Here is a 112,432-nt window from a genome sequence, read left to right as displayed (position 1 = left end):
GAGCTCTGCCCCAGCCCCCAGCTTGCGCTACCCATCGCCAGCAACGGTTGCTCGCCCTCGCTTTCTCCTGACCCACGCACCTGGCCCAGGGAAAGGTAATAACCCGACTGAACGGGAACCGTGCCCCGGAACGACGCCGCCGGCACGACAAAACGCTGCTCTGCGCCACTGTCTTCGATCACGCTCACTTCAAGATCGCTGGTGCCGTTGAGGAGCGGCAAATTGCTGAGGGTGAAGGGGCCTTCCGGCACCAGCGTTGTGTAAATCAACGCACCGGACTGACGGACCTCCACCCGGGACTGACTAAAGGCCAACCCTTCCACCACGGCACCACTGGCGCCACCGCCGCGCTTCACGCCGTCGGGAAAGAACTGCAGACCGGAGAACTGCACACCACCGAACACCGGACTGTTGCTGGAAAGCTGTCCGACCTGGAAAGTCGATTGCAAAGGCAGCAGGTCGCGCTGGGCATAGGCGTACAGATGCTCGCTGCGCTGCACCCCGTTGATCGAGGTGTAAAGCTGGCGACTGCGGACAATCCAGTCCCCCAGATTGAAGCCGGCTTCCGTGGCCAGGGAGAGATAACGGTTTGCGCCGCCTGAACGCGATTGGCTTTCCAGGCCCAGCACATCGTAGTTGAGCAGCCCTGCCAGGCCACCCCGGGAGAACATTTCCTCGCTCAGCCCCGGCTCTCGAAAGGCCTCGCTCGGGACCACCAGTGCGACCTCTTCGCGATTGGGGCGCAGGCTCACGACCGTATTGGGGTATTGCGCAAGGAAGTCATGGCAGGTCGGTGCTTCCCCTTCCCCGTGGTTGATCATTGCAGCAGGCACGCGCAAACCGGCCTTCTCCAACAAACCTTGGGTAAAGCACAGCTCACCATCGCGATCGAATTGCGCCTCGGTCAACCCGAGTTGATTGCCGTTGAGCCGCAGGCTCACGACACGCGTGCCCTCGTGAAAACGCGGCGCGGTACGGAAATAGTCTGAAACACCCGGGTCGACGCCTCGGGAAGAGAGTATCGAGGCATCGAACTGAGCCTCTTGTTCCTGCGCGAGCACATAGCCATCGGTCCCGCACCAGATCGCTGCGGACAAGATCCACTTGCGTGACCAGAGTCGTTTGCCCGTCCATCCGCAAACCCACCGAAGACCGCTGTTGCGTACGATAAGGCGCGGCGCCGCGTACATGACCTTCATCATCGACTCACGACCGGCGCATCAAAATTGCCAATCGCAAACCCATACAGCGTCGCGGGCTGGATCGTGACCGACGTGAGCTCGGGCACAGCCTCCTTGAGCGCGGCCGTCAGGGTCTCGCCCGGCAAGATATAGGTGCGGGGCAGGGAAACCGAGGTGTTCGGTGGGTTCAGATGCACCCGCTCCGACAAGCGCACGACGTAGGGGCTGTCGTTCTGCACCGCCAGGTTTTCCCCGTCGACTGTCCATTTCAAGAGTTCCCAGGGCGCCTGATGCCGAGGCAAACCCTTGGGATGGATGATCACCGGCAAGTTATGGCGAATGTTGATGCCCACCGTGGCACCGCCATCGGATTTCTTCTGCGGGATCCCTTCGAAAGTGACACGCTTGAGACGCTGGGTCTTGAGCGGCTCCTTGAAGGCCCCGATCAAACGAACCAACTGCGTTTCACCGGCATCGACCCGCATGATGGGCGGCGTCACGATCACCGACAGCTCGGCGTCTTCCGGTATGTGTTCAATCTTTGAATGAAGCAGCGCTGGGCCGGCATCGGTATTGGTGAGGTTGATATTGGCCTCGCCATGCTCTTCATAAAAGATAACCACCGTGGTTTCCGGTTGCATGCCGGCAGCCATCGCCGAGCCGCAAACAAAACAACCCAGGTACAGCGCTGCACGCAAAGCAAATCCAAGTTTCAGTAAAAAATCCAAGGCACACTCTCCCGCCACGAATCTAAGTTCATGGAGCGATACATAGGATCTGAATAAAAAGCTCGAAACGGCCACAGCCTGACGCCTGACCTTTCCTTCGTCAGCATCGATCAGCCGTGCAGAGCTAATATATCCAGCAAAGAGCCAGCCCCGGGATCGGGGCTGGCAATAACATCAGATGTAGTTCAGTTCCAGCGTTGCGCTGCCATCTATTTGCAGGTCATCGCGCACAACCAGTTCGGTTGTATTGTTGATCGCTGCTTCGATTTCCAACTCACCTGTGACAGATGTCAAAAGGTGCGGGCTAGTGACGCTATTTGGAGACCACGTGAGAACGTATTGGGGCACGCTACGGAGAAAATCTTGAGCGCCGATCCAAGCCGACGAAGTTCCGGACAGGATGGTTTTGAAGTCAGTGCCTCCGTCCACCGAATAGTTACGCACATGCAGGCTATAGGCGCCAATTTTATCGCCATCCGCGTTTGTCCCCAACCCGAAGCTATTGAGCGGATGAGCAAGGCCAGGATTGATAACTTCCATGGCTTCATGCTTTCTGCTGCCCGCCCGATTATCGCTAGCAGTTAAACCAACAAGTGTCGGTCCATCACAGGTGATGTTGAACGCCGTATTCAGTTTGTTCAGTTTGGTGTAATCGACAGGGCTCAAATCCGTGATAGCGATTCGTCCATAATCGACCGACAACGTAGGAATATTCAGCGAGCAACTGCCAGGAACAATGCTACCTGTCACTTGCAAGTCAGCCGCCTGGGCATTGGTGCAGGCCAATGCAAGAAGCGTGATTGCCGCCAAACCATATTTGTTTTTCATTACTATTTCCTTCAAATAGCATCAATTGGATGCTAATCATGCAACGCCTGGGAACTCCTTCCCCCTATCACACCTAACTCAGCAGGCAGAACTTCTTCCTGAAACCCAACAGTCGCAACAACTAACATCACGGCGAAATTGCCGAGCGAAAGTATCGGGAAAAGCCGCTTAAAGATAAGCAGGAAACATCATCATTTATCGTAGGAAACTACTACCACCCATAAAACAATAGGTACTTTCCTACAATACTTTCCTGCGTAATTATCGCTTCTATCCAAAACCGTCACCGACCGAAACCCAGCAGCATCCGTTGGCGGCGGTCGTCGATCGTGGCAGGATGGCGAGGTTATCGACCGAGACTTTTTGACCATGCCGCCATCCCAAGCCAAGAATCTGTCCCTGATCGCCGCCATCGACCTGGGCTCCAACAGCTTCCACATGGTCGTCGCCAAGGCCCAGAACGGGGAAATCCGCATTCTTGAGCGGCTCGGCGAGAAGGTCCAGTTGGCCGCCGGCATCGACGAAGAACGCCAACTGAGCGAAGAATCCATCCAGCGCGGGCTCGATTGCCTCAAGCGGTTTGCCCAACTGATCAACGGTATGCCCCTGGGCGCGGTGCGGATCGTGGGCACCAACGCCCTGCGTGAGGCGCGCAACCGTGGCGAGTTCATCCGTCGCGCCGAAGAGATCCTCGGCCATCCGGTGGAAGTCATCTCCGGCCGTGAAGAAGCCCGCCTGATCTACCTTGGCGTTTCCCACACCCTGGCCGATACCCCGGGCAAGCGCCTGGTGGCGGACATCGGTGGTGGCAGTACCGAATTCATCATTGGCCAGCGCTTCGAACCGCTGCTGCGCGAAAGCCTGCAGATGGGCTGCGTCAGCTACACCCAGCGCTATTTCCGCGACGGCAAGATCACCCCGGCCCGCTACGCCCAGGCCTACACGGCGGCGCGCCTGGAAATCATGAGCATCGAACACGCCCTGCACCGCCTGACCTGGGACGAAGCCATCGGCTCCTCGGGGACCATTCGCGCCATCGGCCTGGCGCTCAAGGCGGGCGGCCACGGTACCGGCGAGGTCAACGCCGAGGGCCTGGCCTGGCTCAAGCGCCGAGTATTCAAGCTCGGTGAAGCGGACAAGATCGATTTCGAAGGCATCAAGCCCGACCGCCGGGCGATTTTCCCGGCGGGCCTGGCGATCCTCGAAGCGATTTTCGACGCCCTCGAACTGCAACGCATGGACCACTGCGAGGGCGCCCTGCGCGAAGGCGTGCTCTACGACCTGCTGGGGCGTCATCATCACGAAGACGTGCGTGAACGCACCCTGGGCTCGCTCATGGAGCGTTATCACGTTGACCTGGAGCAGGCTGTACGGGTCGAACGCAAAGCCCTGCATGCCTTCGACCAGGTGGCTGACGACTGGGACTTGAACGACGGGGTCTGGCGCGAATTGCTGGGCTGGGCCGCCAAGGTCCATGAAGTGGGCCTGGACATTGCCCACTATCACTACCACAAGCATGGCGCCTACCTGATCGAACACTCGGACCTGGCGGGTTTCTCCCGGGAAGACCAGCAGATGCTCGCGCTATTGGTGCGCGGCCATCGACGCAACATTCCCAAGGATAAATTCGCCGAGTTCGGCGATGACGGCATCAAGCTGATTCGCCTGTGCGTGCTGCTGCGTTTTGCGATCCTGTTCCACCACATCCGTGGCACCCAGGAAATGCCGCAGGTCGTCTTGCGGGCCGATGGCGATGAACTGGATGTGCTGTTTCCTGAAGGCTGGCTGGAAGAGAACCAGCTGACCCAGGCCGACTTCGCCCAGGAAGCCGACTGGCTTACCCGGGTTGGGATTGTGCTGAACATTCACTGAGTCCAGCGACAACACCGATCTCTTGTGGCGAGGGGATTTATCCCCGCTGGGCTGCGAAGCAGCCCCAGGGAGGTTGGGCTCAGTAGATCTGACACACCGCGCTGCCAGGTTTTAGGGCTGCTTCGCAGCCCAACGGGGATAAATCCCCTCGCCACAGCAAGCTCCCTCGCCACAAAAGCCAAGCTCGTCTCCGAGCGTTTAACGAACCGCCAACACCGGGCTGCTCAAGCGCTCCAGCAAGGTCGCCTGGGCGCTGCGCGGGTTCTGGTTGCCGGTCGGCGTGTTGCGGATGTAGCGACCATCCGACTGCAGGCTCCAGCTGTGGGTGTTGTCGGTGAGGTAGCTTTCCAATTCCTTCTTGACCCGCAGGATCAGCTTCTTGCCTTCCACCGGGAAGCAGGTCTCGACCCGCTTGTCGAGGTTGCGCTCCATCCAGTCGGCGCTGGACAGGAACATCTGCTCCTCACCGCCGTTGAGGAAGTAGAACACCCGCGTATGCTCCAGGAACCGCCCGATGATCGAGCGTACATGGATGTTGTGGGACACCCCCGGGATGCCCGGCCGCAGGCAGCACATGCCCCGCACCACCAGGTCGATGCGCACGCCCGACTGGCTGGCCTTGTACAACGCACGAATGATCTTCGGGTCGGTCAGCGAGTTGAACTTGGCAATGATGTGGGCCGGCTTGCCGTCCAGGGCGAACTGCGTCTCCCGGGCGATCATGTCGAGCATGCCCTTTTTCAGGGTGAACGGCGCGTGCAGCAGTTTCTTCATGCGCAGGGTCTTGCCCATGCCGATCAACTGGCTGAACAGCTTGCCGACGTCTTCGCACAAGGCATCGTCAGAGGTCAGCAGGCTGTAGTCGGTGTACAGACGGGCGTTGGCGGCGTGGTAGTTGCCGGTGCCCAAGTGGGCGTAACGCACGATCTCACCGGCCTCACGACGCAGGATGAGCATCATCTTGGCGTGGGTCTTGAAGCCGACCACGCCGTAGATCACCACCGCGCCGGCCGCTTGCAAACGGCTGGCCAGTTGCAGGTTCGATTCTTCATCGAAGCGGGCGCGCAATTCGATCACCGCCGTGACTTCCTTGCCGTTTCGCGCCGCGTCCACCAGGGCATCGACAATTTCCGAGTTGGCGCCACTGCGGTACAGGGTCTGGCGCACCGCCAGGACGTGGGGGTCCTTGGCGGCCTGGCGCAGCAGGTCGACCACCGGCGTGAACGACTCGAACGGGTGCAGCAGCAGGATGTCCTGCTTGCTGATCACGCTGAAAATATTCTCGCTGTTTTGCAGCAGTTTCGGGATCTGCGGCGTGAACGGCAGGTATTGCAGTTCCGGGTGGCTGTCCAGGCCGGTGATGCTGAACAGTCGGGTCAGGTTGACCGGACCGTTGACCTGATACAGCTCGGTCTCGTGCAGGTTGAACTGCTTGAGCAGGTAGTCGGACAAGTGTTTCGGGCAGGTGTCGGCCACCTCAAGGCGCACCGCATCGCCGTAGCGACGGGAGAACAGCTCGCCGCGCAAGGCGCGGGCCAGGTCTTCGACGTCCTCGGTGTCCACCGACAAGTCGGCGTTACGGGTCAGACGGAACTGGTAGCACCCCTTCACCTTCATGCCCTGGAACAGGTCATCGGCGTGGGCGTGGATCATCGACGACAGGAACACATAGTTGTCGCCAGGGCCGCCAACGTCTTCCGGCACGCGGATGATGCGCGGCAACAGGCGTGGCGCCGGGATGATCGCCAGGCCGGAATCGCGACCGAAGGCGTCGATGCCTTCCAGTTCGACGATGAAGTTCAGGCTCTTGTTGACCAGCAACGGGAACGGGTGCGTCGGATCGAGGCCGATCGGCGTAATGATCGGCGCGATCTCGTCGCGGAAATAGCGGCGCACCCAGGTCTTGATCTTGGTGTTCCAGTTGCGGCGGCGGATGAAGCGCACCTGGTGCTTTTCCAGCTCCGGCAACAAGATGTCGTTGAGGATCGCGTACTGGCGGTCCACATGGCCGTGGACCAGTTCGCTGATGCGGGCCAGGGCCTGGTGCGGTTGCAAACCGTCGGCACCCGCCTGTTCACGAGCGAAGGTGATCTGCTTCTTCAGGCCGGCGACGCGGATTTCGAAAAACTCATCCAGGTTGCTGGAAAAGATCAGCAGGAATTTCAGCCGTTCCAGCAGCGGGTAGGACTCGTCCAGCGCCTGCTCCAGCACGCGGATGTTGAACTGCAGTTGCGACAGCTCGCGATGGATGTACAGGCTGCTGTCATCCAGGTTCGGAATGGCAATTGCCGGCGCCGGGATGGGCTCGACGACAGCCGGGGGAGTAGGCTCCAGCTCCGGCGGCGTTTCGGCAACTTGCTCGACCACGGGTTGAGCGTCTTTTACGGCAACTTCGGAGAGTCCTTCGGTATTCATCGCAAGTTCCTGGGAGGCTATTTCTGCTCTCGTAACAATTGGGCGGCGCGCACAGCAAAGTAAGTCAGGATGCCATCAGCGCCTGCGCGTTTGAAAGCGGTCAAGGACTCCAGGATTACCCCTTCGCCCAACCAACCGTTCTGGATCGCGGCCATGTGCATGGCGTACTCGCCGCTGACCTGATAAACAAAGGTCGGCACTTTGAATTCGTCTTTGACCCGGCAAAGAATGTCGAGGTAGGGCATGCCAGGCTTGACCATGACCATGTCTGCCCCTTCTGACAAGTCGGCCGCCACTTCGTGCAAGGCTTCCTGACTGTTGGCCGGGTCCATCTGATAAGAGGCCTTGTTGGCCTTGCCCAGGTTCAGGGCCGAGCCGACCGCATCGCGGAACGGGCCGTAATAGGCGCTGGCGTACTTGGCCGAATAGGCCATGATCCGCACGTTGACGTGACCGGCCACCTCGAGGGCTTCGCGGATCGCCTGGATGCGCCCGTCCATCATGTCCGACGGCGCAACCACCTGGGCACCGGCCTCGGCGTGGGACAGCGCCTGCCTGACCAGCGCATCGACGGTAATGTCGTTCTGCACGTAGCCTTCTTCATCGAGGATGCCGTCCTGCCCGTGGGTGGTGAACGGGTCCAGCGCCACGTCGGTGATCACCCCCAGCTCCGGGAAGCGCGCGCGCAGGGCACGGGTCGCACGTTGGGCGATGCCCTCCGGGTTCCAGGCTTCGGCAGCGTCCAGAGACTTGAGCGTCGGCGGCGTGACCGGGAACAGGGCGAGCGCCGGAATGCCCAGCTCGACCCAGTGGGCGGCTTCTTCGAGCAGCAGGTCGATGGTCAGGCGTTCCACCCCAGGCATCGACGCCACCGCTTCGCGACGGTTCTCGCCGTCCAGCACGAATACCGGCAGGATCAGGTCGTCGGTGGTCAGCACGTTTTCACGCACCAGCCGACGAGAGAACTCATCACGACGGTTGCGACGCAGGCGGGTAGCAGGGAACAGACGATTGGCGGGGGTAAAGCTCACGGCAGACTCCTGAGCCCGCAGACGGGCGAGCGTGACAGTTATAAGCGACCATTATGACGAACGCGTGACAGTTGTGCTAAAGCGCGACCGGTAGTCGCAGTCATTGTCTTCTGTAGGAATTGTTCACGTCGAGACACATTTCGATACTTTCCTGAATGTGCCCGAAGGGTTAGGCTGCGCGTTCATTTCGCCAGCACCCAGACAATGCTCCAACAATTTCTGCATGACTTCGGCTACTTGGCCCTGTTTATCGGCACGTTTTTCGAAGGCGAAACCATCCTCGTGCTCGCAGGCTTCCTGGCGTTCCGTGGCTACATGGACATCAACCTGGTGGTGGTCGTGGCGTTCTGCGGCAGTTACGCGGGCGATCAGCTGTGGTATTTCCTGGGGCGCAAGCACGGCCGCAAGCTCCTGGCGCGCAAGCCGCGCTGGCAGTTGATGGGGGATCGCGCGCTGGAGCACATTCGCCGGCATCCGGACATCTGGGTCCTGAGCTTCCGCTTCGTCTACGGCCTGCGCACGGTGATGCCGGTGGCGATCGGCCTGTCAGGCTATCCGCCGGGCCGCTACCTGCTGCTCAACGGCATCGGCGCGGCGATCTGGGCCACGGCCCTGGCCGCCGCCGCGTACCACTTCGGTGCGGTGCTCGAAGGCATGCTGGGCAGCATCAAGAAATACGAGTTGTGGGTACTCGGCGCGCTGCTGGTGCTAGGCCTGGTCCTGTGGCTGCGCCGGCGCATCAAGAATGCGCGGCTGGCCAAGAAAGTCCTCGAAGCCGAACGCCTGGAACAAACCAGGTCCGACGCACCTACGACGCCAACCGAGTAAATCGGCTGCGACAGCAATACAGCCCGATGCCACTGAGCAGGCTGTAGCTGAGCAGCCCGACCCAGGCCCCATGGCTCATCACCGCGCTGACCGGCCACAACCCGGTCAAGGGCGCCAGCCACACCAGCGGCAGGTTCGAGGCCAGCCGCAACAGCTCCAGCTTCAGCGCCCACGGGCGATTCTCCAGGGCCACGCCCAACACGAACAGACCGAACGCCACCGCCCCCCACCCCAACACCAGGGCGGCGACCGGCAGGCTGCTTTCAAGGTTCATCAAATAACTGCCCAAGGCAATGTAGACGCAGAACTGCAGCCCCACGTACCACTGTTGGCGCAGGTCCAGCGGCACGGCGAATTTGCGGAACTGGCTCAGGTTCGGCTTGTTCAGCGGGTACTGGGCTGCAACGTCCGCCGGACGCCAACCGGTGGGCATGAACCAGATTCGCAGCTTGTCCCACCAACGCCCGGTCCGCCGCGCATCGGCCCACAGCTGAGCATAGAACTGCAGGTTGGCCCACAACGGATTCCAACTCGCCAGCGGCGTGGTCACGCCGAAAATCACCGGTTCGTTATCGTCTTCTTCTTGGAAGGTGCCAAACAGACGGTCCCAAATAATGAACACCCCGCCGTAGTTGCGATCCATGTAGAGAGGGTTCTGTGCATGGTGGGCACGATGATTGGACGGCGTCACGAAGCACCACTCCAGCCAGCCGAGCTTGGGAATGTGTTGGGTGTGGACCCAGAACTGGTACAGCAGATTCAACGCCGCGACGCTGACGAAGACCACCAGCGGCACACCCAGTACGGCGAGCGGGACGTAGAAAATCCAGCTCAACAGGAATCCGGTGCTGGTCTGGCGCAGTGCGGTGGACAGGTTGTAGTCCTCGCTCTGGTGATGCACCGAATGGGCGGCCCAGAGGATGTTGCGCTCATGGCCCATGCGGTGCAGCCAGTAGTAGCAGAAGTCGTAGAGCACGAAGGCGAACACCCAGGTCCAGGCCCGGTCGGCAGGCAATTCGATGACGGCCAGGTGTTTCAACGCAAAGGCGTAGGTCACCAGCCCCACGCCTTTGGTCAACAGGCCCGTGGTGGTCGACAGCACGCCGGTGCTCAAGCTGTTGATCGCGTCTGCCACGCGGTAGTGGCTCACGCCCCGCCAACGATCGGCCAGCAACTCGACGGCAATCAGCACGAAGAAGAACGGCACGGCATACAGGATGAAGTTCATGACGCAACCCGGGCATGCAAGGCAGGGAGATAGTCGGCAGATTAGGTGTAGCTGCCCGATCCCCCTATGGCAACGAGTGACAAATTAGTAGACATTTAACGCCATGAATCTGGAGAAAAAAGCCCATGAGCAAAAAAATTGCAGTGATCCTTTCCGGCTGTGGCGTGTATGACGGCGCCGAGATCCACGAAAGCGTGATCACCCTGCTGCGCCTCGATCAGCGCGGGGCGCAAGTCCAGTGCTTCGCCCCCAACATTGCCCAACTGCACGTGATCAATCACCTGACCGGCGAGGAAATGCCCGAGAGTCGCAACGTGTTGGTGGAATCGGCGCGGATCGCCCGGGGCAACGTGAAGGATTTGCGCGAAGCCAACGCCGAGGATTTCGACGCTCTGATCGTACCCGGTGGTTTTGGCTCGGCGAAAAACCTCTCCAACTTTGCTGTCGAAGGCGCCGGTTGCACTGTCCAGCCTGAGGTCCTGGCCTTGACCGAGGCTTTTGCCGAAGCGGGTAAACCGGTCGGGCTGATCTGCATCTCACCGGCCCTGGCGGCAAAAATCTATGGCCCGGGGGTGACGTGCACCATCGGCAACGACCCGGACACCGCGGCAGCCGTGGGCAAAATGGGCGGCACTCACGAAGAGTGCGCGGTAACCGACATCGTCGAAGACCGCGCGCGCAAACTGGTCAGCACCCCGGCCTACATGCTGGCACAGAACATCAGCGAAGCGGCTTCAGGCATCAACAAACTGGTGGACCGGGTGTTGGAGCTGACCCACGAGAACGACGCCTGACCCCACCACCACTACCCCTGTGGGAGCGAGCTTGCTCGCGATGGCGTCAGTTCAGTTGCATGTGTATTGGCTGACACACCGTTATCGCGAGCAAGCTCGCTCCCGCAGGAGGTCGAGCCAGGCTTAAGCGATTCGGGTCAGGCGCGTCAGGATCCGATCCAGTGCATTGGCAAACCCCTGCTTGTCCCGCTCGCTATAGGCCGCCGGACCGCCGCCCACATGACCCTGCTCACGCAAATCGGTGAACAGGTTGCGCACCGCCAGCCGCTCGCCCATGTTCTGCGCATCGAACTCCTTGCCCCGCGGGTCCAGGGCGGCGACGCCCTTCTTCACCAACCGGTCGGCCAGGGGCACGTCGCTGCAGATCACCAGTTCACCCGGCACGGCGTGCTCCACCAGGTAATCGTCCGCCGCGTCAGGGCCGCTGGGCACCACGATCAATTTCACACAGGCCAGGGCCGGCTTGATCTGCGGTTGACCGGCCACCAGTACCACCTCGAACCGGCGCTTCAGGGCGAACTTGACCACCAGTTCCTTCGCTGCCTTGGGGCAGGCGTCGGCGTCGATCCATACGCGCATTGAGTGGTTTCCTCTAAATTGAAAAGAAAAGCATCGCGGGCAAGCCTTGCTCCCACACAAGCCTTGCTCCCACAAGCCTTGCTCCCATAGTCTGTGGGAGAAAAGCTTGTGTGGGAGCAAGGCTTGCCCGCGATTATGAGCGCAGCGAATGCTTTTCAGGAAACCTGGACCCGACGCTTCTCCGCCACCCAACTGCGCCCATACAACACCATGATCGCCAGGATCGCCACCACTTGAGCGGCCAGCGAATAGGCATCGGCATGAATGCCCAGCCAGTCGAAATCGAAGAACGCCACCGGGTGGGTGCCGAAGATCCCGGCCTCCTGCAACGCCTTCACGCCATGACCGGCGAACACCACCGACAGTGCGCACAGCAACGCGGCGTTGATGCTGAAGAACAGCGCCAGCGGCAGTTTCGCCGAGCCACGCAGAATCACCCAGGCCAGCCCCACCAGCAACACCAGCGCCGTCGCGCCGCCGGCCAGCACGGCGTTATGCCCGGCAGGACCCGCTTGCAGCCACAGAGTCTCGTAGAACAGGATCACTTCGAACAGTTCGCGATAGACCGAGAAGAACGCCAGGATCGCAAAACCAAAACGACCACCGCCGCCCACCAGGCTGCTCTTGATGTAATCCTGCCAGGCCGCGGCGTGACGCCGGTCGTGCATCCACACCCCCAGCCACAGCACCATCACACTGGCGAACAACGCCGTCGCGCCCTCGAGCAGCTCGCGCTGGGCGCCGCTGACATCGATCACATACGCCGCCAGGCCCCAGGTCGCCAAACCGGCCAGCAAGGCCAGGCCCCAACCGACATTGACGCTTCGCACCGCCGACTGCTGGCCGGTGTTGCGCAGGAACGCCAGGATCGCCGCCAGCACCAGAATCGCTTCCAGCCCTTCGCGCAGCAGAATCAGCAACCCGGAGATGTAGCTCAGCGACCAGCTCAAACCATCGCCGCCCAACAGGCCGGCGGACTCCTTCAACTTGGCCTTGGCCGCGTCCAGGCGCTGCTCGGCTTGCTCCACCGGCAAACCGTCCTGTAGCGACTGACGGTAGGCCATCAGGGCCTTTTCGGTGTCCTTGCGAACGTTGGCATCGACGTTGTCCAGCGAGCTTTCCACCAGCTCGAACCCTTCCAGGTAAGCCGCTACCGACAGGTCGTAGGCCTGGTCATGGTCACCAGCGCGATACGCCGCGATGCTTTTATCCAGGGTGGCGGCCGTGTAGTCGAGCAACTGCGCCGGGCCACGTTGCACCTGCGGCGGCTGGGCGCGCTGGGCACGGAATGTCGCCGCCGCTGCGGGGCCTTGCGCGGCGAGGACTTCCGCAGGAGTCTGGCGCGCCAGGTCAGCGAGGTTGAAGACCTGTTCACTTTTGGCCGCGGCCGGGTCGGCGCTGAAGCTGGCGATGTAGGTCGCCAGGTCCCAGCGTTGACGGTCGTCGAGCTGATCGGCGAAAGCCGGCATGTCGGTGCCTTCGATGCCCATGCCGAGGGTGTTGTAGATCCCATAGAGACTCAGGCGATCCAGACGCTGGGCGTCGCGCAAGTTGGACGGCGGCGGCTCCAGGCCGACACCTGCAGGACCGTCGCCGGCACCGTTGGCCCCGTGGCACACCGAACAATTCTGCGCATACAACGGCGCGCCGCGGGCCGGGTCCGGGGTGATGACCGGTGCCTGGCTGACTTCATACGCCACCGCCAGCCTGGCCCCCAGTTGCCGCGCCAGGCGGGCGACATCGCCGCCGTCCTGGCGCTGAGTGATCGCCGCGCGCAAGGTGCCGATGCCTTGGACCAGCTCAGCCTTTTCCGGCTTGGCCGGCAGGCCGGCGATCAGCCCTTCCAGCGCCTGGGTGAATTCCAGTTGCTCGCGGTATTCCGCATCGTCGATGACCTTGCCCATCTCGACCGTCGCCGGGTAATCCGCCCCAATGTAATCCAACAAATGCAGCGCCTGGGGGGCACTCTCGACGGTATCGGCCAGCAGCGGAGTGCTGCTCAGCGCAAGCAATGGCAGTACAAGCCAGGCCAGGAAACGGAACGGCGCAGTCATGAATGACTCTCGGTTGGTAATAAGAAGTAACACATTGTTCACTTCCAATGGCTTTGGCTCAAGGGCCGATGTGTTTGAGGGGCCGATTTTCATCGGATTTCATGCTTTGGAGGTGATGTCACAAAAACAGCATTTCAGAATTGAAAAGCCATTACATAGCCAAGCGCCATGTTTATAATCCCTCGCCTTCTTATCATTCGATGGCATAAAAGCTCCTCTTTTTATGAGGAACCGGCAGCGTCCCGACGCTTGTCCGTGGGATCGCTCCAGCCCGACCCGCACACCCCGGCTGCTATCAGGGAAGAAATGTTCATGGCATCCCGTGCCGTTTTTTCGGTCGCCCTTGGCGCGATCACCTTGTTGTCCGGCTGCTCGGCCTTTCGCAACTACGACAGTGAATTGGCCCAGACCAACCAGCAACTGGCGTCCGGCAACGTCGACGGCGCGTTGACCCTGCTGGAAAAGAACAACTCCAGCCAAGACAAAGACCTGCTGTATTACTTCGAGAAAGGTGAGCTGCTGCGTGCCAAGGGCGACTTGTCCGGCAGCCAGACAGCCTGGAACAGCGCCGACCAGCAGGTTGGCCAGTGGGAAGACGCGGTCAAGCTCGACTCGGCCAAGTACTTGGCCCAGTTCGGCAGTTTCCTGGTGAACGATAAAGTCCGCCGCTATGAAGGCTACGATTACGAAAAGGTCATGCTGACCACGCAGATGGCCCTGAATCTGCTGGCGGTGAATGACTTCGACGGCGCGCGGACCCAGATCAAGAAGACCCACGAACGCGAAGCGGTGATCGCCGACCTGCGGGACAAGGAATACCTCAAGCGCGAGGAAGAAGCCGAGAAACAAGGGGTCAAGACCGAATACAAGGACCTCCAGGGTTATCCGGTGGCCAGCCTCGACGCCCCGGAAGTGGTCAGCCTCAAGAACAGCTACCAGAGCGCGTTCAGCCATTACCTGGCCGGTTTCGTCTACGAAGCCCTGGGTGAAAAGGACCTGGCCGCACCGGGTTATCGCAAGGCCGCCGAACTGCGCCCCAACACTCCGTTGCTGGAGCAGGCCCTGCGCGACCTCGACAAACCCGCCGCCAAAAGCGATGACAGCGACATCCTGATCGTCGTGCAGAGCGGCCTGGCACCGTCCCGGGATTCGATCCGCATTCCCCTGCCCTTGCCGATCAGCGGCAACCTGGTGATCACGCCGTTGTCGTTCCCGCTGATCAAGCCCGACACCTCCACGGCCACCTTCGGCCAGATCGGTGTCGACGGCCGTCAGTTGGACCTGACCCAGCTCAATAGCACCACCGCCATGTCCCGCCGGGCCCTGCGCGACGACATGCCGGGCATCATCCTGCGCACCACCGTGCGCGCCGTCACCCGTGGCGTGGCGCAAAAGCAGATCAACGAAACCAACCCCCTGGCCGGCCTGGCCGTGGGTCTAACCTCGGCGGTACTCGAAGGCGCCGACACGCGGACCTGGCGCACCCTGCCCGACTATACCCAGGTGGTGCGCCTGCGCCTGAAGAAAGGCGAGCACCAGGTCACCTTGCCAAGCGCGGTGGGCGGTTCGGTGGTCAAGGTCACCGTCGACCAGCGCTACCAGGTCATCAGCCTGCGGGCGGTGGGCAACCAGGTGTTCGCCGGTGGCCTGGCGGCCCAGGTGATGCCAAGCGCCAACCCGACCGCCATTGCCCTCAAGCAACCTTAAGAACGGAGTCTTGTTCACATGCGTTTAAAACTGATCGCCGTCGGCGCCCTGGCCTTGCTGGCCGGTTGCGCCACCCCGCCGCCACCGGAGCCGGGCAGCGCCGCCAGCAAGGTCGTGGCGATGGGCAAGACCAAGAACATCGTGGTCGGCGCCATGCGCGTGGCCCGGGAAAACGGCTACATGACCGTCAATGTCCAGTTGAGCAACACCAGCTACAACAACAAGACCATGTACTACCGCTTTGCCTGGCTGGGGCCGGAAGGCTTTCCGATCGCCGAGGAAGAAACCTGGAAAAGCCTGACGCTGTACGGCGAACAGACCAGCTTCCTGCCGGCCATCGCGCCCACACCCAAGGCCGTGGATTTCCGTTTGGAAATCAATACCCCTTGAGACAGATGCACATTTCCTGTGGCGAGGGGATTTATCCCCGCTGGGCTGCGCAGCAGCCCCAATTTTAAACGAGCGCTGCGCACTCGAACGGGGATAAATCCCCTCGCCACAGACCTTTTATTCAGTTTTCGAGAGCACCCACATGTTCGTACGCATTTCCTCCCTCGCCCTCGCCGCCCTGCTGGTCAGCGGCTGTGCCAACAACTCGCCGGTCCTGGGCAACAAGAACATCAGCTACGGCGATACCAAGGCCGTGGAAACCGTGACCAACGAGTTCGGCTCCACCGACCTGCAAATGATCGCCGAGTCCATGACCCGCTCCCTGGCCCAGTCCGGCATCCTGCAGGGTCGCCCAGTGGTCCAGGTCTATGACGTGAAGAACAAGACCAGCGAATACATCGACACCCGCGAAATCACCACCAGCATCAAGACCCAGCTGATGAAGACCGGCGCTGCCCGTTTCGCCAGCGACAACACCGCCATGGACAGCCAGGTCGACCAGCTCAAGCTGCAGAACCAGAGCGGCCTGTACAAGAAAAGCACCGTGGCCAAGACCGGCAACATGATCGCTGCCAAGTACCGCCTTGAGGGCTCCATCAGCTCGATCGTCAAGCGCAGCAGCGACTACAAGGACGTCTTCTACAAATTCAGCCTGCAATTGATCGACGTCGAGAGCGGTCTGGCCGAGTGGATGGACGAAAAAGAAATCCGCAAGACCACGGAGCGCTAAGCCATGCGCACATGGATAGGCATCATGGCCCTGGCCTGCGCATTTGGCGCGCAGGCGGCCCCAAAAGTCGCGGTGACCGACCTTGCGTACCAGGAACGGGTGGAGGAGTACATCCACACCGTTTCGGCGCAGAGCAACTTCCAGGCGAACCCCTACAGCGCCAGCGCTTCCTCGAGCTACGACGAGATGGAAGCCACCAGCAGCTACATCGAGCAGGGCGAACTGCGCAAGTTCACCGGCGACATCAAGGGCGAGATCCTGCGCAGCGGGATGTTCCAGCTGACCCAGGGGACGCCCCACACGGCGGCGTCCAATGGCGACGTCTATGACGTGATCAAGCGCATCAAGGCCGGGAACTTCAAGGGTGCCGACTACGTGCTGTTCGGCACGGTGTCGGACATCGACTTCACCCGCGACATCAACGAGCTGGCCAATACCGACAGCTACTCGGCCGTGCTGGCGCTGACCCTGGTGGCGGATTTCAGCCTGATCAACACCAAGACCTACGAAATCACCTCGGCCTTTACAGCCATGGGCGAAGGCCAGGACACCAAGTTGCTGAACCACCGGGACGTGCGCATCAGCCTCAACCGTCCACGGGTGGTGCGCGAAGTGTCCAAGGCCCTGGGGGAAGACGTGGCGCGGCAGCTAAGCGAACAGCTTGGTGGCCCGAGCTACGAACAGCCCCGCGAGCCTGCACAGCGCAACAATCTGCCCCGGGATACGGCGCCGGTAATCCTGCGCTGAATCACTGAGCGAATGCTCTGTGGCGCAGAGGTCTTGTGGGAGCAAGGCTATGTGGGAGCAAGGCTTGCCCGCGATGGAGCGACTCTATTTCTGAAAGACCTCATCGCCTCAATCGCGGGCAAGCCTTGCTCCCACAGTCTTGCTCCCACATAGCTTTGCTCCCACAAAAGCTCCCTCGCCACGGGTTTTGCTTTATGCAGCGGCCTTTCTGATCGTCGCGAGCAAACCCGCCGCGCCAATGAACAGACCCGCGAAGGCACGGTTCATCCGCCGTTGCTGTTTCGGGGTGCGCAACAGGCGCAGAACTTTGGACGCCAACCCGGTGTAGCCGGCCATGACGATGAGATCGACGACGATCATGGTGACGCCCAGGATCAGGTATTGCTGGATCAACGGTGCATGGGGATTGATGAACTGCGGCAACACCGCCAGCATGAACACCAGCGCCTTGGGGTTGCTGACGTTGACCAGAAAGCCGCGAAACACCAGTGCCAGGGGCTTGCCGATGGGCCGCGGGGCCGCGTCGTCAGTCATGTCACCGGGAATGGCTCGCCATTGTTTGACACCCAGGTAAACCAGGTAAGCCACGCCGAACCACTTGATCGCATAGAACGCGGTGGCCGACGCCGTGAGGATCGCGCCAACACCGGCGGCGACGATCACGATTTGCAACGCCAGGCCCAATTGCAGGCCCAAGGCGTTCCAGTAACCGCGCCAGAAGCCGTAGCGCAAGCCACTGGACATCGATGCAATGGCACCGGCACCTGGGGAAAGACTGATCACCCAACAGGCGGCAAAAAACGCCAGCCATGTTTCCAGCAACATTGCACACCTCGGCTCGGATTCGTCGAAACGACTAAGCTAATGCGCCGTCACGTCGTTGACCACCGTTTTTTGCCCAAGTATCTAAGCCAATGTGAACACCGTGGCGAGGGAGCTCGCTCCCGCCGGGCTGCGTAGCAGTCCTTTACTCGACGAGCCCACCCACCGGAAACGCTTCGCTGCCACGCCAGCGCCGCACCGAACGCTGGAAAAACAGGCTGTTGGGCACCTGCACCATGGCGCTGCCGGTGCCGAGTTCCTCGGGTTCGATCAGCGTGGTGTACAGCAGATTGATCGCCACCACGCGCCCCTTGATGCCGGGCTTGTCGGTGGTGTCCACCAGTTCGACCACATCGCCCAGGCGAAACGGTCCGACGGTGTAGATCAAAACGGCGCAGAACAGATTCGACAGCACGCTCCAGATGGCAAAGAACGCCACCGCCGCCACTGCGACGAAGCCCGACAGAGCCGTCCACAGCACTGTGGCCGAGACGCCCAGGCGTTCGAGCACCACCAGCACCGCAGTGCCCATGATCAGCCAGCGCAGCACGCCCCGCAGGATAATCACCAATTGCGGTGGGAGCGGGTAACGCTCGCCCAGGCCCGTGAGCGCACGCGCGACGAAGCGCTGCGAGACATAACCGGCCACCAGGATCAGCAGGATTTGCACACCGAGCCAGATCGGCTCGATCCACAGGACAGGGACAGGCAACGCCAACGCTTCCATCAGGACAACGCCTCCAGCTCCGCTTGCAGGGTTTCCAGCAGTTCCAGCGCTTGCATCCAAGCCTCCTCGAGCTCCGCTTCCCGAACCTTCAACCTGGCCTGTTCAGCCAGCAGGTCACGCAACTCATCCTTGCGCGCCGCCTCGTACAGACCACTGTCGCCCAGGCTGGTTTCGATTTTCTGCAGCTTTTCATGCAGCTTGCCCAGCTCGGCTTCGAGCTTGTCGGCCTCGCGCTTGTGCGGCGCCAGTTGCTGACGCAACGCGGCGGCGGCCTGGCGCTGGGCCTTTTTGTCGGTCTTGTCCGGGTTGACCGGCGTGCTGCTGACCGGCGCGTTGCGCTGGCGGTATTCCACCAGCCAACGAGCGTAGTCTTCCAGATCGCCGTCGAACTCCTCGACCTTGCCGTCGGCGACCAGGAAGAAATTATCCGTGGTGCTCTTGAGCAAATGCCGATCGTGGGACACCACCAACACCGCACCACTGAATTCCTGCAGGGCCATCGTCAGGGCCAGGCGCATTTCCAGGTCCAGGTGGTTGGTCGGTTCGTCGAGCAGCAACAGGTTCGGCCGGCCCCAGGCGATCAACGCCAGCGCCAGGCGTGCCTTTTCGCCACCGGAGAAATTCAACACTGGCTCGTCGATGCGCGCCCCGCGGAAATCGAAACCGCCGAGAAAATCGCGCAGGACCTGTTCACGCTCGGTCGGCGCCAATCGTTGCAGATGCAGCAACGGGCTGGCCTTGGAATCCAGGGAGTCGAGTTGGTGCTGGGCGAAGTAGCCAACGACGGTGTTTTCGCCTCGGGTCAAACGCCCAGCCAATGGCTGGAGTTCGCCAGAGAGGTTTTTGATCAGGGTCGACTTACCGGCACCGTTGGGGCCCAGCAGACCGATCCGCGCCCCCGGGGTCAGTTGCAGCTTGACCTTCTCCAGCACGGTCTTGTCGCCGTAGCCCAGGCGCGCGTCGGACAGGTCGATCAACGGGCTGGAAATCTTGCTCGATTCGCGGAAGACAAAATCGAACGGTGAATCGACGTGGGCCGCCGACAGCTCTTCCATCCGCTCCAGCGCCTTGATCCGGCTCTGGGCCTGGCGGGCCTTGGTGGCCTGGGCCTTGAAGCGGGCGATGTAGCTTTCCATGTGCGCACGTTGCGCCTGTTGCTTCTCGTAGGCCTGCTGTTGCTGGGCCAGGCGTTCGGCACGAGCGCGCTCGAAGGCGCTGTAGCCGCCGCGGTACAAGGTGAGCTTGCGCTGGTCGACATGGGCGACGTGATCCACCACCGCGTCGAGGAAATCGCGGTCGTGGGAAATCAGCAGCAGCGTGCCCGGGTAACTCTTGAGCCAGTCTTCGAGCCAGATAATGGCGTCGAGGTCCAAGTGGTTGGTCGGCTCATCGAGCAACAGCAGATCCGAAGGGCACATCAGGGCCTGCGCCAGGTTCAGGCGCATCCGCCAGCCACCGGAGAAGTCCCCGACCTGGCGGTCCATCTGTTCATTGGTAAAGCCCAGGCCGGCGAGCAATTTGCGCGCGCGGGCATCGGCGGTGTAGCCGTCGGCACTGTCGAGTTCCGCGTGCAGGCGGGCCTGTGCGGCACCGTCGTGGGCCGCTTCGGCCGCCGCCAGGTCGTGTTGCACCTGACGCAGGCGCAGGTCGCCATCGAGCACGTAGTCCACCGCCAGGCGCTCGAGGGTGTCGACCTCCTGGCGCATGTGAGCGATACGCCAGTCGGCCGGCAGCAGGCAATCGCCCGAGTCCGGGTGCAGCTCACCGCGCAGCAAGGCGAACAGGCTCGATTTGCCGGCGCCGTTGGCACCGATGAGGCCGGCTTTGTGGCCGGCGTGCAGGGTCAGCTCGGCGTCTTCTAGCAGACGTTGCGGGCCACGCTGTAAAGTCAGGTTCTGAAGTCGGATCATAATGGCGGCGGAGTCTACCAGCTTCGCTCGCAACTGGCGCGAGTAGCACGATGTCCCCTGACCTGTGGAGCTTTTCCCTCGACCTCTATGCCAAGCCTGGCGTAGAGCCTGCGTGCCTGGCGTCACAAGACGCCGGCGCCAACGTCTGCCTGCTGCTTTGCGGCCTGTGGCTGGCGCAACGCGGCGTGGCCTGCGATGAACACCGTCTGCAGCAGCTTCGACAAGTGGCCGAGCCGTGGGATGCCGAGGTGGTGCGGCCACTGCGCACGCTTCGCAACCAATGGAAAGCCGGCGCCCTCCAGGACACGGCACTCAATGGCCTGCGCGAACAGGTCAAGCAACTGGAATTGGCAGCCGAACGGCGATTATTGGAGCGATTGGAAGCGCTGGCCAAGGATTGGCCGGGGGCACAACAGAACGATTCAGCCCAATGGCTGCGGGGGCTGGCGGCGAATGCCAAACCAGCGAGCCGCGACGCGCTGCATCAGCTGCGCGTCGCGGTGTCCGGCACTTAGGAAGCGCTGGTTGGGGTGCTGCTGGTGGTCGGCGCAACGGCGGCTGGGCTGGTCGCCGTGGCCGGAGTGCTGGCGGTTGGCGCAGGTGTCGCGGTCGGAGCCGGTGTCGCTGGCTTGGCGGCTGGCGCAGTCGCAGGTTTTGCAGCGGCTGGTTTTTTCACGGCCGGTTTCGCGGCGGGCTTGGCGACCGGTTTAGCAGCAGCTGGCTTCGCGGCGGCTGGCTTGGCAGCCGTTGGCTTCGCGGCAGCAGGTTTGACAGCGGCCGGTTTGGCAGCGGGTTTAGCCGCCACTTTGGCAGGCGCTTTGGCAGCGACGGGTTTGGCAGCGGTTTTCGCAGCAGGCTTGGCCGCAGCCGTTTTGGTTGCCGCAGGCTTGGCCGCTGGCTTGGCGGCAGCAGGTTTGGCAGTGGATTTCACCGCCGCTTTGGCAGCCGGTTTAGCGGCTGCGGTTTTCGGCGTGGCAGGTTTTGCGGCGGCGGTTTTGGCGGCAGCTTTTGTTGCCGGTTTAGCGGCTGGTTTAGCAGCGGCTTTTACAGCGGGCTTGGCAGCAGCAGGTTTAGCGGCCGCCGTTTTTGCGGCTGGCTTGGCAGCAGCCTTGGCCGCTGGTTTTTTGGCCGCCGTTTTTGCAGCGCTGGCAGCGACGGGTTTGGCAGCCGGCTTGCTGGCGGCTTTGGCCGGTGCTTTGGCGGCAGGCTTGGCAGCGACTTTGGCCGGTGCTTTTGCCACGGCGGGTTTAGCCGCCGGCTTCTTGGCCGATACAGCGGCAGGTTTGGCGGCACGAAGCGACAGCGCCTTGCCCGCGGCTTCTTGCACGCGACCGACACCCTGGGCCAATTTCAGGCTTTCCTGGGCATCACGCTTGAGTTGCAGAATGTAGGCGCGGGTTTCGGACTGACGATCCTTCAAGGCATCGAGCAGGTCTTCGAGTTCTTTCACGACATCTTTGGCCTTGGCTTGTGCCTTGGCCTTGCCAGCGGTGGCTGCGTCTTGCAATTTGGTGCGCGATTTGTGCAGTTTTTCCTGCGCTTTGCCGCGTTGCTTTTCCAGTTTGGCGAGCAGTTTTTCAGCATCAGCCAGGGCTTGGGAGCAGGCATTTTCCAGATGTTCGAGCAGGCTGCCCGAGAGTTGTTGGAGCAAGTGCAACGGAGTGTTTACAGGCTTCTTGGTGGCCGACATGGTTTACCTCCTGACTGACGTGAGTGCGGCTCATACTAGACCTCTGCTTCAACCGCCGCTAGGGCATGTTGACACTACATAAGACGTTGCGTTGCAAGGGACGAAAAATCTTCTGCGCCAGTGTCTTGGCAATCCACCTCTACAGATATCGGCACTGGCATAATTCCTCGATTCGAGGCCGGAGAGCACACATGTCGCGTCACCTGTTTTTATTCCTGTGCATGGCTTGCGCCACGGCCCAGGCCGTTGAAAAAACCAACGCAAATGATGCCCACGATTTGGCTTACAGCCTGGGCGCCAGCCTCGGCGAACGCCTGCGCCAGGACGTGCCGGACCTGCAGATCAAAGCCTTGGTCGAAGGCTTGCAACAGGCCTACCTGGGCAAACCGCTGGCCCTGAAAGATGAACGCATCGAACAGATCCTGGCCGAGCACCAAGCGCAACTGAACGCGCCATCGGCAACGCCGCAGATCGACACCGCGTTGAAAACCGAGCAGAAATTTCTCACCGAAGAAAAAAGCCGGCCCGGGGTTCAGCAACTTGCAGACGGCATTCTGCTGACTGAAATCAAACCAGGCCATGGTGCGAAGGCCGGCCCTCACGGCAAGGTCCAGGTGCTGTACACCGGTCGACTGCCGGACGGCACCGTGTTCGATTCCAACCGCCAGGCACAGTGGTTCAATCTCGACAGCGTGATTGACGGTTGGCGCAGTGCATTGCCGCAAATGCCGGTCGGCGCGAAATGGCGACTGGTGATTCCCTCGTCCCTGGCCTATGGCGCCGAAGGGGCCGGGGATGTGATCCCGCCGTACACGCCATTGGTGTTTGAGATCGAGTTGCTGGGCGCGACAACCTGAGGCTGGCCCAATAAAAAACGGTGCGCAATGCGCACCGTTTTTTCAGGACCGCGAACCCTCAAGCCTGGACGGTATCTTCTTCCTTGTGAGCGGTGTGCAGCACTTCGATCAGACAATCTTCCAATTCGAAACGCTCGTGCAACAAACCGCCCAGCTCCTTGAATTTTTCCGCCACACACTTGCCTTCATCGCACAGGTCGTTGAACGCCAGCAGCTTCTCGGTGATGACATCGATGCGCGGGTAGATCGTCTCGGCCAGTTCCAGGCCGCGCTTGTCGTTGAAGGCCTTGGCCTCGCCCGTCAGTTGTTCATAGATCTCGAAATGACCGGCAGACACATAGTCGACCAGCACGCCGCAGAATTCCTGCAAGGGTTTGCGGCTTTCGCTCAGGGCTTCAGGCCTGGCACCGAGCGCATCGTAGGCCCGAACCAGTTCGTGACGCTCCTGCAGCCAGCGGTCGATCAGCTGATGCACCCCACCCCAGCGTTCCTGAGCATTCTGACAACTTTCGAGCATGGTGATTTCTTCCCTTGTGAGTCATGCCACTCGCAGCCTGTGCACGTCTGATGATCAGGGACAAGCCAGACACAACATGATCGAGCGACACAATTCCAATGACACGTGCGGGCCAGATTATGCCCGCACGACAATGGCTTCAAGGTACGCAGGAGATAAAGTTCATACAAGTGTTTAATCCAGGGCCCGGACCAACTGCGACGTCTCGCCGCTGAGCGGTTGTACCAGAGCACTCCAGACAAGGCGCAGCAGCAGATAGGTCATCGCACTGGACACCGCGAGAAAAAACAGCAGGCTCCACTCGGGGATGCTCAGGTCGAGCAACGTCCAGGTGATATTCGCGCAGTCGACGGTACCGTCGAGGACACGCTGCAGCGCACACCACCAGGAACCCGTCGGGTTGAGCTGCATCGAGCAATCGGACAACGGCTCGAACGAATGACCTTGCATCAAGACCTGACGCCAGGCCAGGACCATTCCTCCCGTCGCAGAAACCAACCCTGCCGCCCCATAGAAAAAGCTGCCCCTTTGACCTGGACCGTGTACGCACGCCACAAGGCTGTTCGCCAGGAACAGCATCAGACACAACCGCTGCAAGACACACAGGCTGCAAGGCGTCAGGCCAACCGAATATTCCAGATACGTGCTGATGCCCAAAGCCAGGGCGGCGGCGATGGAAGCCATGAGAAACAAGAAGCGTGAGCTGGCCAAAGACATGGCGATTCCGTAACAGAAGAGACAAGCAGTTACGGTAGAGGAAAGCCCTCGGGCCTTTCAAGGCAGCCCCGCGCAGACACTTCACCAAGGGTGTAGGGAATTCCCGACAAGCCGAAGAGGATTCGGCGCGGTCGGTTGTAGGACTTTGCCGAAGGTATAACCAAAGCCCCAAAACCGGGGCGGTATTCGCCCCCCTTATTCAAGGTTTCCACCAACCCGTGGAGAGGGAGCCTGGGGGGACGTCATCGCGAGCAAGCTCGCTCCCACAGGGGTTGGCGGTTGCCAGGGATCAAATGTGGGAGCGAGCTTGCTCGCGATGGCGATCTTCAATTCACCACAGGCCTCTCAGCCGAGCGGGAGCAAGCTCCCTCGCCACAATGATTCATACCACTTTCAAGAATGGGTCATGCCCCTCTCACGTCGACAAGACCTGGGCCGGAACCGGCAGCGGCGCGGCGAGCAGCCGCTCATCCAACAGCCCCAACCCCTCCTGGAACAACTGGTTGCTGCGCTCGGCATCTCCCAGTTGCGCCAGCAGGCGCGCCAGTTCGGCGCAGGCTTCGGGATTGCGCTGGACCCGCAAGCTGCTTTCCAGATAATCCCGCGCCTTGCCCCACAAGCTGTTCTGCAGGCATAGGCGCCCCAGGGTCAGCAGCAGGCTCGGATCGGCCGGGTGGTCCTTGAGCCAGCCTTCGGCCGCTTGCAACTGGCGGATCGGATCATTGCCGCGAACCAACCCATACAGCCGCGCCAGGTGACTGTCATAGTGACGCTTGAGTGCGCCGCGCAGCACCTCTTCGGCCTCGACCTGAGCGCCCAACTGGCGCAGTTGCTCGGCATAGGCCAGCACCAGCGCCGGCTCCTGGCGTTGCGCGGAGGTCAGTTGCTGCCAGGCGCGATTGAGCGACTGCAAGCCGACGCTGCCATCCTCTTCACGGTGGGCCGCCAGGGTCAGGTTTTCACCCCAGGCACGCCGTTCCAGTTCAGCCAACTCGGCCGGCGGCAGGACTTTATCCTTGCGCAACTCCGGCAACAGCCGGATCACCGCCGACCAATCGCCGCGCTGCTGGTGCAGCCGTTGCAATTGACGCAGCACCTGGACGTTATGAGGATGGCGCTCATGCATGGCCTGCAGCGTGCTCAATGCGCCGTCCGTGTCGCCTCGGTCCGTCTGCAGTTGAGCGTGCGTCAGGGCAATGGCCAGTTCCGCCTGGGGCTGACGCTCCAGGGCGCGCTCCAGCAAACTGTCACTCTGTTCGTAAAGCCCTTGTTCGTTGGCCGCACGGGCGGCACCCAGGTAATAGAGCAGCGGCTGGCGCTCGGCTTCGGCGGCACGATGCAGATGGCGCTGGGCACTGGCCCAGCGACCTTCGGCCAGGTCCAACTGGCCATGCTCGATCGCCACTTGCACCCGACGACTGCGGTTGCGCCGCGACCACGGGTTGACCACGCCGCTGGACGTGGTCACCAACCCGATCAGCGCCCGCAGGCCTCGCCACACCAGCCAGAGCACCGCCACCAGGGCCAGGGTGACCCACAGGCCAGCTTCATAACGGAAGTTCTTGTACGCCACCAGCACGTAACCCGAATGCTCGGCAATCGCCACGCCCAGCAAACCGGCGGCGGCGATGACCACGAACAGAATCACGTAGAGACGCTTCATGGCGTGGCCTCCTGCGCGCCTGGCGCGGGCAGCGGCTTGACCGATTCCTGGGTATTGAGATTGCGGCGCTCAAGGTAGGCCTGGACGCTGCTCAGCGTGCCCGTCAGGTCCGGGGTGACCACCGTCACCGGCTGCTTGGACAGCTCACCCACGCGTTCGAGCATGATTTTGCTTTGCGGATTGTCCTGGTTGAAGTTGTTCTTCAACACGTCCCGCGCCTCGGTCAGCGCCTGGGTGTAGACCGGTGCCTGACCATTGAGGGCGGCCCATTGCGCCTGCTCCAACGCCAGGCTGAGGGCCAGGCGCACTTGCACGAGGCTTTGCCCGGCCAGCAGCGGACGGACGTTCTCGTCGGCGTTGAAGTCGATGCGGATATAGCGCGAGATCTGGTCCCACCACTGTGCCCACCGGCTGGCACCATCGCCATCGGCGGTCAGGCCCAGCAACGATTCACCGCGGTCCTTGTACTCGGGCGCCAATTCGGTCAGTTGCAGCACCTGGTCACGCAGGGCGCCCAGTTGCAGGAACAGCCCGGTGCGATCCGGCTGTTCGGTGCTGCGCAGCGCAGCGAGGGTCTTGGCCAGTTGCTCGCGGGCGGCGAACGAACCGGGGTCGTTCTGCTCGCGCAGGATTTCATCAGCACCCTGGACCAGCGCCTGAGCACTGGTGATGTCTTGCAGGGCGGAAAGACGCAGGCTGGCCAGGCGCAACAGATGCTCGGCCTCCGCCAGGCGCCAGTCCTTGCGGCTGGCACCCAGCACGGTTTCCAGGCGCTGGTTCAAGTGCTGCTGATCACCTTGCAACTGGGCCACCTGGCGGCGCCGCTCCTCCAGCTCTTCGGCCGGAGGCAATTGCGCCAGGCGCTCGCTCAGGCGTTGCTCGTTGAGCTTGAGGGTCTGAGCCTGGTCGCTCAGCGCCTGGACCTGGGCGGATTGTTGCTGGTTATTGGTTTGCAGGTGACGGACCTGCCACACGCCCCAACCGCCTACGGCGACCCCGGCGGCGCCGAGCAGCAAGGCAACAATGGCCAACCCGTTGCCGCGACGCGGCGCCACTGGGGGCGGGGTTTCAACCGGCGCATCGATCGCTGGCTGGTCTAGATCTTCTTTTGGCAAGGCTGTTTCGCTCACGTATCCATCCTTTGCATTAGAAAACGGCACGGAGTGTTCCCGTAACGCCGCCAGCAAAGCCGCGGCATTGGCGCCACGGCAATCCACAACTGTTCGGGCCCCGGCGGCACGCGCCATCTCGGCAACCCTTGGGCTTGGAACAAACAACGGTAACCGCGCCAGGGCCGGCCACGCATCGCCGGCCAGCCGCTGCAGATGCTCAAAGCCCTGCCCACTGCTGACCACCAGTGCGTTCAAGCGTTCCGCTTCGACTATCGCCGGCAACGCCCCTTCGCCATAACTGGGCAAGTGGCGGCGGTACAACTCCAGGTAATCGACACTAGCACCTTGCTCGCGCAAACGCTCTGCCAGCAAGCCACGCCCACCTTCGCCCCGCACGATCAAGACCTTGGGGTCGGGCCGCGAAACAGCCTGGCGCAAGACCAAGTGCTCCAGCAAGGCTTCGCTGTCATCGCCGTTATCAGGATAAAACACCGTGAGGCCGGCATCGGCAAGGATCTGCCCGGTGGCCGCGCCCACGCTGAACCACGGTTGGTCTGGAGGCTGGGGCCAGTGTTGGCGCAGCAGCTCGACGCACAGGCGTGCGGCAGGTTTGCTGACCACAATCACCGCAGCGTATTGGTCCAGTGCCTGGAAGGTCGCCCGTCCGGCATCGGACAGCGGGACCGGCTCGATCTCCAGCAACGGCAGGCTGCTGCTGTAGACCCCCGCTTCGGCCAAGGCAGCCGCCAGCGCCGACGACTCGTCCGCCGGCCGGGTGAGCAACAGCCGCCAACCCGTCACGCGTGGCCGGCCTCGCCGTAGACCGCCTTGAGAATGTCGGCGGCGCCCTGGCTCAGCAGATCTTCAGCCACCCGCACGCCCAACGCTTCGGCATCCTGGCGCGGTGCCCGGGCTTCGGCGCTGAGCAGCCGGCCACCGTTGGGATCCCCCACCAGACCACGCAACCAGACCTGTTCGCCTTCCAGCACGGCGTAACAGGCGATTGGCACTTGGCAGCCGCCATTGAGGTGTTTGTTCAGCGCGCGTTCGGCGAATACTCGCGTGGCGGTGTCGGCATGGTGCAGCGGCGCCAGCAGGGCATGGATGTCGCTGTCGGCGCTGCGGCACTCGATACCCACCGCCCCTTGCCCACCGGCCGGCAGGCTGTCGTCGACGCTGATGGCCGAGGTGATGCGGTCTTCGAAGCCCAGGCGGATCAGGCCGGCGGCGGCGAGGATGATGGCGTCGTACTCGCCGGCATCGAGCTTGGCCAGGCGCGTGTTGACGTTGCCGCGCAGGAAACGGATTTGCAGGTCCGGACGACGTGTCAGCAATTGGGCCTGGCGACGCAGGCTGGACGTGCCGACCACGCTCCCGGCAGGCAGCGCCTCGAGGCTGGAAAACGTGTTGGAGACGAACGCATCGCGGGGGTCTTCCCGCTCGCAGATGCAAAACAGGCCCAGTCCTTCGGGAAAGTCCATGGGCACGTCTTTCATCGAATGCACGGCGATGTCGGCTTCATTGTCCAGCAGCGCGGTTTCCAGCTCCTTGACGAACAGGCCCTTGCCGCCGATTTTCGACAGCGGCGAATCCAGCAGCTTGTCACCGCGACTGACCATGGGCACCAGGGTCACGATCAGGCCGGGATGGGCCGCTTCCAGGCGGGCTTTGACGTATTCGGCCTGCCAGAGGGCCAAGGCACTTTTACGGGTGGCGATGCGGATCTCGCGAGGGGACATGGATCAATCCGTACTTAAAAGATACGGCAGATAATAACAGCTCAGTCAAAACCGCTTTGATTTGAATCACGACCCCAAGGCCTCCCTGGCCGCCAGATCCCGGAAATGAAACGCGCTGGACGCCTTGGACCGCCTGGCTTAAAGCTGCTGCATCATCTTGCGCACGCCGGCCACGTGCCGCCGGCTGACAATCAGCGCGTCGCCATTGAGGCCTTTGAGGAACAACTGGAAATGTCCAAGGGGGGTGCGTTGCAAGCGCTCGATGCGCTCGCGGGCCACGAGGGCGTTGCGGTGGATGCGTACGAAGCGTTCGCCGAATTCGTCTTCAAGGGCCTTGAGGGGTTCGTCCAGCAACACTTCGCCACTCTCATGGCGCAAGGTCACGTATTTATGGTCGGCAATGAAGTAGACCACCTGGTTCAAGGGGATCAGCTCGATGCCTTTGCGGGTGCGCGCACTGATGTGGCTGCGCGGACCGCTACCGCTTTCGGCGGCCGGACGGGTCAGCGCCGCCAGTTGCACACGGTTGGGGCGCTCGGCCTTGCGCAAGGCGTCGAGCAACGCCTCGGACGTCACCGGCTTGATCAGGTAGCCCACGGCACCGGCCTGCAACACCTCGGGGGGAAAGTCGTCCCGGGTGGTACAGAACACCACGGAGGGCGGCGACTCTCGCTCGCACAACTTCGCCGCCACCTGCAGGCCGTCCAGGCCAGGCATGCGAATGTCGAGCAGCACGATATCCGGCTTGTGGCTGTCAATAAGGGCCAATGCCTCGTCGCCATTGGTGGCGCTCGGCTCCAGGACACTGTAACCCTCGAGCTCGCCAACCATTCGGTTCAGGCGCTCGCGGGCCAGTGGTTCGTCATCAACGATCAGGACATTCATATTGCGCTGGATTCCTGCGTGAGTCTCGCACAAGGATAGCGTAGACAGGGGAAGTGACATCCGTCACCGCGATCCACGCTAAGACTCGTTCGAGGGCCAAAAAGTGCCGCGAGGCGGTTGTCTATCTTTACCAGCGCTTGCCGACCGATGCCCGAGGCCCGTTGTCGCACGGCGTCGCCGTAGGGATTGTTAACTGTCGATCTGACCAATATGAGCTCCCCCTTCTTCTATTTGTCCGGTGCGCCATGGATGGAAAAAGCAAAAGTCCTACCGTCCACTGTAGACGGTTGCCACGACGATATTGCTCAATCGAAAAATATCGTTGTGCGAAAACCTTCTTGGATCCCAGGCTTGGAGCGAAAAAACCTGCCGACCAGTGCCAGCGCCAGTCCCGGCAACCCTGCTATCATCCGCCGCAGCCTTTAACCGCTACTTTTTCCACAGCCGATCACGAGCGAATTCATGAGCACTGACAAGACCAATCAGTCCTGGGGCGGCCGCTTCAGTGAACCCGTCGACGCCTTCGTCGCCCGCTTCACCGCCTCCGTCAACTTCGACCAGCGCCTGTATCGCCACGACATCATGGGTTCGATCGCCCACGCCACCATGCTGGCCAAGGTCGGCGTGCTGACCGATGCCGAGCGCGACAGCATCATCGACGGCCTGAAGACCATCGAGACGGAAATCGAAGCCGGCCAGTTCGACTGGCGCGTCGACCTTGAAGACGTGCACATGAACATCGAAGCACGCCTGACCGACCGCATCGGCGTGACCGGCAAGAAGCTGCACACCGGCCGTAGCCGTAACGACCAGGTCGCCACCGACATCCGCCTGTGGCTGCGCGATGAAATCGACCTGATCCTGGGCGAAATCACTCGCCTGCAAAAAGGCCTGTTGGAACAAGCCGAGCGCGAGGCCGAGAGCATCATGCCGGGGTTCACGCACCTGCAAACCGCTCAACCTGTAACGTTTGGGCATCACATGCTGGCCTGGTTCGAAATGCTCAGCCGCGACTACGAGCGCCTGGTGGACTGCCGCAAGCGCACCAACCGCATGCCCCTGGGCAGCGCCGCGCTGGCCGGCACCACGTACCCGATCGATCGTGAATACACCGCGCAGTTGCTGGGCTTCGACGCCGTGGGCGGCAATTCGCTGGATAACGTTTCGGACCGCGATTTCGCCATCGAATTCTGCGCCGCCGCGAGCATCGCGATGATGCACCTGTCGCGCTTCTCCGAAGAGCTGGTGCTGTGGACCAGCGCGCAGTTCCAATTCATCGATTTGCCCGACCGCTTCTGCACCGGCAGCTCGATCATGCCGCAAAAGAAAAACCCCGACGTACCGGAGCTGGTGCGCGGCAAGAGTGGCCGGGTGTTCGGCGCACTGATGGGCCTGTTGACCCTGATGAAAGGCCAGCCGCTGGCCTACAACAAGGACAACCAGGAAGACAAGGAACCGCTGTTCGACGCCGCCGATACCTTGCGCGACTCGCTGCGGGCCTTCGCCGACATGATCCCGGCCATCAAGCCCAAGCACGCGGTGATGCGCGAAGCGGCCCTGCGTGGCTTCTCTACCGCCACCGACCTGGCCGACTACTTGGTGCGCCGTGGCCTGCCGTTCCGCGATTGCCATGAGATTGTCGGCCATGCCGTGAAGTACGGCGTGGACACCGGCAAGGACCTGGCGGAAATGAGCCTGGACGAACTGCGCCAGTTCAGCGACCAGATCGAGCAGGACGTGTTTGCGGTGCTGACCCTCGAAGGCTCGGTCAATGCCCGTGACCACATTGGCGGCACGGCGCCGGCGCAGGTCAAGGCGGCCGTGGTGCGTGGCCAGGCGCTGATCGCCAGCCGCTAAAAGCCAAAAGCATCGCGAGCAAGCTCGCTTCCACAGTGGATCTCCAGTGAACACAAATATTGTGAACATGTAGAGATCCCATGTGGAAGCGAGCTTGCTTGCGATAGCACCCTTCAGAACATCGAAAAACTCACTTCTTGGCGGCAATCATCGCCAAAAACGCCGGCATCTCTGCCTCCCTGTCCGCCGCAATCCGCTGTACGTTCGGGTTTTGCTCCAAGCGCTCCATCAGCGCCTTGGCCGCCGGCATGTCCGCCAGCAAATCGATATCGAAGACCTTCCTGCCCACTTGCAAGGCCAGCGAAAGGCTGTAGTAGAAATACAGGTCGGCAAGGCTCAGGCTATCGCCCGCCACGTAGGGCGAGAATTTGCCGTGCCGGCCAAGCGAGGCGAACCCCAGCAACAATTCGGCCTTGGACTTTTCCTTGATGGCATCGGCAACCGACATGCCAAAAAACGCCTCGCCATAGCAGGCCCGCCCCGGCAGCTCGATGTACAGCTCGATTTCCCGGCACAAGGCCAACACCTGGGCGCGCTCGAACGGGTCGGCCGGCAGCAGGGCCTTACCCGGTTGGGTTTGCTCGATGTATTCGAGGATGACGCTGGTCTCGTTGATAAAACCCTGCTCGGTATTCAGCACCGGCACCTTGCCACGCGGGCTGATGGCCAGGGCTTCCGGCGTCTGGTTGCCAAAGAACTGCACTTCTTCGAAGGGCACGCCCTTCTCCAGCAGCGCCAGCTTGACCATGTTGTAATAATTACTGACAGAGAAACCATAAAGCTTGAGCATTACAAAGCCTCCAGGCCGTGCGGGGTTGGCAGCCTTGCGTTATAGACCGTCGGGGCATTTCCTGCCAGGCGCATCACGCCGCTGAATGCAGGTAAACTGGCGACCTTTCTTACAGGAGCCTGCCATGAGCGAGCCAACCGATATCGATAGCGACGAAGAAGAATTCGTCGAGGACACGCTGATCGAGGCGATTGAAAACCAGATCGCAAGTGACAACCCGCCAGCGGCCAAGGCCGTTTTCAATAAATTGACCCTGGTGGGTTATGAGCGCGAAGAAATCCTCAACCTGATGGCCCATGTTCTGGCGGTGGAAATCGACGCGATCCTGGAAGAGGATCGTGCGTTCAATACCGAGTGGTACGAAGCCGCCTTGCGCAACTTGCCTGAGTTGCCGCCGGAAAAGAACTGAACGACAGGCAAACACACCCTGTGGCGAGGGGATTTATCCCCGCTGGGGCGCGAAGCGGCGCTAAAAAATTGGCCTCATTACGATTTTGGGCCTGCTGCGCAGTCCAGCGGGGATAAATCCCCTCGCCACGGGTGTATTTGCCTGGCAGAACACTGGCCCCCTCACCCAAAACAAAAAAAGCATGCCACTGACACTGGACAGCTCGGCCGAGTGCGCTCACCTTAGTGACGCTGTCGACCAAATTCCTAGAAAGTCTGGAGTCCTTATGTCGCTTACCCCTGAGTTGGTTGCCGAACTGGAAATCCTTGCACTCTTCAACCTGGACAGTTCCCAGGAAGGCCTGAAAATTCATCAGACCGCTGCCCCTAAAGCGATTGCCGCTGCCCAACGCTTGTACGAGAAAGACCTGATCACCCAGCCCGACGGTGGTTACCTGACCAGCCTGGGACGGGACGCCGCCCAAAATGTCCAAACCGTCCTGACGATACTCAGCGTTCAACAAGAAGCCGCCTGACCCTCCTGCCGCCCACGGAAATCTCCTCTACGGGATTTCCGCAGGCGCACTTACGCCCGGCGTAAAAAACCGCCATCAAAAATCCTGTTTTCAGCTTAAGTATTCCCAAGATCGGGCGCTAACCTGCCATCACCCCACGTTCGACGCCGCGAGCCGGTTTGAGCAGACATGACCCGCAATCACGAAATACGCCCCGATCTGGACGAGGGAATCGACCGCAAGGTGCTGAGCCAGTTGCGCGCACGTTTTCTCAAGCTCAACACCGTACGGATGGAGCGCGCCCTCGAAGGCCTGTCGCCCCGCCAGCAAGGCGTGCTGACGCTGCTGCCGCTGTTTTTTCACGTCAACCATCCGCTGCTGCCTGGCTACGTCTCCGGCAGCACACCTGCCGGGCTGTCGAACTACGAGCCTGACGCCAACGTCCTTGCCGAAGCCCAGCGGCTGACCCGTTCGTTTTCCTACAAGCCGCGGCACGGCAGCAACCCGCCGCGGCCGATCCTTGGCCTGTTCCTGATGGGCAGCCTCGGTACCCTGGCCCAGGCCGACCAGAGCGACATGGACGTGTGGGTGTGCCACGGGCCAGACCTGAGCGACGATGAACTGGCCGAGCTGCGCAAGAAATGCCAGTTGCTGGAGATCTGGGCCGCGACCCAGGGCGCCGAAGCTCACTTTTTCCTGATCGACCCGGAGCGTTTCGTGCGGGGCGAGCGGGACAACCAGCTCAGTTCCGACGATTGCGGCACAACCCAGCACTACCTGCTGCTGGACGAGTTCTACCGCACCGCGATCTGGCTGGCCGGGCGCACACCGATCTGGTGGCTGGTGCCGGTCTATGAAGAAGAAAACTACGAGCAGTACACCCACACACTGATGTCCAAACGCTTCATCCGCGCGGATGAAACCCTGGACCTGGGGCACCTGGCCTACATTCCACCGGGCGAATTCGTCGGCGCTGGGCTCTGGCAGTTGTTCAAGGGCATAGAATCGCCCTACAAGTCCGTGCTCAAGCTGCTGCTGACCGAGGTCTATGCCAGCGAACACCCGAACGTGCGCTGCCTGAGCCTGCGCTTCAAGCAGGCCGTGTTCGCCAATCGCCTGGACCTGGAAGAGCTGGACCCGTACATGGTGGTTTACCGCCGCATCGAGGAATACCTCAATGCCCGTGGCGAACCCGAACGCTTGGAGTTGATCCGCCGCGCGCTGTACCTGAAGGTCAATCGCAAACTCACCGGCCAGGCGCGCAGCAGTGGCTGGCAACGGGTACTGCTAGAGCGACTGGCCCGGGAATGGGGTTGGGACCAGCGTCAACTGGCGTTGCTGGACAGCCGCAGCCAGTGGAAAGTCCGCCAGGTCAGCCACGAACGGCGCGCACTGGTCAACGAACTCACCCACAGCTACCGCTTCCTGACCCAGTTCGCCCGTACCGAGAAAACCGTCAGCCTGATCAACAAGCGCGACCTCAACGTGCTTGGCCGGCGCTTGTACGCCGCCTTCGAGCGCAAGGCCGACAAGGTCGAGTTCATCAACCCCGGCATTGCCCCGGACCTGGCCGAAGACACCCTGACGTTGGTGCAGTCACCCAACAAGAAAGAACCGGGGCAGAACCAGTGGGCGCTGTACAACGGCAGCCTCAACGCCCTGGAATGGGAGAACTTCGCGCCCATCAAGCGTTGCCGCGAATTGCTGGAGCTGTTGACCTGGTGCCACCGCAACGGCGTGATCGACAGCAGCACGCGTCTGGCGCTGCACCCAGGTGACAGCGACCTGAGCGAGTTCGAACTGTTCAACCTGCTGGGCAGTCTGCAACAGTCCATCGCCCTGCCCCTGGCCACGGTGGATGAAGCGCAATTGCTGCGCGCCAGCGTGCCCAGCGAAGTGTTGATTCTGGTGAACGTCGGCGTCGACCCGCTCAAGCACCACCGCGACCTGAACATCCTGATGACCACCGAGCGGACCGACTCCCTGAGCTATGCCGGGGTTCGGGAAAACCTGGTGCTGACCCTCGACCAGGTCACGCTCAACAGTTGGAATGAGGTGCTGGTCAACCGTTTCGACGGCGAACACGCCCTGCTCGATTGCCTGCGCGACTACCTCAACGACCTGCCCGTCACCCAGCGCCAGCCGCGCTTGCAGGTGCGCTGCTTCTGCCACAACCGCGCCCAATTCATTGCGCGGCGCGTCGAAGACGTCATCGAAACGGCGCAGACCCTGCTGTTGAGCAGGCTCAATCACCGTTATCTGCTTCAGGTCCAGCAGCACTATCACGTGCTGGAGCTGGTGCCCGGCCAGGTTAATCACGTGGCCTTGGGCAGCTTGTCGGCGCTGATGGACTACCTCGGCGAGGAACTGACGGCCTACAGCCCCTTGCACCTGGACCCGATGGCCCTGGAAGACCACGACCTGGCGCTGATCCTGCCCATGGGCCAGCCCGAGTGCATCCAGGTGTTCTACCGGACCAACGAGGACGAAGCCGATCTGTACGTGCTCGATGAGTTCAACGCACTGTGGCAACAACGCGTGCCGTATCACGACGAACAAAGCCTGCTGGTGCCGCTGCAGCGCTTCCTGCAATCGGTGCTGTACCGTCGCGACGCGCTGCTGCCGCTGGACGCCGCCCAGCCGCTGACCCTGGAAACCCTGTACTACCAGTTGCTGCCGTCAGGCGGTCGGGCGCGCCGGATCGAAGCGCGACAAGCGCCACAGACCCCGGTCAACAAGCCTTTCTATGACGTGCAGGCGATCATCGGCAAAGCCGCGCACGGGCAAGTGCACGTTACCCTGTACTGCGATCAGCAGGAGTTTTCCGAACTGGAACATGGCGACCAACTGTTCCGCGTGGTCGCCAGGGAGATCGTCGAACAGCGCCGCGAAGCCCAGCGCTATCGCTGCTACATCACCGACCTGGACCTCTCGGGGCTGGTGGGCGACGGGGCTTGCTCAAGCAATTTGTACCTGCGCTACAAGGCCGACCTGGAACGCGCCCTGAACGAGGCGCTGGCCCTGGTCTGAAGTACCCGGCGCTCAGAGGTGGAAATCGCCGCCTGCTTCGGGCTGGTATTCGACGGCCAGCAAGGTCAGCTTCAGCGTCTTGCCACCCGGGGCCGGCCAGTCGATGTGCTGGCCGACCTTCAGGCCCAGCAAGGCACTGCCCACCGGCGCCAGGATCGAGATCCGGCCTTCGTCGGCATTGGCGTCCTGTGGATAAACCAACGTCAGGTGATAGTCCTTGCCGCTGCTTTCTTCGCGGCAGTGCACGCGTGAGTTCATGGTCACGACATCGGCAGGCACTTCTTCGTGGCCCACCACGTTCTCGGCGCGATCCAGTTCGGTTTGCAACGCGATCACGCCCGGCAGCGTTTCATCAAGACTGTCGATCAGGCGCTCCAGACGCTGTACGTCCAGGCGGGTAAGGGTGATGGAAGGTGCGGTCATGATCCAGGCAGACTCCTTTCTTCTGCACAAAAAAAGCAAAACCCCGCCACAAAAAGACGGGGTTTTCACGGGCCTCGATGAGTTGAGGCGTAGCCGGACACTATCACAGCTCAATAAATAAACAAGTCAGGCAGGATTTGCCCTGCCCATGGACGGCACTAAACCCTTGTGGCGAGGGAATTGTGGGAGCAAGGCTTGCCCGCGATGAATACAGCGAGGTCTCTCTGGAACCGAGGCGCTTGTATCGCGAGCAAGCTTTACTCTCACAGGGTTACTAGGCAAGCCTTGCTCCCACACAGTGGGCGATCACACCAGAGATTTGCGTTTAGCCGCCTCGGCACAGATGACCCGCCGACGCTCATCATCGGCCGAGCGCCATTCCCGGATATCTTCCACATGACGGAAACAACCGAGGCAGATCTTCTGCTCATCCAACTTGCACACGCTGGTGCACGGCGACGGCACAGCGCGGCTGACGTTGCTGTAGAGCGGCTTGGGCGGCCGTGGCGGGGTCTGGCTCACGCCGTCACAGGCCTTCGAACTCGAGTTCCACGCCCGCCTGCTGCTTGACGATGCGCTCGAGCATCTCGCCCAGTTGCTCTTCGCTCTTGTCGCACATCCAGCGCTCGCTTTCCTCGTCGTAGTCGAAATGAAAGCCACCGGAGACCGCCGCCAGCCACAACTGCCGCAACGGCTCCTGGCGACTGAAGATCAATTGGCTGCCGTTTTCGAACTTGACGGTCAGCACGCCGGCGGAGCTTTCCAGGTCGATGTCCAGGTCGCTCTCGTCGAACACATCCTCCAGCGTTTGCTGGGTCGCATCGACCAGGTCGTGGAAACGGGCTTCAGTCAAACTCATTGTGGCAACCTCGAAAATGTCTGCTCATGCTCAAGCGCCGCAAGATACGGACGCTTCCCGGCGATTGCAAAGGATATACCCACTGACGACGACCAACGCCGCCGGACGGGCGCCCCGTTGCATAGGCAAGCTGACGGGTGGCCGGTATACTCCGGCGCAATTAACGCATTTTCAAGGATTTCGCCATGAAGCGCCTGATCTCTTCCCTTGCTGCGCTCGTCGCGGTTGCCTGCCTCGTGACAGCCTGTGGTCAAAAAGGTCCGCTGTACCTGCCTGATGACAGCAAGTCCCCTGAAGAACAGGCCAAGTCGTCGCAATCCAAGACACACTCGCACGACACCCACACCACTTACTAAGGGAACGCCATGGACGCTTTTAACTACCGTGGCGGGGAGCTGTTCGCGGAAGGGGTTGCCCTGTCCGCGATCGCCGAACGTTTCGGCACGCCGACCTACGTCTATTCCCGTGCCCACATCGAAGCCCAGTACCGGACGTTCGCCGATGCCCTCGACGGCATGCCGCACCTGGTGTGTTTCGCCGTCAAGGCCAACTCCAACCTGGGCGTGCTCAATGTCCTGGCGCGCCTGGGTGCCGGTTTCGACATCGTCTCCGGTGGCGAGCTCGAGCGTGTGCTGGCCGCTGGCGGTAGCGCCGACAAGATCGTCTTCTCCGGCGTCGGCAAGACCCGTGAAGACATGCGCCGCGCCCTGGAAGTCGGTGTGCATTGCTTCAACATCGAATCCACCGATGAGCTGGAGCGCCTGCAGGTTGTTGCCGCCGAGCTGGGCGTCCGCGCGCCGGTCTCCCTGCGCGTGAACCCGGATGTTGACGCTGGCACCCACCCGTACATTTCCACCGGCCTGAAGGAAAACAAGTTCGGCATCGCCATTGCCGACGCCGAGGACGTGTACGTACGCGCCGCCCAGCTGCCGAACCTGGAAGTACTGGGCGTCGATTGCCACATCGGCTCGCAACTGACCACCCTCGAACCGTTCATCGATGCCCTCGACCGCCTGCTGGCGCTGGTCGATCGCCTCGGCGATTGCGGTATCTACCTGCGCCACATCGACCTGGGTGGCGGTGTCGGCGTGCGCTATCGCGATGAAGAGCCGCCGCTGGTGGCCGACTACATCAAGACGGTGCGCGAGCGCCTCGAAGGCCGTGACCTGGCGCTGATGTTCGAGCCCGGCCGCTACATCGTGGCCAATGCCGGCGTGCTGCTGACCCAGGTCGAATACCTCAAGCACACCGAGCACAAGGATTTCGCCATCGTCGATGCGGCGATGAACGACCTGATCCGCCCGGCGCTGTACCAAGCGTGGATGGACGTCACCGCCGTGCGCCCTCGCGACACCGCAGGCCGCCCCTACGACATCGTCGGGCCGATCTGCGAAACCGGTGACTTCCTGGCCAAGGGTCGGGAGCTGGCGCTGGAAGAAGGCGACTTGCTGGCCGTGCATTCGGCCGGTGCCTACGGGTTTGTCATGAGTTCCAACTACAACACCCGCGGCCGCTGCGCCGAGGTGCTGGTGGACGGTGATCAGGCATTCGAAGTGCGTCGCCGTGAGACGGTAGCCGAGTTGTTTGCCGGCGAAAGCCTGCTGCCGGAGTAAAACCATGCTGCTGCGTTTTACCAAGATGCACGGCCTGGGCAATGACTTCATGGTCCTCGACCTGGTCAGCCAGCACGCGCATATCCTGCCCAAGCATGCCAAGCAATGGGGCGACCGGCACACTGGTATCGGTTTCGACCAGTTGCTGATCGTCGAGGCGCCCAACAACCCGGATGTGGATTTCCGTTATCGGATCTTCAACGCCGACGGTTCGGAAGTGGAGCAATGCGGCAACGGCGCGCGCTGCTTCGCCCGCTTCGTGCTGGACAAGCGCCTGACCGCCAAGCGGCAGATCCGCGTCGAGACCAAGAGCGGCATCATCGAACTGGATGTGCGCAGCGACGGCCAGATCGGCGTCAACATGGGCGCTCCGCGCCTGGTGCCGGCGGACATCCCCTTCCAGGCACCGAGCCAGGCCCTGAGCTATCAGGTGGACGTCGACGGCACCCCGGTGGAGCTGGCGGCGGTTTCCATGGGAAACCCCCACGCCGTGCTGCGAGTGACCGATATCAACAGCGCCCCGGTGCATGAGCTGGGGCCGAAAATCGAACACCATCCGCGCTTTCCGGCGCGGGTGAATGTCGGTTTCCTGCAAGTCATCGACCGCCACCGCGCACAATTGCGCGTCTGGGAACGCGGCGCCGGGGAAACCCAGGCCTGCGGTACCGGCGCCTGTGCCGCTGCCGTCGCTGCGATCAGCCAGGGGTGGATGGATTCGCCATTGTTGATCGACCTGCCCGGCGGGCGCCTGTCCATCGAATGGGCAGGCCCTGGCCAACCGGTGATGATGACCGGCCCGGCAGTGCGCGTATACGAAGGACAAGTTCGTCTTTGAGTGAGCCAAACCCATGACCGATCAGCCACAGGTTCCAGCCCCACAGCCCGACGAATCTCCCAGCTTTCCAGAAGCCGCGGCCGTGACCGCTTACCTGGAAGCTCATCCGGACTTCTTCGTCGAGCATGAAGAACTGCTTGCGACGATGCGCATCCCTCACCGGCGCGGCGATACCGTGTCGCTGGTGGAGCACCAGATGAAAATCCTGCGCGAGCGCAACATCGAAATGCGCCATCGGCTTTCACACCTGATGGACGTGGCCCGGGACAACGACCGACTCTTCGACAAGACCCGTCGGCTCATCCTGGCCCTGATGGACGCCAGCACCCTTGAAGACCTGGTCATGAGCGTCGAAGACAGCCTGCGCCAGGATTTCCAGGTGCCCTTTGTCAGCCTGATCCTGTTCGGCGACAACGCCATGCCGGTGGGCCGCTGGGTGACCCACGCCGAAGCGCAAACGGCCATCGGCGGCCTGCTCACGGAAAACAAAAGCGTCAGCGGCAGCCTGCGCGAACATGAACTGGACTTCCTGTTTGGCGAAGAACAGCGCAAGCAGATCGGCTCCACCGCCGTCGTCGCCATCGCCCACCAGGGCGTGCACGGCGTGCTGGCCATCGCCAGCCGCGATCCGCAGCACTACAAGAGTTCGGTGGGCACGCTGTTTTTGAGCTACATCGCCGAAGTCACCGGCCGGGTGCTGCCACGGGTTGCCGGTTCGCTGCGCTCGGTACGCTGACGATGGAACGGCAACTGGACGCCTACTGCGAACACCTGCGCAGTGAGCGTCAGGTGTCGCCCCACACGTTGTTGGCCTATCGCCGTGACCTGGAAAAAGTCCTGGGCTGGTGCCAGAAGCAGAACATCGGCAGCTGGTCGGCCCTGGACATCCAGCGCTTGCGCAGCCTGATCGCCCGCCTGCATCAGCAGGGGCAGTCCTCCCGCAGCCTGGCCCGCCTGTTGTCGGCGGTACGCGGCCTGTATCACTACCTCAATCGTGAAGGCCTGTGCGATCACGATCCGGCCACCGGCCTGGCGCCGCCCAAGGGCGAACGCCGGCTGCCGAAGACCCTCGACACCGACCGCGCCCTGCAATTGCTTGAAGGCGCCGTCGAGGATGACTTCCTGGCCCGGCGCGACCAGGCGATTCTCGAGCTGTTCTATTCTTCGGGCCTGCGGCTTTCAGAGCTGACGGGGCTTAACCTGGAGCAACTGGACCTGGCCGACGGTATGGTCCAGGTGCTCGGCAAGGGCAGCAAGACCCGCCTGCTGCCCGTCGGTCGCAAGGCCCGTGAAGCCCTGGAGCTATGGCTGCCCCTGCGAGCCCTGGCCAACCCCGCCGACGACGCGGTATTTGTCAGCCAACGCGGTCGGCGCCTCGGCCCGCGGGCGATTCAATTGCGGGTCAAGGCCGCCGGCGAACGCGAGCTGGGGCAGAACCTGCACCCGCACATGCTCAGGCACTCCTTCGCCAGCCATCTGCTGGAATCCTCCCAGGACCTGCGCGCCGTTCAAGAACTGCTGGGGCACTCGGACATCAAGACCACACAGATCTATACCCACCTGGACTTCCAGCACCTGGCGACGGTCTATGACAGTGCCCACCCCAGGGCCAAACGCATCAAGGGCGACGAATCATGACCATCGAGCTCATCACTTTCGACCTGGACGACACCCTGTGGGACACCGCCCCGGTAATCGCCAGCGCCGAAGCCATACTCCGCCAATGGCTGACCGACAACGCACCGAACCTGGGCGGCCTGCCGGTGGAGCATCTTTTTTCGATTCGCGAGCAGGTGTTGCGCGAAGAACCCAACCTCAAGCATCGCATCAGTGCGTTGCGCCGACGGGTGCTGTTCCGTGCCTTGCAGGAAGCCGGCTACGACCAGTGGCAAGCCTCCGAACTGGCGGACCAGGCCTTCGAGACATTCCTGCACGCCCGCCACCAACTGGAGATTTTTCCCGAGGTGCAGCCCACCCTGGAAATCCTGGCCAATCATTTCGCCCTCGGCGTGGTCACCAATGGCAACGCCGACGTGCGACGCCTGGGGTTGGCGGACTACTTCAAGTTCGCCTTGTGCGCCGAAGACATCGGCATCGCCAAGCCTGACGCCCGGCTGTTCCACGAAGCCCTGCAACGCGGCGGCGCCACGGCACAGACCGCCGTGCACATTGGCGACCACCCGGGCGACGACATCGCCGGTGCCCAACAGGCCGGCCTGCGCGCGGTGTGGTTCAACCCGGCAGGCAAACCCTGGAATGCCGACCACGCGCCGGACGCGGAAATCCGCAGCCTGACCGAACTGCCGGGGTTGTTGGCAGGATGGCATCGCCAACCCTGAACCCTGTGGGAACGGTGTGCCGCGGCGCTATGCCAGGCACAAATCCTGTGGGAGCGGGCTTGCTCGCGAAGGCGGTTTCATACTCGATAAATGAGCGGACTGATACACCGCTTTCGCGAGCAAGCCCGCTCCCACAGAGACTGCGCCTGGCCTGGGAATGGAATCGCACCCATGAAAAAGCCCGCAGCGACGGCGGGCGTTTTCAGCAAGCAACAAGCAAATACTCAGATCGGGCGGCTGCCGTACTTGTTGTCAGGCTTCTTGGGCGGATCAGCGACCACGTTGGCTTCCACTTCCTGCACCTTACCGCCCCTGGCCAGGAATTCCTCCATGGCCTTGGCGAGCGCATCACGCTCCTTGTTCTTGGCCTCTACGCTCGGCAACTCGTCGACCGACACGGCTGCCTTGGCCTTGCCTTTGGCGGTAGGTGCCGGGACATCGGCGCCATCGTCTTCGGCAACGTCTTCAGCCGCCACTTCAAGGCCTTCTTCGGTCTCGTCTTCGTCGCCTACTTCGAGGTCGTCGTTTTCCAGATCATCGTCGCTCATGTTCTACCTCATGACTTGCGAAAAGCAGATTAGTTATAGCCCAGCTTCGCCATCTGTTCGAAGGCTGCCAGAAAAAATTCAACATCCGCCGGCAATCAGCGGTTATGCCCCTTCACCGTACAAGGTGGCGAGGACTTTACGAGCACCGCCGTGATCACGGTGCTCGCCCAGATAAACACCTTGCCAGGTTCCCAATGCCAGCCGTCCCGCCGTCACCGGCAGGCTGAGCTGGCAACCGAGCACACTGGCCTTGAAGTGCGCCGGGAGGTCGTCCAGGCCTTCGTCGTTGTGCTCATAGTCGGCGGTTCCTTGTGGGATCAGCCGATTGAAAAATCGTTCGAAGTCTCGACGCACCGCCGGATCGGCGTTCTCGTTGATGGTCAACGAGGCCGAGGTATGCTGCAGCCACAGATGCAACAGACCGACACGACAGGCCTGGAGTTCAGGCAGGCCGGCCAGCAACTCGTCCGTCACCAGATGAAAGCCCCGGGGCTTTGCCCGCAGGGTTATCAGCGTCTGTTGCCACATACAGATCTCCGCACGTTCGGCGCGCATTCTAGCGCGCTCTGGGAAAAAACAAAGGCCCTAATATTCTTGCTTCGGTGTAAGCCTTTGGCGGTATAAAAACCTATGTCGCATCCACAACAAAAGGCGTCGGAAAACCGCGGTACCTTGTGAGCAATGACAAATTCCAGACAAAAAAATGCCCGGCGAACCGGGCATTTTTTATGGCGCGTACTTACAGGTTGTAGCCACGCTCGTTGTGCTGGGCCAGGTCCAGGCCCACAGCCTCTTCTTCCTCAGTGACACGCAGACCCATGACGGCGTCCAGGACCTTGAGGATGATGAAGGTGACGATCCCGGTGTAGACCACCGTGAAACCCACGCCTTTGAATTGAATCCACACTTGCGCGCCGATATCGGTCACGGTGCCGAAGCCACCCAGGGCGGGCGCTGCGAACACACCGGTCAGGATCGCGCCGAGGATACCGCCGATGCCGTGCACGCCGAAGGCGTCCAGGGAATCGTCATAACCGAGCTTGCGCTTGAGGCTGGTGGCGCAGAAGAAGCACACCACGCCCGCCGCCAGGCCGATGACCAGGGCGCCCATCGGGCCCACGGTGCCGGCAGCCGGGGTGATTGCAACCAGGCCGGCCACCACGCCCGAAGCAATGCCCAGCGCGCTTGGCTTGCCGTGGGTGATCCACTCGGCAAACATCCAGCCCAGCGCCGCCGCAGCGGTCGCGATCTGGGTCACCAGCATCGCCATGCCGGCAGTGCCATTGGCAGCGACAGCGGAACCGGCGTTGAAACCGAACCAGCCGACCCACAGCATGGCCGCACCCATCAGGGTGTAACCCAGGTTATGCGGCGCCATTGGCGTGGTCGGGAAGCCTTTGCGCTTGCCCAGTACCAGGCACGCCACCAGGCCGGCGATACCGGCGTTGATGTGCACCACGGTGCCGCCGGCGAAGTCCAGCACGCCCCAGTCCCACATCAGGCCGCCGTTGCCGGACCAGACCATGTGCGCAATCGGTGCATACACCAGGGTGAACCACACGCCCATGAAGATCAGCATGGCGGAGAACTTCATCCGCTCGGCAAATGCACCGACGATCAGGGCCGGGGTGATGATGGCGAACGTCATCTGGAAGGTGATGAACACCGCTTCAGGGAACAGCGCCGCCGGGCCGGTCAGGCTGGCTGGCGTCACACCCGCCAGGAACGCTTTGCCGAAACCGCCAACGAAGGAATTGAAGTTGACGACACCCTGCTCCATGCCGGTGGTGTCGAACGCGATGCTGTAGCCATAGATGACCCACAGAACGCTGATCAGACCGGTAATGGCAAAGCACTGCATCATCACGGAAAGAAGGTTTTTCGAGCGGACCATGCCACCGTAGAACAGTGCCAGGCCGGGAATGGTCATGAACAGTACAAGAATCGTGGCCGTGAGCATCCAGGCGGTGTCGCCGGAGTTCAGGACAGGGGCTGCCGCTTCTTCTGCCATGGCCAGGCCAGGCATTGCGAAGGACAACAGGGCTCCTAGCCCTGCGAATTTACGCAGAGTCATATTGTTTTCTCCTGGGGCGTTGGGTTTGGCGGCTTAGATAGCGTCGGTATCGGTTTCGCCGGTACGGATGCGGATAGCCTGTTCCAGATTGACCACAAAGATCTTCCCGTCACCGATCTTGCCGGTGTTGGCGGCCTTGGTGATTGCCTCGATCACCCGGTCAAGGTCCTTGTCGTCAATAGCGACATCGATCTTCACCTTGGGCAGGAAATCGACCACGTATTCCGCGCCGCGATACAGCTCGGTGTGACCCTTCTGCCGACCGAAGCCTTTGACCTCAGTAACGGTAATGCCCTGCACGCCGATCTCGGACAACGACTCGCGCACGTCGTCCAACTTGAACGGCTTGATGATGGCAGTGACTAGCTTCATGAAACTTTCTCCCGAATTGGTGGACTTGCCCCAGGAAAACAAACCCGACTCAAGTCTAAGCGCAGTGCCTGGCTTTGTAACGCGTCGTCGGCCCAAGTTGCCCGACAGGTGCCAGTTAACCGATCCTGACGAAACTCCCCGTTCCGCCTGCTGCACTGCATTCGTCACAGCGACTGCATCAGTGCATGGGTCATCAGCCTCTAAGCAGAAACCTTGCCATCTGCACCCAAACCCTCTGATTTCAGCCCCTTGGGCACCTGTTCGACGTGTACCGCACCACGAACCGCAGCGATACGCACAACAACAGTGCAGCGCCGCCCGACCCCATGCGCGAAAAGCGTGCATCCCTGGCTCGCCAATTGACTATAGACACTGCGTGGTACACTGCCCGCCATCGTTTCCAGGACACCTGCACATGCTTGCGCCCAAAGACCTTCTCGACGCCCTGAGCGGCCACGCCTCCCGTATTTTGAGTGGCGACACGTCGCTGCCCAAAAGCGAAATCGAAAGCCAGTTCAAGGCCTTGCTGCAAAGCGGCTTCAGCAAGCTGGACTTGGTCAGCCGGGAGGAATTCGACAGCCAGATGGTCGTGCTGGCCCGGACCCGGGCACGGCTCGAAAGCCTGGAGGCCAAGGTCGCCGAGCTGGAAGCACGATTGGCTCCGGTACAGGATTAACCCCCCCGGCTCACGTTACAGGCTCTGACAGGTCACTCAAGCATTCGCCGCCCGCTGAGCCTGGTCCGGTGTGAGCGCCAGCGGCAGCTCCAGGCTAAACAGCGCGCCGCGGCCCGGCCCGGCGCTCTGCACGGTCAGGTCGCCGCCCATCTCGTGCGCCGCCAGAATGCAGCTATGCAAACCAAAGCCGTGGCCGCCGACACGCGTGGTGAAGCCGTGCTCGAACACCCGCGCAAGATTGTCCTGGGAAATCCCCTCGCCATTGTCCTCGACCTCGACCCGCACACGCTCATCGTCAACGAGCTCCAGGCGCAGGATGATCTGTGGCGGACGGTTCACGCCTGCGTCCAGCGCCTGCTTGGCGTTGTTGATCAGATTGACCAGGATCTGCAGCACTCGGTGCTTATCCAATGGCATTTGCGGGATATCGCTGAATTCCTTGATCAGGGTGATGTGGTGGCGGGCCAGGGACACATCGCAAATGCGCACGACATCCTCAAGCAGCTCTCGCAACGAGCCCGGCTCCAGGACGCTGGCATTGCCGGCATAGGATTGCTGGGTGGCGACGATTTCCTTGATGTGGTCGATCCGGCGGGTCAACTGCGCCAATTCGGCGATCATGACCTGCTGCTCGATTGCCAGCGCGTCGGCCAGCTTGTCGAGATAGTCCGGTAGCGCGCGCCCTTTCGGGTCGCTGCTGATGAAGTCGCCGAGGTCATCGGGATGTTCCTTCATCAACTGGACGACCTTCGCCACCCCCGGTCCCTTGGAGGTGTGCACCTTCTCGTAGAGGACTTGGGCTGACACGTTGACGCTATTGAGCACATTGCCCACGTTGTGCAATACATTGGTGGCGATCTCCGCCATGCCGGCCCGGCGCGCAGTAGTCACCAGCTCGGCCTGCGCCTCGCGCAACTCGTCGTTGACCTTGGCCAATTGCCGCGGGCTGGGAATCTTCAGGGCCGCCGGCACCAGCCGGACCAGCAGGATGGCGGTAATCACCGAGGCAATCGCGGTGATCACCTTGACCAGTGCCGACAACCAGTAATAAGGCTGCCAAATGGTCAGGATTTCCATCACGTGGCTGGTCCCGCAGGCCAGGATAAACACGCCGAAGGCCGCCAGCATCCAATCGAACGGCACATCCTTGCGCTTGTGGATAAAGTACAGAAGGGTGAAGGGGATGGTGACGTAGGACAGGGTGATCAAGCCATCGGCGATCACATTGGTCCACAGCAGATCCGGACGCCACATATAGCAATGTCCGTGGGGCATGAAGCGCTTGTCGGTTAACAAAGCCAGCAGATCGTTCATGGCCACTTCCTCCCTGTGCCGTTGATACCGCCAAGTGCCGACTGGGCAAAATCGAGTCTAGCAGAGGGCCGGTCCCGGACAATTTGCCCGCCGACGGAGCTTTTTGTAGAGCCCCCGTGATAGTGAAGAAAGCGGAAAGGTCCACAACCTGAAGACACTGTCAGCAGAATGCCAAGGGAGTTGCACAGGGTAAGCGCGGAACGCCTTAACGCTCCGCGCTCTTCACATTGGCTACCGTGAACCTTTATGGCCTGTCCAGTTTCACCGCAGACTCAGCCATCCAGTAGCTCTCCCGCCAGAACTTGTAGTCTGCAAACTCTCCATGTTTCTGTGGCCACTTACCGTGATTATCGATGGGGAAGCGAGTTAAGTGCACCCTATTGCGCAGCGGTCTGTAACATGCCACGTCATCAACAACCTGGGCATTCGGGAAAACATCTTCAGCCAACCGCGTCATATTCCACCAAGACCCAGCCGTTCGATCCTTGAATGAATTGACTTCGCCAAACGTATAGTCAATCCAGTTCAAGAGACTCCCGCGCGGCATGAAGTCATGAAAGAAATTTTCACCAATTTCTCTGTATGGGTCCAAGCTCAAATTCCAGAAGTCCACTTCAGGCCTTGTTACCAACCAAGGCACAACAACGTTCTCGACTTCTTTTACCCGCGCTGCAGCGCCCATAAACACCAGGTTATTCACGTTAATATCCGGATGCCTGGCAAGGATATTAACCGCGACGATCGCCCCCATACTATGCCCAACAATATTTATCTCACTCCCATCAACGGGATATGGGGAACCCTGTTGATCGCCCTTTTTTTCCAAACGATGGAGCAATGCGGTAACGGCTGTATCAGCGTAGCGAACCGGCCCCTTGAACTCTTTATCTGGCTCGGTGATTAAATCGCCTTCAAACGCGATATTTTTAGTCAGCACCAAGTCAGTACGACGCAGCATTCCATCCCATGCCCCGGTTCCAAAGCCGTCGACCAAGGGGGCCATCCCCAACTTGACTGGATTCCACACGGTATAGTAATCACTGCCAACACCGACATGGGGCGGCGAATTACTTACTTGAAATCCCATATCGTCCAGTTTATCAACTCTTCTCTGGTAGTCTGCTTCATCAACGCTATTGACGCTTTTGGACACCGCGACCGGGTCTGAAATTTCCTTGTACATCGATGATGGAACCCTGACCAAGGACCGCCCTAAATCCTCGATCAACACAACGGGAGAGGTCATCGCACCCAGCACCGGTCTATTAAGCCCTTTTCGAATTCTAAATAGATGGTCAGCATAGTTAGGCCAGAAATCGGAATTCCAAGCAATAAAGATAGGGTATTGATGATCAGCGAGCATGTCATCGACCATTCTTCCAGGACGATCAACCGCTGTAGAAAAATTATTCAAGCCGCCGTGTATGAACAAGGTAATTCTTAATTTTTTATCCTTGTTTCGGAGCGCTATATAATTCTGAAAAATCCTCTCGAGATACATCTTCTCATCGGCTTTTGTTTTCTTCAGATCGCCTCGTTCACCGATGATTGTTTTTTGGTTTGGATCAATGAGGTTTCCATCCCCATCAATGTAAAGCATGTGCAATTTGGCATTCTGGTAATCCGTCCCTTTATGACCTGCACACCCCACCAACACAATAATTGCTATCAGCCAAGTCAAGAGCTTCATGCGACCCCCTCCCTTTAAGTAACTAGGAGTGTAGAAGAGAACTGGGACCTTAATGGCGTCATGCCACCCACCCTCTATAGCCACTCAGGCTGCTCAGCGCTCCGCAACATCCTGCCAAAATTTCCCCCTTCAATTGCCATGCCCAAACTCATCCCACGACTAACCTTCAAAAGCCGCAGGACGCGGCCCCCCATTCACTCAAGGAACGATTCATGTCGCTCGCCATTGTCCATAGCCGCGCCCAAGTGGGGGTCGAGGCTCCTGCCGTTACCGTTGAAGTTCACCTGGCCAATGGCTTGCCGTCGCTGACGATGGTTGGCCTGCCGGAAGCGGCGGTGAAGGAAAGCAAGGATCGGGTGCGCAGCGCGATCATCAATTCGGGGCTGAATTTTCCGGCGCGGCGCATCACCCTGAACCTGGCGCCGGCGGACCTGCCCAAGGACGGCGGACGCTTCGACCTGGCCATCGCCTTGGGGATCCTATCGGCCAGCGTGCAGGTGCCGACCCTGACGCTGGACGACGTGGAATGCCTCGGTGAACTGGCCTTGTCCGGCGCGGTGCGACCGGTGCGCGGGGTATTGCCTGCGGCGCTGGCGGCGCGCAAGGCCGGGCGCACGCTGGTGGTGCCACGGGCCAATGCCGAGGAAGCTTGTCTGGCGTCGGGGCTGAAGGTGATCGCCGTGGATCATCTGCTCGAAGCGGTAGCGCACTTCAACGGTCACACGCCGGTCGAGCCGTTCGTTTCCAATGGACTGCTCTCGGCCAGCAAGCCTTACCCGGACCTGAATGAAGTACAAGGCCAGGCCGGGGCCAAGCGGGCCTTGCTGATTGCCGCTGCGGGGGCTCACAACCTGTTGTTCAGCGGGCCACCCGGCACCGGCAAGACCCTGCTGGCGAGCCGCTTGCCAGGGCTGTTGCCGCCGCTGGCCGAGAGCGAAGCCCTGGAAGTCGCGGCCATCCAGTCGGTGGCCAGTTGCGTGCCGTTGAGCCATTGGCCGCAACGCCCGTTTCGCCAGCCACACCACTCGGCTTCCGGCCCGGCGCTGGTGGGTGGCGGGTCAAAGCCGCAGCCAGGGGAGATCACCCTCGCCCACCATGGCGTGCTGTTTCTGGATGAGCTGCCGGAATTCGACCGCAAGGTGCTGGAGGTCTTGAGAGAACCGCTGGAGTCCGGGCACATCGTGGTATCCCGCGCCCGGGATCGAGTCCGCTTCCCTGCCCGTTTCCAGTTGGTGGCGGCGATGAATCCCTGCCCCTGTGGCTATCTTGGCGAGCCCAGCGGCCGCTGCGCCTGTACACCGGACATGGTGCAGCGCTACCGCAACAAACTCTCCGGCCCGCTGCTGGACCGCATCGACCTGCACCTGACCGTCGCCCGGGAGGCCACGGCGTTGAACCCCAAGCGCGACCCCGGAGACGATACGGCCACGGTCGCGGAACGCGTAGCCGAAGCCCGGGAACGCCAGCACAAGCGCCAGGGCTGCGCTAACGCCTTCCTCGACCTGCCCGGCTTGCGCCGACACTGCAAGTTATCCACAACCGATGAAACCTGGCTGGAAACCGCCTGCGAGCGGCTGACCCTGTCGCTACGTGCCGCTCACCGCTTGCTCAAGGTCGCCCGGACACTGGCGGACCTGGAGCAAGCGGGGAGCATTCGCCGCGAGCACTTGGCCGAAGCGTTGCAGTATCGGCCGGCTACGGCTTGACCGCTTTACGGTTTGCTCAGGTCTACCAATGGTGTTTGCCGTACCTCGGTTTTTTGACCGTTCTGGATCGCATCGATGCGCTTGAGCGCCTTATCCACAGCGCCCTTATCCGCCAACAGGCTGTAATGGATCTGGAATTGCTTGTGCTCCTTCGGCCCGATCGTGGGCACCAGGCCCAGGGGGCGCTGATAGCGGCGGTTATAGGAAAAACTGGTGCCTGGCTCCAACCCGGTCACGTAGCCCTGGCCTTGGGTATCGGTGTTTTTCCACAGGGAGAATACGGGCAGCGTGCTGGTGTTGAAGCCTACCGATACCCCGAGGCTGCCGGCCTTGTTGTGCAGCACGGTGAGAGTGTCGCCCTTGGCGTCGGCGTAGGGCACGACGTTATAAACGGTTTCGTCGTAATCCTTGGTCGGGGCCCGGTAGGTTTGCCAATCAGGCAAATCGCCCTTGGCTTTGTCGTTGAACGGCGAGACCTGCTTGACCGGGGCCGCGAAACGAGCGCCTTGCTCCAGGAAAGGCGTGCTGAAATTGCTGTGGTAGAGCGCTTGGTATTCCTTCGGGTAATCGCCGTTGTTGGTCAGCGTGTCGTTGAGCGCGAACGTCACGCTGCCGGGCTCGGTGACCAGTTCGGTTTGCACCGAGAAATCGACCTTCTTGAACGCCTGCTCCTTCAACTCGCCTTGCAGGGTGATGGCGTAGGGTGGTTTTTCATCGATGTGCAAGGTGACTTTGTTGGCGGGGATATTGGCGGCGCGACCATGCAGGGTCAGCAGCTCGCCGTTGTCCATGCCGGGATGGCCGACCCATTCGTAGCCGCAGCGGGTAACCAGCTCGTTGAAGCCTTCGAGCCAGCCCAACCCGCCTCGGCCGTTGAGCTCGATGAACGCCGGGTTGACCACTTCCTTGACGGGCGAATCCCAACCCATGCGCACATCACCGACCGACGCCTGCAGCACGTTCATGCCACGGGTCGGGACGACTGAAAGCTTCAGGGTGCCGTTGTCGATGTCGACCACGCTGACGCCTTCCTGCCGGCCGCCGTGCAGGGTGCGCATCGTCACGGAAAAGGGCTTGTCGGTCTTCACGCCGAGTTGCTGGCTGGTGATTTGCCAGGGTTGGGCGGCTTTATCGGTGTCCAGCAGGACGTAATCCCAAGCCATCGCCTGGGAAGCAGCGCCCAGGGCGCCAAGGGTAACGAGGAGTTTGAGCGGAGTCATGGACGCGACCTTTTATTGGAGTTGTGCGGTTTTTATAGTCTTGAAGAAACGTTTCAGCAAGCTTAAAAACAGCAATAACCTTAAAAAAGCACGACTACACGATCGACAGCTTTTTGTGGGAGCGAGCTTGCTCGCGATGACGTCAGCTCGGACAACCCAGAACCCGTGGCGAGGGATTGGCTTGAGGTTCAGCGTTGAGCTGAGAGGACGGTGGTGAATGCTCGTGATGGCGGTGAGTCAGCTGGCAGGGGTGTGGCTGGAAAGCCGCCTTCGCGAGCAAGCTCGCTCCCACAGGGAATCTCTGGGAGCGGGCTTGTGACAGGAAGCCTCAGCGGAACCGATCAACCTCTTGGCGCAGGTCCTGGGCCAGTTTTTCCAGCTCCTTGGCAGTGAGGGCCAGGTTCGAGACCACTTGGCGCTGTTCACTGTTGGCCATGGCAATGCTCTGCAGGTTGCTGCTGAGCAGGGTTGCGGTGCTGCTTTGTTCCTGGGTGGCGGTGGTGATCGCCGCGAATTGCTGGCCAGCCGAGCGGCTCTGCTCGTCGATGCGCGCCAGGGCCGAGGCCACATTGGCGTTGCGCGACAGACCTTCCTGCATCAACAAATTGCCCTGCTCCATCGTGCTGATGGCATTGCCGGTTTCCTGCTGGATGCTGTTGATCATGCTGGAGATTTCGTCCGTGGCCTGGCGGGTGCGGGACGCCAGGCTGCGGACTTCATCGGCCACCACGGCGAAACCACGGCCCTGCTCGCCGGCGCGGGCAGCTTCAATGGCCGCGTTCAAGGCCAACAGGTTGGTCTGCTCGGCAATCGAGGTAATGACCCCCACGATGCCGCCGATTTCCTGGGACCGCTGGCCCAGGGTATTGATGACCGTGGCCGTGCTGTTCAGCGCGCCGGCGATTTGCTCCAGGGAGGACGACGCTTCATCCATCGAGGTCCGACCAATGCGGGTTTGCTGGGCGTTTTCCTGGGCCAGGCGCTCGGTGTTGCCCATGTTGTCGGCAATGTTCAAGGAGGTCGCACTGAACTCCTCCACGGCGCCAGCCATGCTGGTGATCTCGCCGGACTGCTGTTCCATGCCTTCGTACGCTCCGCTGGACAACCCGGACAGGGCCTGGGCGCGGCTGTTGACCTCCTGGGAGGCCTTGCGGATGTGCTCGACCATGGTCGACAGGGCCTGGCTCATCTGGTTGAAGGCACGGGCCAACTGACCGATTTCGTCATGGCTCGACACATTCAGGCGCACGCTCAGGTCGCCGGCGCCCAACGCCTCGGCCTGGCGCACCAGATCCCCCAGCGGTGCCAGTTTGCTGCGCAACAACCACATCGCCGAACCGACCGCCAACAGCATCGCCAGCAGGCTGCCGATGGCCAGTTGCATACCGACGCTCCAGGTCACGGCGCGGATCTCGGTTTTCGGCATGCTCGCCACCACCGCCCACGGCCCCCCCTCGAACGGTACGGCAACGCTGTAGAAATCTTCGGCGGTATCGGCCCAGAACGCGCCCTTGCCCGGCTTTTTGATCAAGCCGGTGATGGCCGCGGTAGCGTTGTCCAGCGCCTGCACGCCGGCGGGCGGCACCAGCCATTTGTTTTGTTCGTCCAGCAGCGCCAGGGAACCGGTCTGGCCGATGCGGAAGCGCTTGAGGTTTTCGAACTGCGCGTTCTGCGCGTCGGTGTAATCGAAGCCTACGTACAACACGGCAATGATCTTGCCGCTGCTGTCGCGTACAGGCGTGTACTGCGACATGTAGAAGCGTCCGAAAAGCAGGGCCCGACCAATGTAGCTCTGCCCACTGATCACCGGGCCGTAGGCCGGGCCGGCGCGGTCAAGCACGGTGCCGATGGCCCGTGTACCGTCCTGTTTACTGACCGAGGTACTGACGCGGATGAAATCGTCGCCGCTGCGCACGAAGACTGTGGCCACCCCGGCGGTCATCGCCTTGAACTCGTCCACTTCCTTGAAGTTGTTGTTCAACACTTCGCTGCCCAGGTTCAAGCCTGGAGTTTGTACGCCCGCCACCGTCACCGGCTGGTCCGGATGCACACTCAGGCCCGCGCTGAAGCGCTTTTCGAACAGACCGGCCAAGCGCTGAGTGCTCTCGCGCAGGGTGCTGTGGAAGGTATTGAGCTGGTCGGCCATCAGGCGCGCTTCGCTGGCCAAGTGCTCTTCACGGGTGGCAAGGTTGGCAGTGTCCAGCGAACGCAAGGCGAAGACGGTACTGCCGGAGATCACGATCGCCAGTATCACGGCGAGGGCAAGGCCTAGCTGTGAGGCGATCCGGGCACGGGGTTGAGACATGACGGCTCCTGGCCGAGAGACCGGATCATCCTGATCACGTCGCACGCTCGGCATTTTATTCGGGTGAGGTGTGAGTAGACCCTTTCTGAACGAGGGTTCCATCTTCACGGATTCGGCGGCAACGCCAAATACTTGAGCGGTTTGGACGGATTAATGCCAAGTGGCTAGCACGCCAACTTCAACGTTTCAGCCCAGGCGCTGTACATCGGGCAGTTGCATGGCCTTGACCTCGCCTTGGAGGAAGTCGCTGAGCCGGCGCAAACGTTCACCTCCCGGCCGGGTTTTCGGCCAGACCAGGTAATAGTGCTCACCGCTGGCGACAGCCGTCGGCCAGGGCAGGCTCAAGCGTCCCTGGGCAACGTCCTCGGCCACCATCAACAAGTCGCCCATGGAAACCCCATAGCCACGCGCCGCAGCGATCATGCCCAGCTCCAGGGTATCGAACACCTGCCCCCCCTTGAGCGAGACCTTGTCGGACAGGCCCATGCGTTGCAGCCAGTTGCGCCAGTCCCGGCGATCCGGCGTCGGATGCAGCAGTTCAGCACTGGCCAACCGCGCCACATCCCAAGGCTGATCGTTCAACAGGTTCGGCGCACCCACCGGGATCAATTCCTCGGGGAACAGCAAACTGGCCTCCCAGTCCGCCGGAAAATGCCCGTTGCCCAGCAATACGGCGCAATCGAAGGGCTCGACGTTGAAGTCCACCGAATCGATGTCCATCCAGGCACTGGTCAGTTGCACCTCGTTGCCGGGCTGCAAATGCCGGAAGCGACTCAGGCGCGCCAACAACCAGCGCATGGTCAACGTGGAAGGCGCTTTCATGCGCAGGATGCCGTCTTCGCCATGCAAGGTGTGGCAGGCCCGCTCCAGCGCCATGAAGCCCTCCCGCACGCCCGGCAACAACAATCGCGCCGCCTCGGTCAATTGCAGGTTGCGGCCGCTGCGCTGGAACAGCCGGCAGGCAAAGTGATCCTCCAGCGTGCGAATGTGCCGGCTGACGGCGCTCTGGGTGATCGACAGTTCTTCGGCGGCCCGGGTGAACGAGCTGTAGCGCGCCGCGGCTTCGAATGCCCGCAACGCATAGAGAGGAGGAAGACGACGGGGCATCGCAAAAGCTCCATGGCGTGGTCTGCAAACCCTACCAGAAACCCGTCCAGCATGAGTTTTAATCATGCCAGCGATCTTTTTTATCCTTTTGTGCAATCCGCCGAGAGCGCCGAGAATCGTCGCTTTACTGCCTTGTTTAAACATGGAGCGTGATGATCATGCAGCATCCGGTGCGTACCGAACTCTGGGCCATCCTGCGGCTGGCGGGGCCGTTGATCGCCTCGCAGTTGGCGCACATGCTGATGGTGCTGACCGACACTGTGATGATGGCGCGCCTGAGCCCTGAAGCCCTCGCCGGTGGCGGGCTCGGGGCGGCCACCTATTCGTTCGTGTCGATCTTCTGCATCGGCGTGATCGCCGCGGTGGGCACCCTGGTCGCGATCCGCCAGGGCGCGGGCGATGTCGAAGGCGCCACCCGGCTGACCCAGGCCGGGCTTTGGCTGGCCTGGTTGATGGCGTTGATGGCCGGGTTGCTGCTGTGGAACCTCAAGCCCGTGCTGCTGATGTTCGGCCAGACCGAAACCAACGTGCTGTCCGCCGGACAGTTCCTGCTTGCGCTGCCGTTCGCCCTGCCCGGCTACCTGAGCTTCATGGCCCTGCGCGGCTTCACCAGCGCCATCGGCCGGGCCACGCCGGTCATGGTGATCAGCCTGGGCGGCACGGTGGCCAACTTCCTGCTCAACTACGCGCTCATTACCGGCATGTTCGGCCTGCCGAAACTCGGCTTGATGGGCATCGGCCTGGTCACGGCCATCGTCGCCAATTGCATGGCCCTGGCGCTGGCCTGGCACATCCATCGGCACCCGGCCTACCGTGCCTATCCGCTGCTTGATGGCCTGTCGCGGCCCAATCGCCAATACCTCAAGGAACTGTGGCGCCTGGGTCTGCCGATTGGCGGCACGTACGCAGTGGAAGTCGGGCTGTTCGCGTTCGCCGCGCTGTGCATGGGCACCATGGGCAGCACGCCGTTGGCGGCCCACCAGATCGCCCTGCAAATCGTCTCGGTGGCGTTCATGGTGCCGGCCGGGATGTCCTATGCCATCACCATGCGCATCGGCCAGCACTACGGCGCCGGGCAGCTGTTGATGGCGCGTCTGGCCGGTCGAGTCGGCATTGGTTTTGGCGCGGCCGCGATGCTGGCGTTTGCCATGGTGTTCTGGCTATTGCCCCATCAATTGATCGGTTTGTTCCTGGACCACGACGACCCGGCGTTCCGCGATGTGATCAACCTGGCCGTGAGCCTGTTGGCGGTGGCGGCGTGGTTCGAGCTGTTCGACGGCACGCAAACCATCGCCATGGGTTGCATTCGCGGGCTCAAGGACGCCAAGACCACCTTTCTGGTGGGCCTGGGTTGCTATTGGCTGATCGGCGCACCGTCGGCCTGGTGGATGGCGTTCCACCTGAACTGGGGACCGACCGGTGTCTGGTGGGGCCTGGCTCTGGGGCTGGCCTGCGCGGCCGTGAGCCTGACCCTGGCGTTTGAATGGAAGATGAAGCGGATGATCAGGCGTGAACCCGGGCAGCAGGGTTTCGAGGTCGTTCAGACTGAATGAGTTTCCCTTGTGGGAGCGAGCTTGCTCGCGATGGCGATAGCCTGTCACATCGACTTTGACTGACACACCGCTATCGCGAGCAAGCTCGCTCCCACAGGGTTTTGGGTCAGCTCATTTCCAGTATGGGCTGCTGATTGCCGTCAAATGTCAGGTACTCAACCAACTCTGGCAACGGCAACGGCTTGCTGATCAGGAAACCCTGCACCTGGTCGCAACCGAAACCGCGTAGCAAATCCAATTGTTCCTGGGTTTCCACACCTTCGGCCACCACCTCCAGGTTGAGGTTGTGGGCCAGGTTGATCATGGCGTGCACCAGTTTGCGGTTCTCTTCGCGCTGCTCCATGCCGCCAACGAAGCTCTTGTCGATCTTGAGCAAGGCGATCGGCAGGCTATTGAGGTGCACGAATGAGGAGAACCCGGTGCCGAAGTCGTCCAGGGAGAAGCGCACCCCCAGGCGGCCCAGGGCATCCATGGTCTGCTTGACCAATTCGCTGCGGCGCATGACGGCAGTTTCGGTGAGTTCGAACTCCAGCCATTGCGCCTCGACACCTCGCTCGGCAATCAGCCGGCTCAAGGTCGGCAACAACTGGCTGTCCTGGAACTGCCGGAACGACAGGTTGACCGCCATGTGCAACGGCGCCAGCCCCCGTTCGCGCAGAGCCTGCATGTCCCGCAGCGCCCGGGAAATCACCCAGTAGCCCAGCGGCACGATCAGGCCGCTCTGTTCAGCCAGCGGCACGAACTCACTCGGTGGCAGCAAGCCGCGTTCACCATGACGCCAGCGCACCAGGGCTTCAAGGCCGACGATGTGGCCGCCATCGAGGTCCAGCCGCGGCTGGTAATGCAGCTCCAGCTCGTCGCGGCGCAGTGCCCGGCGCAGTTCGCTTTCCAGGTCGGCAAGGCTGCGGGCATTGCGATTGATACGTTCGTTGAAGATATGAAAGGTGCAGCCCTGGGTGCTCTTGGCCTGCTGCATGGCGATGTGGGCATGCCACATCAGCGGATCGGCACCAGCCTGGGCGCGAGCATGGGCAACCCCCAGGCTGCAGCCGATCAGCAGGCTTTCGCCGTCCACCCAATAAGGCTCGGCCAATGCTTCGGTAATCCGCTCGGCCATCCACTCGGCCCGCTGCGGTGCGCGACGGGTGTCGATCAGCAAGGCGAATTCATCGCTGCCCAGCCGCGCCAATTGATCGCCGGCCTCGAGTGAACCCTTGAGCCGCGACACCACTTGCAAGATCAAGCGGTCGCCGGCCTGGTGGCCGAGGGCGTCGTTGGCGTGGCGAAAGTTGTCCAGGTCCAGGTGACCGAGCGCCAGGCCACGGCCGTCGTTTTCCGCCAGGCGCGCCGCCAGCAAGGTCTGAAAGCCCTGGCGATTGGCGATGCCCGTCAACGGGTCCTGTTCGGCGAGGCGCTGCAAGGTGTTTTCCAGCACGCCGCGCTCGCGCACATGGCGCAGGCAACGACGCAGGGTCGCACTGTCGAGCACGTCGCGTACCAGCCAGTCGCTGACGCCGTCGGGGGCAGCCGCCGGCTCGTGCTCAAGCAACAGGATGGTCGGCAGGCTGCAACGGCCCGGCGCTGGTTGCAACGCCGCTACGGTCAACAACACCGCGTTGCGATTGTCTTCGAACAGGCTGCTGACTGACTCCCAGCTCGGGGCGCTGATCAACACGACCGAGGGCCCCATGGGCACCAGGCACTCGCGCAATATTGCTGACCACTCTGGCTCTTGGGCCAATAACAGCAAACGCAAGGGTTCGACAGGCGTTGACAAGCTGACTCCCTAGACTCTGCAAGGTGGTAGGCGCCGGGCATTATGACCTGCCGATGGGCAATGACCAATGCCAACGGTTCTCAAACACGCGCTTTCGGTGGTTTTTCCCGCTCCAAATGCCGCGCAGGACCCAATTGGTTCCACATCCTGCGTGAAAGTGGCAGAAGCGGCAAATGACAATCCTGTGTGCGTCACAAGTCGGACAGAGCAGCACAATTCTCAGAGCCTGTTAAAATGCCGGCCCATTTCGCAAACGACTCCCTGACTCTGTCATGTCCCGACTCAATCCCCGGCAGCAAGAAGCCGTGAACTATGTCGGCGGCCCTCTTTTGGTGCTCGCCGGTGCAGGCTCCGGCAAGACCAGCGTAATCACCCGCAAGATCGCGCACCTGATCCAGAATTGTGGCATCCGCGCCCAATACATCGTCGCCATGACCTTCACCAACAAGGCCGCCCGGGAAATGAAAGAGCGGGTCGGCGGCCTGTTGCGCGCCGGCGAAGGTCGCGGCCTGACGGTGTGTACCTTCCACAACCTGGGCCTGAACATCATCCGCAAGGAGCATGCGCGACTGGGCTACAAACCGGGCTTCTCGATTTTCGACGAGACCGACGTCAAGGCCCTGATGACCGACATCATGCAGAAGGAATACTCGGGCGACGACGGCGTGGATGAGATCAAGAACATGATCGGCGCCTGGAAAAACGACCTGATCCTGCCGCCCGAAGCCCTGGAAAACGCCCGCAACCCCAAGGAGCAGACCGCCGCCATCGTCTACACCCACTATCAGCGCACGCTCAAGGCGTTCAATGCGGTGGACTTCGACGACCTGATCCTGTTGCCGGTCAAGCTGTTCCAGGACCACGCCGACATTCTCGAAAAATGGCAGAACAAGGTCCGCTACCTGCTGGTGGACGAATACCAGGACACCAACGCCAGCCAGTACTTGCTGGTGAAGCTGCTGATCGGCAAACGCAACCAGTTCACCGTGGTGGGCGACGACGACCAGTCGATCTACGCCTGGCGCGGCGCGCGGCCGGAAAACCTGATGTTGCTCAAGGACGACTACCCGTCGCTCAAAGTGGTGATGCTGGAGCAGAACTACCGTTCCACCAGCCGCATCCTGCGCTGCGCCAACGTGCTGATTTCCAACAACCCCCACGAGTTCGAAAAACAACTGTGGAGCGAGATGGGCCACGGCGACGAGATCCGTGTGATCCGTTGCCGCAACGAAGACGCCGAGGCCGAGCGCGTGGCCATGGAAATCCTCAGCCTGCACCTGCGCACCGACCGGCCGTACAGCGACTTTGCGATCCTCTACCGCGGCAACTACCAGGCCAAGCTGATCGAGCTGAAACTGCAGCATCACCAGATCCCCTATCGCCTGTCGGGGGGCAACAGCTTTTTCGGACGCCAGGAAGTAAAGGACCTGATGGCCTACTTCCGCCTGATCGTGAACCCGGACGACGACAACGCCTTCCTGCGGGTGATCAACGTGCCGCGCCGGGAAATCGGTTCGACCACCCTGGAAAAACTCGGCAACTACGCCACCGAGCGCAAGATCTCGATGTACGCCGCCACCGATGAAATCGGCCTGGGCGAACATCTGGACAGCCGCTTCACCGATCGCCTGGCGCGCTTCAAGCGCTTTATGGACAAGGTCCGCGAACAGTGCGCCGGGGAAGATCCGATTTCAGCGCTGCGCAGCATGGTGATGGACATCGACTACGAGAACTGGCTGCGCACCAACAGCTCCAGCGACAAGGCGGCCGACTACCGCATGAGCAACGTCTGGTTCCTGATCGAGGCATTGAAGAACACCTTGGAGAAAGACGAAGACGGCGACATGACGGTGGAGGACGCCATCGGCAAACTCGTGCTGCGGGACATGCTCGAGCGCCAGCAGGAAGAGGAAGAAGGCGCCGAAGGCGTGCAGATGATGACGCTGCACGCCTCCAAGGGCCTGGAGTTTCCCTACGTGTTCATCATGGGCATGGAAGAAGAAATCCTGCCGCACCGCTCCAGCATCGAGGCCGACACCATCGAGGAAGAACGGCGCCTGGCCTACGTCGGTATTACCCGGGCACGCCAGACGCTGGCCTTCACCTTCGCCGCCAAGCGCAAGCAATACGGCGAAGTGATCGACTGCGCCCCCAGCCGCTTTCTCGATGAGCTGCCGCCGGACGACCTGGCCTGGGAAGGCAACGACGACACGCCGACGGAAGTCAAAGTCGTTCGTGGCAACAGTGCCCTGGCGGATATACGCGCAATGTTAAAGCGCTAGAATTGATTACTTTTTACCGACTTCAGGCGCTGACGCGTCATCAGAGGAGGCTTCATGGAAGCCCTGCACCAGAAAATTCGTGAACAAGGCATCGTGCTTTCCGATCAGGTCCTGAAAGTCGACGCTTTCCTGAACCACCAGATCGACCCGCAATTGATGAAGCTGATCGGCGACGAATTCGCCGCGCTGTTCAAGGATTCGGGCATCACCAAGATCGTCACCATCGAAGCCTCGGGCATTGCCCCGGCAATCATGACCGGGCTGAACCTTGGCGTACCGGTGATCTTCGCCCGCAAGCAACAGTCCCTGACCCTGACGGAGAACCTGCTGTCGGCCACCGTGTATTCGTTCACCAAGAAGACCGAAAGCACCGTCGCCATCAGCCCACGTCACCTGACCAGCAGTGACCGGGTGCTGATCATCGATGACTTTTTGGCCAACGGCAAAGCTTCCCAGGCGCTGATTTCCATCATCAAGCAGGCCGGCGCCACCGTGGCAGGCTTGGGGATCGTGATCGAGAAGTCGTTCCAGGGCGGCCGCGCGGAACTGGATGCCCAGGGTTATCGCGTCGAGTCGTTGGCTCGGGTGAAGTCGCTGGCGGACGGCGTTGTCACCTTCATCGAATAACCCTGTGCCTCCTGTGGGAGCGAGCTTGCTCGCGATAGCGGCCTATCAGACACATTTTATGTAACAGATACACCGCTATCGCGAGCAAGCTCGCTCCCACAGAGTTTCAGGCTGGTTGTTGCGCAGTGGTCTTGAGACCGGCGAGCAACAACCGCTGGGCCAGCTCTTCTTTCAGTCCCTCGGGGCTCGCCAACTGCATCCGCTCCAAATGCTCGGGAAACGCCGAAGGCTCCGGCGCATCCAGCGCGGCCTTGCCCAGCTCCAGGATCTCGGTGAGCTTGAACTTGCTCTTGAGCCAGTTCAGCGCTCGCAACAGATCCCGCTCTATTGCGTCGAAATCACAACCCAGCGGGTATTCGGGAAACAGATTCGGATGCCGTGCCTGGATCGCCTGCAACCGCTCCGATGTGTTGTCGGCGAACCGCGGATCGAGGCGGAAATCCTTCGGCAACTTGCCGGCTTTTTGCGCCTGCTCGATCAGCCCGGGCTGGAAGCGTGAATCGCTGATGTTCAGCAATGCTTCGATCACCGCGGCGTCGGTCTTGCCGCGCAGGTCGGCGATGCCGTATTCGGTCACCACGATGTCGCGCAGGTGCCGAGGAATCGTGCAATGACCGTACTCCCAGACAATGTTCGAGCTGATCTCGCCCCCGGCCTCGCGCCAACTGCGCAGCAGCAGGATCGAACGCCCGCCTTCCAGCGCATGGCCCTGGGCAACGAAGTTGTACTGCCCGCCCACGCCGCTGAGCACCCGCCCGTCTGCCAACTGATCGGCCACCCCGGCCCCCATCAGGGTCATGGTGAAGACCGTGTTGATGAAACGGGCATCGAGGCGCTGCAGGCGCTTGAGCTGCTCTTGGCCGTACAGCTCGTTGATGTAGCTGATGCGCGTCATGTTGAATTCGAGCAGACGGCTCTGCGGCAACTCGCGCAGGCGCTCATAAAAACTGCGCGGACCGAGGAAGAATCCGCCGTGTATGCAGATACCGTCGGGTTGTGCCGCCTCGTCGAGGGTCCCGGCGTTGGCCCGTTCCTGGGTCGGCTCGTCGGGGTAGACCTTGCGCCGGATGATCCCGGCCTCGGCCAGCACCAGCAAACCGTTGACGAACATTTCACTGCAACCGTACAGCCCTTTGGCAAACGGCTCGACCCCGCCCTCGCGCTCGATCAGTTGCGCCCACTGGCTAAGGTTCAGGTCCGCCAGCAGCGCCTGGTAACCGGCGTTATCGGCTTGGCGCGCCAGTAACGCCGCCGTCAAGGCATCGCCCATGGCGCCGATGCCGATCTGCAGCGTCCCGCCGTCGCGCACCAAGGTACTGGCGTGCAAGCCGATCAAATGGTCCTGGAAGCCCACCGGCATGTTCGGCGTGGAAAACAATGTGTGGCTGTCTTTCTCGTCGATCAACAGGTCGAAAGCGTCGATGCCGACTTCCGCGTCGCCCGGCATGTAGGGCAAATCGTTGTGCACCTGGCCGACCAGGAGAATCGTCTCCCCGGCCGCCCGGCGCTTGGCGATCATCGGCAGCAGGTCGAGGGTGATGTCCGGGTTGCAGCTCAGGCTCAGGCGATCCGGGTGTTCCGGGGCGCTCGCCACCAGTTGCGCCACCAGGTTCAAGCCGGCGGCGTTGATGTCCCGGGCCGCATGGCTGTAGTTGCTGCTGACGTAGTCCTGCTGGGCCGACGCGCTGTGCAGCAGGCTGCCAGGCTGCATGAAAAACTGCTCGACCCGTATGTTGGCCGGCAGGCTGTCCCGGTGCAGGTCGGCCAGGTAATCCAGCTCCGGGTAATCACCGAAGATCCGTTCGATAAAGGGTTCGAGGAAGCGCTTCTGCAAACCATCGCCCAGGTTCGGCCGACCCAGGCTCAGGGCGGTGTAGATCGTCAGCTGTCGCTCGGGCAGTTGGGCGATGCGCCGGTACAGCGCGTTGGCGAACAGGTTGGGCTTGCCCAGCCCCAGGGGCATGCCGAGGTGAATATGCGCGGGCAGGCGCTCGAGCACGTCATCCACCGCCTGTTCGATTGAACACAACTGCACCATCGGACCCTCCAGGACATTCCATGAATGTGGGTTGGACCGAGCTTGCCGGGTCTTGGTTGCGATGAACAGCCCCGAAAAATCCCGGGCGCAAAAAAGCCGCTCGTAAGCGGCTTTTTTGTGAAGGATGTCGGCGTATTACAGGCCAGACATCTCTTTGATGGCGCCCTTGAGGTCGTCATCCGAGCAGTCGGCGCAGGTGCCTTTTGGCGGCATGGCGTTAACGCCGGTGATGGCCTTGGCCAGGATGCCGTCGAGACCGCCCTGATGATCGGCGCGCTCTTTCCAGGCAGCCTTGTCACCGATTTTCGGCGCGCCCAGCAGGCCAGTACCGTGGCAAGCATTGCAATGTTTTGCAATCACGTCAGCCGGCTTCTTGGCACCGCCAGCGCCGCCAGCCGAAGCCACCACTTCCATACCCTTGCATTCCTTGCCCTGGACGCAGACCTGGCCGACGGGTTCAAGGCGCTTGGCGATTTCGTCGTTCGGCGCCGCTTGAGCGGTCGCAGCCCATAGGGCCAATACGGTTGCTGGTGCAGCCAGCATTTTCATAATTAGGTTCACGCGTACACCCTCAATGGTGGCTAGTCACGCCTGCGGCCACGGTTTGCAGGCGGGCGCAAGTATAGCGGTAAGCCTGTCACTCTGAAACAACCCCAAAGTCGCAAGGGTCTTGTTTGTCATGACAGCCCAACAAGTGGGCGCCTTTGCCACGCGGGCCTGGCGCCTCTTGGTCTAGAAATTGGCCGGTGTGGCTGCGCTGATCAGTCGCGCCGGCACGTCGAACGGATTACGGAAACGGTGGGGCTTGGTGCTTTCGAAATAGTAGCTGTCGCCAGCTTCAAGCACGAAGGTTTCGACACCGACCACCAATTCCAGCCGCCCTTCCACCAGGATCCCGGTTTCCTCGCCCTCATGGGTGAGCATCTCTTCACCGGTATCGGCACCCGGCGGATAGATCTCGTTGAGAAAGGCAATCGCCCGGCTCGGATGTGCTCGGCCCACCAGCTTCATGGTCACGGCGCCATCGGAGATGTCGATCAGTTCGTTGGCTTTGTAGACGATCTGAGTCGGTTTTTCCTGAAGGATCTCTTCGGAGAAAAACTCGACCATGGACATGGGAATCCCGCCAAGGACCTTACGCAGCGAACTGATCGAGGGGCTGACGCTGTTCTTCTCGATCATCGAAATAGTGCTGTTGGTGACGCCCGCGCGCTTGGCGAGTTCACGCTGGGAAAGGCCTTTGAGTTTACGAATGGATTGCAGTCGTTCACCGACGTCCAATGCTGGAGCCTCCAGGGAATCAGGTTGTGTGGAAAGTGACCGTTATCATGGCGACAGCGTTCAGTATTTACAACACTTTGACCCGAATCCTGTGCGGTGAAGCGACTTTCGGTAGGTTACGCTTTGTGTCAGGCCCCGGAATAGAGCCGTGGCACCCGCCGAAGGTTGCAGAAAATCTGATAGGGAATCGTGTCAGCGGCCTTGGCGACGTCACTGGCGAGGATGTTCTTGCCCCACAACTCCACGGTCGAGCCGAGCCCGGCCTGGGGGACATGGGTCAAGTCGACAGCCAGCATGTCCATCGACACCCGGCCGACCAGTTGGCTGCGCTGTCCATCCACCAGCACCGGGGTCCCGGTGGGCGCCTGGCGCGGGTAGCCGTCGGCATAGCCCATGGCAACCACGCCAACCCGAGTCGGTTGCGTGGTGACGAAGCGGGCGCCATAGCCCACCGGTTCGCCGGCGGGCAATTCGCGCACGCTGATGATTTTCGACTCCAGGGTCATCACCGGTTGCAGGCGCGAGGCGACGGCATTGGGCTCGTCAAAGGGCGTGGCCCCGTAGAGCATGATGCCCGGGCGCACCCAGTCGCTGGGTATCTGCGGCCAGCCTAGCACCGCCGGTGAGTTGCGCAGGCTGATCTGCGCCACCAGGCCCTGGCGGGCCTTGTCGAATATCGCCAGTTGCTCGGTGCTGCTGGGGTCGTGCAATTCATCGGCACGGGCGAAGTGGCTCATCAAGACAATCTTTGCCACGTTGCCGCTGGCGAGCAGGCGACGGTAGGCCGCCTGGTAATCCGCCGGATGCAGGCCGACCCGGTGCATGCCGGAATCGAGCTTGAGCCAGACCGTGATCGGCTGGCTCAGCGCGGTTTTTTCAATCGCTTCGAGCTGCCACAACGAATGCACCACGCACCAGAAATCGTGCTCGACGATCAACGGCAGCTCATCGGCTTCAAAAAAACCTTCCAACAGCAGGATCGGCCCACGGATCCCGCCGGCCCGCAGTTCCAAGGCTTCTTCGATACAGGCCACGGCGAACCCGTCCGCCGTGTCCTGCAGGGCCTCGGCGCAACGCACCGCACCGTGTCCGTAGGCGTCGGCCTTGATTACCGCAAGGGCCTTGGCCGCCGTGACTTCGCGGGCCAATTGGTAGTTGTGACGCAGGGCTTGGAGGTCGATCAGGGCACGGGCAGGACGCATGGCGGCAGGCTTCTAGGCGGTCATGAATAAAAAACCGACGCGGGCTGGCAGGGTGGACCAACCACAGCGCCGGAAGAGGGATCGTTTAGGCCGGAACTAAGGCAGCGCAGCCACGACGGACAGCTCCACCAGGATCTCTGGCTCACACAGCTTGGCTTCCACCGTGGCCCGGGCCGGGGCAACGCCTTTGGGCAACCAGTTGTCCCAGATGGCGTTCATGCCTTCGAAGTGGGCCTCGATGTCCTTCAGGTAGATCGTCACCGATAACAGCCGCGTCTTGTCGGTCCCGGACAAATCCAGCAAACGCTCGATATTGGCCAGGCATTCACGAGTCTGCTGTTCAATACCGGCGTTCATGTCGTCGCCGACCTGCCCCGCCAGGTAAACGGTGCCGTTGTGCACAACAACCTGGCTCATGCGGTCATTGGTGAGCTGGCGCTGGATTGACATGTTTTGCAGACTCCTGGGGTTTGCTGCCATAACGGGAAATATCGAGACCTTCGGCGCTGATCTGCGGCTTTTTCTTCGCCATCAGGTCGGCCAAAAGGCGACCGGAACCACAGGCCATGGTCCATCCGAGGGTGCCGTGGCCGGTATTCAGAAACAGATTCTTGAACGGTGTGGCACCCACGATGGGCGTGCCGTCGGGGGTGGTCGGGCGCAAGCCGGTCCAGAAACTGGCCTGGGTCAGATCGCCGCCCTGAGGATAAAGGTCGTTGACGATCATCTCCAGGGTTTCGCGCCGACGTGGATTGAGGGACAGGTCAAAACCGGCGATTTCCGCCATGCCACCCACGCGAATGCGATTGTCGAACCGGGTGATCGCCACTTTGTAGGTTTCGTCGAGAATGGTCGAGGTCGGGGCCATCGCCGGGTTGGTGATCGGCACGGTCAGGGAGTAGCCCTTGAGCGGGTACACCGGCGCGCGGATCCCCAACGGCTTGAGCAGTTGCGGTGAGTAGCTGCCCAGGGCCAGGACGTAGCGGTCGGCGGTTTCCAGCTTGCCGTCGATCCAGACACCGTTGATGCGGTCACCGGCAAAGTCCAGACGCTGGATGTCCTGGCCGAAGCGGAATTGCACACCCAGCTTCACCGCCATTTCCGCCAGGCGCGTAGTAAACATCTGACAGTCGCCGGTCTGGTCATTAGGCAGGCGCAAGGCACCAGCCAGGATGTCGGTGACATTGGCCAGGGCCGGCTCGACCCGGGCGATGCCTTCACGGTCGAGCACTTCGAATGGTACGCCAGACTCTTTCAATACAGCGATGTCTTTTGCCGCGCCATCGAGCTGGGCCTGGGTGCGGAACAGCTGTGTAGTCCCGAGGCTACGCCCTTCGTAGGCAATGCCGGTTTCGGCGCGCAGCTCGTCGAGGCAGTCACGGCTGTACTCGGACAGGCGCACCATGCGCTCCTTGTTGATGGCATAGCGGCTGGCGGTGCAATTGCGCAGCATCTGGGCCATCCACAGGTATTGATCGATGTCGGCAGTGGCCTTGATCGCCAGTGGCGCATGGCGTTGCAGCAGCCACTTGATGGCCTTGAGCGGCACGCCCGGCGCGGCCCACGGCGAGGCATAACCCGGCGACACCTGGCCGGCGTTGGCGAAACTGGTTTCCATGGCAGGCGCTGGCTGACGGTCGACCACCACCACTTCAAACCCGGCACGGGCCAGATAATAAGCACTGACGGTACCGATGACGCCGCTACCCAAGACCAGAACGCGCATGTTGATGCCCTCATCGCGGATGATCCGCTGACGTTTGTTGTACATAGCTTTGATGGGCGCAGTGTAAAAAAGATCAGCCAGTGCTTTTCACTATATAAACACCTATATTTGGCGAGAATTCTCGGCAAAACCCCTTTTCATGGAGGCGCATCACCTGTGCGTACCAACACCCAGACCAAACGCGAGCTGGACAAGATCGACCGCAACATCCTGCGGATTCTCCAGGCGGACGGACGGATCTCCTTCACCGAGCTGGGGGAAAAGGTCGGCCTTTCGACCACGCCCTGTACCGAGCGGGTCCGGCGCCTGGAGCGCGAGGGCATCATCATGGGCTACAACGCCCGGCTCAATCCGCAGCACTTGAAGGGCAGCCTGCTGGTGTTTGTCGAGATCAGTCTCGACTACAAGTCCGGCGACACCTTCGAAGAGTTCCGACGCGCCGTGCTGAAATTGCCTCACGTGCTGGAATGTCACTTGGTGTCAGGAGATTTCGACTATCTGGTGAAGGCGCGGATTTCCGAGATGGCGTCGTACCGCAAGCTGCTGGGGGATATCCTGCTCAAACTGCCCCACGTGCGCGAATCCAAGAGCTACATCGTGATGGAAGAAGTGAAGGAGAGCTTGAACCTGCCGATTCCGGATTGAGTCTGGCTCAAGGCAATGGTTATCTGGACGGCCGCTTTCGCGAGCAAGCTCGCTCCCACATCGTGCGGCAGTGAATACCTTCTTGTGAGCAATGAAGATCCATTTGTGGGAGCAAGCTTGCTCGCGAAGGCCGCGACTCGGTATCGCTGCCTGCTAGACCAACACCTGCCGGGTGCTGGCCATGTATTCATGAATCTGTTTCTCGACCCGCGGATGGATCAGCTCCACCGGCCGCCGGCCATTGGGGCAGGGCAAGGTCGCCGTGGTACCAAACAGTCGGCAGATCAGCGGCCGCTCGTCGTAGACCGTGCAACCGTTGGGCCCCAGGTGCACGCAGTCCAGGGCTTCCAAGGCCGCGTCCTGTTCGGCGCGGGTCTTGCGGGGCAAGCGGGCCATTTCCTCGGGCGAGGTGGTGACCGGACCGCAGCAGTCATGGCAGCCCGGTACGCACTCGAACGTGGGAATCTGCTGGCGTAGCGTGCGGATTTTTTGACTGTTGCAGCTCATCGAGGCGGTTACCGAGAGGGACAAACCGGGATTCTGCCTTAAAGGCCGAGAGCCAGACAGCGCCAACCGACCGGTGTTGCCCAGAAAGGAATCCCCGGCTTATGCTCCGTAAAATTTCTCAAACACAATAATCAGGATTACGCACATGAACGCCCGTGTTCAGCAACCCGCCCCGAACCACGCGCACGCCGCCTCCTACTACGCCGCCAGCAGCCTGCCGCAACCGGACCATCCGCTGCTGCAGGGTGAGTTGCGGGCGGATGTCTGCGTCGTCGGCGGCGGGTTCTCCGGGTTGAACACGGCGATCGAACTGGCCGAACGCGGCATGAGCGTGGTGCTGCTGGAAGCGCACCGGATCGGCTGGGGCGCCAGCGGGCGCAACGGCGGGCAATTGATCCGTGGCGTCGGTCACGGCCTCGACCAGTTCGCGCCGATCATCGGCACCGATGGCGTGCGCCAGATGAAACTCATGGGTCTTGAGGCTGTGGAAATCGTCCGACAGCGCGTCGAGCGTTTTCAGATCCCGTGCGATCTCACCTGGGGCTACTGCGACCTCGCCAACAAACCCAGCGACCTGGAAGGCTTCGCCGAAGACGCCGAAGAATTGCGCAGCCTGGGTTATCGCCACCCAACCCGACTCCTGCAAGCTGATGAAATGCACAGCGTCGTGGGTTCGGATCGCTACGTCGGCGGACTGATCGACATGGGTTCGGGTCATTTGCATCCGTTGAACCTGGCCCTGGGCGAAGCCGCCGCCGCGCAGCAACTGGGGGTCCGGCTGTTCGAACAATCGGCGGTCACACGCATCGACTACGGCCCCGAGGTGAAAGTGCACACCCATCAGGGCTCAGTCCGCGCCAAGACCCTGGTGCTGGGCTGCAACGCCTACCTCAATGGACTCAATCCGCAACTCGGCGGCAAAGTCCTGCCGGCCGGCAGCTACATCATCGCCACCGAACCCTTGAGCCAGGCCCAGGCACAGGCGCTGTTGCCGCAGAACATGGCCGTCTGCGACCAACGGGTGGCACTGGATTACTACCGGCTTTCGGCGGATCGCCGCTTGCTGTTTGGCGGGGCCTGTCACTATTCCGGCCGCGACCCGCAGGACATTGGCGCCTACATGCGTCCGAAGATGCTCAGGGTGTTCCCGCAACTGGCGGATGTGAACATCGATTATCAATGGGGCGGGATGATTGGCATCGGCGCCAACCGTTTGCCGCAGATCGGCCGGCTCAAGGACCAGCCCAATGTGTATTACGCCCAAGCCTATTCCGGCCACGGGGTGAATGCCACGCACCTGGCCGGCAAACTGTTGGCCGAAGCCATCAGCGGGCAGCAGAGCAGCGGTTTTGACTTGTTCGCCCAGGTTCCGCACATGACCTTCCCGGGTGGCAAGCATTTACGCTCACCGCTGTTGGCGCTGGGGATGTTGTGGCATCGATTGAAAGAGTTGGTTTAAAGAACTTCAGCACTACGGATGACGCTATCGCGGGCAGGCCTAGCTCCCACAGGTCAATTTCAAATCTGTGGGAGCAAGCAAATCTGTGGGAGCAAGGCTTGTCCGCGATAGCAATCTCAGGACCCACACCGCTTCAAAGCCGCCAGAATGGTTTGAGCCCCTCCTCCCGCGCCTGCTCCCGACTCAGCCCGACGTCACGCAACTGTTCGGGTGTAAGTTCCAGCAAGGCCTTGCGTGTATGCAGACGATGCCAGAACAGGGCCCAGCGGCTCAGGCCGGACGGCGCATTGCGCAATGTCGCGCTACGCAGCCCCTTCTCCTGCCCTGCCGCCAGTTCCTGACTGTGTAACGTCAGCCGCACATCGCTCAAGCCGTTCATTTTGATCGCTCCTGTTTACTTGGGTAGCCAGAGGTTTCATGATGCGCGGACGACCGAAAACGATACAGATTCAACCAGTTTCTTTTATAAGCATACAGATTCGATATTTACGGCACTGAATCGTCATTTTCCACCTCAACTGTATCGGTTGCAGTTGTCCACCTCATCGGGAGCGCACCATGACCCTCTACGTGAACCTCGCCGAACTGCTCGGCACCCGCATCGAACAGGGCTTCTACCGCCCCGGCGACCGGCTGCCGTCGGTGCGGGCATTGAGCACGGAACATGGGGTCAGTTTGAGTACGGTGCAGCAGGCCTATCGCGTGCTGGAGGACAGTGGACTGGCGATGCCTAGGCCCAAGTCCGGCTACTTCGTACCCGTGGGCCGCGAATTGCCGGACCTGCCGGTGGTAGGCCGGCCGGCCCAGCGCCCTGTGGATATTTCCCAGTGGGACCAGGTGCTGGAACTGATACGCGCCGTACCGCGCCCGGATGTGGTGCAGCTGGGACGCGGCATGCCGGACATCAACTCACCGACCATGAAGCCGCTGCTGCGCAGCTTGGCGCAGATCAGCCGCCGGCAAGACATGCCCGGCCTGTATTACGACAACATCTACGGCAACCTCGCACTGCGCGAGCAGATCGCCCGGCTGTCGCTGGACTCTGGCTGCCAACTGGGGCCCAACGATCTGATCATCACCACCGGCTGTCACGAAGCTCTGTCGGTCAGCATCCGCGCCACCTGCGAACAAGGCGATATCGTCGCGGTGGACTCACCCAGCTTTCACGGAGCCATGCAAACCCTCAAGGGCCTGGGCATGAAGGCCTTGGAAATTCCCACCGACCCACTCACCGGCATCAGCCTGGAAGCACTGGAACTGGCCCTGGAACAATGGCCGATCAAGGCCATACAGTTGACCCCCAGCTGCAACAACCCGCTGGGCTACATCATGCCCGACGCCAATAAACGCGCGCTGCTGAACCTGGCACAGCGCTTCGACGTGGCGATTATCGAAGATGATGTGTATGGAGAATTGGCCTACACATACCCTCGCCCACGCACCATCAAGTCCTTCGATGAAGACGGCCGCGTCCTGCTCTGCAGTTCATTTTCCAAGACCCTGGCGCCTGGCCTGCGCATTGGTTGGGTCGCGCCAGGCCGGTACCTGGAGCGGGTGCTGCACATGAAATACATCAGCACCGGCTCCACCGCGCCACAGCCGCAGATCGCCATTGCCGAATTTCTCAAGGGCGGGCATTTCGAACCCCATTTGCGGCGGATGCGCACGCAATACCAGCGCAATCGCGACGTGATGATCGACTGGGTCAGCCGCTACTTCCCTTCGGGCACTCGTGCCAGTCGCCCACGGGGCAGTTTCATGCTGTGGATCGAGTTGCCCGACGGCTTCGACACACTGAAGCTCAATCGGGTCCTGCTGGAGCAAGGCGTGCAGGTCGCCGTCGGCAGTATTTTTTCGGCATCGGGCAAGTACCGCAACTGCCTGCGGATGAACTACGCTGCCAAGCCAACGGCCCAGATCGAAGAGGCCGTACGCAAGGTCGGAGCCGCCGCTATCGCGCTGTTGAACGAAACCCAGCGCGACGTCGTCTGAACTTTATCCAGGGAAGCAGCACCCAACAGCCGATCAATGTGAACAAGCGGAACGATCCTACGTGAGATCCAGACCGATCCTGCCTGCGCTACTGTTAGTCGCCTCACTGCTGAGCGGCTGCGCCGGTCTTGATATCACCCGTGAGCCCTCCCAGGCCATGCCGGCCACCGAGTCCTCGTTCGGCCGCTCGGTCCAGGCCCAGGCCGCTTCCCATGAAGGGCGCTCGGGCTTTCGGCTGCTGTCGGACAGCACCGAGGCCTTCACCGCTCGGGCCGAGCTGATTCGCCACGCCCAAGGCAGCCTGGATTTGCAGTACTACATCGTCCATGACGGCATCAGCACGCGGATGCTGGTGGATGAACTGCTCAAGGCCGCCGACCGGGGGGTGCGCGTTCGGATCCTGCTGGACGACACCACCAGCGACGGCCAGGATCAGATCATCGCCACCCTCGCCGCCCATCCGCAAATCCAGATCCGCCTGTTCAACCCACTGCACTTGGGACGCGCCACCGGCGTGACTCGCAGCCTCGGACGCCTGTTCAACCTGTCGTTGCAGCACCGGCGGATGCACAACAAGCTGTGGCTGGCGGACAACAGCATGGCCATCGTCGGCGGTCGCAACCTGGGCGATGAGTATTTCGACGCCGAACCCAACCTGAACTTCACCGACATCGACCTGCTCAGCGTCGGGCCGGTGGCCGAACAATTGGGCCACAGCTTCGACCAGTACTGGAACAGCGCCCTGAGCAAACCCATCGAACAGTTCCTGTCCCATCGCCCCACGCCCAAGGACCTGGCCAACAGCCGCCTGCGCCTGCAAGAATCCCTGGAACAAACCCACAAGGAAAACCACGCGCTCTACCAGCAGCTGACCGCCTACAAGACCCAACCGCGCCTGGACACTTGGCGCGACCAGTTGATCTGGGCTTGGAACAAGGCGCTATGGGACGCGCCCAGCAAGGTGCTGGCCAAGGACGAACCGGACCCGCAGCTGTTGCTGACCACCCAACTGGCCCCCGAGCTGACGGGCGTGCGCAAAGAACTGATCATGATTTCCGCCTACTTCGTCCCCGGCCAGCCAGGCTTGGTGTACCTGACCAGTCGCGCCGATGCCGGCGTGTCGGTGAGCCTGCTGACCAACTCCCTGGAGGCCACCGACGTGCCCGCCGTGCACGGCGGCTATGCGCCGTACCGCAAGGCCCTGCTGCAGCATGGCGTGCGCCTGTTCGAGTTGCGCCGACAACCGGGCGATTCCGGCAGCAGCCCGCACCTGTTCTACAGCAAATCCTACGGCGAATCGGACTCCAGCCTGCACAGCAAGGCGATCATCTTCGATCAGCAGAAATCCTTCATTGGCTCGTTCAATTTCGACCCGCGCTCAGTGCTGTGGAACACCGAAGTCGGGGTGCTGGTCGACAGCCCTGAACTCGCCGGCCAAGTGCGTGAACTGGCCCTGCAAGGCATGGCGCCGGCCCTGAGTTATCAGGCCAGGCTGGAAGATGGAACGCTGGTATGGACCACAGAAGACAACGGCAAGATCCACGACCTGGCCCGCGAGCCGGGCAGCTGGTGGCGCCGGTTCAATGCCTGGTTCAGCACGACGATCGGGTTGGAGCGGATGTTGTAGGTCTGCACAAACCTCTGTGGCGAGGGGATTTATCCCCGCTGGCGCGCGAAGCGACCCTAAAAAAGGGTGATCTGCACCGATCCGACTGGCTGGATTCAGATTTTTGGGACTGCTGCGCAGTCCAGCGGGGATAAATCCCCTCGCCACAGGGGTTCCGGGATATTCAGGCGGGTTGGGTGGCCCCAAACGCCCCTTGACGCAACAACAGGATCACCAGCCCGAACGCCCCGGCCGCCATGAACAAAGGCAGTGCATGTCCGCTGACCCATTGGCTGCCCGCCCCCGCCACCAGTGGACCGATCAGACAACCGAGCCCCCACAGTTGCGCGACATGGGCGTTGGCCCGCACCAGCGCATCGTCACGATAACGCTCGCCGATCAGGATCAGCGACAACGTGAACAAACCGCCCGCGCTTGCGCCGAACAGCACCCACAGCGGCCAGATCAACAACGTATCGATCAGCAGCGGAACCGCCAGGCTCGATAACATCAGCGCCACCGCGCACCCGGTCAACAGGGCCCGGCGAGACACGCGATCGGCCAGGGCGCCGATGGGCAACTGCAGCAAGGCATCACCGACCACCACGGTGCTGACCATCGCCAACGCAATGTCGGCCGTGAAGCCCTGGCGCAGGCAATACACCGGCAGCAACGTGAGGATCATCGCCTCGAACGCAGCGAACAACGAGACCGCCCAGGCAATCGCCGGCAAACCTCGGCAAAACGTCCACAAATCGCCGAACGTGACGCTGCCGGCCTCACTGCTCGGCGCACCGCTACGACCCAGCAACAGCAAGGGTGCGACCAACAGCAGGCCGACACCCACCCAGAACCCGTAGTCATGATCGGTCCCCAGCGCGCCCAGCAGCAGCGGGCCGGATAGCTGGCTCAGGGCGTAGCTGCTGCCGTACAGCGCCACCAGCCGTCCACGCCATTTTTCAATGACCAGTTGGTTGATCCAGCTCTCACCCAGAATGAACACCAGAGTCAGAACCACGCCAATCATCAGGCGCAGCAGCAACCAGACCGGATAGCTGGGCAGCAGCGCCAGCAACCCGATGGACACCGCGCCACCCCACAGGCACAGGCGCATCAACGCCGCCGTGCCGAACCGCGCCGCCAGCCGGCTCGATACCTTGGCCCCGAGCAACACCCCCACGGCCGGCATGGCAGCCATCACGCCAATGGCGAACGAGCCATAGCCCCAGCCCTCCAGGCGCAGCGACACCAACGGCATGCTCACGCCCAGGGCCAGGCCGACGCTCAGGACGGACGCCAGCACGGCGAAATAGGTTGCCCAACGCATTTCCACGCTCCTGTGGAGGGTTATCAATCTCAGCCATCACCCAAAACCACTGTGGGAGCGAGCTTGCTCGCGATGGCGGAGCAACATTCAACAAAGTCGTCGTCTGTCATACCGCTATCGCGAGCAAGCTCGCTCCCACAGGGGATTTGTGTTGGCCGCCAATCTTCCGCTCATCCCGACCAATTTGGGAGCGAGCTTGCTCGCGATGGTGGCGCGACATTCAACAAATTCGTCGACTGTTGTACCGCTATCGCGAGCAAGCTCGCTCCCACAGAGGGAATCAGTACTGCATGGCGCCCCTGTCAGAGCTTGATCCAGGTCGACTTCAGCTCGGTGTATTTGTCGAACGCATGCAGCGACTTGTCGCGACCGTTGCCCGACTGCTTGAAGCCACCGAATGGCGCGGTCATGTCGCCGCCGTCGTATTGGTTGACCCATACGCTGCCGGCACGCAGGGCCTTGGCGGTCAGGTGAGCCTTGGAAATGTCCTTGGTCCACACCGCTGCGGCCAGACCATACGGCGTGTCGTTGGCGATTTCGATGGCCTGCTCGGCGGTGTCGAAAGCGATGACCGACAACACCGGGCCAAAAATCTCTTCCTGAGCGATTTTCATGGCGTTGCTCACACCGTCGAAAATCGTCGGCTCGACATACGTGCCGCCGGTTTCTTCAAGGATGCGCTTGCCACCGGCCACCAGTTTGGCGCCGTCGCTGTGACCGGCCTCGATGTAGGACAGCACGGTGTTCATCTGCTGGGTATCCACCAGCGCGCCGACGTTGGTGGCCGGGTCCAGGGGATTACCCGGTTTCCAGCCCTTGAGGGCTTCGATCACCAGCGGAAGGAACGTGTCCTTGATGGAGCGCTCCACCAACAGCCGCGAGCCGGCGGTGCAGACTTCGCCCTGGTTGAAGGCGATGGCGCTGGCGGCGGATTCGGCCGCGGCTTGCAGGTCCGGGGCATCGGCGAACACGATGTTCGGGCTCTTGCCGCCGGCTTCCAGCCAGATGCGCTTCATGTTCGATTCGCCGGAGTAAATCATCAGTTGCTTGGCGATTTTGGTGGAACCGGTGAACACCAGGGTATCGACGTCCATGTGCAGGGCCAGGGCCTTGCCGACGGTATGACCGTAGCCCGGCAGCACGTTCAGCACACCTTTCGGAATGCCGGCCTCAATCGCCAGTGCGGCAATGCGGATGGCGGTCAGCGGGGATTTTTCCGAGGGCTTGAGCACCACCGAGTTACCGGTGGACAGCGCCGGGCCGAGCTTCCAGCAGGCCATCATCAAGGGGAAGTTCCACGGCACGATAGCGCCCACGACGCCCACCGGCTCGCGGGTCACCAGGCCCAACTGATCGTGGGGGGTAGCCGCCACTTCATCGTAGAGCTTGTCGATGGCTTCACCGCTCCAGCTCAACGCTTGAGCTGCACCGGGAACATCGATGTTCAAGGAGTCGCTGATCGGCTTGCCCATGTCCAAGGTTTCGAGCAGTGCCAGCTCTTCGGCGTTCTGCTTGAGCAGGCCGGCAAAACGGATCATGGTCGCTTTGCGCTTGCTCGGCGCCAGGCGCGACCAGACACCAGAGTTGAAGGTGGCGCGGGCATTTTCGACAGCACGCTGGGCGTCGGCCACGTCGCAGCTGGCGATCTTGCCCAGCACACGGCCATCGACCGGGCTGAGGCAATCGAAGGTTTCGCCGGACACCGCATCGGTGTACTCACCGTTGATGAAGGCGCGGCCTTCGATCTTCAGGGCGCGGGCGCGTTGTTCCCAATCGGTACGAGTCAGGGTGGTCATGCGTGTGTCCTCCTCTTATTGAGTACGAACGCCGCGCAATGCGCAGCGCTCAAAAGAATTCTGCCCGGCCAGCTGTTTTCGGCGCCGTTTTCGGCTTAGGGCACCCGCCACCCTAAACCAGCGGCTGGTCATGTTTCAATATATTTGACACAACAGTGGCAAACGGCCTTGCGATGTTCGTTTTAATAAACATAGACTCGAGGCCTTCCACACGATCACTGGGGATCACCCGCATGAGCATTCAGGACATCGTCGACTTCAGCCAGGCCAATACCACCGCCGAACGTTATCGCCCGGATCCGGCCAAGGTGTTCAAGGGCGATCCCGAGCAAACCGTGTTCAACCACTACAGCAGCCCCTGCGGCCAGATGAACGCTGGCGTATGGGAAGGCGCCGTCGGCCAATGGATGGTCAATTACACCGAGCATGAATACTGCGAGATCGTCCAGGGCGTTTCCGTGCTGCGGGACAACGATGGCAACGCCAAGACCCTGCGGGCCGGCGACCGCTTCGTGATCCCGGCCGGGTTCAAGGGCACCTGGGAAGTGCTGGAGCCGTGCCGCAAGATCTATGTGGTGTTCGAGCAGGCCTGAACCACACCGTAAAAGACCGTGACACTTAATCATTGGTCAATAACCGCGGTGACGATTAAAACCTGCCATAGGCACCGCGCAATTTATCCTCACAGCGGGACGCGCAGGATGCGCGACCCACCCAACCGGTGAGTGCCTTAACTTTTTAACTATCAGCAAGGAAGCTAGAAATGCCTAATCAAAACGACACCGTTGTCGTGCCGACGCCAAACGATCAGTGCGATATCGCTATCGCCCAGTACACCATTGGCCAAAAATACACCCCTGAGCTGCGTGAAGAAGTTCGCGCCCTGGCCAACGGAGCCCCGGTTCGCCCCGCAGGCCCAAAACACCCGATAACCTACGATCTGCGCCCGCGCCGCATCAACCTTGTAACCGATGCCGACGGCATTATCATCGGCATTAAATGCGGTTGATCCACAAGATCCAAACGCAACAAAAAAGGCCCGTATCTCGCGATACGGGCCTTTTTTGTAAGACGGAAAAATCAATTACTTGATTTTGCCTTCCTTGTAGATCACGTGCTTGCGAACAACCGGATCATATTTCTTGATCTCGATTTTGTCCGGGGTAGTACGCTTGTTCTTGTCGGTAGTGTAGAAGTGACCAGTACCGGCGCTCGAGATCAAACGAATCAATTCACGCATGATTAGCTCCCTTAAACCTTGCCATCGCGACGAAGTTCGGCCAGCACGACACTGATGCCACGCTTGTCGATGATACGCATGCCCTTGGCAGATACGCGCAGACGCACAAAACGTTTCTCTTCTTCAACCCAGAAGCGGTGATGCTGCAGGTTCGGCAGGAAACGACGACGGGTTTTGTTGTTTGCGTGGGAAATGTTATTCCCAGTCACCGGACCCTTACCGGTAACTTGACAGACTCTCGACATGCCTCAGCCCTCTAAAACCACATGCCCAACCCGGCATGGGTTGGCCGCTTAATCTCTCAGTCATTTGGCGCCAGGCGCCGCGTTTCTTTAAGGGTCTTACCGGCTACACCTACAGTGAAGGAACCGGGCCCCTAGAAAAGAGCGCTGCTTTATACCAGAAAGACCACAGCGCAACAACAGCCGATGTGATTTGTCTTCCTGGAGAAGCATCGACTAACCGCCCCGGACGGCGGGGGCAGAGGCTGGCACGGCCCCTGACCGCTCGTCGCTGCACGCAGGTTTTTTTCACGCGCGTGCAGGTTCTGGCCATCCACACCGTCGCCGCAGCGTGCCGGAAAATGCAAAAAGGGGATAGTCATTTGGCAGCGAGCCCACTAGGGTAGGCCTTTTCCAGACTGCACTCGCAGATGGGCCTTCGACTTGCACAGGAAACCGACCATGCGCCTCGCTGCCCTACCGTTGTTGCTCGCCCCTCTGCTGATCACCCCGCAGGCCTTGGCCGCCGCCCTGAGCGTCTGCACCGAAGCCAGCCCGGAAGGGTTCGATGTCGTCCAGTACAACTCCCTGACCACCACCAACGCCTCCGCCGACGTGCTGATGAATCGCCTGGTGGATTTCGATACCGCCAGCGGCAAGGTGGTCCCCAGTCTGGCCGAGCGCTGGGAAGTCTCCACCGATGGCCTGACCTACGTGTTCAAGCTGCGGCCACGGGTCAAGTTCCATCACACCGATTACTTCACGCCGCGCCGCGACCTGACCGCCGAGGACGTGAAGTTCAGCTTTGAGCGCATGCTCGACCCGGCGAACCCGTGGCACAAGGTGGCGCAAAGCGGCTTCCCCCACGCCCAGTCCATGCAATTGCCGGTGCTGATCAAGAAAATCGACGCCCTGGACCCGCTGACCGTGCGCTTCACCCTCGATCACGCCGACTCGACCTTCCTGGCGACGTTGAGCATGGGCTTTGCCTCCATCTATTCAGCCGAATACGCCGATCAGTTGATGCAGGCCGGCACACCGGAGAAACTCAACAACCAGCCGGTCGGCACCGGCCCGTTCATTTTCAACCGATTCCAGAAAGACGCTTCGATTCGCTACAAAGCCAACCCGGATTATTTTGGCGGCAAGCCCCAAGTGGACCCCTTGATCTTCGCCATCACGCCGGACGCCAACGTGCGCCTGCAGAAATTGCGCCGCAACGAATGCCAGATCGCCCTGTCGCCCAAGCCACTGGACGTGCAGGCCGCCCGACAGGAAGCGACCCTGAGCGTGGCCCAGACCGAAGCCTTCATGACCGCGTTCGTGGCGATCAACAGCCAGCACCCGCCACTGGACAAGCCTGAGGTGCGACAAGCCATCAACCTGGCGTTCGACAAGGCCAGCTACCTCAAGACCGTCTTCGAAGGCACCGCCGAAGCCGCTAACGGCCCTTACCCGCCTAACACCTGGAGCTACGCCAAAAGCCTGCCCGGCTACGCCCATGACCCGGCGAAGGCCCGTGACCTGCTGGCCAAGGCCGGTTTGAAGGAAGGCTTCAAGACCACGATCTGGACCCGTCCCTCCGGCAGCCTGCTCAACCCCAATCCGAGCCTTGGTGCGCAGTTGCTGCAATCGGACCTGGCGGAAATCGGCATCCAGGCCGAAATCCGCGTGATCGAATGGGGCGAACTGATCCGCCGCGCCAAGGCCGGCGAACATGACCTGCTGTTCATGGGCTGGGCCGGTGACAACGGCGACCCGGACAACTTCCTCACGCCGCAGTTTTCCTGCGCGGCAGTCAAATCCGGTACCAACTTCGCCCGCTACTGCAACCCGGACCTGGACAAACTGATCAGCGCCGGCAAGACCACCGGCGAACAAGGTGTGCGTGCCAAGCTGTACGAGCAGGCCCAGGCACAGATCCAGCAGCAGGCCCTGTGGCTGCCCCTGGCCCACCCCACCGCCTTCGCGCTGACCCGCAAGGATGTGCAGGGTTATTCGGTGAGCCCGTTTGGGCGGCAGGATTACGCCAAAGTCAGCCTCAAGTAACCCCGCCCCCCCAGAGCCCCTCCGGGGGAGCCTGGGGGGAGCAAAGCTTGCTCGCGATGACGTCGTCACATACAACCCTTGTGTTGGCTGTAAAACCGCTATCGCGAGCAAGCTTTGCTCCCACAAGGAATTGTTCAAGCCTAATCGGGCCTACATCCACCCATACTCCGCCATCGACAGCGGCTCCCCATCGCCAACAATGAAGTGGTCGAGCACCCGCACGTCGATCAGCTCCAGGGCCTCCTGGAGCCGCTCGGTGAGCACCCGGTCGGCCTGGCTGGGCTCGGTGTTGCCGGAGGGGTGGTTGTGGCACAGGATCAACGCAGCGGCGTTGTGGGCCAGGGCGCGCTTGACCACCTGCCGGGGATGGACACTGGCGCTGTCGATAGAACCGCGAAACAGCGCTTCGAAGGTCAGCACCTGATGCTTGGAATTGAGAAACAGGCAACCGAACACCTCGTGGGGCTCGTGGCGCAGCATGGACTTCAGGTATTCACGCACCGCGAACGGGCTTTCCAGCATGGTCTTTTCCCGCGCCCGTTCAGCCAAATGCCGCCGACTCATTTCCTGAGCCGCCTGCAGTTGGGCAAACTTCGCCGGCCCGAGCCCCATGTGATTGCTGAATGTGATCTGATCCGCTTCAAGCAGTGCGCGCAGGCTGCCAAATTGAATCAACAGTTGTCGCGCCAGATCCACAGCGCTTTTGCCCGACACGCCGGTGCGTAAAAAAATCGCCAGCAGCTCGGCGTCCGAAAGACTCCCCGCCCCCAGCGCCAATAACCTCTCCCGTGGCCGTTCGGCCGCAGGCCAATCGCGAATACTCATGGCATCTCCCTGATTGTGGGCGCCGCTGTTCCGTAGCGGTCGCTGTGATATCGTAGCCCATCTTTTTTGCAGGCGATTAGCACCCTGGCAGCTGCTGCCAAGGGGTTCGCCTTGCACTGACCACTGAAATCGAAAGGCAGGCCTATGCAGCGGCTGTATCGGAAACGCATCGTTCTGGGCGTCGGCGGCGGCATTGCCGCCTACAAGAGCGCCGAGCTGGTTCGCAGGCTTATCGACCAGGGCGCGGAAGTACGGGTCGTCATGACCCGTGGTGGCAGCGAGTTTATTACCCCGCTGACCATGCAAGCCCTGTCCGGGCACCCGGTCCACCTGGATTTGCTCGACCCGGCGGCCGAAGCCGCCATGGGCCATATCGAACTGGCCAAATGGGCCGACCTGGTGCTGATCGCCCCGGCCACGGCCGACCTGATCGCCCGTCTGGCCCAAGGCATCGCCGACGACCTGCTGACCACCCTGGTGCTCGCCACCGACGCCGTGGTCGCCGTTGCACCCGCCATGAACCAAGCCATGTGGCGCGACCCGGCCACCCAGGCCAACCTGCAATTGCTGGAAAGCCGCGCCCTGAAAGTCTTCGGCCCGGCCTCAGGCAGCCAGGCCTGCGGAGATGTCGGCATGGGGCGCATGCTCGAAGCCACGGACCTGGCCCAGTGCGCCGCCGACTGCTTCCAGCGCCAGGCCCTGACCGGCAAGCATGTGCTGATCACCGCCGGGCCGACCCAGGAAAACATCGACCCGGTGCGCTACATCACCAACCACAGCTCCGGGAAAATGGGCTTCGCCCTGGCCGAAGCCGCCGTGGAAGCCGGCGCCCGGGTGACGCTGATTACCGGCCCGGTGCACCTGCCGACCCCGGACCGGGTCACGCGCATCGACGTGGTCAGTGCCCGGGACATGCTCGCGGCCTGCGAAGCGGCCATCCCGTGCGACCTGTTCATCGCCTCGGCTGCGGTAGCGGACTACCGCCCCGAAGTCGTTGCCCCGCAAAAATTGAAGAAAGACCCTACAAGCGGTGACGGCCTGCTACTACAAATGGTGCGCAACCCGGATATCCTGGCCAGCATCGCCACCCGCCCCGACCGTCCGTTCAGTGTCGGCTTCGCCGCCGAGACCGAACACCTGCTCGACTACGCCGCCCGCAAGCTCAAGGACAAGAACCTCGACTTGATCGTCGCCAACGACGTCGCCAACCCGAGCATCGGCTTCAACAGCGAAGAAAACGCCTGCAGCGTGATCGACCGCCAGTTGCACGCCACGCTTTTCGCCCAGACCAGCAAGAGCAAGATTGCCCGCCAGCTGATCACTTTTATCGCCGAACGTCTGAACCAGGTTTAATGTCATGCACGCCCTACAAGCCAAGATCCTCGACCCACGCATCGGTAGCGAATTCCCGCTGCCGCAATACGCCACACCGGGCTCCGCCGGCCTCGACCTGCGGGCGATGCTCAAGCAGGACACGATCCTGGAACCAGGCCAGACCCTGCTGATTCCTACCGGCCTGTCGGTGTACATCGGCGACCCGGGCCTGGCCGCGCTGATCCTGCCGCGCTCGGGCCTGGGCCACAAGCACGGCATCGTGCTGGGCAACCTGGTGGGCCTGATCGACTCCGACTACCAGGGCGAATTGATGGTGTCGTGCTGGAACCGCGGCCAGACGGCCTTCAACATTGCCGTGGGCGAACGCATCGCGCAGTTGGTGCTGGTGCCGGTGGTCCAAGCCCACTTCGAACTGGTCGAGGAATTCGACGAGAGCCAGCGCGGCGCCGGTGGTTTCGGACATTCCGGCAGCCATTGACCGTGCGATTCCGGGCCGGGCGTCCTGCCCGGCCCGTTTGTTAAGCTTCTGTTTCAGGACAAAAAATGCGCAATGGCTTTCTGCTAGGTTTCCCATCCGGAATCAATGTATTAGGCGAGCGAGGCCGGGGTAACGCTGTCTCATGGCAATTTCCCACCACGAACTCTCTGTCAAAAACGCCGTCATACCCTTCAGCTTGAGCCTGCCGACGCCCAGTGCCGGCCTGTCCAGTCACTTTCCTGATAGAGCGCCCCGCCCATGAACACCCCAGCCGCAATCGCCCCGATCTTCCCTGAAAGCATTTTCCGCGCCTACGACATCCGTGGCGTGGTACCGGAAACCCTCACCGCCGAAACCGCCTATTGGATCGGCCGCGCCATTGGCTCCCAGAGCCTGGCCCAGGGCGAACCGAACGTGTGCGTCGGCCGTGATGGCCGCTTGTCGGGCCCTGAGCTGGTAGAACAGTTGATCAAAGGCGTTGCCGACAGTGGCTGCCACGTCAGCGACGTGGGCCTGGTACCGACCCCGGCGCTGTACTACGCCGCCAACGTGCTGGCCGGCAAATCCGGTGTGATGCTCACCGGCAGCCACAACCCGTCGAACTACAACGGCTTCAAGATCGTCATTGCCGGCGACACCCTCGCCAACGAGCAGATCCAGGCCCTGCACACCCGCCTCAAGACCAACGACCTGAGCAGCGGCCAGGGCAGCGTGACCAAGGTCGACATCCTCGAGCGCTACAACGACGAGATCGTCAAGGACGTGAAGCTCGCCCGACGCCTGAAAGTGGTGGTCGACTGCGGCAACGGTGCGGCCGGCGTGATCGCCCCGCAACTGATCGAAGCCCTGAATTGCGAAGTCATCCCGCTGTTCTGCGATGTGGACGGTAACTTCCCCAACCACCACCCGGACCCGGGCAAGCTGGAAAACCTGCAAGACCTGATCGCCAAGGTCAAGGAAACCAACGCCGACCTGGGCCTGGCCTTCGACGGCGACGGTGACCGCGTGGGCGTGGTGACCAATACCGGCAGCGTGGTGTTCCCCGACCGCCTGCTGATGCTATTCGCCAAGGACGTGGTGGCGCGCAATCCGAACGCCGAAATCATCTTCGACGTTAAGTGCACCCGTCGCCTGGTGCCACTGATCAAGGAATATGGCGGTCGTCCGCTGATGTGGAAAACCGGTCATTCGTTGATCAAGAAGAAAATGAAACAGAGCGGTGCCCTGCTGGCCGGTGAAATGAGCGGCCACATCTTCTTCAAGGAGCGCTGGTTCGGTTTCGACGACGGTATCTACAGCGCCGCGCGCCTGCTGGAGATCCTCAGCAAGGAAAAATCCACGGCCGAAGAGCTGTTCGCAACCTTCCCGAACGATATTTCTACGCCAGAAATCAATATCCATGTGACCGAAGAGAGCAAATTCAGCATCATTGATGCACTGCACGACGCCCAGTGGGGCGAAGGCGCCGAACTGACCACCATCGACGGTGTGCGGGTCGACTACCCACAAGGCTGGGGCCTGGTCCGCGCGTCCAACACCACCCCGGTGCTGGTGCTGCGCTTCGAGGCCGACAACGAGGCCGAACTGCAGCGCATCAAGGACGTGTTCCACACCCAACTCAAACGTGTTGCACCTGATCTCCAACTACCGTTTTGATTTTTTGAAGCACTACCGGAGCCCTGAATGACCCTCGAACGCGAAGCCGCCGCCAACACCGCCAAGGTCCTGTCCGAAGCGTTGCCTTATATCCGACGCTACGTCGGCAAGACCCTGGTGATCAAATACGGCGGCAACGCGATGGAAAGCGAGGAGCTGAAAACCGGCTTCGCCCGCGACATCGTGCTGATGAAGGCCGTGGGCATCAACCCGGTGGTGGTCCACGGCGGCGGCCCGCAAATCGGCGACCTGCTCAAGCGCCTGTCGATCGAGAGCCACTTCATCGACGGCATGCGTGTGACCGATGCGCAGACCATGGATGTGGTGGAAATGGTCCTCGGCGGTCAGGTCAACAAGGACATCGTCAACCTGATCAACCGCCATGGCGGCAGCGCCATTGGCCTGACGGGCAAGGACGCCGAGCTGATCCGGGCGAAGAAGCTCACCGTCACCCGCCAGACCCCGGAGATGACCCAGCCGGAAATCATCGACATCGGTCACGTGGGCGAAGTGGTCGGCATCAACACCGACCTGCTGAACCTGCTGGTCAAGGGTGACTTCATCCCGGTGATCGCGCCGATCGGCGTGGGCGCCAACGGTGAGTCGTACAACATCAATGCCGATCTGGTGGCGGGCAAGGTTGCCGAGGCACTGAAAGCTGAAAAGCTGATGCTGCTGACCAACATCGCCGGCCTGATGGACAAGACCGGCAAGGTCCTGACCGGGTTGTCGACCCAGCAGGTTGACGACCTGATCGCTGACGGCACCATCTACGGCGGCATGCTGCCGAAGATTCGTTGCGCGCTGGAGGCGGTACAGGGCGGCGTCGGCAGCTCGCTGATCATCGACGGGCGGGTGCCGAATGCGATTCTGCTGGAGATCTTCACCGATACAGGTGTGGGTACGTTGATCAGTAATCGCAAGCGTCCGTAAGCGACACCGGTAAAAAAAGACCCCGCTCAACCAGGTTGAGCGGGGTCTTTTTTTGCACCTCTTTTTCAGATGATGCTTTTGTGGCGAGGGAGCTTGCTCCCGCTCGATTGCGCAGCGATCGCCAAAATGTTGGGGCCGCTGCGCAGCCCAGCGGGAGCAAGCTCCCTCGCCACAAGATCAAAATCAGGAGCCATTTCAGACGCCGAACTGGGCGCGGTAGGCTTCCACCGCCGGCAAATGCTGCTTGAGTTGCGGATCGTCGGCCAAAAACTCCAGCACCTGGTTCAGCGACACAATGCTGATCACCGGAATGCCGAAGTCGCGCTCCACTTCCTGGATCGCCGACAGCTCACCGTTGCCGCGCTCCTGACGGTTCAGGGCGATCAGCACGCCGGCCGCCTTAGCGCCTTCCTGGGAACCGATGATCTGCATCACTTCGCGAATGGCAGTGCCGGCGGTGATGACGTCGTCGATGATCAATACTTCGCCGGTCAGCGGCGCGCCGACCAGGCTGCCGCCTTCGCCGTGGGCCTTGGCTTCCTTGCGGTTGAAACACCAGGGCAGGTCGCGGCCGTGGTGTTCGGCCAAGGCGACGGCGGTGGTGGCGGCCAGGGGGATGCCTTTGTAGGCCGGGCCGAACAGCACGTCGAACGGGATGCCGCTCTCGACGATGGCTGCCGCGTAGAAACGCCCCAACTGCGCCAGGGCAGTACCGCTGTTGAACAGGCCGGCATTGAAGAAGTACGGGCTGGTGCGCCCGGACTTGAGGGTGAATTCACCGAAGCGCAAAACGCCGCGATCGATGGCAAAGCGAATGAAATCGCGCTGATACGCCTGCATGAAAAAAGCCTCAAATACCGCGGATTTAGCTAAATAGGTACACGCCGTGTATCATACACGCACGTGATTTTTGGGGCCATTTATGCGGATCATCAGTGTGAACGTCAATGGTATTCAGGCTGCAGTCGAGCGTGGTTTGCTCAGTTGGCTGCAAGCACAGAATGCCGACGTCATCTGCCTGCAGGACACCCGCGCCTCCGCCTTTGAACTGGACGATGCAGCCTTCCAACTGGATGGTTACTTCCTTTATGCCTGCGATGCCGAAGTCCCCGCCCAGGGTGGCGTGGCTTTGTACTCGCGGCTGCAACCGAAGGCTGTCATCAACGGTCTCGGTTTCGAGACGGCGGACCGCTACGGGCGCTACCTGCAAGCCGATTTCGACAAGGTCAGCATCGCGACCTTACTGCTCCCTTCGGGGCAGAACGGCGATGAAGATTTGAATCAGAAATTCAAGTTGATGGACGACTTCGCCCGTTACCTGGATAAACAGCGGCGCAAACGTCGCGAGTACATCTATTGTGGCTCGCTGTACGTGGCGCAACAGAAGCTGGATATCAAGAACTGGCGCGACAGCCAACAATCTCCTGGTTTCCTGGCGCCGGAACGGGCCTGGATGGACGAGATCATTGGCAACATGGGTTATGTCGATGCCCTGCGTGAAGTCAGCCGCGAAGGCGACCAATACAGCTGGTGGCCGGACAACGAGCAGGCCGAAATGCTCAACCTCGGTTGGCGTTTCGACTACCAGTTGCTGACGCCCGGGCTGCGCCGCTTCGTACGCAGCGCCCGCCTGCCGCGCCAGCCACGGTTCTCACAGCATGCGCCGCTGATCGTGGATTACGACTGGACGCTGACGATCTGAGTGTCGTTTCGCAGCCACAAAAAAACCGACAGCCGTGTCGGTTTTTTTGTGGACACCCATTTCTACCGTGGGAGCGAGCTTGCTCGCGATGGCGGCGGATCAACCAACATCGATGTTGAATGAAAAATCGCAATCGCGAGCAAGCTCGCTCCCACAGGGACAGGCGTTTACTGATCGTTATTTGACCAACCGCCAGGTAAACGGATACCGATACGGCAGTCCTTCATTGGCCTTCACGCCGCCAATGATGGTCAGCACCAGCGCACCGATGGCCACCAGGCCGAACAGGAAGAAGCCAATCACCACGATCATCAACAGCAGGCAGATCGCCGAGGCAATCGCCACAGTGATCTGGAAGTTCAGCGCTTCCTTGCCCTGGGCATCGATGAACGGGTCGGATTCACGCTTGAGCTGCCAGAGCACCAACGGCCCGATCAGCGTGCCAAACGGAATCCAGATCCCCAACAAGGCGGACAGGTGACAAAACATTGCCCATTGACGCGCCTCTTTGCTCGGCTGGGGCAGTAGGACTTGCTCATCACTCATGACACTCTCCTTGTCTGAAGCGCGAAACAATCAGTCAGCCAATGCGGCTTTTTGCAGTTCGAAAATCTCGTTCATGCCTTTCTTCGCCAATTCCAGCATAGCGTTCAAATCTTCCGGCTGGAACGGCGCGCCTTCGGCGGTGCCCTGGACTTCGATGAAACCGCCAGCACTGGTCATGACCACGTTCAGATCGGTCTCGGCGGCGGAGTCCTCCAAGTAATCCAGGTCCAGCACCGGCTCGCCCTGATACATGCCCACGGACACGGCGGCGATCATCTGCTTGAGCGGGTCGCCGCCCTTGAGGCCGCCGCGCTTCTTGATCACTTTCAAGGCATCGACCAGCGCAACCATGGCCCCGGTGATGGAGGCCGTACGTGTGCCGCCGTCGGCCTGGATCACGTCGCAGTCCACATACAGCGTCACGTCGCCTAGCTTGGACATGTCCAGCGCGGCGCGCAGCGAACGGCCGATCAAGCGCTGGATTTCCAGGGTACGACCGCCCTGCTTGCCGCGGCTGGCCTCACGCTGGTTCCGCTCACCGGTGGCGCGCGGCAGCATGCCGTATTCGGCGGTCAACCAGCCCTGGCCCTGGCCCTTGAGAAACCGTGGCACGCCGTTTTCGACACTAACAGTGCAGATGACCTTGGTATCACCGAATTCGACCAGTACAGATCCCTCGGCGTGTTTGGTGTAGTTGCGGGTAATGCGGATCGAGCGAAGCTGATCGGCAGCGCGACCACTTGGACGTTTCATAGGGAACACCTGTACAGAGGACGGAAAACTGCCGGACATTATAGAGCCGTGGGCCGCCAGAGGGCAGTTTAAAAAAACTGACGCGGCAGGTGAGCGCGCTCAAAACCCCGGCCGACGGGCTGCAGCGCTTTGTTGCCGGAGCTGTTTGGGCGCTTGCGTCCCACTGCGCTACAATCCTGCGCCTTTGCTGCCCTCGGGCTTTTATCTACAGATCCCAGGCCCACGACCACCGTCGTGCCGGCCTGCATTGCGAGGAACCTCCATGGTGCACAGCATGACCGCCTTCGCCCGCGTCGAAAAAGCCGGGGCCCAAGGCACGCTGAGCTGGGAACTGCGCTCGGTCAACAGCCGTTACCTGGAGCCGCACCTGCGCCTGCCCGAGTCCTTCCGCGACCTGGAAGGCGGAGTGCGCGAAGCGCTGCGCCAGGGCTTGTCCCGGGGCAAGCTGGAATGCACCCTGCGTTTCACCGAAGAAAGCACCGGCAAAGCCCTGCAAGTGGACCGCGAGCGCGCCGCGCAATTGGTCGCCGCCGCCGAAACCGTCGCCAGCCTGATCAAGAATCCGGCAGCCCTGAACCCGCTGGAAGTCCTGGCCTGGCCCGGCGTGCTGGTGGGTGACGCGAGCGACCCACAAGCGCTGAACGCCGAGGCGCTGGCACTGTTCAACCAAGGCTTGCAAGAACTCAAGGCCGGTCGCGAGCGTGAAGGCGCGGAGCTGGCCCGGCTGATCAACGAGCGCCTGACCTCCATCGAAGAAGACGTCAGCACCCTGCGCGAGCTGGTCCCACAGATGCTCGCCACCCAGCGCCAGAAAGTCCTCGACCGCTTCGCCGACATGAAGGCCGAGCTGGATCCGCAACGCCTGGAACAGGAAATGGTCATGCTCGCGCAAAAGAGCGACGTGGCCGAAGAACTGGATCGCCTGAGCACCCACATCATCGAAGTTCGCCGGGTGCTCAAGTCCGGCGGTGCGGCCGGTCGCCGCCTCGACTTCCTGATGCAGGAGCTCAACCGCGAAGCCAATACACTGGGCTCCAAAGCCTTCGACCCGCGCAGCACCCAGGCAGCGGTCAACCTCAAGGTGTTGATCGAGCAAATGCGCGAACAAGTGCAGAACATTGAGTAAGGCTAACCCGACATGACCCACAGCACCGGCACTCTCTACATCATTTCCGCGCCCTCGGGCGCCGGCAAGACCAGCCTGGTCAAGGCGTTGATCGACGCCGAGCCGCAAATTCGCGTCTCGGTCTCGCACACCACCCGTGCCATGCGCCCGGGGGAAGTGAATGGCGTGAACTATCACTTCGTCGACCGCGAAGAGTTCGTGAAGATGGCCGAGCACGGCGACTTCCTGGAGCGCGCCGAAGTCTTCGGCAACCTCTACGGCACTTCGCAAAGCTACTTGCAGCAGACCCTCGACGAAGGCCACGACCTGATCCTGGAAATCGACTGGCAAGGCGCCGAGCAGGTGCGCAAGCTGATGCCCCAGGCCCGCTCGATCTTCATCCTGCCGCCGAGCCAGCAGGCGTTGCGCCAGCGCCTGACCAACCGCGGCCAGGACAGTGACGAAATCATCGAAGGCCGGATGCGCGAAGCGGTCAGCGAAATGAGCCACTACGTCGACTACGATTACCTGATCATCAACGACGATTTCGCCCACGCACTGGACGACCTGAAGGCGATTTTCCGCGCCAGCCAGCTGCAACAGAAACGCCAGCAGCAACGTTTCGGTAAATTATTGGCCGAATTGTTGGGCTGATCAGCCCTTCCCAAAACCGCTGCGACGGCTTTACATTGGTAGTCGCAGCGCGCCGAGGGGTTTGGTTAAAAAATCAGCGCTTCCCTAAACGCTGGTGTTTTTTTAAACTGTCGAGTCCGCTCGCCCAACCGGGCAGCGCGCATATTGCATTCGCTCCGAGGAATACCATGGCCCGCGTAACCGTTGAAGACTGCCTAGAACACGTGGAAAACCGCTTTGAGCTGGTCATGCTCTCTACCAAGCGTGCCCGTCAACTGGCCACCGGCGGCAAAGAGCCATTGGTCCAGTGGGAAAACGACAAGCCTACCGTGGTAGCGCTGCGTGAAATCGCCGAAGGCCTGATGAGCTACGAGTTCATCGCCAACGCTGAAATCGTCGAAGACGAACCGCTGTTCGCAGCGTTCGAGGACGAGTCCAACGAGGCGGTCTAAGCCTATGCCTGGTCGACGTAGCACGGCGCGGGGTCACAGCAAACGGCAGGAGTCATCATCATGCCGAGCATAGACGCCCTCGCCGATCGCTTATCGGCCTACCTCGGCACGGACCAGGTCAACCTGGTCCGCCGAGCCTATTTCTACGCTGAACAAGCCCACGACGGCCAACGCCGCCGCAGCGGCGAAGCGTACGTCACGCATCCTCTTGCGGTGGCGAATATTCTTGCCGACATGCACATGGACCATCAGAGCCTGATGGCGGCGATGCTGCATGACGTGATCGAAGACACCGGCATTGCCAAGGAAGCGCTGCAAGCGCAGTTCGGCGAAACCGTGGCCGAACTGGTCGACGGGGTCAGCAAGCTGACTCAGATGAACTTCGAGACCAAGGCCGAGGCCCAGGCCGAAAACTTCCAGAAAATGGCCATGGCCATGGCGCGCGACATCCGCGTGATCCTGGTCAAGCTCGCCGACCGCCTGCACAACATGCGCACCCTGGAAGTACTCTCCGGCGAAAAACGCCGGCGCATCGCCAAGGAAACCCTGGAAATCTATGCGCCCATCGCCAATCGCCTGGGCATGCACGCGATCCGCATCGAGTTCGAAGACCTGGGCTTCAAGGCCATGCACCCGATGCGTTCGGCGCGGATCAACCAGGCCGTCAAGCGCGCCCGGGGCAACCGCAAGGAAATCGTCAACAAGATCGAAGAGTCCCTGAGCCACTGCCTGGCCATCGACGGCATCGAAGGCGAAGTCAGCGGGCGACAGAAACACCTCTACGGCATCTACAAGAAAATGCGCGGAAAGCGTCGGGCCTTCAACGAGATCATGGACGTCTACGCGTTCCGGATCATCGTCGACAAGGTCGATACCTGTTATCGCGTGCTCGGTGCTGTACATAATTTGTACAAACCGTTGCCGGGGCGCTTCAAGGATTACATCGCGATCCCCAAGGCCAACGGCTACCAATCGCTGCACACCACGCTGTTCGGCATGCACGGCGTCCCGATCGAAATCCAGATCCGCACCCGCGAAATGGAAGAGATGGCCAACAACGGCATCGCCGCCCACTGGCTCTACAAATCCAGCGGCGACGAACAACCCAAGAGCACCCACGCCCGCGCCCGGCAATGGGTCAAGGGTGTGCTGGAAATGCAGCAGCGCGCCGGCAACTCCCTGGAATTCATCGAGAGCGTGAAGATCGACCTGTTCCCGGACGAGGTCTACGTGTTCACGCCCAAAGGCCGGATCATGGAGCTGCCCAAAGGCTCCACGGCCGTGGACTTCGCCTATGCGGTGCACACCGACGTCGGCAACAGCTGCATCGCCTGTCGCATCAACCGTCGCCTGGCACCGTTGTCCGAGCCGCTGCAAAGCGGCTCCACGGTGGAGATCGTCAGCGCCCCCGGCGCACGGCCCAACCCGGCGTGGCTCAACTTCGTGGTCACCGGTAAGGCCCGCACGCACATTCGTCACGCGCTGAAGCTGCAACGCCGCTCCGAATCCATCAGCCTCGGCGAACGCCTGTTGAACAAGGTCCTGAACGGCTTCGACAGCTCCCTGGACAAGATTCCAGGCGAGCGCGTGCAAGTGATGCTCCACGAATACCGCCTCGAATTGATCGAAGACCTGCTCGAAGACATCGGCCTGGGCAATCGCATGGCCTATGTCGTCGCCCGCCGCCTGCTTGGCGAAGGCGAACAGCTGCCAAGCCCCGAAGGCCCGCTGGCGATTCGCGGCACCGAAGGCCTGGTGCTCAGCTATGCCAAGTGTTGCACGCCGATCCCGGGCGACCCGATTGTCGGCCACCTGTCCGCCGGCAAGGGGATGGTGGTGCACCTGGACAACTGCCGCAACATCAGCGAAATCCGCCACAACCCGGAAAAATGCATCCAGCTCTCCTGGGCCAAGGATGTCACCGGCGAATTTAATGTCGAGTTGCGGGTCGAGCTGGAACACCAGCGTGGCCTGATCGCCCTGCTGGCCAGCAGCGTCAACGCCGCCGACGGCAATATCGAAAAAATCAGCATGGACGAGCGCGATGGCCGCATCAGCGTCGTCCAATTGGTGGTCAGCGTGCACGACCGTGTGCACCTGGCCCGCGTGATCAAGAAACTGCGCGCCCTGACCGGCGTTATCCGCATCACTCGGATGCGCGCATAGCGCCTCAACAGCCCTATTGCTTACAAGGAGTCATCAATGACCAAGACTGTAATCACCAGCGACAAGGCCCCGGCCGCCATCGGTACTTACTCCCAGGCGATCAAGGCCGGCAACACCGTGTACATGTCGGGCCAGATCCCACTGGACCCGAAAACCATGGAGCTGGTGGAAGGCTTCGAGGCCCAGACCGTGCAGGTGTTCGAAAACCTCAAGGCCGTGGCCGAAGCTGCTGGCGGTTCGTTCAAGGACATCGTCAAGCTCAACATCTTCCTCACCGACCTGAGCCACTTCGCCAAGGTCAACGAGATCATGGGCAAGTACTTCGATCAGCCTTACCCTGCCCGCGCCGCCATTGGCGTGGCGGCCCTGCCAAAGGGCGCGCAGGTCGAGATGGATGCCATCCTGGTCATCGAGTAATAAGGTCGGCGCAGCCTCCCCCGCTGCGCCGTTTTCGTCTTGAAAGGATTCCACCATGCGCAAAGCGCTTGCTCTCTCGCTGCTCGCCCTCTTTCTGGGCGGTTGCGCCAGCGACCCTGCCGACCGTGACATCAGCGGCACCTGGATCAACCAGGCGGCCATCGACGCTGCCGCCAAAGGCGGCCCGCTGCGCGAAGCGCTGCAAGGCTATGGCCCTAACCTGGAATGGGACGTCAACACCCGGGCCGGCCAGGCGCGCTACACCAACGGCTTTGAAAACGTCGAAGGCAAGTTGCTGGGCGAAGAAGACGGCGCCTGGAAAGTCGACTTCTACGGCAGCTCCGCCAGCGAACTCAAGCGTGACGGCGACCAGTTGAGCCAGGCGGCTACCGAGAACGAACCGCAGCAGGTGTTCGACCGTGCGCAAGTCCAGGTGCCGGAAGGCGCACCCATCGGCGCCAGTTTCGAACGGGCGCTGTATGCCGCCTACCTCGGTGGCACCTGGAACATCGTCAACGGCCCCGGCCAAGGCGCCACCGTGCAATTCCAGCCTGACGGCCAGGTCAGCGGCCTGCCCGGCGCCGATCGCTACGCCTTATGCCTGGCGGGCGATTGCGCCTCCATGAGTGGCGGCAACGACAACATCTGGCTGCAACAGAACGGCCAGGGCAACACCTGGATCTTCGCTCGCGACGGCAAGAAGCTGGAAATTTTCCAGACCGTGAATGCCGCGCTGGCCGATGAAATGCCGTCATTCACACCGGGTGATCGCAAGTGGGTGCTTGAAAAGCAGTAATCCGAACTCCCTAATGTGGGAGCGAGCCTGTGGGAGCAAAGCTTGCTCGCGATAGCGGTTTTACAGCCAACAGAAGTGTTGTATGTAGCGACGTCATCGCGAGCAAGCTTTGCTCCCACAGGCTCGCTCCAACAGTTTGTTTTGGGGTGGCTGTAAGTCAGCAACGCCCTTCCAGAATCGCCGCATACCCCTCGCGAAAACTCGGATAACGCGGCGTCCACCCCAAGGCCTTCGCCCGGGCATTGCTGCAGCGCTTGCTGCCGGCGCGACGCACGCTGGCGTCTTCGGCCCACTCGGTAACCCCCATGTATTCCCGCAACCAGCCCACCACTTCGGCCAGTGGCGCGGGGGCGTCATCGACGCCGATGTAGCAATCGTCCAACACCTGGCCCTGGCGATCAGCCTCCAGCAGAAACGCCAGCAAGCCGGCGGCATCGTCGGCATGGATACGATTGGCGTACAGCGGCGGGTCGATCACCACGCGATAACCTTGGCGCACCTGGCTCAGCAACCACTCCCGACCCGGCCCATAGATGCCGGTCAGGCGCACGCGACTGGCCGGGATGCCACTGTCCAGGGCGATTTGTTCGGCTTCAAGCATCAGCCGACCGGAATAACCGCCGGCCACGGTAGGCGAAGTTTCATCCACCCACTCGCCCTGCTGCTGCCCATAAACACTGCTGCTGGACACAAACAGCAGGCGCTTGGGCCGCTGGCCATGCTGCTTCAACCAGCCCAACACATGCTGCAACCCTTCGACATAAGCCGTGCGATAGCCCGCCTCGTCGTGGTCGGTGGCGGCGGCGCTGTACACCAGGTAGTCCAGCGGACCGATGGGCCAATCAACGGGGCATTGCTCGCTGAACAAATCCCCTGCCACCCCGATGACGCCGGTCGGCAGGCTCGAAACCGTACGCCGCAAGCCATGGACTTGCCAACGTTCGGCCAATAATTGGCGGGCCAGGCGGCCGCCGATATCACCGCAGCCGGCAATCAAAACAGAAGGCGCGGACATTAAAAACTCCTCTGGCAAAGCCGCAGACTAGCCTCCGTAGGGGATGAGCGGCTAGCCATGTGAGAAAAAAAGTTACTGTATTACTTTTGTTAACAAGAATTACTTGCAATAATGCTCGCCACTTTTGTTCTCGGCCCACGAGGCCTGGAAGAGCATCAACCTTCTTTTTTTCTCAGGTCCGGCCAGCATGAAACGCTCTCTATCCCCCGCTTCGCCAACCAATCGACCTCGTGCCTGGAGCACGGTAGCCGCCTTGCTGTTCAGCCTGCTGCTGGCACCTGCCGCCGCGTTCGCTGATGCACAGACGCCCGCCACGCCCCCAGCCACAACCCCGACCGCCGCACCTGCTGCCGCCCAGGCACCGACGGACCCGGCCGCTCCCGTTGCGACGCCGGTAGCCACCGATCCGGCCCAAGCCGTCGAGGCCCAGGCACCTGAAGTGCTCGAAGCCGACAACACCCTGGGCATGGCCCACGACCTGTCGCCATGGGGCATGTACAAAAACGCCGACATCATCGTCAAGATCGTGATGATCGGCCTGGCCATCGCCTCGATCATCACCTGGACCATCTGGATTGCCAAAGGCTTCGAGCTGTTGGGGGCCAAGCGTCGCTTGCGCGGTGAAATCGCCGCCCTGAAAAAAGCCGCCACCCTCAAGGAAGCCAGCGCCACCGCCGCGAAGGAAGGCACCCTCGCCAACCTGCTGGTGCATGACGCACTCGAAGAGATGCGCCTGTCGGCCAACAGCCGCGAGAAGGAAGGCATCAAGGAACGCGTGAGCTTCCGTCTTGAGCGCCTGGTTGCCGCCTGCGGTCGCAACATGAGCAGTGGCACCGGCGTGCTCGCCACCATCGGTTCCACTGCCCCCTTCGTCGGCCTGTTCGGCACCGTTTGGGGCATCATGAACAGCTTCATCGGCATCGCCAAGACCCAGACCACCAACCTCGCCGTCGTCGCCCCCGGCATCGCCGAAGCCCTGCTGGCAACGGCATTGGGCCTGGTCGCGGCCATTCCAGCCGTGGTGATCTACAACGTCTTCGCCCGCTCCATTGCCGGCTACAAGGCCCAGGTCTCCGACGCTTCGGCCGAAGTCCTGCTGTTGGTCAGCCGCGACCTCGACCATCTGCCGCCCGAGCGCGGCGCGCAACCGCACATGGTGAAAGTGGGGTAATCGGCCATGGGCCTGCATTTGAAAGAAGGCGCAGACGACGATCTGGCCGAGAACCACGAAATCAACGTCACGCCGTTCATCGACGTGATGCTGGTGCTGTTGATCATCTTCATGGTGGCCGCCCCGCTGGCCACCGTGGACATCAAAGTCGACCTGCCGGCGTCGACGGCCAAGCCTTCGCCACGGCCGGAAAAACCGGTGTTCCTCAGCGTCAAGGCCGACCAACGCCTGTTCCTGGGTGAGGACGAGGTCAAGGCCGATACCCTCGGCGCGACCCTCGACGCCAAGACCCAAGGCAAGAAAGACACGACGATCTTCTTCCAGGCCGATAAAGGCGTGGACTACGGCGACCTGATGAGCGTGATGGACGCGCTACGAAGCGCCGGCTACCTGAAGGTCGGCCTGGTCGGCCTAGAGACGGCGCCCAAGCAATGATCACGACGCGCCAAAAGCTGACGCGTTACAGCGGTAGCCTGGTGGTCGTGCTGGGCGTGCATGCGCTCGCCATCGCCCTGGCGCTGAACTGGACCTCGCGCCCGCCCATCGAATTGCCGCCCCAGGCGATGATGGTCGAGCTGGCGCCAGTGCCCGCCCCGCCGCCACCGGCACCGCCAAAAGTCGTCACACCGCCGCAACCGCCCGAGCCGGTGGAAGAGCTGCCGCTGCCTAAGCTTGCCGAAGCGCCGAAGCCGGAAATCGCCGTGCCCAAGCCGGTCAAGCCCAAGCCCAAGCCTCAACCGCCCAAACCCAAGCCCGTGGTCGAGAAGAAGCCGGAGCCGCCGAAGGAAGAGCCGTCGGAGCAGAAACCGAGCGACACCCAGCCGACCCAGGCACCGACCGAGAAGTCCGCGCAACCGGCGCCTGGCCCGTCACCTGCGCAAACAGCCGCCAAGGCCAATTGGCAGGGCACGCTGCTGGCGCACTTGGGCAAGTACAAGAAGTACCCGCCCAGGGCCCAGCAAATGAACAAGGAAGGCACCAACCGCCTGCGTTTCGTGGTGGATGCCAACGGCAACGTGCTGTCATTCGAGTTGGTGGGCAGTTCCGGCACGGAGTTGCTGGACCGGGCCACCCTGGAAATGATCCGCCGCGCCCAACCGCTGCCCAAGCCACCGGCGGAGCTGCTGACCAACGGCACCATCGAACTGACGGCACCGTTTGTGTACTCCATCGACAAGCGCCGGCGCTGACCTCAAATTTGCAAGCCCCTGTAACAGGGGCTTCTTGTTTCTAGTAACGAGGTTTTTGGAGCCCAGGTAATTCGCAGCAAAGACATCTGTGGAGCCAGGACATCTGTGGGAGCAAAGCTTGCTCGCGATACAGGCACCTCGGTTCCAGTGAGCACCGCGTTAACTTCATCGCGGGCAAGCCTTGCTCCCACAGACAATTCCACATTCTCAAATAAATCCCTGTCCACACAGACATTCGACAGTGTCGCACCGCGCCCCCAGTCTGATAACGTGCGTCTATCGATTGCAGCCGGTATGCTTGGCTCGCAACTTCACGGACGCTCGCCATGACCCTCACAGAATTACGCTACATCGTGACCCTCGCCCAAGAGCAGCATTTCGGCCATGCGGCCGAGCGCTGTCACGTCAGCCAGCCGACGCTGTCGGTGGGTGTGAAAAAGCTTGAAGACGAACTCGGTGTGCTGATTTTCGAGCGCAGCAAAAGCGCCGTGCGCCTGACCCCGGTGGGCGAAGGCATCGTTGCCCAGGCACAGAAGGTCCTGGAGCAGGCCCAAGGCATTCGCGAACTGGCCCAGGCCGGCAAAAACCAACTGACCGCCCCGCTGAAAGTCGGCGCGATCTACACCGTCGGCCCGTATCTGTTCCCGCACCTGATTCCGCAACTGCACCGGGTTGCCCCGCAGATGCCGTTGTACATCGAAGAAAACTTTACCCACGTGCTGCGCGACAAGCTGCGCAACGGCGAGCTGGACGCAATCATCATCGCCTTGCCGTTCAACGAAGCCGATGTCCTGACCCTGCCGCTCTACGACGAACCGTTCTACGTCCTGATGCCGGCTCAACACCCCTGGACCCAGAAAAAAACCATCGACGCCGCCCTGCTCAACGACAAGAGCCTGCTGCTGCTCGGCGAAGGCCATTGCTTCCGCGACCAGGTGCTCGAAGCCTGCCCGACCCTGACCAAGGGCAGCGAAGGCGCCAAGCACACCACGGTGGAATCCAGCTCCCTGGAAACCATTCGCCACATGGTCGCATCCGGCCTGGGCATTTCGATCCTGCCGCTGTCGGCGGTGGACAGCCATCATTACTCCCCCGGCGTGATCGAAGTCCGCCCGCTGACGCCGCCCGTTCCGTTCCGCACCGTTGCCATCGCCTGGCGCGCCAGTTTCCCGCGGCCCAAGGCCATCGAAATCCTCGCCGACTCGATCCGCCTGTGCTCCGTGGCCAAGCCGCCTGCCGCCAAGTAAGCCGCTGCCATGACTGAGCTGTCGAAAGTGCCGGTCACGACACTCAAGGGTGTCGGTGAAGCCATGGCCGAAAAACTGGCCAAGGTCGGCCTGGAAAACCTCCAGGACCTGCTGTTTCACCTGCCGTTGCGCTATCAGGATCGCACCCGCGTGGTGCCCATCGGCCATCTGCGCCCGGGGCAGGATGCGGTGATCGAAGGCACCGTCAGCGGCGCCGACGTGGTCATGGGCCGCCGTCGCAGCCTGGTGGTGCGCCTGCAGGACGGCACTGGCGGGCTCAGCCTGCGCTTCTATCACTTCAGCAATGCTCAGAAGGAAGGCCTCAAGCGCGGTACCCGCGTGCGCTGCTACGGTGAGGCGCGGCCCGGAGCATCGGGGCTGGAGATCTACCACCCGGAATACCGCAGCATTACCGGCGACGAACCGCCGCCCGTGGATGAAACCCTGACCCCGGTCTATCCGCTCACCGAAGGCCTGACCCAGCAACGCCTGCGCCAGCTCTGCCAGCAAACCCTGACATTGCTTGGCCCCAGCAGCCTGCCCGACTGGCTGCCCACGGAACTGGCCCGGGATTATCAACTGGCGCCGTTGGCCGATGCGATCCGCTACCTGCACCATCCGCCTGCCGACGCCGATGTCGACGAACTCGCCCTCGGCCATCACTGGGCCCAGCACCGCCTGGCGTTCGAAGAACTGCTGACCCATCAACTGTCCCAGCAACGCCTGCGCGAAAGCCTGCGTTCCCTGCGCGCCCCGGCCATGCCCAAGGCCAGGGACCTGCCGGCCCGCTACCTGGCCAACCTCGGATTTACTCCCACGGGCGCCCAGCAACGGGTCGGCAACGAAATCGCCTACGACCTGAGCCAGCCCGAGCCCATGCTGCGGCTGATCCAGGGCGATGTCGGCGCCGGCAAGACCGTGGTCGCCGCCCTTGCGGCCTTGCAAGCCTTGGAGGCCGGTTATCAGGTGGCGTTGATGGCGCCCACCGAAATCCTCGCCGAACAACATTTCATCACCTTCCAGCGCTGGCTCGAACCGCTGGGCATCGAAGTCGCCTGGCTGGCCGGCAAGCTCAAGGGCAAGAACCGCGCCGCCGCCCTGGCGCAGATCGCCGAAGGCGCACCGATGGTGGTCGGCACCCATGCGCTGTTCCAGGACGAAGTGCAATTCAAGAACCTGGCCCTGGTGATCATCGACGAACAGCACCGCTTCGGCGTGCAACAGCGCCTGGCCCTGCGGCAGAAAGGCGTCGGCGGGCGGATGTGCCCTCATCAACTGATCATGACCGCCACGCCGATCCCGCGGACTCTGGCAATGAGCGCCTACGCCGACCTCGACACCTCGATCCTCGACGAACTGCCCCCCGGCCGCACGCCGGTCAATACCGTGCTGGTCACCGATACCCGACGGGTGGAGGTGATCGAGCGCGTGCGCAGCGCCTGTGCCGAGGGTCGGCAGGCCTATTGGGTGTGCACATTGATCGAAGAGTCGGAAGAACTGACCTGCCAGGCGGCCGAAACCACCTTTGAGGACCTCACCGCCGCCCTCGGCGAGTTGAAGGTCGGGCTGATCCACGGCCGCATGAAACCCGCCGAGAAAGCCGCGGTGATGGCTGAATTCAAGGCCGGCGCCCTGCAATTGCTGGTCGCCACCACGGTGATCGAGGTCGGTGTGGACGTGCCCAACGCCAGCCTGATGATCATCGAGAACCCCGAACGCCTGGGCCTGGCGCAGTTGCACCAACTGCGCGGCCGGGTGGGCCGGGGCAGCGCCGCCAGCCATTGCGTCTTGCTCTATCACCCGCCGCTGTCGCAGATCGGCCGCCAACGGCTGGGGATCATGCGCGAAACCAACGACGGTTTCGTCATCGCCGAAAAAGACCTCGAATTGCGCGGCCCCGGTGAAATGCTCGGCACACGCCAGACGGGTCTGCTTCAATTCAAGGTAGCCGACCTGATGCGCGACGCCGATCTGCTCCCCGCCGTACGCGACGCCGCCCAGGCCCTGCTGGAACGCTGGCCCGACCACGTCAGCCCGCTGCTGGATCGCTGGCTGCGTCATGGGCAGCAATACGGCCAAGTGTGAGCACGCGCTCAGTTTTCAAGACCCGCGTGCCGGACAAGCTGGTTATACTGACCAACTTGTAGGAAAACGGATACAGACCATGACAGAAGCTGCCCTCGTCCCCGAAGCCCCGCACGCTCCGTCTGTTATTCGGCTGTTGCTCGAGAAATTGGGCATCGGCTATGACGAAGTACTCGAACACCCCGGCCTGAACCCTGCCCGCAAAGTCCAGGCGGTGTTGCTGCACGATGCCGTTGGCGCGCTCATGGTGCTGTTTCCGCAAAGCCAGCTGCTGGACCTCAATCGCCTGGCCGAACTCACCGGTCGCAAGCTCACGGCGGTGCCGACCGAACGCCTGGAGCGCATGCTCGGCAAACACAGCCTGAGCCTGCTGCCCGGCCTGCCGGCACTGACCAGCTCACCGTGCCTGTACGAAGAAAGCCTGCTGCGCGAACCGAAGCTGCTGATCAACTCCGGCGAGCCGGGGCTGCTGCTGGAAGTGACCAGCGAAGCGTTCAAGACCATGCTCACCAAGGCCAGCGCCGCGACGTTCGGCGAAGCCGTGAGCAACATCACCCCCAACCTGGACCGCCCGCACGACGACCGCGCGGAAATCACCCAGGCCGTACAGGCGTTCACCGCCCGGCGTATCCAGCAACGGCTGGAAGAAACCATCGAGATCCCGCCGCTGGCTGAAACCGCGCAAAAGATCATCAAGCTGCGGGTCGACCCCGACGCCACCATCGACGACATCACCGGTGTGGTGGAAACCGACCCGGCCCTGGCCGCGCAAGTGGTGAGCTGGGCCGCCTCGCCCTACTACGCCTCGCCCGGCAAGATTCGCTCGGTAGAGGACGCCATCGTCCGCGTCCTGGGCTTCGACCTGGTGATCAACCTGGCGCTGGGCCTGGCCTTGGGCAAGACCCTCAGCTTGCCCAAGGACCACCCGCAACACACCACGCCGTACTGGCACCAGTCGATCTATACCGCCGCCGTCATCGAAGGCCTGACCCGCGCCATGCCCCGCGCCCAGCGCCCCGAAGGCGGCCTGACCTACCTCTCCGGCCTGCTGCACAACTTCGGTTATCTGCTGCTGGCCCACGTGTTCCCGCCGCACTTCTCGCTGATCTGCCGGCACCTGGAGGTTAACCCGCACCTGTGCCACAGCTACGTGGAACAACACCTGCTGGGCATCAGCCGCGAACAGATCGGCGCCTGGCTGATGCGCTACTGGGACATGCCCGACGAACTGGCCACCGCCCTGCGCTTCCAGCACGATCCGCACTACGACGGCGAATACGCCGCCTACCCGAACCTGGTGTGCCTGGCTGTGCGCCTGCTGCGCGCCCGCAGCATCGGCTCCGGCCCGGATGAAGAAATCCCGGACGCGTTGCTCGAACGCGTGGGCTTGACCCGGGAAAAGGCCAACGACGTGGTCAGCAAAGTGCTTGAGGCTGAAGTGCTGCTGCGGGAACTGGCTTCGCAGTTCAGCCACTGATTGCAGGTTGGGAGTGGAGCTTTTTGTGGCAGGGGAGTTGGCTTCCCCCGCCACCGATCCATAGCCATTCAAGCCAGGTAGCGTATGAACCAGCTTCCAAAGGTGCGGCCCCAATATACGGCGCCGGGTCGCCGCGTAAAACCGCCAACGACAATCCGTCCGTCAGGCATTAGCCCCATATCCTCGACAGTCGCCTCATAGCCTTCTTCGTTAAAACGCACAAAACCACTGCCATTGAAGGACGGGTCCAGCGAACCATCAGAGCGCAAACGCGCTGTCAGCGCTAACACCCCCGTCTCAACACCCCCCCTGCCGGTAGTGCCCGCGACGACGATGGAACCGTCTGCCTGCCATGCGCAGCGATACCAGTCATGCCCCTTATCCACCAACTTAGAGAACAGTGGCTGCCCGCTATTGAAAGCAAAATCGAAGAATCCATCGCGACTTAACACGAACATCAGACCATGCCTGTCGAAGCCTTGATCGGGATTGGGCCAACAATCCCCTGCAACAACAATCGCGTCGTCGCTTTCTCTCAGCGCCATCGCATTCGCGTTCGCATAATGAAGATTCGAAACGGTCACAACGCCGACGCCGCCATTGAAACTGGTATCGAAACGTCCCGTTGCATCCAGACGCGCCACATAAATACTGGAAGCCAGAGTGTTTTGGAAAAAATCCCCGAAAACCAACACCTTGCCATCTGATTGAAGGGCAACACCTTTGACACTGGTAGCGACACGGGGCACACCTGGAAACTCGATGACCACGGATCCAGTCTCATTAAACGTTTCGTCAGTAGAGCCATCCGGGTTAAGACGAAGCACCACCCAGTGCGATAGGTCGTCGGAGCCGCTATTGACCACATTGCGCAGAATGATCTTTCCATCCGGCTGCTCAACCGCAGAAGAGCCATTATTGCCTGAAGATCGCGGAGCCTGTGCGGAGGGTTCTCGGTCCCGCCAACTAAACGTCAGCGGCCCATCTTCCATACCTCCACTCTTTGGCTCAAGACGAAACGGAAGCCAGCGCACACCGTCCTCGCCAAAGAGTGTATTCAGCCGCCCATCCTCCAAGAACCGCACGACATAAATGCCGGAATCACCGGACGATGCATATCCGCCCATCACCAGCCATCCACCATCGCTCAGGCCGCAGATGTCGACGATCTCGTCCACATATGTATTTTCTTTGGAGAATTCCACCACGCCCGTCCCGGCTCCACCAAACTCCCTATCGATCGACCCATCCTCGTTCACTTTAGACAGTCCGAAAGCGCCGGGTTTTTCCGGTAAGAGCACGGTGATCAGTAGCTTGTTTTCAGCTAGCGGCAGCATGGCTAACGTGCGGTAGCCTCCTAATTCGCGGGTGGGCAGCGTCAGCACCCCACCTTCGGCAAAGGTGGGGTCGAGCGTTCCAGCTTGAACGGCGCTTGATGCATAGGCCATGATCGTTACTCCATCAAGGTGTATGAAACCACGCTGGCTTCATCATCAATGGAGCGCCCAAACACCGGTCCACACACCTGTCAGGGTTGACAGAGCCATGATCCCTGGCGGCCAAATCATTGGCCTTTCAGGCCAAACCAATCAAGCCTTGGGCTTGGCCTTCTTCGGCTTCAAGTACTTGGTCAGCCCCTGGAACCAGATCACCAGCGCCGGGTTGCCCTTGATCTGGATCGACTTGTCCTGAATCCCTGTCATGAACGCCAACTGCTTGTTCTTGGCCTGCATCGTGGCGAAGCCATAGGCCGCGTCCTTGAAGGCGATGGCGAACGCAGGCTCTGGGTAGATGCCCGACTGACTGGTGATGCGCTGGTTTTTCACGGTGAAATGCCGGGCGACCTTACCGTCCAGGGTTTGTAGCTGGAAAACCAACTCCTTGTCGCCCAACTGCTGCTGGAACGCCGGATTGGTCCGGCTGGCCTTGCCCATCAACAACCCCAGCATCCACAGCAGAAAACGAAATTTCATGGGCACAGCCTCGTGAGAAAAGATCAATGGCCGGCAGTTTAGCGATTCTTCGGCGCAACGCCATCATCGTATCGATTTGTCGGAAGATAAGCTGGTTTTCGCGAAAGATGACTGCCAAGTCACGAAACCAAAAATCAAAAGATCGCAGCCTACGGCAGCTCCTACATCGATTTCCGTAGGAGCTGCCGAAGGCTGCGATCTTTTGATCTTTTTTACCTTCCTGCTCCTCGGACATTTCCTTCAATACGCCGGGCTGTTCATGAACTAGGCGCGGTGAGCCTGGGCCGCTAACCTCTGCTCGTCACCAAAAAACGGTGACACGGACGTGCAAGTCCGGTACATATCGGCGCGCAACTGCCACGCCAAACGGCTCATGCTCGTATTGGTGCGTTTATGGCGGCTGCGCGCGGGAGACTCTCGAGGTCTGCCGGGGTCCGATATGCCCGGTCTTGCACACCCGCGCACAGCTGCCACCCCTTTCGGTGCAACGAAAGGTTGTCAGCCTTCATTCAATTACATATCGGGTAAATTTATGTTCAAGGTCACTCCAAATCCGCCGCAAAGCGGCCACAAATCCCGCGTCGAAGCGCAGGAAGAAAAAAGGCTCGAAGACGCCGCCACCCGCGCCCTCGACTACTACCTCAACCCCAAGCCCGCCTCACCGCCCGAACCCGACAAAAACCAGCTCTTCATCGTCTCGCCCCACATCGACACCGAAACCCTGCTCGCCAACGCCTCCGAAGACCTGCAATCGATCAGCACCATCGCTGCCGACCTGGCCGACGACGTGGATGACTCACGCCGCTGTGTCGCCCTGGCAATCAGCCGTATGGCCGATGGGGTGCAGTTGTTGGTTGAGCGGGCGTTGGATCATTTGGAAACCAAGGAGATGGCGGCGCCTGGGACCGAGGGGTAGCACTTTGCTTTGATGCAAGCTGAGCTGACGCCATCGCGAGCAAGCTCGCTCCCACAGGGGAAGTGGGTTGTCGCGGATATAGCAGTCGACACAAAACAACTGTGGGAGCGGAGTACAGCCGGGAGAGATAGGCCGGCTGTAAGGCCGCCTTCGCGAGCAAGCCCGCTCCCACAGGAGGAACGCGGTCTGATCAAGAACCAGGTCGGCTATCAGGCCGCCTCGCGGTGGACGTTGATCTCGGACGCCCCGTTAACCACGATGGCCGAACGCAGGCATTGTGGAGTGGGCATCCCGGCATGGATGCCGGGATAGCCGCGCTGGGCCATGGATGGCCCTTCGCGGCGGGCCCACGGAGCAATGCCTTCGTTCGGGCATGCCGAGCCTAGGCGAGGCACCGAGTGGTGGGGCAAGCCTTTTTTGCTTACTTTTTTTGGCGTCTGAAAAAAAGTGAGCCGCCGTAAGGGCGGAACCCTAAGTAGCCGTTACCGCAGCAATGGATATGTACCCGGTCAACAAAATCCTGGCCGGCTGTCAGGCCGCCATCGCGAGCAAGCTCGCTCCCACAGTTGGATTGGGGCACAACCGGAGAGACAGGTCGGCTGTCAGGCCGCCTCGCGAGCAAGCTTTGCTCCCACAGGCGGATTGGGGATTGGCGCAGATATTTCAGCCAGCACAAAACAACTGTGGGAGCGAGCTTGCTCGCGATGGCGGTGAGTCAGTCGACATTAATGCCAACTGAACCGACGCTATCGCGAGCAAGCTCGCTCCCACAGGTTTTGTGCACTGATCACTCCCCGAGGGAATGATCAGCCGCAATCACTCAATCAAACATTCGGGCAAGGCACCGGTGCCCAGTCGCCCAGGTCCGGGTTCTTGCACATGCTGTTGACCTGAGAGGTACCAGCGCTGGCAACCTGCTTGCTTTCATCCTGCTTGGCCTTGGCGGTCTGCAGGGTTTTCTCGGTGGTTACCGCTTCTTTCGGAACAGTCGGCAGGTCTTTCTTCTTCGCCGGTTGTACGTTCTTGTTCTTTTTCTTGGTGCTGGTCTGAGCCACAACCGGCGTGGTATCGGCGGTAGCCACGGTCACCACATCAGTACGCTGCACCCCCACTTGCTGCAGGTCTTTCTCGTAAGCCTGGGTGTAGTTGTTCAGGTCTTCGGACGCTTTGCCGTTGACCGCAACAATCAGGTCGTTCGACTCTTTCAGGCCAGCGACGATTTCCGCCAGGCGCTTGCGGCCTTCGGTGTCGTTGACGGTCTTGGCCTTGCGGTCGGCAACCAGTTTGCTGAACGCGTTCTGGTAGCACTGCTGCGACGTCTTGGCGTAGGCAGTGCTGCGGTCGATGTCGGAGACACTTTTGTTGACGTCAGCGGCGTAGGACGCGATGCGTTGGTTGTCATCGGCGATCTGCTTCTGGCGCTCGGTGTAGTAACCGGCGGCACCACCGGCCAGGGCGCCGCCCGCGGCACCGATGGCGGCGTTACGGCCACGGTCTTCCTTATCGGCGGTCAAGACGCCCAGCAATGCACCGCCGACCGCACCAACGGCCGCACCGGTGACAACCGACTTGGTCATGTTGCCTTCGGTGGAGCGCAAGTGCTGCACCGGCTCGTAGCAGTTCGGGTAGTACTCGACCTTGGTGCTCGAAGCAACCTTGGAGGTCGGCGACGTGGCACAGCCGGTCAGTACGGTGCTGAAGCCGACAGCGACCATCAGCAAGTGACGCTTGGAAACCGAAGCAAATGGTTTACGGGAGAAAAGCATAGTTGTGTTCTCGTTTAAGTATTGACCCGCTCAGCGCGGCGCTATCGCCGCCTGAGTCCCTTCCAAGCTCGCTGACAACGAACGCTCAAGACCGCTGAGCGTTCGATGCGAGCAATTCCTTCAATATCGCCGCCGGGTCGGCTCGTTTTTGCTGACGATAATCCCCGACATGACGAACGAATAACGTTGCACGCGCCACCAGGCTCTTGCCCAGTACCGGTTTGCGCTCAAGCTCTTCCTTGATGCGCTGGAACTGCGCCTGGATCACGGCATCGGTGTAACGCGTGCCGGTCGCCAGGTTGTCGATGTAGATCGCCACCGCGCCATCCAGCGCACTGCGGCCATTGTCGATGGCCGTGGCGAACAGCGTGGCGCTGGCCTCGTCCTTGGCGTCCAGCGCGGCTTGCCGGCTGTTCTGCAGATTGGTCAGGCGAATGTTGTAGTTGTTGACGGTCTCGGCCACCAGGGCCGACGACTGGATCAGGTTGCCCGCCGCTTCCTCGCGCTGCTGGGCGATGAGCGAGACGTTGCGCTTGAGCTCTTCGTTGACCAGCCCCAGTTCCGCTTGCAGGCGCGGATCGACGCTGGCGGCGATGATGCTGTCCAGGCGTTTGGTCGGGTCGTCGGCGTCATCGATGGCGTCAGTCAGCGACGCGAGCCGGCCTTCTTTCTGCCATTGAGCGAACAATTCCTTGTAGCGCGAACGCGGCGCCGACAACGCCCCGACGGCCACGCGAAAACCGGTGGTTTCGTTGCTTTGCTCGGTACCATCGGCGGCGAACAACGGGTATTCGCGGCGCATGCCGGTGAACAGCGTGCCCTCGCCTTCCAGGTAGTTGCCGCCCTTGACCACGAAGCCGCCATAAGCGCCCTGGCGGCGACCGGCGTGCACCAACTGGAAGGATTCCTGGACCATCTCGGCAGCGTTGCCCACCACATCGAACAAACCGATAGGGTTCGGCAGCTTGGTGCCGATGGGCATCAGCCGCGCCGCCTGTCCGGTGCCACCGGCGACCTGGTTGAACACCGCCCAGTCGGCCAGCGGCCCGTCGCTTTCACTGCCTTCCAGGCGTCGTGGGAACAGACGTCCTTCCAGGTCCTGGCGGCTCACGGCCTGGCCGCCACGGGCGGCGAATTCCCATTCGACTTCCGTCGGCAAGCGCACGAAACCCAGTCCGCCGTCTTCGGCGGAGGTGCCGCGACCGCTCACCGGCAGCAGGTCCTTGTGGTATTTCATCAGCCAGGCGCTGTACACCGCCGAGAAGCGCTCGGCCTCGAACTTCGACAGTTTCACCTTGGGCAAACGCCCCGCCACGCCTTGGGGCAGATCGGCTTGCAGGGTTTCACAGGCCGGCGCTGGCTCACCGCTGGCCAACGATTGCGCCTGGGCCATGACCTGGGCGTATTGCCGGGCCGTGACCTCGTATTTGCCGATGAAGTACAGCATCGGCTTGAGCGGCGTCTTGGCGTCGGTCTTGGGCATCAACGGCGTGATGGTCTTGTTCCAGTCCTTGGGCAGGTCCTTGAGGGTGAACTGGCCGTTGATGAAGTCGCGCCGGTAGCCGGAAATGAACGATTGTTGATAGCCCGCCTCGCCTTCGCTGAACGGGTAACCGAGGCTGATCTCACGGTCGTCCAAGGTGCCCTGGGCGAGGATGTAGACGTAGCGGAACACCATCTGGCCTTCGCACGGCAGCGGCAGGCTGACGTCGTCGGGCAGCGGCTTGGGGTTGTCCAGCTTGTCCGTGCCTTCATCGGCATGCACTAGACCAACCATGCCCATACTGGCCAGGCTCAGCGCCACGGCGGCGCCCAATAATTTATACATCGCGAATTCCTTCACACGCCTGGATGCGCGCCACCCGCCAGCCGCCGCAAGCCGCCGCGACGGCGCTGACGCCGAGCACGGCCACCAGGGCCAAGGTGTAGTGACGCACCAACAGATGACTGGCGTATTCGCCGGGCATCTGTGCAAATAAATAATTCAGGCCCGACTGCGCCAGGCCATACAGGCCGGCACTCAACAGGGCCGCAAACGTGGCGCTGTAGAGTGCCTGCAACACCACGAACAGCAACAGCGCCGCGGTGGAAACCCCCAGCAGGCGCAACACCGACAGCTCCCGGCGCTTGCGCTCGACCGCCGCCAGGGCCCCGGCGAAGATCGCCGCGAACGCGCCGGCCAGCGCCAACCCGGCAATGATCCAGAACACGATCGACAGATTGCGGCTCAGCGATTGCACTTGTGCGATGGTCTGGGCCTGGGTCGATACCAGCAGGTTCTGCCCGGCGAAATACTGTCGCAGCGGCTCGACATCGCCGAGGCTGCGGGCATACAAACGAAACGCCGGGTAGACCCGTTGCCCGCTCACACCCACCGCATCCCCCGGCCAACCGAACGCGGGCACGGCACGGCCGTCACGGTAATCCTCAGCCGCCTCCAGCAACGCCAACGGTGCAAACAGACCGTCCCGGGCGAAGGCTTCCAAGGGCAGCACGTGCAGCACCTGCACACGGGTGCGCTGCGCCTCGCTGCGACCGGCCACCTGCCGGCCGAAACTGGCCTGCAACCAATCGCCAGCCTTGGCGCCGAGCTTTTCAGCGGCGGTCTGGCTGAGCACCACTTGATCCAAGCCTTGCGGCACCGGCAAATGTTCGAACAAGGGATCGTTGGCGGCGGTGGGAATCATCTCGACCGTGACGGCCGAAGCATCGCTGCTCAAATCCGCCGTCGCGGCGATCTGCCGGGTGCGCGGCAAGGCAAAGGCCACGTCGCCGCGCTGACTTAATTGGTCGATGAATTCGGCACTGAAGCGACCGCCGCCCAAGGGGATGATTTCCCGGGTGGCCGGATCGTTCTGCAAGCGCTCGGTCAGGCTGCTGACCAGGCCGAACTTCAGGCCGAACAGCACCAGCAACGGCGCCACCACCGCCACCAAGGCCAGCACCGAGCAAGCCGACAGCCAGGCATCGTTGCGGTAATCCTGCCAGGCCAGGGAAGCCACCAGCGCGCCGCGCATCAGCAAGCCTCCCCGAGCGTAGCGGTGACGCCACCGTCGACATCGCGACGGCAACTGATGCGCCGCACCTGCAAACCGCTGGCGCGGGCCAGCGCTTCGTCGTGGGTGGCAACCACACAGCAGACGCCGTGCTCGCGGGCCTGGGCCACCAGCAACTGCATGACGCGCTCGGCGTTCAGCGGGTCGAGGGCGGCGGTCGGTTCATCGGCCAGCAGCAGGCGCGGCCCATGGGCCAACGCCCGGGCACAACTGACCCGCTGGCGCTGGCCGACGGATAAGTCCGCCGGTTTCTTGTCCAGTTGATCGGCAATGTCCAACTGCCCAGCCAGGCGCGTCACGCTTGCGTCATCCTTCAAGCCCAGCAATTTGCGCGACAACGCGATGTTGCCGCGCACATCCAGGAAGCCCAACAGGCCGCCGGTTTGCAGAACATAACCCAGGTAACGGCTGCGCAGCTCGGCCAAGGTGCCCTGTTGCGACGCACGCCACAATTTGGCGATGTCCAGCGGCTTGTCGGCCGGCGTGAAGTCGAATTGCCCGGCCTGATCCGGCGCCAACACCAGCGCCAGCAGGTCCAGCAAGGTGCTCTTGCCACAGCCGCTGGGGCCGACCACCGCCAACTGTTCACCGCCGCGCAAATGCAGCCGTGGAATCACCAGGCTGTAGCGTTGGCTGCCGGCGCCCCGGCTTTTGTGCACGGCGTTCAGGGTCAGCATCACGGCAGCGTCGACAACGGAACGCGGTACAAGGCATCACCCGGCTCGGCATCGCCGAAACGCACCCAGTTGGCGAGGTCGTTGTGGAAGGTTTCGTAGAGACGGATTTTCGAATCCAGCTCGTCGATGAAGTCTTCCTGCTCGGCCACGCTCAAGGACAACCACAAGTCCTGGGTCATGTTCAGCGACTTGCTGCGGTACGGCAGCCCTTCGAGGTACTCGCCGAGAATCCCGCCGTCGGCCAGGTTACCGCCCTTGCGCAAAGCCGATGGGTCGCGGCTCATGTAGGCACTGGCGCTGGCGATTTCCTGGAAGAAATCCTTGGGCGAGCTCTGGGTCTTGCGGGCCGCGTCGACGATCAGCTTCAGCGACTGCTGCAGGTCGTTGAGTTGCAGCTTGGTCAGCATCACGCAGACCTGGAACGCCGGCAGCGCCGGGTTGGTCAGGTCGCGGTCGGCGGTCCAGGCGCTGACCAGTTGCGGCGCCTGGCTGGCGGATTTGCGCCCCAGGAAATCCATGTGCATCGCGTAGCCGATCGCGGCCGACTTGTCGGCCAGGCTCGGCGCGGCGCTCAACAGCGGCACGGCTTGCGGCTTGTTGCTGCGCACCTGATGCACCAGGTCGGCGAACACCGAACCGATCTCATCGACGCGCTCGCCGAACTTGCGCACATCGGCGCCCGGCACCGGAATGTACAGGTCGCCGATCTGCGGGTTGGCGTCGGCGGTCAGGATGCGGTACTGGCTCTGGGCGCCGGCATGGGTTTTCTTGCCGGCGTCGCTGAGCAGGTGCAGGGCGTAGATCTTGATCTGCTTGCCCAGCGCCGCCTGGCGCACTTCGGCCTCGTTCATTTGCGTGGCGGCAAACGGATCGTTCTTGCGCAGGGCGCCGGCGTCGGTGACCAACAGGATCAAACGCCCGCCGTAGCCGGACCAGTCCATGCCTTCGACGGCTTCCATGACCCCGGCGAACGCATCTTCGTTGAACGAATGGCTCGACACCGTCGAGGCCTTGACCTGCCGCGCCAGCTCCACGAAGCGTTGCGGGTCGCGGCCCTGCTCCAGGGTGATCAAGGTCTTGGCGACGTATTCCAGCCCCGGGGTTTTCTTGATGCTGCTGCGGAAACCCACCATGCCGAAGCTGACACTGTCCAACTCGCCGCGCTCGGCGATGCGGGTTTGCAGTGCGTGGACCACGTCGCGGACCTGGTCGATGTAGGGCTGCATCGACACCGTAGTGTCCACCACCAGCACCACCGCCGTACGGAACGCGTCGGCATTGGCGGTCGTGATCGGCGTGTTGCCCGCAGCCTTGGGGGTGTTG

Annotated in this window: 105 protein-coding genes and 2 pseudogenes (2 of these 107 running past the window's edge); 49 read left to right on the top strand and 58 right to left on the bottom strand. The window is 61.6% G+C overall.

What is annotated here, in order from left to right; all coding sequences use genetic code 11:
- The 3 genes from AC3A5O_RS03830 to AC3A5O_RS03820 all read right to left on the bottom strand — a co-directional run.
- On the bottom strand, window positions 1-1,190 hold the 5' end (the start) of the coding sequence (locus AC3A5O_RS03830) for a fimbria/pilus outer membrane usher protein (RefSeq protein WP_487752899.1). It extends 1,402 nt beyond the left edge of the window; 1,190 of the gene's 2,592 nt are visible here — the first part of the coding sequence; its start codon is at window positions 1,188-1,190; its stop codon lies beyond the left edge, outside the window.
- 8 nt (window positions 1,191-1,198) lie between these two features.
- The gene (locus AC3A5O_RS03825; protein ID WP_487752898.1) at window positions 1,199-1,861 is read right to left on the bottom strand and encodes a fimbria/pilus chaperone family protein; all 663 of its coding nucleotides are present in this window, start codon (window positions 1,859-1,861) and stop codon (window positions 1,199-1,201) included.
- Window positions 1,862-2,083: 222 nt separating this feature from the next.
- Window positions 2,084-2,737 (bottom strand): DUF1120 domain-containing protein, encoded by a 654-nt coding sequence (locus AC3A5O_RS03820; RefSeq protein ID WP_305468802.1) that lies wholly within the window; start codon window positions 2,735-2,737, stop codon window positions 2,084-2,086.
- 369 nt (window positions 2,738-3,106) lie between these two features.
- Between AC3A5O_RS03820 and ppx the strand changes: the two genes are divergently transcribed.
- Window positions 3,107-4,609 (top strand): exopolyphosphatase, encoded by a 1,503-nt coding sequence (ppx, locus tag AC3A5O_RS03815; RefSeq protein ID WP_460081195.1) that lies wholly within the window; start codon window positions 3,107-3,109, stop codon window positions 4,607-4,609.
- Between the two features lie 198 nt (window positions 4,610-4,807).
- On the opposite strand, the gene ppk1 is transcribed toward ppx, so the two are convergent.
- Both ppk1 and hemB read right to left on the bottom strand, forming a co-directional pair.
- A complete protein-coding gene (ppk1, locus tag AC3A5O_RS03810) occupies window positions 4,808-7,024 on the bottom strand; it encodes a polyphosphate kinase 1 (protein ID WP_487752861.1) in 2,217 nt (738 codons plus the stop codon).
- A 17-nt stretch (window positions 7,025-7,041) separates the two neighbouring features.
- Window positions 7,042-8,055, bottom strand: coding sequence for a porphobilinogen synthase (hemB, locus tag AC3A5O_RS03805; protein ID WP_207963826.1), 1,014 nt, complete (start codon window positions 8,053-8,055; stop codon window positions 7,042-7,044).
- A gap of 204 nt (window positions 8,056-8,259) precedes the next feature.
- On the opposite strand from hemB, the gene AC3A5O_RS03800 reads away from it, so the two are divergent.
- On the top strand, window positions 8,260-8,883 hold the full coding sequence (locus tag AC3A5O_RS03800) for a DedA family protein (protein WP_122567505.1): 624 nt from the start codon (window positions 8,260-8,262) through the stop codon (window positions 8,881-8,883).
- Here AC3A5O_RS03800 and AC3A5O_RS03795 read toward each other — a convergent pair.
- A complete protein-coding gene (locus AC3A5O_RS03795) occupies window positions 8,864-10,111 on the bottom strand; it encodes a sterol desaturase family protein (RefSeq protein WP_122567506.1) in 1,248 nt (415 codons plus the stop codon). The two genes, AC3A5O_RS03800 and AC3A5O_RS03795, sit on opposite strands and share 20 nt — an antisense overlap.
- A gap of 125 nt (window positions 10,112-10,236) precedes the next feature.
- Here AC3A5O_RS03795 and elbB point away from each other — a divergent pair, with 125 nt between their 5' ends.
- Window positions 10,237-10,905 carry an isoprenoid biosynthesis glyoxalase ElbB gene (gene elbB, locus AC3A5O_RS03790; RefSeq protein WP_122567507.1) on the top strand — a complete coding sequence of 223 codons (669 nt, stop codon included), beginning with the start codon at window positions 10,237-10,239 and terminating at the stop codon, window positions 10,903-10,905.
- Window positions 10,906-11,028: 123 nt separating this feature from the next.
- Here the strand turns inward: elbB and AC3A5O_RS03785 are convergent, their stop codons facing one another.
- Together AC3A5O_RS03785 and AC3A5O_RS03780 are read right to left on the bottom strand one after the other, a co-directional pair.
- On the bottom strand, window positions 11,029-11,484 hold the full coding sequence (locus AC3A5O_RS03785; protein ID WP_122567508.1) for a YaiI/YqxD family protein: 456 nt from the start codon (window positions 11,482-11,484) through the stop codon (window positions 11,029-11,031).
- Between the two features lie 155 nt (window positions 11,485-11,639).
- Complete coding sequence (locus AC3A5O_RS03780; protein WP_487752860.1) at window positions 11,640-13,538, bottom strand: FTR1 family protein; 1,899 nt, start codon at window positions 13,536-13,538, stop codon at window positions 11,640-11,642.
- A gap of 312 nt (window positions 13,539-13,850) precedes the next feature.
- On the opposite strand from AC3A5O_RS03780, the gene AC3A5O_RS03775 reads away from it, so the two are divergent.
- The 4 genes from AC3A5O_RS03775 (at window position 13,851) to AC3A5O_RS03760 (ending at window position 17,112) form a co-directional block, all read left to right on the top strand.
- Complete coding sequence (locus AC3A5O_RS03775) at window positions 13,851-15,245, top strand: COG3014 family protein (protein WP_122567821.1); 1,395 nt, start codon at window positions 13,851-13,853, stop codon at window positions 15,243-15,245.
- Between the two features lie 18 nt (window positions 15,246-15,263).
- A complete protein-coding gene (locus tag AC3A5O_RS03770) occupies window positions 15,264-15,635 on the top strand; it encodes a YcfL family putative periplasmic lipoprotein (RefSeq protein WP_003206754.1) in 372 nt (123 codons plus the stop codon).
- Window positions 15,636-15,777: 142 nt separating this feature from the next.
- Window positions 15,778-16,365, top strand: coding sequence for a penicillin-binding protein activator LpoB (lpoB, locus tag AC3A5O_RS03765; RefSeq protein WP_003177333.1), 588 nt, complete (start codon window positions 15,778-15,780; stop codon window positions 16,363-16,365).
- 3 nt (window positions 16,366-16,368) lie between these two features.
- Complete coding sequence (locus AC3A5O_RS03760; protein WP_354336058.1) at window positions 16,369-17,112, top strand: penicillin-binding protein activator LpoB; 744 nt, start codon at window positions 16,369-16,371, stop codon at window positions 17,110-17,112.
- Between the two features lie 192 nt (window positions 17,113-17,304).
- On the opposite strand, the gene rhtB is transcribed toward AC3A5O_RS03760, so the two are convergent.
- The 3 genes from rhtB to abc-f all read right to left on the bottom strand — a co-directional run bounded on the left by rhtB (window position 17,305) and on the right by abc-f (window position 20,571).
- The gene (rhtB, locus tag AC3A5O_RS03755) at window positions 17,305-17,937 is read right to left on the bottom strand and encodes a homoserine/homoserine lactone efflux protein (RefSeq protein WP_305468809.1); all 633 of its coding nucleotides are present in this window, start codon (window positions 17,935-17,937) and stop codon (window positions 17,305-17,307) included.
- 142 nt (window positions 17,938-18,079) lie between these two features.
- Entirely contained in the window at window positions 18,080-18,661 is a 582-nt protein-coding gene (locus AC3A5O_RS03750) for a mechanosensitive ion channel family protein (RefSeq protein WP_122567512.1), read from the bottom strand.
- Complete coding sequence (gene abc-f / locus AC3A5O_RS03745) at window positions 18,661-20,571, bottom strand: ribosomal protection-like ABC-F family protein (protein WP_122567513.1); 1,911 nt, start codon at window positions 20,569-20,571, stop codon at window positions 18,661-18,663. The genes AC3A5O_RS03750 and abc-f overlap by 1 nt, the downstream gene beginning before the upstream one ends.
- A 50-nt stretch (window positions 20,572-20,621) precedes the next feature.
- On the opposite strand from abc-f, the gene AC3A5O_RS03740 reads away from it, so the two are divergent.
- Window positions 20,622-21,086, top strand: a complete 465-nt coding sequence (locus tag AC3A5O_RS03740) for a TIGR02444 family protein (protein ID WP_354336056.1) — start codon at window positions 20,622-20,624, stop codon at window positions 21,084-21,086.
- Here the strand turns inward: AC3A5O_RS03740 and AC3A5O_RS03735 are convergent.
- Window positions 21,083-22,261, bottom strand: a complete 1,179-nt coding sequence (locus AC3A5O_RS03735) for an AlgP family protein (protein ID WP_354336055.1) — start codon at window positions 22,259-22,261, stop codon at window positions 21,083-21,085. The genes AC3A5O_RS03740 and AC3A5O_RS03735 overlap by 4 nt on opposite strands.
- A gap of 191 nt (window positions 22,262-22,452) precedes the next feature.
- On the opposite strand from AC3A5O_RS03735, the gene AC3A5O_RS03730 reads away from it, so the two are divergent.
- A complete protein-coding gene (locus AC3A5O_RS03730) occupies window positions 22,453-23,118 on the top strand; it encodes an FKBP-type peptidyl-prolyl cis-trans isomerase (RefSeq protein ID WP_122567516.1) in 666 nt (221 codons plus the stop codon).
- A gap of 58 nt (window positions 23,119-23,176) precedes the next feature.
- Here the strand turns inward: AC3A5O_RS03730 and rsd are convergent, their stop codons facing one another.
- The 7 genes and pseudogenes from rsd to AC3A5O_RS03695 all read right to left on the bottom strand — a co-directional run bounded on the left by rsd (window position 23,177) and on the right by AC3A5O_RS03695 (window position 29,751).
- Entirely contained in the window at window positions 23,177-23,635 is a 459-nt protein-coding gene (rsd, locus tag AC3A5O_RS03725) for a sigma D regulator (protein WP_122567517.1), read from the bottom strand.
- A gap of 174 nt (window positions 23,636-23,809) precedes the next feature.
- Window positions 23,810-24,352, bottom strand: a complete 543-nt coding sequence (locus AC3A5O_RS03720; protein ID WP_122567519.1) for a disulfide bond formation protein B — start codon at window positions 24,350-24,352, stop codon at window positions 23,810-23,812.
- A gap of 415 nt (window positions 24,353-24,767) precedes the next feature.
- A complete protein-coding gene (locus tag AC3A5O_RS03715; RefSeq protein WP_122567520.1) occupies window positions 24,768-26,015 on the bottom strand; it encodes a heme biosynthesis protein HemY in 1,248 nt (415 codons plus the stop codon).
- On the bottom strand, window positions 26,012-27,145 hold the full coding sequence (locus AC3A5O_RS03710) for a uroporphyrinogen-III C-methyltransferase (RefSeq protein ID WP_240998498.1): 1,134 nt from the start codon (window positions 27,143-27,145) through the stop codon (window positions 26,012-26,014). The genes AC3A5O_RS03715 and AC3A5O_RS03710 overlap by 4 nt, the downstream gene beginning before the upstream one ends.
- Window positions 27,146-27,181: 36 nt before the next feature.
- Window positions 27,182-27,928: pseudogene (locus AC3A5O_RS03705) on the bottom strand (uroporphyrinogen-III synthase); the annotation flags it as partial.
- On the bottom strand, window positions 27,925-28,866 hold the full coding sequence (gene hemC, locus AC3A5O_RS03700; RefSeq protein ID WP_122567522.1) for a hydroxymethylbilane synthase: 942 nt from the start codon (window positions 28,864-28,866) through the stop codon (window positions 27,925-27,927). The gene hemC and the pseudogene AC3A5O_RS03705, both read right to left, overlap by 4 nt.
- 138 nt (window positions 28,867-29,004) lie before the next feature.
- Entirely contained in the window at window positions 29,005-29,751 is a 747-nt protein-coding gene (locus tag AC3A5O_RS03695; RefSeq protein ID WP_122567523.1) for a LytR/AlgR family response regulator transcription factor, read from the bottom strand.
- A 462-nt stretch (window positions 29,752-30,213) separates the two neighbouring features.
- Here AC3A5O_RS03695 and argH point away from each other — a divergent pair, with 462 nt between their 5' ends.
- Window positions 30,214-31,608, top strand: a complete 1,395-nt coding sequence (gene argH, locus AC3A5O_RS03690; RefSeq protein ID WP_122567524.1) for an argininosuccinate lyase — start codon at window positions 30,214-30,216, stop codon at window positions 31,606-31,608.
- Window positions 31,609-31,738: 130 nt separating this feature from the next.
- On the opposite strand, the gene AC3A5O_RS03685 is transcribed toward argH, so the two are convergent.
- Complete coding sequence (locus AC3A5O_RS03685) at window positions 31,739-32,398, bottom strand: glutathione S-transferase family protein (RefSeq protein ID WP_487752859.1); 660 nt, start codon at window positions 32,396-32,398, stop codon at window positions 31,739-31,741.
- 124 nt (window positions 32,399-32,522) lie between these two features.
- Between AC3A5O_RS03685 and AC3A5O_RS03680 the strand changes: the two genes are divergently transcribed.
- The 3 genes from AC3A5O_RS03680 (at window position 32,523) to AC3A5O_RS03670 (ending at window position 36,330) form a co-directional block, all read left to right on the top strand.
- On the top strand, window positions 32,523-32,807 hold the full coding sequence (locus AC3A5O_RS03680) for a hypothetical protein (RefSeq protein ID WP_305468814.1): 285 nt from the start codon (window positions 32,523-32,525) through the stop codon (window positions 32,805-32,807).
- A gap of 265 nt (window positions 32,808-33,072) precedes the next feature.
- Window positions 33,073-33,321: a TIGR02647 family protein gene (locus tag AC3A5O_RS03675; protein WP_060740096.1), complete on the top strand. Its 249-nt coding sequence runs from the start codon at window positions 33,073-33,075 to the stop codon at window positions 33,319-33,321.
- A gap of 168 nt (window positions 33,322-33,489) precedes the next feature.
- The gene (locus tag AC3A5O_RS03670) at window positions 33,490-36,330 is read left to right on the top strand and encodes a class I adenylate cyclase (RefSeq protein WP_122567527.1); all 2,841 of its coding nucleotides are present in this window, start codon (window positions 33,490-33,492) and stop codon (window positions 36,328-36,330) included.
- Window positions 36,331-36,342: 12 nt separating this feature from the next.
- Here the strand turns inward: AC3A5O_RS03670 and rnk are convergent, their stop codons facing one another.
- The 3 genes from rnk to cyaY form a co-directional block, all read right to left on the bottom strand.
- Window positions 36,343-36,753, bottom strand: coding sequence for a nucleoside diphosphate kinase regulator (gene rnk, locus AC3A5O_RS03665; protein ID WP_122567528.1), 411 nt, complete (start codon window positions 36,751-36,753; stop codon window positions 36,343-36,345).
- 306 nt (window positions 36,754-37,059) lie between these two features.
- Complete coding sequence (locus AC3A5O_RS03660; RefSeq protein WP_305491318.1) at window positions 37,060-37,275, bottom strand: DUF1289 domain-containing protein; 216 nt, start codon at window positions 37,273-37,275, stop codon at window positions 37,060-37,062.
- A 4-nt stretch (window positions 37,276-37,279) separates the two neighbouring features.
- A complete protein-coding gene (gene cyaY, locus AC3A5O_RS03655; RefSeq protein ID WP_122567530.1) occupies window positions 37,280-37,612 on the bottom strand; it encodes an iron donor protein CyaY in 333 nt (110 codons plus the stop codon).
- A gap of 185 nt (window positions 37,613-37,797) precedes the next feature.
- On the opposite strand from cyaY, the gene lptM reads away from it, so the two are divergent.
- From lptM to AC3A5O_RS03625, 6 genes are read left to right on the top strand one after another with little or no spacing between them, the layout of a single operon-like run.
- Window positions 37,798-37,968 carry an LPS translocon maturation chaperone LptM gene (gene lptM, locus AC3A5O_RS03650; protein WP_072406122.1) on the top strand — a complete coding sequence of 57 codons (171 nt, stop codon included), beginning with the start codon at window positions 37,798-37,800 and terminating at the stop codon, window positions 37,966-37,968.
- Window positions 37,969-37,977: 9 nt separating this feature from the next.
- Window positions 37,978-39,225 (top strand): diaminopimelate decarboxylase, encoded by a 1,248-nt coding sequence (gene lysA, locus AC3A5O_RS03645; RefSeq protein ID WP_122567531.1) that lies wholly within the window; start codon window positions 37,978-37,980, stop codon window positions 39,223-39,225.
- 4 nt (window positions 39,226-39,229) lie between these two features.
- The gene (gene dapF, locus AC3A5O_RS03640) at window positions 39,230-40,060 is read left to right on the top strand and encodes a diaminopimelate epimerase (RefSeq protein ID WP_122567532.1); all 831 of its coding nucleotides are present in this window, start codon (window positions 39,230-39,232) and stop codon (window positions 40,058-40,060) included.
- Window positions 40,061-40,073: 13 nt separating this feature from the next.
- Window positions 40,074-40,796 (top strand): DUF484 family protein, encoded by a 723-nt coding sequence (locus tag AC3A5O_RS03635; RefSeq protein WP_122567533.1) that lies wholly within the window; start codon window positions 40,074-40,076, stop codon window positions 40,794-40,796.
- Between the two features lie 2 nt (window positions 40,797-40,798).
- On the top strand, window positions 40,799-41,698 hold the full coding sequence (gene xerC, locus AC3A5O_RS03630; protein ID WP_122567534.1) for a tyrosine recombinase XerC: 900 nt from the start codon (window positions 40,799-40,801) through the stop codon (window positions 41,696-41,698).
- Window positions 41,695-42,399, top strand: a complete 705-nt coding sequence (locus AC3A5O_RS03625; RefSeq protein ID WP_487752858.1) for an HAD family hydrolase — start codon at window positions 41,695-41,697, stop codon at window positions 42,397-42,399. The genes xerC and AC3A5O_RS03625 overlap by 4 nt, the downstream gene beginning before the upstream one ends.
- Before the next feature lie 224 nt (window positions 42,400-42,623).
- On the opposite strand, the gene sutA is transcribed toward AC3A5O_RS03625, so the two are convergent.
- The 4 genes from sutA to glnK form a co-directional block, all read right to left on the bottom strand.
- Window positions 42,624-42,947: a transcriptional regulator SutA gene (gene sutA / locus AC3A5O_RS03620; RefSeq protein WP_072406034.1), complete on the bottom strand. Its 324-nt coding sequence runs from the start codon at window positions 42,945-42,947 to the stop codon at window positions 42,624-42,626.
- Between the two features lie 102 nt (window positions 42,948-43,049).
- A complete protein-coding gene (locus AC3A5O_RS03615) occupies window positions 43,050-43,475 on the bottom strand; it encodes a secondary thiamine-phosphate synthase enzyme YjbQ (protein ID WP_122567822.1) in 426 nt (141 codons plus the stop codon).
- 211 nt (window positions 43,476-43,686) lie between these two features.
- Window positions 43,687-45,021, bottom strand: coding sequence for an ammonium transporter (locus AC3A5O_RS03610; protein ID WP_305468818.1), 1,335 nt, complete (start codon window positions 45,019-45,021; stop codon window positions 43,687-43,689).
- Between the two features lie 33 nt (window positions 45,022-45,054).
- Entirely contained in the window at window positions 45,055-45,393 is a 339-nt protein-coding gene (gene glnK / locus AC3A5O_RS03605) for a P-II family nitrogen regulator (protein ID WP_002555808.1), read from the bottom strand.
- A 415-nt stretch (window positions 45,394-45,808) separates the two neighbouring features.
- Between glnK and AC3A5O_RS03600 the strand changes: the two genes are divergently transcribed.
- Window positions 45,809-46,069 (top strand): accessory factor UbiK family protein, encoded by a 261-nt coding sequence (locus AC3A5O_RS03600; RefSeq protein ID WP_122567538.1) that lies wholly within the window; start codon window positions 45,809-45,811, stop codon window positions 46,067-46,069.
- Between the two features lie 36 nt (window positions 46,070-46,105).
- Here AC3A5O_RS03600 and AC3A5O_RS03595 read toward each other — a convergent pair whose 3' ends face one another.
- Both AC3A5O_RS03595 and AC3A5O_RS03590 read right to left on the bottom strand, forming a co-directional pair.
- The gene (locus tag AC3A5O_RS03595; protein WP_122567539.1) at window positions 46,106-47,383 is read right to left on the bottom strand and encodes a sensor histidine kinase; all 1,278 of its coding nucleotides are present in this window, start codon (window positions 47,381-47,383) and stop codon (window positions 46,106-46,108) included.
- 244 nt (window positions 47,384-47,627) lie between these two features.
- Entirely contained in the window at window positions 47,628-49,073 is a 1,446-nt protein-coding gene (locus tag AC3A5O_RS03590) for a hypothetical protein (protein WP_460081166.1), read from the bottom strand.
- A gap of 212 nt (window positions 49,074-49,285) precedes the next feature.
- On the opposite strand from AC3A5O_RS03590, the gene AC3A5O_RS03585 reads away from it, so the two are divergent.
- Window positions 49,286-50,779 (top strand): YifB family Mg chelatase-like AAA ATPase, encoded by a 1,494-nt coding sequence (locus tag AC3A5O_RS03585; RefSeq protein WP_305468820.1) that lies wholly within the window; start codon window positions 49,286-49,288, stop codon window positions 50,777-50,779.
- Window positions 50,780-50,784: 5 nt separating this feature from the next.
- Here the strand turns inward: AC3A5O_RS03585 and AC3A5O_RS03580 are convergent, their stop codons facing one another.
- From AC3A5O_RS03580 to AC3A5O_RS03570, 3 genes are all read right to left on the bottom strand, one after another.
- On the bottom strand, window positions 50,785-51,999 hold the full coding sequence (locus AC3A5O_RS03580; RefSeq protein ID WP_305468821.1) for an aldose 1-epimerase family protein: 1,215 nt from the start codon (window positions 51,997-51,999) through the stop codon (window positions 50,785-50,787).
- Window positions 52,000-52,327: 328 nt separating this feature from the next.
- Window positions 52,328-54,304, bottom strand: a complete 1,977-nt coding sequence (locus tag AC3A5O_RS03575) for a methyl-accepting chemotaxis protein (RefSeq protein ID WP_122567543.1) — start codon at window positions 54,302-54,304, stop codon at window positions 52,328-52,330.
- A gap of 186 nt (window positions 54,305-54,490) precedes the next feature.
- Window positions 54,491-55,411, bottom strand: a complete 921-nt coding sequence (locus AC3A5O_RS03570) for a LysR substrate-binding domain-containing protein (protein WP_122567544.1) — start codon at window positions 55,409-55,411, stop codon at window positions 54,491-54,493.
- Window positions 55,412-55,569: 158 nt separating this feature from the next.
- Between AC3A5O_RS03570 and AC3A5O_RS03565 the strand changes: the two genes are divergently transcribed.
- Window positions 55,570-56,964 carry a NorM family multidrug efflux MATE transporter gene (locus AC3A5O_RS03565; protein WP_305471294.1) on the top strand — a complete coding sequence of 465 codons (1,395 nt, stop codon included), beginning with the start codon at window positions 55,570-55,572 and terminating at the stop codon, window positions 56,962-56,964.
- A gap of 106 nt (window positions 56,965-57,070) precedes the next feature.
- Here the strand turns inward: AC3A5O_RS03565 and AC3A5O_RS03560 are convergent, their stop codons facing one another.
- On the bottom strand, window positions 57,071-58,741 hold the full coding sequence (locus AC3A5O_RS03560) for a putative bifunctional diguanylate cyclase/phosphodiesterase (protein ID WP_122567545.1): 1,671 nt from the start codon (window positions 58,739-58,741) through the stop codon (window positions 57,071-57,073).
- 272 nt (window positions 58,742-59,013) lie between these two features.
- Between AC3A5O_RS03560 and rep the strand changes: the two genes are divergently transcribed.
- Window positions 59,014-61,023, top strand: coding sequence for a DNA helicase Rep (gene rep, locus AC3A5O_RS03555; protein WP_122567546.1), 2,010 nt, complete (start codon window positions 59,014-59,016; stop codon window positions 61,021-61,023).
- 54 nt (window positions 61,024-61,077) lie between these two features.
- Window positions 61,078-61,650, top strand: coding sequence for a xanthine phosphoribosyltransferase (locus tag AC3A5O_RS03550; protein ID WP_109752690.1), 573 nt, complete (start codon window positions 61,078-61,080; stop codon window positions 61,648-61,650).
- 106 nt (window positions 61,651-61,756) lie between these two features.
- Here the strand turns inward: AC3A5O_RS03550 and AC3A5O_RS03545 are convergent, their stop codons facing one another.
- The 6 genes from AC3A5O_RS03545 to dadA all read right to left on the bottom strand — a co-directional run bounded on the left by AC3A5O_RS03545 (window position 61,757) and on the right by dadA (window position 67,897).
- Window positions 61,757-63,688 (bottom strand): acetyl-CoA hydrolase/transferase C-terminal domain-containing protein, encoded by a 1,932-nt coding sequence (locus AC3A5O_RS03545; RefSeq protein ID WP_305468822.1) that lies wholly within the window; start codon window positions 63,686-63,688, stop codon window positions 61,757-61,759.
- Between the two features lie 135 nt (window positions 63,689-63,823).
- On the bottom strand, window positions 63,824-64,237 hold the full coding sequence (locus AC3A5O_RS03540; RefSeq protein ID WP_122567549.1) for a c-type cytochrome: 414 nt from the start codon (window positions 64,235-64,237) through the stop codon (window positions 63,824-63,826).
- A gap of 183 nt (window positions 64,238-64,420) precedes the next feature.
- Window positions 64,421-64,969 (bottom strand): cupin domain-containing protein, encoded by a 549-nt coding sequence (locus AC3A5O_RS03535; protein ID WP_003206841.1) that lies wholly within the window; start codon window positions 64,967-64,969, stop codon window positions 64,421-64,423.
- A 128-nt stretch (window positions 64,970-65,097) separates the two neighbouring features.
- A complete protein-coding gene (gene alr, locus AC3A5O_RS03530; RefSeq protein ID WP_487752857.1) occupies window positions 65,098-66,171 on the bottom strand; it encodes an alanine racemase in 1,074 nt (357 codons plus the stop codon).
- Window positions 66,172-66,267: 96 nt separating this feature from the next.
- Window positions 66,268-66,621 carry a RidA family protein gene (locus AC3A5O_RS03525; protein WP_122567551.1) on the bottom strand — a complete coding sequence of 118 codons (354 nt, stop codon included), beginning with the start codon at window positions 66,619-66,621 and terminating at the stop codon, window positions 66,268-66,270.
- A complete protein-coding gene (gene dadA / locus AC3A5O_RS03520) occupies window positions 66,593-67,897 on the bottom strand; it encodes a D-amino acid dehydrogenase (protein ID WP_487752856.1) in 1,305 nt (434 codons plus the stop codon). The genes AC3A5O_RS03525 and dadA overlap by 29 nt, the downstream gene beginning before the upstream one ends.
- A 156-nt stretch (window positions 67,898-68,053) precedes the next feature.
- Between dadA and AC3A5O_RS03515 the strand changes: the two genes are divergently transcribed.
- Complete coding sequence (locus tag AC3A5O_RS03515) at window positions 68,054-68,542, top strand: Lrp/AsnC ligand binding domain-containing protein (RefSeq protein WP_003206849.1); 489 nt, start codon at window positions 68,054-68,056, stop codon at window positions 68,540-68,542.
- 153 nt (window positions 68,543-68,695) lie between these two features.
- Here AC3A5O_RS03515 and AC3A5O_RS03510 read toward each other — a convergent pair whose 3' ends face one another.
- Window positions 68,696-69,049, bottom strand: a complete 354-nt coding sequence (locus tag AC3A5O_RS03510; RefSeq protein WP_122567552.1) for a YkgJ family cysteine cluster protein — start codon at window positions 69,047-69,049, stop codon at window positions 68,696-68,698.
- A gap of 145 nt (window positions 69,050-69,194) precedes the next feature.
- On the opposite strand from AC3A5O_RS03510, the gene AC3A5O_RS03505 reads away from it, so the two are divergent.
- On the top strand, window positions 69,195-70,508 hold the full coding sequence (locus tag AC3A5O_RS03505) for an NAD(P)/FAD-dependent oxidoreductase (RefSeq protein ID WP_487752855.1): 1,314 nt from the start codon (window positions 69,195-69,197) through the stop codon (window positions 70,506-70,508).
- A 133-nt stretch (window positions 70,509-70,641) separates the two neighbouring features.
- Here the strand turns inward: AC3A5O_RS03505 and AC3A5O_RS03500 are convergent, their stop codons facing one another.
- Window positions 70,642-70,887, bottom strand: a complete 246-nt coding sequence (locus AC3A5O_RS03500) for a DUF1127 domain-containing protein (RefSeq protein WP_053126531.1) — start codon at window positions 70,885-70,887, stop codon at window positions 70,642-70,644.
- A 179-nt stretch (window positions 70,888-71,066) separates the two neighbouring features.
- Here AC3A5O_RS03500 and AC3A5O_RS03495 point away from each other — a divergent pair, with 179 nt between their 5' ends.
- The gene (locus AC3A5O_RS03495; RefSeq protein ID WP_122567554.1) at window positions 71,067-72,500 is read left to right on the top strand and encodes an aminotransferase-like domain-containing protein; all 1,434 of its coding nucleotides are present in this window, start codon (window positions 71,067-71,069) and stop codon (window positions 72,498-72,500) included.
- A 61-nt stretch (window positions 72,501-72,561) separates the two neighbouring features.
- On the top strand, window positions 72,562-74,127 hold the full coding sequence (locus tag AC3A5O_RS03490; protein ID WP_487752854.1) for a phospholipase D family protein: 1,566 nt from the start codon (window positions 72,562-72,564) through the stop codon (window positions 74,125-74,127).
- A 163-nt stretch (window positions 74,128-74,290) separates the two neighbouring features.
- Here AC3A5O_RS03490 and AC3A5O_RS03485 read toward each other — a convergent pair whose 3' ends face one another.
- Together AC3A5O_RS03485 and AC3A5O_RS03480 are read right to left on the bottom strand one after the other, a co-directional pair.
- Window positions 74,291-75,433: an MFS transporter gene (locus tag AC3A5O_RS03485; protein WP_122567556.1), complete on the bottom strand. Its 1,143-nt coding sequence runs from the start codon at window positions 75,431-75,433 to the stop codon at window positions 74,291-74,293.
- Window positions 75,434-75,735: 302 nt separating this feature from the next.
- Window positions 75,736-77,229 (bottom strand): aldehyde dehydrogenase, encoded by a 1,494-nt coding sequence (locus AC3A5O_RS03480; protein WP_487752853.1) that lies wholly within the window; start codon window positions 77,227-77,229, stop codon window positions 75,736-75,738.
- A gap of 233 nt (window positions 77,230-77,462) precedes the next feature.
- On the opposite strand from AC3A5O_RS03480, the gene AC3A5O_RS03475 reads away from it, so the two are divergent.
- Window positions 77,463-77,822 carry a cupin domain-containing protein gene (locus AC3A5O_RS03475; RefSeq protein ID WP_122567558.1) on the top strand — a complete coding sequence of 120 codons (360 nt, stop codon included), beginning with the start codon at window positions 77,463-77,465 and terminating at the stop codon, window positions 77,820-77,822.
- Window positions 77,823-77,992: 170 nt separating this feature from the next.
- Window positions 77,993-78,238, top strand: a complete 246-nt coding sequence (locus tag AC3A5O_RS03470) for an I78 family peptidase inhibitor (protein WP_240998492.1) — start codon at window positions 77,993-77,995, stop codon at window positions 78,236-78,238.
- A 75-nt stretch (window positions 78,239-78,313) separates the two neighbouring features.
- Here AC3A5O_RS03470 and rpmG read toward each other — a convergent pair whose 3' ends face one another.
- Complete coding sequence (gene rpmG, locus AC3A5O_RS03465; protein WP_003177274.1) at window positions 78,314-78,469, bottom strand: 50S ribosomal protein L33; 156 nt, start codon at window positions 78,467-78,469, stop codon at window positions 78,314-78,316.
- Window positions 78,470-78,480: 11 nt separating this feature from the next.
- Window positions 78,481-78,714 carry a 50S ribosomal protein L28 gene (gene rpmB / locus AC3A5O_RS03460; protein ID WP_003177273.1) on the bottom strand — a complete coding sequence of 78 codons (234 nt, stop codon included), beginning with the start codon at window positions 78,712-78,714 and terminating at the stop codon, window positions 78,481-78,483.
- Window positions 78,715-79,152: 438 nt separating this feature from the next.
- On the opposite strand from rpmB, the gene AC3A5O_RS03455 reads away from it, so the two are divergent.
- Window positions 79,153-80,739 carry an ABC transporter substrate-binding protein gene (locus AC3A5O_RS03455; RefSeq protein WP_305468828.1) on the top strand — a complete coding sequence of 529 codons (1,587 nt, stop codon included), beginning with the start codon at window positions 79,153-79,155 and terminating at the stop codon, window positions 80,737-80,739.
- Between the two features lie 150 nt (window positions 80,740-80,889).
- Here AC3A5O_RS03455 and radC read toward each other — a convergent pair whose 3' ends face one another.
- Complete coding sequence (gene radC, locus AC3A5O_RS03450) at window positions 80,890-81,564, bottom strand: RadC family protein (protein ID WP_122567560.1); 675 nt, start codon at window positions 81,562-81,564, stop codon at window positions 80,890-80,892.
- Between the two features lie 144 nt (window positions 81,565-81,708).
- On the opposite strand from radC, the gene coaBC reads away from it, so the two are divergent.
- The 4 genes and pseudogenes from coaBC to argB all read left to right on the top strand — a co-directional run bounded on the left by coaBC (window position 81,709) and on the right by argB (window position 85,966).
- Window positions 81,709-82,917: a bifunctional phosphopantothenoylcysteine decarboxylase/phosphopantothenate--cysteine ligase CoaBC gene (coaBC, locus tag AC3A5O_RS03445; RefSeq protein WP_003206865.1), complete on the top strand. Its 1,209-nt coding sequence runs from the start codon at window positions 81,709-81,711 to the stop codon at window positions 82,915-82,917.
- Window positions 82,918-82,921: 4 nt separating this feature from the next.
- A complete protein-coding gene (gene dut / locus AC3A5O_RS03440) occupies window positions 82,922-83,377 on the top strand; it encodes a dUTP diphosphatase (protein ID WP_053126549.1) in 456 nt (151 codons plus the stop codon).
- Window positions 83,378-83,629: 252 nt separating this feature from the next.
- Window positions 83,630-85,033, top strand: a pseudogene (locus AC3A5O_RS03435) (phosphomannomutase/phosphoglucomutase); the annotation flags it as partial.
- Between the two features lie 27 nt (window positions 85,034-85,060).
- A complete protein-coding gene (gene argB / locus AC3A5O_RS03430) occupies window positions 85,061-85,966 on the top strand; it encodes an acetylglutamate kinase (RefSeq protein ID WP_025216133.1) in 906 nt (301 codons plus the stop codon).
- Between the two features lie 195 nt (window positions 85,967-86,161).
- On the opposite strand, the gene pyrE is transcribed toward argB, so the two are convergent.
- Window positions 86,162-86,806 carry an orotate phosphoribosyltransferase gene (pyrE, locus tag AC3A5O_RS03425; RefSeq protein ID WP_122567564.1) on the bottom strand — a complete coding sequence of 215 codons (645 nt, stop codon included), beginning with the start codon at window positions 86,804-86,806 and terminating at the stop codon, window positions 86,162-86,164.
- A gap of 82 nt (window positions 86,807-86,888) precedes the next feature.
- On the opposite strand from pyrE, the gene AC3A5O_RS03420 reads away from it, so the two are divergent.
- Window positions 86,889-87,668: a catabolite repression control protein Crc gene (locus AC3A5O_RS03420; RefSeq protein ID WP_013694557.1), complete on the top strand. Its 780-nt coding sequence runs from the start codon at window positions 86,889-86,891 to the stop codon at window positions 87,666-87,668.
- A gap of 177 nt (window positions 87,669-87,845) precedes the next feature.
- Here AC3A5O_RS03420 and AC3A5O_RS03415 read toward each other — a convergent pair whose 3' ends face one another.
- Together AC3A5O_RS03415 and rph are read right to left on the bottom strand one after the other, a co-directional pair.
- Window positions 87,846-88,214, bottom strand: a complete 369-nt coding sequence (locus tag AC3A5O_RS03415) for a DUF4870 domain-containing protein (protein WP_122567565.1) — start codon at window positions 88,212-88,214, stop codon at window positions 87,846-87,848.
- Window positions 88,215-88,244: 30 nt separating this feature from the next.
- On the bottom strand, window positions 88,245-88,967 hold the full coding sequence (rph, locus tag AC3A5O_RS03410; protein WP_060740056.1) for a ribonuclease PH: 723 nt from the start codon (window positions 88,965-88,967) through the stop codon (window positions 88,245-88,247).
- Between the two features lie 262 nt (window positions 88,968-89,229).
- On the opposite strand from rph, the gene AC3A5O_RS03405 reads away from it, so the two are divergent.
- The 6 genes from AC3A5O_RS03405 (at window position 89,230) to AC3A5O_RS03380 (ending at window position 94,536) form a co-directional block, all read left to right on the top strand.
- The gene (locus AC3A5O_RS03405; RefSeq protein ID WP_305468829.1) at window positions 89,230-90,093 is read left to right on the top strand and encodes a YicC/YloC family endoribonuclease; all 864 of its coding nucleotides are present in this window, start codon (window positions 89,230-89,232) and stop codon (window positions 90,091-90,093) included.
- 12 nt (window positions 90,094-90,105) lie between these two features.
- The gene (gene gmk / locus AC3A5O_RS03400; protein WP_053126561.1) at window positions 90,106-90,726 is read left to right on the top strand and encodes a guanylate kinase; all 621 of its coding nucleotides are present in this window, start codon (window positions 90,106-90,108) and stop codon (window positions 90,724-90,726) included.
- Between the two features lie 167 nt (window positions 90,727-90,893).
- Window positions 90,894-91,157, top strand: a complete 264-nt coding sequence (gene rpoZ, locus AC3A5O_RS03395) for a DNA-directed RNA polymerase subunit omega (protein WP_003177259.1) — start codon at window positions 90,894-90,896, stop codon at window positions 91,155-91,157.
- A gap of 60 nt (window positions 91,158-91,217) precedes the next feature.
- Window positions 91,218-93,323, top strand: a complete 2,106-nt coding sequence (gene spoT, locus AC3A5O_RS03390; RefSeq protein WP_053126562.1) for a bifunctional GTP diphosphokinase/guanosine-3',5'-bis pyrophosphate 3'-pyrophosphohydrolase — start codon at window positions 91,218-91,220, stop codon at window positions 93,321-93,323.
- Between the two features lie 36 nt (window positions 93,324-93,359).
- Window positions 93,360-93,740, top strand: a complete 381-nt coding sequence (locus AC3A5O_RS03385; RefSeq protein WP_014340863.1) for a RidA family protein — start codon at window positions 93,360-93,362, stop codon at window positions 93,738-93,740.
- Window positions 93,741-93,795: 55 nt separating this feature from the next.
- Window positions 93,796-94,536, top strand: coding sequence for a hypothetical protein (locus AC3A5O_RS03380; RefSeq protein WP_122567567.1), 741 nt, complete (start codon window positions 93,796-93,798; stop codon window positions 94,534-94,536).
- A 157-nt stretch (window positions 94,537-94,693) separates the two neighbouring features.
- Here the strand turns inward: AC3A5O_RS03380 and AC3A5O_RS03375 are convergent, their stop codons facing one another.
- Window positions 94,694-95,551 (bottom strand): SDR family oxidoreductase, encoded by an 858-nt coding sequence (locus tag AC3A5O_RS03375; RefSeq protein WP_305468830.1) that lies wholly within the window; start codon window positions 95,549-95,551, stop codon window positions 94,694-94,696.
- A 187-nt stretch (window positions 95,552-95,738) separates the two neighbouring features.
- Between AC3A5O_RS03375 and exbB the strand changes: the two genes are divergently transcribed.
- From exbB to AC3A5O_RS03345, 6 genes are all read left to right on the top strand, one after another.
- Window positions 95,739-96,722 (top strand): tonB-system energizer ExbB, encoded by a 984-nt coding sequence (gene exbB, locus AC3A5O_RS03370; RefSeq protein WP_122567826.1) that lies wholly within the window; start codon window positions 95,739-95,741, stop codon window positions 96,720-96,722.
- A gap of 6 nt (window positions 96,723-96,728) precedes the next feature.
- Window positions 96,729-97,157, top strand: a complete 429-nt coding sequence (gene exbD / locus AC3A5O_RS03365; RefSeq protein WP_122567569.1) for a TonB system transport protein ExbD — start codon at window positions 96,729-96,731, stop codon at window positions 97,155-97,157.
- On the top strand, window positions 97,154-97,912 hold the full coding sequence (locus tag AC3A5O_RS03360) for an energy transducer TonB (protein ID WP_122567570.1): 759 nt from the start codon (window positions 97,154-97,156) through the stop codon (window positions 97,910-97,912). The genes exbD and AC3A5O_RS03360 overlap by 4 nt, the downstream gene beginning before the upstream one ends.
- 326 nt (window positions 97,913-98,238) lie before the next feature.
- The gene (locus AC3A5O_RS03355) at window positions 98,239-99,159 is read left to right on the top strand and encodes a hydrogen peroxide-inducible genes activator (protein ID WP_122567571.1); all 921 of its coding nucleotides are present in this window, start codon (window positions 98,239-98,241) and stop codon (window positions 99,157-99,159) included.
- A 9-nt stretch (window positions 99,160-99,168) separates the two neighbouring features.
- Complete coding sequence (gene recG, locus AC3A5O_RS03350; RefSeq protein ID WP_305468832.1) at window positions 99,169-101,244, top strand: ATP-dependent DNA helicase RecG; 2,076 nt, start codon at window positions 99,169-99,171, stop codon at window positions 101,242-101,244.
- Between the two features lie 79 nt (window positions 101,245-101,323).
- Window positions 101,324-102,721, top strand: coding sequence for an aminoacyl-tRNA deacylase and HDOD domain-containing protein (locus AC3A5O_RS03345; protein ID WP_122567573.1), 1,398 nt, complete (start codon window positions 101,324-101,326; stop codon window positions 102,719-102,721).
- A 68-nt stretch (window positions 102,722-102,789) separates the two neighbouring features.
- Here AC3A5O_RS03345 and AC3A5O_RS03340 read toward each other — a convergent pair whose 3' ends face one another.
- A complete protein-coding gene (locus AC3A5O_RS03340; protein ID WP_487752852.1) occupies window positions 102,790-104,169 on the bottom strand; it encodes a hypothetical protein in 1,380 nt (459 codons plus the stop codon).
- Between the two features lie 141 nt (window positions 104,170-104,310).
- The gene (locus AC3A5O_RS03335) at window positions 104,311-104,694 is read right to left on the bottom strand and encodes a helicase (protein ID WP_305468834.1); all 384 of its coding nucleotides are present in this window, start codon (window positions 104,692-104,694) and stop codon (window positions 104,311-104,313) included.
- A 532-nt stretch (window positions 104,695-105,226) separates the two neighbouring features.
- Here AC3A5O_RS03335 and AC3A5O_RS03330 point away from each other — a divergent pair.
- A complete protein-coding gene (locus tag AC3A5O_RS03330) occupies window positions 105,227-105,610 on the top strand; it encodes a DUF6124 family protein (RefSeq protein ID WP_487752851.1) in 384 nt (127 codons plus the stop codon).
- A 209-nt stretch (window positions 105,611-105,819) separates the two neighbouring features.
- Here AC3A5O_RS03330 and AC3A5O_RS03325 read toward each other — a convergent pair whose 3' ends face one another.
- From AC3A5O_RS03325 to AC3A5O_RS03300, 6 genes are all read right to left on the bottom strand, one after another.
- Complete coding sequence (locus tag AC3A5O_RS03325; protein WP_487752900.1) at window positions 105,820-106,020, bottom strand: nucleoid-structuring protein H-NS; 201 nt, start codon at window positions 106,018-106,020, stop codon at window positions 105,820-105,822.
- A gap of 414 nt (window positions 106,021-106,434) precedes the next feature.
- Window positions 106,435-107,376 carry a type VI secretion system-associated lipoprotein TagQ gene (gene tagQ / locus AC3A5O_RS03320; RefSeq protein WP_122567576.1) on the bottom strand — a complete coding sequence of 314 codons (942 nt, stop codon included), beginning with the start codon at window positions 107,374-107,376 and terminating at the stop codon, window positions 106,435-106,437.
- Window positions 107,377-107,461: 85 nt separating this feature from the next.
- Window positions 107,462-109,159 (bottom strand): formylglycine-generating enzyme family protein, encoded by a 1,698-nt coding sequence (locus AC3A5O_RS03315; protein ID WP_436278731.1) that lies wholly within the window; start codon window positions 109,157-109,159, stop codon window positions 107,462-107,464.
- Between the two features lie 37 nt (window positions 109,160-109,196).
- Window positions 109,197-110,393, bottom strand: coding sequence for an ABC transporter permease (locus AC3A5O_RS03310; protein ID WP_122567578.1), 1,197 nt, complete (start codon window positions 110,391-110,393; stop codon window positions 109,197-109,199).
- A complete protein-coding gene (locus tag AC3A5O_RS03305) occupies window positions 110,393-111,109 on the bottom strand; it encodes an ABC transporter ATP-binding protein (RefSeq protein ID WP_003206906.1) in 717 nt (238 codons plus the stop codon). Before AC3A5O_RS03305 ends, AC3A5O_RS03310 begins: the two co-directional genes overlap by 1 nt.
- Window positions 111,109-112,432, bottom strand: the 3' end of a protein-coding gene (locus AC3A5O_RS03300; RefSeq protein WP_487752850.1) for a protein kinase domain-containing protein. 1,775 nt of this gene lie beyond the right edge of the window; 1,324 of the gene's 3,099 nt are visible here — the last part of the coding sequence; the start codon falls outside the window, past its right edge; its stop codon occupies window positions 111,109-111,111. Before AC3A5O_RS03300 ends, AC3A5O_RS03305 begins: the two co-directional genes overlap by 1 nt.

The sequence above is a fragment of the Pseudomonas sp. Soil_N_39 genome (genome assembly GCF_057655955.1).
The sequence above is the reverse complement of the archived record's forward strand: the minus strand, read 5'-3'. Positions and strand labels throughout refer to the sequence as shown.

Bases quoted from the DNA above. Each gene is read 5' to 3' on its own strand.
- AC3A5O_RS03820 (WP_305468802.1), bottom strand. From the start codon at position 2,737: ATGAAAAACAAATATGGTTTGGCGGCAATCACGCTTCTTGCATTGGCC.
- ppx (WP_460081195.1), top strand. From the start codon at position 3,107: ATGCCGCCATCCCAAGCCAAGAATCTGTCCCTGATCGCCGCCATCGAC.
- ppk1 (WP_487752861.1), bottom strand. From the start codon at position 7,024: ATGAATACCGAAGGACTCTCCGAAGTTGCCGTAAAAGACGCTCAACCC.
- AC3A5O_RS03800 (WP_122567505.1), top strand. From the start codon at position 8,260: ATGCTCCAACAATTTCTGCATGACTTCGGCTACTTGGCCCTGTTTATC.
- AC3A5O_RS03795 (WP_122567506.1), bottom strand. From the start codon at position 10,111: ATGAACTTCATCCTGTATGCCGTGCCGTTCTTCTTCGTGCTGATTGCC.
- elbB (WP_122567507.1), top strand. From the start codon at position 10,237: ATGAGCAAAAAAATTGCAGTGATCCTTTCCGGCTGTGGCGTGTATGAC.
- AC3A5O_RS03785 (WP_122567508.1), bottom strand. From the start codon at position 11,484: ATGCGCGTATGGATCGACGCCGACGCCTGCCCCAAGGCAGCGAAGGAA.
- AC3A5O_RS03780 (WP_487752860.1), bottom strand. From the start codon at position 13,538: ATGACTGCGCCGTTCCGTTTCCTGGCCTGGCTTGTACTGCCATTGCTT.
- AC3A5O_RS03775 (WP_122567821.1), top strand. From the start codon at position 13,851: ATGGCATCCCGTGCCGTTTTTTCGGTCGCCCTTGGCGCGATCACCTTG.
- AC3A5O_RS03770 (WP_003206754.1), top strand. From the start codon at position 15,264: ATGCGTTTAAAACTGATCGCCGTCGGCGCCCTGGCCTTGCTGGCCGGT.
- lpoB (WP_003177333.1), top strand. From the start codon at position 15,778: ATGTTCGTACGCATTTCCTCCCTCGCCCTCGCCGCCCTGCTGGTCAGC.
- AC3A5O_RS03760 (WP_354336058.1), top strand. From the start codon at position 16,369: ATGCGCACATGGATAGGCATCATGGCCCTGGCCTGCGCATTTGGCGCG.
- rhtB (WP_305468809.1), bottom strand. From the start codon at position 17,937: ATGTTGCTGGAAACATGGCTGGCGTTTTTTGCCGCCTGTTGGGTGATC.
- AC3A5O_RS03750 (WP_122567512.1), bottom strand. From the start codon at position 18,661: ATGGAAGCGTTGGCGTTGCCTGTCCCTGTCCTGTGGATCGAGCCGATC.
- abc-f (WP_122567513.1), bottom strand. From the start codon at position 20,571: ATGATCCGACTTCAGAACCTGACTTTACAGCGTGGCCCGCAACGTCTG.
- AC3A5O_RS03740 (WP_354336056.1), top strand. From the start codon at position 20,622: ATGTCCCCTGACCTGTGGAGCTTTTCCCTCGACCTCTATGCCAAGCCT.
- AC3A5O_RS03735 (WP_354336055.1), bottom strand. From the start codon at position 22,261: ATGTCGGCCACCAAGAAGCCTGTAAACACTCCGTTGCACTTGCTCCAA.
- AC3A5O_RS03730 (WP_122567516.1), top strand. From the start codon at position 22,453: ATGTCGCGTCACCTGTTTTTATTCCTGTGCATGGCTTGCGCCACGGCC.
- rsd (WP_122567517.1), bottom strand. From the start codon at position 23,635: ATGCTCGAAAGTTGTCAGAATGCTCAGGAACGCTGGGGTGGGGTGCAT.
- AC3A5O_RS03720 (WP_122567519.1), bottom strand. From the start codon at position 24,352: ATGTCTTTGGCCAGCTCACGCTTCTTGTTTCTCATGGCTTCCATCGCC.
- AC3A5O_RS03715 (WP_122567520.1), bottom strand. From the start codon at position 26,015: ATGAAGCGTCTCTACGTGATTCTGTTCGTGGTCATCGCCGCCGCCGGT.
- hemC (WP_122567522.1), bottom strand. From the start codon at position 28,866: ATGTCCCCTCGCGAGATCCGCATCGCCACCCGTAAAAGTGCCTTGGCC.
- AC3A5O_RS03695 (WP_122567523.1), bottom strand. From the start codon at position 29,751: ATGAATGTCCTGATCGTTGATGACGAACCACTGGCCCGCGAGCGCCTG.
- argH (WP_122567524.1), top strand. From the start codon at position 30,214: ATGAGCACTGACAAGACCAATCAGTCCTGGGGCGGCCGCTTCAGTGAA.
- AC3A5O_RS03685 (WP_487752859.1), bottom strand. From the start codon at position 32,398: ATGCTCAAGCTTTATGGTTTCTCTGTCAGTAATTATTACAACATGGTC.
- AC3A5O_RS03680 (WP_305468814.1), top strand. From the start codon at position 32,523: ATGAGCGAGCCAACCGATATCGATAGCGACGAAGAAGAATTCGTCGAG.
- AC3A5O_RS03675 (WP_060740096.1), top strand. From the start codon at position 33,073: ATGTCGCTTACCCCTGAGTTGGTTGCCGAACTGGAAATCCTTGCACTC.
- AC3A5O_RS03670 (WP_122567527.1), top strand. From the start codon at position 33,490: ATGACCCGCAATCACGAAATACGCCCCGATCTGGACGAGGGAATCGAC.
- rnk (WP_122567528.1), bottom strand. From the start codon at position 36,753: ATGACCGCACCTTCCATCACCCTTACCCGCCTGGACGTACAGCGTCTG.
- cyaY (WP_122567530.1), bottom strand. From the start codon at position 37,612: ATGAGTTTGACTGAAGCCCGTTTCCACGACCTGGTCGATGCGACCCAG.
- lptM (WP_072406122.1), top strand. From the start codon at position 37,798: ATGAAGCGCCTGATCTCTTCCCTTGCTGCGCTCGTCGCGGTTGCCTGC.
- lysA (WP_122567531.1), top strand. From the start codon at position 37,978: ATGGACGCTTTTAACTACCGTGGCGGGGAGCTGTTCGCGGAAGGGGTT.
- dapF (WP_122567532.1), top strand. From the start codon at position 39,230: ATGCTGCTGCGTTTTACCAAGATGCACGGCCTGGGCAATGACTTCATG.
- AC3A5O_RS03635 (WP_122567533.1), top strand. From the start codon at position 40,074: ATGACCGATCAGCCACAGGTTCCAGCCCCACAGCCCGACGAATCTCCC.
- xerC (WP_122567534.1), top strand. From the start codon at position 40,799: ATGGAACGGCAACTGGACGCCTACTGCGAACACCTGCGCAGTGAGCGT.
- AC3A5O_RS03625 (WP_487752858.1), top strand. From the start codon at position 41,695: ATGACCATCGAGCTCATCACTTTCGACCTGGACGACACCCTGTGGGAC.
- sutA (WP_072406034.1), bottom strand. From the start codon at position 42,947: ATGAGCGACGATGATCTGGAAAACGACGACCTCGAAGTAGGCGACGAA.
- AC3A5O_RS03615 (WP_122567822.1), bottom strand. From the start codon at position 43,475: ATGTGGCAACAGACGCTGATAACCCTGCGGGCAAAGCCCCGGGGCTTT.
- AC3A5O_RS03610 (WP_305468818.1), bottom strand. From the start codon at position 45,021: ATGACTCTGCGTAAATTCGCAGGGCTAGGAGCCCTGTTGTCCTTCGCA.
- glnK (WP_002555808.1), bottom strand. From the start codon at position 45,393: ATGAAGCTAGTCACTGCCATCATCAAGCCGTTCAAGTTGGACGACGTG.
- AC3A5O_RS03600 (WP_122567538.1), top strand. From the start codon at position 45,809: ATGCTTGCGCCCAAAGACCTTCTCGACGCCCTGAGCGGCCACGCCTCC.
- AC3A5O_RS03595 (WP_122567539.1), bottom strand. From the start codon at position 47,383: ATGAACGATCTGCTGGCTTTGTTAACCGACAAGCGCTTCATGCCCCAC.
- AC3A5O_RS03590 (WP_460081166.1), bottom strand. From the start codon at position 49,073: ATGAAGCTCTTGACTTGGCTGATAGCAATTATTGTGTTGGTGGGGTGT.
- AC3A5O_RS03585 (WP_305468820.1), top strand. From the start codon at position 49,286: ATGTCGCTCGCCATTGTCCATAGCCGCGCCCAAGTGGGGGTCGAGGCT.
- AC3A5O_RS03580 (WP_305468821.1), bottom strand. From the start codon at position 51,999: ATGACTCCGCTCAAACTCCTCGTTACCCTTGGCGCCCTGGGCGCTGCT.
- AC3A5O_RS03575 (WP_122567543.1), bottom strand. From the start codon at position 54,304: ATGTCTCAACCCCGTGCCCGGATCGCCTCACAGCTAGGCCTTGCCCTC.
- AC3A5O_RS03570 (WP_122567544.1), bottom strand. From the start codon at position 55,411: ATGCCCCGTCGTCTTCCTCCTCTCTATGCGTTGCGGGCATTCGAAGCC.
- AC3A5O_RS03565 (WP_305471294.1), top strand. From the start codon at position 55,570: ATGCAGCATCCGGTGCGTACCGAACTCTGGGCCATCCTGCGGCTGGCG.
- rep (WP_122567546.1), top strand. From the start codon at position 59,014: ATGTCCCGACTCAATCCCCGGCAGCAAGAAGCCGTGAACTATGTCGGC.
- AC3A5O_RS03550 (WP_109752690.1), top strand. From the start codon at position 61,078: ATGGAAGCCCTGCACCAGAAAATTCGTGAACAAGGCATCGTGCTTTCC.
- AC3A5O_RS03545 (WP_305468822.1), bottom strand. From the start codon at position 63,688: ATGGTGCAGTTGTGTTCAATCGAACAGGCGGTGGATGACGTGCTCGAG.
- AC3A5O_RS03540 (WP_122567549.1), bottom strand. From the start codon at position 64,237: ATGAAAATGCTGGCTGCACCAGCAACCGTATTGGCCCTATGGGCTGCG.
- alr (WP_487752857.1), bottom strand. From the start codon at position 66,171: ATGCGTCCTGCCCGTGCCCTGATCGACCTCCAAGCCCTGCGTCACAAC.
- AC3A5O_RS03525 (WP_122567551.1), bottom strand. From the start codon at position 66,621: ATGTCAATCCAGCGCCAGCTCACCAATGACCGCATGAGCCAGGTTGTT.
- dadA (WP_487752856.1), bottom strand. From the start codon at position 67,897: ATGCGCGTTCTGGTCTTGGGTAGCGGCGTCATCGGTACCGTCAGTGCT.
- AC3A5O_RS03510 (WP_122567552.1), bottom strand. From the start codon at position 69,049: ATGAGCTGCAACAGTCAAAAAATCCGCACGCTACGCCAGCAGATTCCC.
- AC3A5O_RS03505 (WP_487752855.1), top strand. From the start codon at position 69,195: ATGAACGCCCGTGTTCAGCAACCCGCCCCGAACCACGCGCACGCCGCC.
- AC3A5O_RS03500 (WP_053126531.1), bottom strand. From the start codon at position 70,887: ATGAACGGCTTGAGCGATGTGCGGCTGACGTTACACAGTCAGGAACTG.
- AC3A5O_RS03495 (WP_122567554.1), top strand. From the start codon at position 71,067: ATGACCCTCTACGTGAACCTCGCCGAACTGCTCGGCACCCGCATCGAA.
- AC3A5O_RS03485 (WP_122567556.1), bottom strand. From the start codon at position 75,433: ATGCGTTGGGCAACCTATTTCGCCGTGCTGGCGTCCGTCCTGAGCGTC.
- AC3A5O_RS03480 (WP_487752853.1), bottom strand. From the start codon at position 77,229: ATGACCACCCTGACTCGTACCGATTGGGAACAACGCGCCCGCGCCCTG.
- AC3A5O_RS03475 (WP_122567558.1), top strand. From the start codon at position 77,463: ATGAGCATTCAGGACATCGTCGACTTCAGCCAGGCCAATACCACCGCC.
- AC3A5O_RS03470 (WP_240998492.1), top strand. From the start codon at position 77,993: ATGCCTAATCAAAACGACACCGTTGTCGTGCCGACGCCAAACGATCAG.
- rpmG (WP_003177274.1), bottom strand. From the start codon at position 78,469: ATGCGTGAATTGATTCGTTTGATCTCGAGCGCCGGTACTGGTCACTTC.
- rpmB (WP_003177273.1), bottom strand. From the start codon at position 78,714: ATGTCGAGAGTCTGTCAAGTTACCGGTAAGGGTCCGGTGACTGGGAAT.
- AC3A5O_RS03455 (WP_305468828.1), top strand. From the start codon at position 79,153: ATGCGCCTCGCTGCCCTACCGTTGTTGCTCGCCCCTCTGCTGATCACC.
- radC (WP_122567560.1), bottom strand. From the start codon at position 81,564: ATGAGTATTCGCGATTGGCCTGCGGCCGAACGGCCACGGGAGAGGTTA.
- coaBC (WP_003206865.1), top strand. From the start codon at position 81,709: ATGCAGCGGCTGTATCGGAAACGCATCGTTCTGGGCGTCGGCGGCGGC.
- dut (WP_053126549.1), top strand. From the start codon at position 82,922: ATGCACGCCCTACAAGCCAAGATCCTCGACCCACGCATCGGTAGCGAA.
- argB (WP_025216133.1), top strand. From the start codon at position 85,061: ATGACCCTCGAACGCGAAGCCGCCGCCAACACCGCCAAGGTCCTGTCC.
- pyrE (WP_122567564.1), bottom strand. From the start codon at position 86,806: ATGCAGGCGTATCAGCGCGATTTCATTCGCTTTGCCATCGATCGCGGC.
- AC3A5O_RS03420 (WP_013694557.1), top strand. From the start codon at position 86,889: ATGCGGATCATCAGTGTGAACGTCAATGGTATTCAGGCTGCAGTCGAG.
- AC3A5O_RS03415 (WP_122567565.1), bottom strand. From the start codon at position 88,214: ATGAGTGATGAGCAAGTCCTACTGCCCCAGCCGAGCAAAGAGGCGCGT.
- rph (WP_060740056.1), bottom strand. From the start codon at position 88,967: ATGAAACGTCCAAGTGGTCGCGCTGCCGATCAGCTTCGCTCGATCCGC.
- AC3A5O_RS03405 (WP_305468829.1), top strand. From the start codon at position 89,230: ATGGTGCACAGCATGACCGCCTTCGCCCGCGTCGAAAAAGCCGGGGCC.
- gmk (WP_053126561.1), top strand. From the start codon at position 90,106: ATGACCCACAGCACCGGCACTCTCTACATCATTTCCGCGCCCTCGGGC.
- rpoZ (WP_003177259.1), top strand. From the start codon at position 90,894: ATGGCCCGCGTAACCGTTGAAGACTGCCTAGAACACGTGGAAAACCGC.
- spoT (WP_053126562.1), top strand. From the start codon at position 91,218: ATGCCGAGCATAGACGCCCTCGCCGATCGCTTATCGGCCTACCTCGGC.
- AC3A5O_RS03385 (WP_014340863.1), top strand. From the start codon at position 93,360: ATGACCAAGACTGTAATCACCAGCGACAAGGCCCCGGCCGCCATCGGT.
- AC3A5O_RS03380 (WP_122567567.1), top strand. From the start codon at position 93,796: ATGCGCAAAGCGCTTGCTCTCTCGCTGCTCGCCCTCTTTCTGGGCGGT.
- AC3A5O_RS03375 (WP_305468830.1), bottom strand. From the start codon at position 95,551: ATGTCCGCGCCTTCTGTTTTGATTGCCGGCTGCGGTGATATCGGCGGC.
- exbB (WP_122567826.1), top strand. From the start codon at position 95,739: ATGAAACGCTCTCTATCCCCCGCTTCGCCAACCAATCGACCTCGTGCC.
- exbD (WP_122567569.1), top strand. From the start codon at position 96,729: ATGGGCCTGCATTTGAAAGAAGGCGCAGACGACGATCTGGCCGAGAAC.
- AC3A5O_RS03360 (WP_122567570.1), top strand. From the start codon at position 97,154: ATGATCACGACGCGCCAAAAGCTGACGCGTTACAGCGGTAGCCTGGTG.
- AC3A5O_RS03355 (WP_122567571.1), top strand. From the start codon at position 98,239: ATGACCCTCACAGAATTACGCTACATCGTGACCCTCGCCCAAGAGCAG.
- recG (WP_305468832.1), top strand. From the start codon at position 99,169: ATGACTGAGCTGTCGAAAGTGCCGGTCACGACACTCAAGGGTGTCGGT.
- AC3A5O_RS03345 (WP_122567573.1), top strand. From the start codon at position 101,324: ATGACAGAAGCTGCCCTCGTCCCCGAAGCCCCGCACGCTCCGTCTGTT.
- AC3A5O_RS03340 (WP_487752852.1), bottom strand. From the start codon at position 104,169: ATGGCCTATGCATCAAGCGCCGTTCAAGCTGGAACGCTCGACCCCACC.
- AC3A5O_RS03335 (WP_305468834.1), bottom strand. From the start codon at position 104,694: ATGAAATTTCGTTTTCTGCTGTGGATGCTGGGGTTGTTGATGGGCAAG.
- AC3A5O_RS03330 (WP_487752851.1), top strand. From the start codon at position 105,227: ATGTTCAAGGTCACTCCAAATCCGCCGCAAAGCGGCCACAAATCCCGC.
- tagQ (WP_122567576.1), bottom strand. From the start codon at position 107,376: ATGCTTTTCTCCCGTAAACCATTTGCTTCGGTTTCCAAGCGTCACTTG.
- AC3A5O_RS03315 (WP_436278731.1), bottom strand. From the start codon at position 109,159: ATGGGCATGGTTGGTCTAGTGCATGCCGATGAAGGCACGGACAAGCTG.
- AC3A5O_RS03310 (WP_122567578.1), bottom strand. From the start codon at position 110,393: ATGCGCGGCGCGCTGGTGGCTTCCCTGGCCTGGCAGGATTACCGCAAC.
- AC3A5O_RS03305 (WP_003206906.1), bottom strand. From the start codon at position 111,109: ATGCTGACCCTGAACGCCGTGCACAAAAGCCGGGGCGCCGGCAGCCAA.